Here is a 115,343-nt window from a genome sequence, read left to right as displayed (position 1 = left end):
GCTTGCGCCTCAAGCCGCGCCGAACGCCTGCGCGCTCGGATGCCATTGTGGGCGATAGCCCTGCTCCAGTGCCGCGAGCGTGGCGGGCGGGGTGAGCACGGTCACGGTTCCCGTCGGGCGCTCGCGCCGGCCGGTGTAGCCGCCGGGAGACCAGCGCAGGGCGCAGGTTCCGCGTAGCGCCAGGAACACCGTTGCGTCGTCGCAGCGCAGCATCGCCCCGTCGGGAAGGCGTTCCGCCGGCAGGCGATGCATGCGCTTCGTCCGGCCGGTCCGGCGTTCGGCGTCGAGGATGCGGTCGATTTCGGGGAAGGGCGGCGCCCTCTCGAGGCCGAGACCGCGCATCAGCGCCGCGCGATAGGCCAGCGCGTCCTGGCGGCGGCATTCCATGCAGGGGCGATGCCCGGCCGCGAGCGCCGTCACCTCGTCGCAGAAGAACAGCCCGGTATAGCCGCGGCCCCAAACCGCGTGGCGCCGCCCCTTGAACGACAGCACGCAGCACAACCACTGGCGCGATGCCTGGATGCGCGTGGGGACCGCATGCGTCGCGGGATCGTGGAAGCGGCCGCCGCGATTGCCGTAGAAGGTGCCGCGGGCGGGATCGGCGAACAGCGTGCCGTCGGGTCCGACGCGATTGGGCAGGGGCATGGCCGGCCTTCCTCCTCCGGATCCTGTGCGAGCCCAGCCGGCCGCCGCCGCCGTTGCTGGCAGGAGAATCGGCCTCGTTTTCATCGACCGCGGCAGGGTCCGCTTAACGCTACGACCAACTCGACCCCTGCTCCTAAGGCATTTGAAGGGGTTTGCACCGCATTCCGGTGGCGACGAAGCCAGCGGAGCCGGCAAGCGCCACGATGAACGTCTATCTTCCCCTGATCCTGTTCACGGTGCTGACCAACGCCGCCGCCCAACTGATGCTGAAGCGCGGCATGACCGGCGTCGGTTCGCTCGACATCGCCGGCGACGGGCTCGTCGCCACGGCTTTCCGCGTCGTCTTCAACCCCTTCGTCTTCGCGGGCCTGTGCATTTTCGTCATCAGCATGGCCTCGCATCTGATCGTGCTCTCCAAGGTGCAGATCAGCTACGCCTACCCGTTCCTGAGCCTCGCCTATGTCGTGGTCGCGGCCTATGCCTATTTCGTCTTCCACGAGGATCTGAGCGCGATGCGCATCGCCGGCATCGGCTTCATCGTGCTCGGCACCGTCTTCATTGCCCAAAGCTGAGGGAAGATCATGGACCTGATCGTTCGCCTGTTCCTGCGCCTCGGCGCACTGCTCGAGCCCCCGGCCGCCCCGCGGCCGGTCCCCGTGCCGGTGCGCCGGCAGCAGGAACCAGGGCGATGAAGCACGTCATCATCGGCGGCGACGGCTTCGTCGGCTCGCATCTGGCGGCCGAGCTCTCCGCCATGGGCGAGGATGTGCTGGTCGCGGACATCCACCAGAGCGGCCACGCCCATTACGACAGTGTGCCGTTCCTGAAGGTCGACGTGACCCGTGCCGAGAGCGTCGAGGCGATCCCGCTTTCAGCCGAAGACCTCGTCTACAACCTCTCGGCAAAGATGCTCTCGCCGATCGTGACGCGGGCTGAGCGGCACGATTTCTTCTGGCCGGTGAACTATCACGGCACGCAGAACATCCTTGCCTGGATGGAGCGGAACGGCGCGAACCGCCTCGTCCATTTCACCACCGACATGATCTACGGCCATTCGCTGAGCGTGCCGCAGGACGAGACGCACCCGGCCCATCCGCTCGGCGAGTACGGCGAGAGCAAGCTCGCGACCGAGCGGCTCGCCGACGAGTACCGGGCCAAGGGCTTCAGGATCCCGATCTTCCGGCCGCGCCTGATCATCGGGCCGGGGCGCCTGGGCATCCTGGTCAAGCTGTTCCGGCTGATCGACATGAACCTGCCGGTGCCGATGATCGGCTCGGGGAAGAACCCCTACCAGTTCATCTCGGTCTTCGACTGTGCCAGCGCCTGCATCTGCGCCTGGAAGGCGGGCTTCCCGAACGAGGCCTACAACCTCGGCTCCGACGACCCGCCGCCGGTCAGGAAGCTGCTCGGCGACCTGATCAGGCATGCCGGTTCGAAATCGATCCTGCTGCCGACGCCGGCCTCGCTGGTGAAGCTGACCCTCGATGCGCTCGATGCGGTGAACATGCCGATCATGGACCCGGAGCAGTACAGGATCGCCGACGAGATCTGCATCCTCGACACCGCCAAGGCCAAGCGCGAGCTCAACTGGGCACCGCGCCACCGCGACGAGGACATGCTGCTCGCCGCCTATAGCGAATACCGCAAGGGCAAGGATGCCCTGAAACAGGCTGAGAGGAGCCTCGCAGCATGAGCATGCCCGCCTTCAGCAACGAGGACGCAGCCGTGACCAACGCCCGGCCGCAGCTCATCGGCGTCGAGGCCGCAAAGCAGCTCGACGCCGGCGAGGTGAAGGAGCTCTTCGCCGCCCATATCAACCCCGGCCAGCTGCATTTCCTGAAGCTGCTCGGCTTCGACCGCATCCTCGTCGATCGCGCCGAGGGCATGCACTACATCACCAAGGACGGCCGCAGGATCCTCGATTTCTTCGGCGGCTTCTGCTCGGTCGCCTTCGGCCACAACCATCCCCGCATCCTCGCCGCCCGGCAGAGATTCCAGGACGAGAACCGCCATGAGATCTGCATGGCCTTCATGTCGCAATATGCCGCCGCGCTGGCGAAGAACCTCGCCACCATCGCGCCCGGCGATCTCGACATGGTCTTCCTCGGCTCGACCGGCTCGGAGGCGATGGAGGCGGCGCTGAAGGTCGCCGAGCAGGCGCAGGGGCCGGAGAAATCGAAGATCCTGCACGCGGCGAATTCCTTCCACGGCAAGACCAAGGGCGTGCTCTCGGTCACCGATTCGACGCTCTACCAGTCCGGGTTCAAGCTGGTCGAGAACCGGGTCAAGGTGCCCTTCGGCGACATCGAAGCGGTCCGACGGGCGCTGGAGAGCGATCCTTCGATCGGCATCGTGGTGATGGAGACGATCCAGGGCGGCGGCGGCATCGTCGAGGCGCCGGAGGGCTTCTGGCGGAGCTTGCGCGCGCTTTGCGACAGGCACGGCGTGCTCTGGGTCGCCGACGAGGTGCAATGCGGGCTCGGCCGCACCGGCCAGTTCTTCGCCTTCGAGCGCGACGGCGTCGTGCCGGACGTGACCGCGCTCGCCAAGGCGCTCGGCGGCTCGAAGGCGGCGATGGGGGCGATGATCGCCCGCCGCGAGATCTACATGAAGGCCTATGGCAAGCCGAAGACGGCGCTGATCCATGCGCAGGCGACCTTCGGCGGCATGGGCGAGGCCTGCGTCTCGGCGATCGAGGCCCTGAACGTCCTCTATGATGAGGACCTGATGGGCAATGCCAGGCGCCAGGGCGATTATCTGATCGAGCGGCTGAACGCGCTTCGCGCCAAATATCCGACCCTGCTCAAGGAGATCCGCGGGCGCGGGCTGATGATCGGCGTCGAGTTCCAGGACATCAGCGAGACGATGCCCTTCGGGCTGAAGCACATGGTCGCGCTGCTCGACGACAAGCTGAAGGGCTCGCTCTGCGGCTTCGTCGGCGCCCTGCTCCTGAAGGAGCACGACGTGCTCGTCGCCTTCACCGAGTACAACCGCAACGTCATCCGGCTGGAGCCGCCGCTGATCGTGACGCGCGAGCAGTGCGATCAGTTCATCGCGGCGCTGGACGATGTCCTGTCGCGCGGCGTCACCGGCATCGTCACCGGCTATCTGCGCAAGGTCGCCGCATCCAAGGGCTGACCTGCGGCATCAGGCAAAACGAAAAGAGGGCCGGCAATGCCGGCCCTTTCCAGTTCAGATCTCGAAAGGCGGAAGCGGAGGAAGGCTCAGTAGTAGCCGCAGACCCGGCGGTAGCCGACGACGTTGCCCCAGCGGTCGAAGCGCTCGACCAGGTCGCAGGAGCGGACGGGACGGGCATAGTAGCCGTAGCCATAGGCCGGGCGGGTGGCACCGGCGATGATGGCGCCGGCGGCGAGCGCGCCGACCACGCCGGCTCCGACGCCCCAGCCGCCGTAGCCGTAGCCCCAGCGCGGGCGCGCCTCGGCGCCGGACGCGATGAGGGTGGCCGCCAGCGTCAGGGCTCCGAGGGTTGCGGTCGCGGTCTTGCGGAACGTCGTCATGCTCGTCTCCCGATCGTTGCGAGAGCGAGGTTTTCGCCCTCCATGCCCCATTGGTCGCAAGGGCGGGCAGGGAGGTTCACAGCGAGGCGGGATTTATTTTTCCACCGTGACGCGCCGCCAGAAATCCGAGGAGAAGCCGGGATCGACATGGCACGCGAACTCGCGCCAGCGCGGGAAGGAGGCGGTAAAGCTCTCCGGCGACATCCGCGCGTCCTTGTAAGGATTGATCCGCCCCCCGGCGGCGAGCGTGATCGCGTCGAGATGCGCCAGCAGCCGCTGCGTCCGCTCGCCACGGTTGGGGAAATCCAGCGTCAGCGTCGCTCCCGGCATGGGGAAGGACATCAGCCCGGGCGAGGGCTTGTCGCCGAACAGCTTCAGCACCGTCAGGAAGGAGGCTTCGCCGGCGTAAAGCGTCTGCCGCAGCATCTGCGCGACGACATCGGCGGCGCCCTCGCGCGGCAGCGCGCATTGGAACTGCCTGAGCCCGCACGGGCCATAGGCGCGGTTCCAGTCGCGGATGCGGTCGAGCGGATGGAAGAAGGGGCGGTAGGGAACGCGGCGCGCGGCGCCGTCGCGCGGCTGGCTTGCGCGATAGAGCCAGTTGAAGGCGCGCAGCGTCGCGCGGTTGATCAGCGGAAAGGGCGGCTTCAGCGGAAAGGGCAGGCTGCGCCCGGTGCGCGGCGGCGGCTCGTCGGAAGCCGGGGCGTGGTTCGCCCGGAAGAAGACGCCGCGGCCGAGATCGCGCCCCTCGGCGAGCGAATCGACCCAGGCGACGGTATAATCATGCGTGGCGTCGGATTCGGCCGCGAGCGCGAAGAAGCCGGCGAGATCGTCGAAGGGCAGGACCTGCTGCGCCATCTCGGCCGAAGCGATCGGCATGAGCTGAAGCGTCACCTGCGTCACGAGCCCGGTCAGGCCGAAGCCGCCGATCGTGGCGGCGAAGAGATCGGCGTCGAGGTCCGGCGCGCAGATCAGGCGCCGCCCGTCCGAGCGCACGAGCTCGAAGGCGCGCACATGCCGGCCGAAGGTGCCGGCGCCGTGATGGTTCTTGCCGTGGACGTCGTTGGCGAGCGCCCCCCCGATCGTGACGAAGGCGGTGCCCGGCATGACCGGGGGAAACCATCCCGCCGGCACGGTGACCTCGAGCAGGCGGTCGATCAGGAGCCCGGCGCCGCAGGTGATCAGGCCTGTCTCGCGGTCGAAGGCGAGGACCTCGTCGAGCCCGCGCATGTCGATCAGCGTGCCGCCGTCGTTCAGGCAGGAATCGCCATAGGAGCGCCCGTTGCCATAGGCCAGGACGGGCAGCGGGCTGCGGTCCGGCGCGTCGAGCCAGTCGCGGGCATCGACGATGGTGCTGCCGCGGGCCTGAAGCCCGCCCCAGGAGCGGTAACCGGTGAGCGGCGCGCTCACGGCAGGACCGTCGCCGCGACCATGATCAGGGCCACGACGAGCCCCATGAGCTGGCTGCGCCAGTCGCGGATCATGAACACCAGCGGATCGTCCGGCATCTGGCCGCGGCGGGCCAGGAACCAGATCCGCGCCATCTGGTAGAGGATGATCGGGCAGATCAGCCAGATCAGCTTGGGCTGGCTGTAGAGCTGCTTGACATTGGCGCTGTCGACATAGAGCGCCATGATCAGCGCGCAGGTGCAGCCCGAGGCCATGCCGAGCTGGGACAAGGCCTCGATATCCTCGGCATGATAGCCGCGCCCCGCCTTCTTCAGGCCCGACTGGTCCTGGGTCAGGCGGAGTTCCGCGTAGCGCTTCACCAGCGCGAGGCTGAGGAACAGGAACATCGCGAAGGCCAGCAGCCAGGAGGAGACCGGAATCGCGGCCGCCGCGTTGCCGGCGAGGATGCGCAGCGTATGCATGGCGGCAAGCCCGAGCACATCGACCAGGAGCTTGCGCTTCAGCACCAGCAGATAGGCCAGCGCCAGGAAGAGATAGGCGAGCAGCGAGAGCAGGAAGATGCGCGGCTGCGGCACCAGCACGGCCGTCGAGAAGGCGGCGGCGAGCAGCACCGGCACGACGGCATAGGCCTGCGCCGGCGTGATCTCGCCGGCCGCGAGCGGGCGTTTGCATTTGGTCGGGTGGCGCCGGTCGGCCTCGACGTCCTTGACGTCGTTGAGGAGATAGACGGCCGACGCGATCAGGCTGAAGGCGACGAAGGCGACGAGCCCGTGCCAGAGCGCCTGCGGGTCGAAGACGTCGTGATTGAGCAGGATCGGAACGAAGACGAGGCCGTTCTTGAGCCAGTGCTGCGGCCGCATCGCCCTGATCATCGCGGTCACGGACATGGCTTGGGCCGTCTCCCCGTCACGGATCTGCGCCCGCGGCGGCACGCAATGCCGCAGCCGGTGGCGCAGGTCGCGGGGTTATCGGCGGAAAACTCCTAAGCGGGGGTGCATGCGAGGCGCAAGGGCGCCGCGTTTCCTTGGCCATGCTTAACAGCAGGCTTCCGCGGGCCTTCGGCAGGTTTTGACCATACCCCTGTCATTCCGGGGCTTCGCGTCAGCGAGGAACCCGGAATGACACGGGATCAGAAGCGATCCCGCGCCTTCAGACCTTGGCGGCGCCGGCGGCGGCGTCGATATTGGCGACGAGCTCGGCATCGAGGCCGAGCGAGCCGGCAAGCCCCGCCAGGAAATCCTTCTCGGCGGGCCTGTCCGGGTTGATGGCGATGCGCGCGGCCGTATAGATCTGCGCGGCGAGCTCGGGGCTTTCGGCGGCGTCCGCCAGCGCCTCGATCGAGGCCGGCTTCGCCATTTCCCGCGCCAGCCAGTCATGGGCCTCCCGCTCGAGGCCGGCTTCCTTCAGGCCCCCGAGGATGGTGCTGCGCTCCTCGGCGTCGATCTCGCCATCGGCGGCGGCGGCGGCGATCATGGCGCGGATGAAGACGAGCGCCGTGTCCTCGCTCGCGGCCTGCGGCTCGAAGCCGGTTCCGGCCGGCGCCGGCAGCACCTCCTGCTGGCGGGCGTCGAGAAGCGGCTTGCCGGCCTGGTAGTTCTGGTAGGCCTTGTAGGCGAGGCCGCCGATCAGGGCGAGGCCGCCGAGCCTGGCGGCGGAGCCCGCGACGGCACGGCCGGTGCCGGTGCCGAAGACGAGCGCGCCGAGGCCGCCGAGCACCGCCGTCGCCAGCGCCGGGTTGCTGGCGAAGGCGCCCTTGGCCTGCTCGAGGAGATCGCCCGGCGTCTTGCCGCCGGTGATCCGACCGAGCGCCTCGCCGGCGCCCTGCTCCACGCCGGTCTGGCGCGCCGCGTCGCCGAGCCCCTGCGTCGCCTGGGTCAGGATCTGCCCCGCCAGCCCGCCAAGCCCACTAAGCCCGCCGGAACGCTGGACCTGATCGGCGAGCCCGCCCAGCATGCCGCCGAGACCGCCCTGCTGCGCGCCTTGCGCGCCCGCCTGGCTGCCGGCGTTGATCAGGGCGTCGAGCAGCGATTTGGCGTTGAACATCTGTTTCTCCCGTTGGCGGCGGCGATGCCGCGCGATCGCTCCGGATCAGCCTGACGAAGACGGCGCGGTCAAGGCGAAAGCGCCGCGGGTCAGGCTTTGTTCCACGGCGTCTCCGACACCGGCGTCAGCGGCCCCCTGCCCTCGAACCACGAAACCAGGTTGTCGACCACGAGCTGGCCCATCGCCTGGCGGGTATGGACCGAGGCCGAGCCGATATGGGGCAACAGCACGGCCTGCTCGATGGCGATGAGCTCCGCCGGGACGCGCGGCTCGTCCTCGAAGACGTCGAGGCCGGCGGAGAGGATGGTTTTGTCCCTGAGCGCCGCGATCAGCGCCGCTTGGTCGACGACGCTGCCGCGGCCGACATTGATCAGGACGCCGTCGGGCCCGAGCGCCTTCAGCACCGCGGCATCGATGAGATGACGGGTCGCGGCGCCGCCCGGCGCGACCGAGATCAGCGTGTCGACATCGGCGGCCATGTCGAGGAGGGAAGGATAGTAGCGATGGGGCACGTCGCCCTGGCGCGAGCGGCCGTGATAGGCGATAGGCAGGCCGAAGGCTTCGAGCCGCCGCGCCACGGCCTTGCCGATGCGGCCGAGGCCGACGATGCCGACCGAGCGCCGGCGCAGCGAGCTCGTCAGCGGATAGGGCCCGTTCAGCCATCGGCCCGCGCGCAGATGGCGGTCTGCCTGCGGGAGCTGGCGCACGGTGGCGAGGAGCAGGCCGATGGTGAGATCGGCGACCTCCTCGGTCAGCACGTCGGGCGTGTTGGTGACGACGAGCCCGCGCCGGCCGGCCTCGGCGGCATCGACATTGTCGTAGCCGACGCCGAAGCCGGAGAGGATCTCGAGCCGGGGCAGCGCGTCGAACAGCGCCCCGTCGATCCGGATGTGGCCGGCGACCGCGACGCCGCGCACCCGCTCCGCGACCGCGGCGAGCAGGGCGGCGCGGTCCGTCGCCTTCCACAGTTCGTGCACGGTGAAGCGCGCCCTGAGCTGGTCGGCCGCATAGGCGATCAGCGGGCCGGTCTGGACGATCTCGGGCTTGTCGGTGGCTGTCATTCTCGGGGCTGTCCGTCCGTGGTGGGGAAGATCGCCGTCTCGGCGCGGCCCGCCTGAGCGGCATGATGCCGCCGGATGAGCGATAGCCGATGACGCGCGGCGAAGGAAAGCGCGGCGCTCATTTAGTATGCTTTATCTTGGCTGTTTTTCCGGCCTCCGCGGCGGCCGTTCCGAGCGAGGCGAGCGTGGTGTTCAGGCTGTCGATGACGAGGGCGGCCATGCGGGCCGAGGCGAGATCGCCGTCGCGGTCGATGATGGCGATGAGGACATGCTCATGGTCGGGCAGGGCCTCGACATAGGCCGCCTCGTCGCCCGTCTTGAGCAGCAGCGACCATTGCAGGGTGGCGATGACCGCGCTGGCGAGGCAATGCAGCGCCGCGTTCTGGGCGGGGCGGCGAAGATCGCCTCGTGGAAGGCGAGGTCGGCCCGGATCGTCGCCTCCGCATAGGGCCGGCCGGCGACCATGCCGCGATAGGCCGCCTCGATCCGGGCGATGTCGGCCGCGGTCCGGCGCTGGGCGGCCAGGCGCGCGGCGCTGGGCTCGACGAAGCGGCGCAACTCGAACAGATCGCGGATGAATTTCTCGTTGGGATCGGCCTCGAAATGCCAGGACAGGACATCGGGGTCGAGCAGGTTCCAGCGCTCGCGCGGGGCAGCGCGGGTACCGCTCTTCGGGCGCGCCTCGACCAGCCCCTTGGCGGTGAGGATCTTGACCGCCTCGTGATAGGCCGTGCGCGACACCGAGATCTCCGAGCGCAGGGCCTCCTCGTTCGGCAGGACCTCGCCGGCCCTGACGCGGCCGGTGATGATCGCGACGGCGAGCTTCTGGGCGACCTGGCCGAAAAGCCGGTCCGGATTGAGCGTCGTCGGCCGCGAGAAGTCGCGCACGCGCATTGCCGGTCACTCTCCCTCGGACACCCCCGGCGGGCGCGGATTGACGGTGCCGGCAGGGCTGCGGCAGGCGCTTGACAGGCCTGCTCCTATCGTATGACTTTATCCTGGGCAGAGAAGCGGACACAATCGCTGAAGCGGGGAATCGAACCCGCTTTCAACGATCGGTCGCGAGAAACCGATAGGGCCGCCAACCACCTGCAGGGACGGGCGGAGCGGCCGGGGAACGGAAAAGCAGGGAAGATGGCATGGCCTCAGTCCAGATAGCCGACGTCCGCAAGGCCTACGGGTCGACGCAGGTCATCCACGGGGTCGACATCGCGATCGACGACGGGGAGTTCGTGATCCTGGTCGGTCCTTCGGGCTGCGGGAAGTCGACGCTGCTCAGGATGATCGCGGGTCTGGAGAACATCTCGGGCGGGGAGATCCGCATCGGCCCGAAGGTGGTCAACGACGTTCCGCCCAAGGAGCGCGACATCGCCATGGTGTTCCAGAACTATGCGCTCTATCCGCATATGACGGTGGCCGACAACATGGCCTTCTCGATGAAGCTGAGGAAGGCGCCCAAGGCCGAGATCGACGAGCGCGTCAACAAGGCGGCCCAGATCCTCGGGCTCTCCAACCTGCTCGAGCGCTATCCGCGCCAGCTCTCCGGCGGCCAGCGCCAGCGCGTCGCGATGGGCCGGGCGATCGTGCGCGATCCGCAGGTCTTCCTGTTCGACGAGCCGCTCTCCAATCTCGACGCCAAGCTGCGCGTCCAGATGCGCACCGAGATCAAGGAGCTGCACCAGCGCCTGAAGACCACCACGGTCTATGTCACGCACGACCAGATCGAGGCGATGACCATGGCCGACAAGATCGTGGTGATGCATGACGGCATCGTCGAGCAGATGGGCGCCCCGCTCGATCTCTACGACAACCCGGCGAACCTGTTCGTGGCGGCCTTCATCGGCTCGCCCTCGATGAACCTGCTCAAGGGCAGGATCACCGGCAAGGGCTTCGAGACGGAAGGCGGCGTGGTCTGGCCGATCGGCCGGCACCCGATCGGCTCCGACGGGCAGGCCGCGGTGCTGGGCATCCGGCCCGAGCATATCCATCTCGATCCCGACGGGCTGAAGGCCGAGGTCGCGGTGGTCGAGCCGATGGGCTCGGAGACGCAGGTGGTTGTCCGCTGCGGCGGACAGGACCTGACCTGCATCTTCCGCGAGCGCATCTCGGCCAGGCCCGGCGAGACCATCGCCATCACGCCCGACACCAGCGTGACGCACCTGTTCGACGCCGCAACCGGCAAGCGACTCTAGGGGGCATCGGATACGAAAGGCGGGAATCCGCTTTTCGGACAGATCCGATGCCGGAACAAAATCTTGGATCGCCACTTTGGGTCCGTCAGGACGCGCGGCGATTGAGGGCAGGCGCCGGCCGGTTGCAGCGCGATCCGGCCGACGGCAGGTTTTTTAAAATCCAGAGCTTGGAAGCGGTTTCCCGGCCGGGCCGGTGCGGCCCTGGCCGGATTCGGCTCCAGGACATTCGCCACCTTCGCAAACGGGGGGCGGATGACGGCTGTCGACGCCCACTCACCCTGCAGGACGGATGGCCCATGCAGGCCGCCGCCGCGCCAACGGAGGAGACGGTTTCCATGAGCATTTCAAGACGTGACGTGCTGATCGGCGGCGCGGGACTGGCAGCGGGCGCGACGCTGCCGCTCGCCCCCGCCATCGCCCAGGCCAAGATCGAGCAGGGCGCCACCTTGCGCGTGCTGCGCCCGACCAAGTTCGTCGAGCCCGACCAGCGCATCTTCGACGAGAACACCGCCGCCTTCACCAAGGCGACGGGCGTGCCGGTGCGCGTCGACTATGCCGGCTGGGAGGATCTGCGCCCGCAGACGGCGGTGACGGCCAATACCGGCGCAGGCCCCGACGTCGTCGTCGGCTGGGCCGACGATCCGCACATCTTCTCCGACAAGCTGATCGACCTGACCGACATCGCCGAGGAGCTCGGCAAGAAATATGGCGGCTGGTACCCGATCGCCCAGAAATACGGCAAGAAGGACAAGACCGAGCAATGGGTCTCGATCCCGATGGGCGCCTCCGGCGCGCCGGCGGTCTATCGCGAATCCCATGTCAAGGAAGCCGGCTTCGATACCTTCCCGAAGGACCTCGACGGCTTCCTCAGGCTCTGCCGCAAGCTCAAGGAGCAGGGCCATCCGGCGGGCTTCGCGCTCGGCAACGCCGTCGGCGACGGCAACGCCTTCTGCAACTGGCTGGTCTGGACCCATGGCGGCCACATGGTCGACGAGAACAACAAGGTCACGATCAACTCGAAGGAGACGATCGAGGCGCTGAAATACGCCAAGGCGCTCTACGAAACCTTCATCCCCGGCACGCTCTCCTGGCTCGACATCAGCAACAACAAGGCGCTGACCGCCGGCGAAATCTCGGTCACGCAGAACGGTGTCTCGCTCTACTTCTCGATCAGCAACTCGACCGACGAGAAGATCGCCGCGATCGGCAAGGATTTGAACCACGCCACCATGCCGGTCGGCCCGCTCGGGCGCCCGTCGGAACCGGCGCTGGTGATCAACGCCATGGCGTTCAAGCACACCAAGTTCCCGAATGCGGCGAAGGAATATCTGCGCTTCATGATGGAGAAGGAGCAGTACGACAAATGGCTGGTCGGCTGCTACGGCTACTGGACCCAGCCGCTGATGGCCTTCAAGGAGAGCTCGGTCTGGCAGGGCAATCCCAAGATCCAGATCTATCGCGACACCTGGGAGCGCGCGCTCTGGAGCGGCTACAAGGGCTCGATCAACGAGGCCGCCGGCACGGTCAACGCCGAATATGTCGTCGTCCAGATGGTAGCCTCCGTCTGCTCCGGCCAGGCGACGCCGGAGGAGGCCGCCGCCGAGGCCGAACGCCGCGCCAAGCGCTATTACCGGACCTGACCGGCGCTGGCCCGGCCGCCGTCGCAAAGCGCGCGGCGGCCGGGACGCCGGGCCGAACGCGAGGGCGCCATGGCCTCAGCCGCCACGGAATCGCGAACCGTCACCGGCCGGCGGCAGAGCCGGCTCGTGGAACTGTTCGACTACAAGCCGTTCCTGATCTTCCTGTGCCTTCTGCCGGCCGCCGCCTTCCTCCTGGTCTTCCTCAGCTATCCGCTGGGCCTAGGGATCTGGCTCGCCTTCACCGATACGCGCATCGGCCGCACCGGCCAGTTCATCGGCTTCGAGAATTTCGTTTCGCTCTGGCATGACCGGGTCTTCATCACCACGGTCGGCAACACGCTGCTCTATACCGGCGCTGCGACGGTCGGCAAATTCGCGCTCGGCCTGTGGCTGGCTCTGCTGCTCAACAACCATCTGCCGTTCAAGTCGCTGCTGAGGGCGATCATCCTGATCCCCTGGATCGTGCCGACGGTGCTCTCGGCCATCGCCTTCTGGTGGATCTATGATCCGCAGTTCTCGATCATCTCCTATGTGCTGGTCGACGTGCTCGGCTGGCGCGACAGCTATATCGACTTCCTCGGCCAGCCCTGGCCGGCGCGCTGGTCGCTGATCGCCGCCAATATCTGGCGCGGCATCCCCTTCGTCGCGATCAGCCTGCTCGCCGGCCTGCAGACGATCTCGCCCTCGCTCTACGAGGCGGCGATGCTCGACGGGGCGAACGCCTGGCAGCGCTTCCGCCATGTCACGCTGCCGATGCTGATGCCGATCCTGGCGGTGGTGCTGACCTTCTCGGTCCTGTTCACCTTCACCGATTTCCAGCTCGTCTACGCCATCACCCGCGGCGGGCCGGTCAACGCCACCCATCTGATGGCGACGCTCGCCTTCCAGCGCGGCATTCCCGGCGGCCAGCTCGGCGAGGGCGCGGCGATCGCGGTCGCGATGATCCCCTTCCTCGTGCTGGCGACGCTGTTCAGCTATTTCGGCCTCGCCCGGCGCAAATGGCAGCAGGGGGAAGACAATGACTGATCAATCCCTCGGCTCACGCCCGCAACTCACCGACCAGGAGCGCGACGGCGTCATCGACTGGTCCTCCGGCCCGCGACGCTTCATCACGCTCTATCTGCCGCTGTCGCTCTTCCTCATCGTGCTGCTGTTTCCGTTCTACTGGATGGCGATCACGGCGATCAAACCGAACGGGGAACTGCTCGACTACAAGAACAACAACCCGTTCTGGGTGAAGTCGCCGACGCTGGAGAACATCCACAAGCTCCTGTTCCAGACCGACTACCCGCAGTGGCTGTGGACCACGATGATGGTGGCGGCGGTGGCGACGGCGCTGTCGCTGTTTTCCAGCGTGCTCGCGGCCTATGCGATCCAGCGGCTGAGGTTCAAGGGCTCGCAATATGTGGGGCTGGCGATCTACCTCGCCTATCTGGTGCCGCCCTCGATCCTGTTCATCCCGCTGGCGACGCTGATCTTCCAGTTCGGGCTGTTCGATTCTCCGCTCGCCCTGATCCTGACCTATCCGACCTTCCTGATCCCGTTCTGCACCTGGCTCCTGATCGGCTATTTCAAGTCGATCCCCTACGAGCTCGAGGAATGCGCAATGATCGACGGCGCGACGCGGCTGCAGACGCTGTGGCGGATCACCCTGCCGCTCGCCATGCCGGGGCTGATCTCCGCCGGCATCTTCGCCTTCACCCTGTCCTGGAACGAGTTCATCTATGCGCTCGCCTTCATCCAGTCCTCGGAGAAGAAGACGGTGCCGGTCGCGGTCCTGACCCAGCTCGTCGAGGGCGACGTCTATCACTGGGGCTCGCTGATGGCCGGCGCGCTGCTCGGCTCGATCCCCGTGGCGATCCTCTATTCCTTCTTCGTCGACTATTATGTTGCTTCGCTGACGGGCGCGGTGAAGGAGTGATCCGCACCCGCTTTCGTTCCTGAAGAGTGTCTGCCCGCATGACCGCTCGATCAATCTCCACCATCGCCTTCGTCGGGCTCGGCGCCATGGGCGCGCCGATGGCCGAAAACCTCGTCCGCAAGCAGTTCCGCGTCATCGGCTTCGACAGGCGGGAGGCCGCGCGCGAGGCGCTCGCCGCTGCCGGCGGCCATGCCGCCGCGAGCGCGAAGGAAGCCGCCGCCGGCGCCGATATGCTGCTGCTGATGGTCGTCAACGCGGCGCAGGCGCGCTCCGTGCTGTTCGAGGCCGGGGCGCTGGAAGCGCTCGAGCCGGACGCCACCGTCATCCTGATGGCGACCTGCCCGCCGGGCGAGGCCGAGGCGATCGGCGCCGAGGTGACGAAGACCGGCCGGCATTTCATCGACGCGCCGGTCTCCGGCGGCGTCAACGGCGCCCGCAACGCGACACTCACCATCATGGTCGGCGCGCCGGCCGCAAGCTTCGCGCGGGCGAAGCCGGTGCTCGACGCGCTCGGCGACAAGGTCTTCCATGTCGGCGAGAAGCCCGGACAGGGCGCGACGGTGAAGACCGTCAACCAGCTGCTCTGCGGCGTCCATATCGCGGTCGCGGCCGAGGCGCTGTCGCTCGCCGAAAAGGCCGGCATCGACGGCCGGCTGCTGTTCGAGATCATGGGCGGCTCGGCCGCCTCGTCCTGGATGCTGAGGGATCGCGGCCCGCGCATGCACGAACCGGATTCCGAGGTGGCGAGCGCCGTCGACATCTTCGTCAAGGACCTCGGCATCGTGCTCGATGCCGGGCGGGCGGCGAAGACGGCGCTGCCGCTGGCGGCGGCGGCGCATCAGATGTTCCTCGCCGCCTCCGGCCTCGGCCATGGCGGGCGCGACGATTCGCAGGTGGTCCGGGCCTACCGGGCGCTCAACGCCAAGCCTGCGAACGACGCCTGAGGCTCCCGCTCACCCGATCTGGGGCAGGAGCTTGTCGAGCGAAGCCTTGGCGTCGCCGTAGAACATCCGCGTGTTCTCCTTGTAGAAGAGCGGGTTCTCGATGCCGGAATAGCCGGTGCCCTGGCCGCGCTTGGAGACGAAGACCTGCTTGGCCTTCCAGACCTCGAGCACCGGCATGCCGGCGATCGGGGAGTTGGGATCCTCCTGCGCCGCCGGATTGACGATGTCGTTCGAGCCGATGACGATCGCGACATCCGTGTTCGGGAAGTCCTCGTTGATCTCGTCCATCTCGAGCACGATGTCGTAGGGCACCTTCGCCTCGGCGAGCAGTACGTTCATGTGCCCCGGCAGGCGCCCGGCGACCGGATGGATCGCGAAGCGCACCTCCTTGCCCGCCGCGCGCAGCTTGCGGGTCAGCTCGGACACCGACTGCTGCGCCTGCGCCACCGCCATGCCATAGCCCGGCACGATGATGACGCTGTCGGCCTCGTTCAGCGCCGCCGCGACGCCCTCGACGTCGATCGCGATCTGCTCGCCCTCGATCGCCTGGGCGGGGCCGGTGGTGTTGCCGAAGCCGCCGAGGATGACCGAGACGAAGGAGCGGTTCATCGCCTTGCACATGATATAGCTGAGGATCGCGCCGGACGACCCGACCAGCGCGCCGACGACGATCAGGAGGTCGTTGCCGAGCGTGAAGCCGATCGCGGCGGCCGCCCAGCCCGAATAACTGTTCAGCATCGAGACCACGACCGGCATGTCGGCACCGCCGATGCCCATGATCAAATGGTAGCCGATGAACAGGGCGAAGAGCGTCATCAGGATCAGCGCCCAGATGCCCGCCCCTTGCGCATAGAGGACGAGCAGCAAGAGCGAGAGCGCGGCGGCGCCCGCGTTCAGCATGTGGCCGCCGGGCAGCTTCTTCGCCTTGCCGTCGACCTTGCCGGCGAGCTTGCCGAAGGCGATGACCGAGCCGGTGAAGGTGACCGCGCCGATGAAGACGCCGAGGAAGACCTCGACCTTGAGGATCGAGATCTCGACCCCGCTCTTGTGCGCCAGCACGCCGGCGAAGCCCGTCAGCGCCTCGCGCGCGGCCGGATCGAGCGCCTGCACGGCGCCAAGCTCCAGATGCGCGTTGAAGCCGATCAGCACGGCGGCGAGGCCGACGAAGGAATGCAGCGCCGCGACGAGCTGCGGCATCTCCGTCATCTGCACCTTCATCGCCACCTGCCAGCCGATAGCGGCCGCGATGGCGAACATGACGAGGACGAGCCAGAGCTTGCCCGAGCCCGGCCCGAAGACCGTGGCGAAGACGGCGAGCGCCATGCCGACGATGCCGTACCAGACCGCGCGCTTGGCGCTTTCCTGGTTCGAGAGGCCGCCGAGCGAGAGGATGAACAGGATGGCGGCGGAGATATAGGCCGCTGAAACGATGCCGATGCTCACGTCGGGGCCCTCACGACTTCTGGAACATGGCGAGCATCCGGCGCGTGACCAGGAAGCCGCCGACGATGTTGATCGACGCGATCAGGACCGAGATCATCGCCAGGAAGGTGACGAGCCAGCCGGACGATCCGATCTGCAGCAGCGCCCCCAGCACGATGATGCCGGAGATCGCGTTGGTGACGGCCATCAGCGGCGTGTGCAGCGAGTGCGACACGTTCCAGATCACCTGGAAGCCGACGAAGCAGGCCAGCGCGAAGACGATGAAATGGCTCATGAAGCTTGCCGGCGCATAGGCGCCGACGATCAGCATCAGGACCGTGCCGATGCCGAGCAGCAGGAGCTGCGAGCGCGTCTGCGCCCTGAAGGCGGCCGCCTCCTGCGCCCGCTTCTCCGCCGGGGTCGGTTCCTTCGCCTTTTCCTTCGGCTTCTGCGCCGCGATCGCGGCGACCTTCGGCGGCGGCGGCGGGAAGGTGATCGCGCCCTCATAGGTCACCGTCGCGCCGCGGATGACGTCGTCCTCCATGTTGTGGACGGGCTTGCCGTCCTTGCCCGGCGTCAGATCCGTCATCATGTGGCGGATGTTGGTGGCGTAGAGCGTCGAGGACTGGGCCGCCATCCGGCTCGGGAAGTCGGTATAACCGACGATGATCACCCCGTTCGCCGTGACGACCTTCTGGTCGGCCTTGGTCAGCTCGCAATTGCCGCCGCGCTCGGCGGCGAGGTCGACGATGACCGAGCCCGGCTTCATCGCCTCGACCATGTCCTTGGTCCACAGCACGGGCGCGTCGCGGCCGGGGATCAGCGCGGTGGTGATGACGATGTCCATTTCGGGAGCGAGCTCCCGGAACTTCTTGAGCTGCGCCTCCCTGAACTCGGGGCTCGACGGGGCGGCATAGCCGCCGGTCGCGGCGCCGTCCTGCTGCTGGCCCTTGAAATCGAGGAAGACGAACTGCGCCCCCATCGACTCGATCTGCTCGGAGACCTCGGGGCGCACGTCGAAGGCATAGGTCACGGCGCCGAGCGAGGTCGCGGTGCCGATCGCGGCAAGCCCCGCGACGCCGGCGCCCACCACCAGAACCTTGGCCGGCGGCACCTTGCCGGCGGCCGTGATCTGGCCGGTGAAGAAGCGGCCGAAATTGTTGCCGGCCTCGATCACGGCGCGATAGCCGGCGATATTGGCCATCGAGGACAGCGCGTCCATCTTCTGGGCGCGCGAGATGCGCGGCACCATGTCCATGGCGATGACGGCGGCGCCCTTGTCCTTGCAGAGTTCGAGCAACTCCTTGTTCTGACCCGGGTAGAAGAACGAGATCAGCGTCTTGCCGGCCTTCAGGCGCTCGGCTTCCGCCGTCTCGGGCGGGCGCACCTTGGCGATCACATCGGCCTCGTCCCAGAGCGCGGCCGCCGTCGCGACCACGGTGACGCCCGCCGCGCGATAGGCCTCGTCCGTGAAGCCGGCCGCCACGCCCGCACCCGTCTCGACGAGGCAGTCATAGCCGAGTTTCTGGAGCTGCAACGCGCTCTCCGGCGTCATCGCCACGCGCGCCTCGCCGGCAAAGACTTCCCTGGGTGATCCGATCTTCACGCGCGTTCTCCCTCGACCCCGACGAATGCGCCGGCCGCCTGGAGCGATCCGCCAGCCCGCGCGCTTCGCACATGCCTCATGACCCGCGATTGAGCAAGCCGTCCCGGCCGCCAACCTCAGGCTGCGAGCGAGAATTGCGTGTCCAGCTTGCGCAGCGCGGTGCTCAGTTCCGGTTCGTCGACGATGTCGGCGGCATCCGCCAGCTTGAACCAATGCAGCTCGCGCTGGTGCTGCTCGGCCCAGCTGTCGAGCTGCTGCTCCACCTCGAGCAGATAGAGCTTCACCTCGCACAGGGTGAAATGGTCGTCCATCCGCTTCCAATAGGTGTAGCGCCCGGCCGGCTTCTCGCTGACGCGACCGATGACGCCGGCCTCCTCATAGGCTTCGCGCGCAGCGGCGGCGCTGTCCTTGAGGCCCTTCATCGGCCAGCCCTTGGGCACGATCCAGCGGCGCGTCGTGCGCGAGGTCACGAGCAGGATCTCGGTCGATCCGTCGGCGGCGCGGCGGATCGGCATGGCGGCGATCTGCGACCGCTTCTCCCCCGGTTTCCGCTTGGCCTTCTTCATCGACGCTGGAAGCCTCCCGCATGGCAGCCCGTTCGCCCGGCCGCGAATCATGCATCGGCGCCGGAAAGAACGAATATTGCACTGCTTCGGGAAAATGGAAGGGGCGTTCCGCGAGACGCGGGCGTCAGAGCTTGTTGCCGTCCTTGTCGAACTGCTTGAGATAGGCGGTCAGGTCCTTGATCTCCTTCTCGCTCTTGATGCCGGCGAAGATCATCTTGGTGCCCGGTATCTTGGCCTTGGGGTCCTTGATGTAGTCGGCGAAGGTCGCCTCGTCCCAGGTCAGGCCGGAATTCTTGTTGGCGTTCGAATAGCTGTAGCCGGCGACCGCGCCGGAATGGCGGCCCATCAGCCCGTTGAGCTCGGGCCCGACGAGGTTGCGCGCATTCGCGCCGACCTGGTGGCAGGGCCGGCATTTGGCGAAGGCGCGCTCGCCCGCGGCGGCATCCTGCGCCGCGGCGGGCTGGGAGAGGAAGGGAAGCAGGAGGATGAGGCTCAAGGATACGGCTCGCATGGTCATGCCTTTCGACTTGGAGGCATTCCAGTCTAGCGCCGAAGCACGGCGAAGGCATGAGCCATTTCGCCGCGCGGGCCGGAGCATCGGACCGAAAAATGGAATCCACCTTTCGGAGAAACCCGATGCCGAAACGACACCTCAGAGTTCGCCGATCCACTCCGCCACGGTGGCGGTGAAGGCGTCCGGCCGGGAGACCGGGAAGAGATGCCCCCCGCTTTCCATGATCGCCTTGCGGCAGCCCGGCAGCGCCGCGGCGAGCGCTTCCTGATGGTAGACCGGCACGACCATGTCGTCGCGCGCGCCCAGGACCAGGACCGGCATCACCAGCGCGTCGATATCGTCCGAGCCGTCGAAGGCGAGCAGCGCGTCGAGGCGCTCGCGCGCCACCGCGCTCGCCTGTTCGGTCATCGGAGCCGCCTCGAGCGCGGCGTCGTAGATGTGCCAGTTCGCCTCGATCCAGCGCGGCTGGTAGCCGTTGAGCACGGAGATCGCGGCATAAGCCTGAGGGTCGGCCGCGAGGATCGCGCGCCGCGCGCCGAAGAGCGCGCCCAGATAGCGGCCGGGCTTCAGCCAGCTCGCGCTCAGGATCAGGCCGTCGAGCCGGCCGGGCGCGCATTTGGCGATCGCCTGCGCGATGCAGCCGCCGGTCGAGTGGCCGAGCACCACGGCCCGCGCGACGCCCGCGGCGTCGAGGACGGCAAGGCAGTCCTGCGCCAGGAGGTCGATCGAGCACGGCGTCTCGCCGCGCGTGCTGGCGCCGATGCCGCGCTGGTCGAAGCGGATGACCTGGAAGGAGCGCGAGAGCGTCGCGGCGATCTCGCTCCAGAAGGCGGCGCTGCCGCTCAGGCCGCTGACGAGCAGGAGCGGCTGGCCGTGGCCCTGCCTGAAGGCATGGAGCGTCACGCCGTCCGGCGTTTCGATCGTGAAGTCGGTGATCCCCGTGGTTGCCGTCATACGTCACCTCGCGGATGGAGATGTCGGATGTCGCGCCGCCGGCGCCTGGTCTCGCACATGCCCCATACTCCCTGTCTCGTTGGGTCGCCCGCCCCGATCACCCGGCCTTGATCCGGCCGGTGGGATCGTTTGATGACAGGATGGCGCATCGCAGCCGCCCCCGCCATGGTCTGCGCGGAGGGGGAGCAATGTTCCACACGCAAACTGAATAGACCAAAGACTAATTGGTCCGCGTCTGGCGCATGTCTCTGGGTGACGCTACGGCCTGTGCAGCCTCACATATGCGCGGTTGCGCGGTCAAGATCGGGTCGCTTCCTCAATCCTCCCGCGCCGGCCGGATCCGCGGCAGGGCGCTGCGCAGCAGGGGCGGCAGCTCCTCGGGGCGGCCGGCGAAGGCTGACAGGAACGTCGCGCGCATCCGCCCGGTCCAGAACTGGTTGATATGGTCGGCGACCGCGGCTGCGGCCTCCGCCTCCGGATAGGGCTTGAAGAAATCGGCGATCTGGCCCGCCATGCGCCCGAGCTTGGCGACCATCTCCGCGTGCCCCTCCTGATCGGCGCCGTTCGCCGGTGCTGTCGTCTGCGTCATCGGCTGATGCTCTCGGGCTCGGGCGCCAGCGCCCCGGTGAAGACGATGCAGCCGTCGTGGCGCGCCACCGCCGCCAGCGTCAGGCGAAGATGCCGCGCCCGCTCGATCGCGAGCGAGGTCGGCGCCGAGATCGCGACCAGCGTGCCGGCGCCGAAGATCGCGGCCTTCTCGACCATCTCGAAGGAGGCGCGGCTGGTGACGAGCAGGAAGCCGTCGCCCGCCTCCGCCCCGGCCCGCATGCGGGCCCCGATCAGCTTGTCGAGCGCGTTATGGCGCCCGACATCCTCGCGCACCGTGAGGATCGTGCCCCTCATGTCGCACCAGGCGGCGGCGTGGACGGCGCGGGTGAGCCGGTTCAGCGGCTGGTGCCGGCCAAGCCCGGCGAGCGCGGCTTCGATGGCCGAAGGCGTGACCGCCCGCACCGCGCGCGTCGCCGCCTCGGCCATCGGGATTTCCGCGACGGTCTCGACGCCGCAGAGCCCGCAGGAGGTGCGCCCCGACAGGTTGCGCCGCCGCGCCAGATGCGCGCGGAAGCGGCCGGGCGCCAGATCGACCGTGACGACGACGCCTTCCGCCTGCGGCGCGACGGCGATGGCGCGGATCTCGTCGGCGCCCCGCACGATGCCCTCGGTCAGGCTGAAGCCGGTGACGAAATCCTCCAGGTCCGAGGGGCTCGCCATCATCACCGCATAGGGCATGTTGCCGTAGACGATGTTGACCGGCGTCTCGACCGCGATCTCGACAGCCTGCGCCGGCTCGGGCCCGGCGCCGAAGCGAACCGTCGCGGCCGTGACGGAAGCCGAGGCCGGTGGATCACTCCGCGGCATCGGGCAGGCGCTCCGCGATCCGGCGCAGGGTGGCGTCCTCCTCGGAATTCTTCTCCTGCCAGGCGGAATAATGGTTGGTGCGCCTGACCTCGACCGCGGTCACCTTGTATTCCGGGCAGTTCGTCGCCCAGTCGGAATAATCGGTGGTGATCACGTTGGCGCCGGTCCTGGCGTGGTGGAAGGTGGTGTAGACCACGCCCGGCTGCATCCGCTCCGAGACCTCGGCCCTGAGCGCGATCTCGCCCGAGCGGCTCGTCAGCGCGACGAGATCGCCGTCGCGGATGCCGCGGTTCTCGGCATCGAAGGGGTGGATCTCCAGCACGTCCTCGTCGTGCCAGGCGACGTTCTCGGTGCGCCGCGTCTGCGCCCCGACATTGTACTGCGAGAGGATGCGGCCGGTGGTGAGCAGCAGCGGGAAGCGCGGGCCTGTGCGCTCGTCGGTGGGCACGTATTCGGTGAGCATGAACTGGCCCTTGCCGCGCACGAAGCGCTCGACATGCATCAGCGGCGTGCCTTCCGGCGCCTTGTCGTTGCACGGCCATTGCACCGAGCCGAGCCTGTCGAGCTTGTCGTAGCTGACGCCGGCGAAGCTCGGCGTCAGCCGCGCGATCTCGTCCATGATCTCGCCGGGATGGCCATAGGCCATCGGATAGCCCAGCGCCCGCGAGAGGTCGATCGTGACCTGCCATTCCTCCTTGCCGGAGAGCGGCGCCATCACCTTGCGCACGCGGTTGATGCGCCGCTCGGAATTGGTGAAGGTGCCGTCCTTCTCCAGGAAGGAGGCGCCCGGCAGGAAGACATGGGCGTATTTCGCCGTCTCGTTCAGGAAGATGTCCTGAATGACGACGCATTCCATCGCGGCCAGCCCGGCCGTGACGTGCTGGGTGTTGGGGTCGGACTGGGCGATGTCCTCGCCCTGGACATAGAGCCCCTTGAACGTGCCATCGACCGCCTCGTCGAGCATGTTGTTGATGCGCAGGCCCTGCTCGGGATCGAGCGCCACGCCCCACAGCGTCTCGAAGACCTGCCGCGTCGCGTCGTCGGAGACGTGGCGATAGCCTGAGAGCTCATGCGGGAAGGAGCCCATGTCGCAGGAGCCCTGCACGTTGTTCTGCCCGCGCAGCGGATTGATGCCGGTGCCGTCGCGCCCGATATTGCCGGTCGCCATGGCGAGGTTCGCCATCGCCATCACCGCGGTCGAGCCCTGGCTGTGCTCGGTGACGCCGAGCCCGTAATAGATCGCGGCCTTCCCGCCGGTGGCGTAGAGCCGCGCCGCGGCGCGCACATCCGCCGCCGGCACGCCGGTATGGCGCTCGCTTTCCTCCGGCGCGTTCTCCTCGCGGGCGACGAAGCGCGCCCATTGCTCGAAGCCGTCGAGGTCGCAGCGTTCCCGGACATAGGCCTCGTCGACGAGCCCCTCGGTGACGACGACATGGCCGAGCGCGTTGATGAGCGCGACATTGGTGCCGGGCTTGAGCTGCAGATGGTAATCGGCCGCGACATGGGGCGACTTCACCATGTCGATCCGGCGCGGATCGGCGACGATCAGCCTCGCGCCCTCGCGGATGCGCTTCTTCATCCGCGAGCCGAAGACCGGGTGGCCGTCGGTCGGGTTGGCGCCGATGATCAGGATGATTTCGGCCTTGGCGACCGACCTGAAGTCCTGCGTGCCGGCGGAAGTGCCGAGCGTGGTCTTGAGGCCATAGCCGGTCGGCGAATGGCAGACGCGGGCGCAGGTATCGACATTGTTGTTGCGGAAGGCGGCGCGCACCAGCTTCTGCACGAGGAAGACCTCCTCGTTGGTGCAGCGCGAGGAGGTGACGGCGCCGACCGATTCGCGGCCGTATTTGGCCTGGATGCGCTTGAACTCGGAAGCCGCCTTGCCGATCGCCTCCTCCCAGGAGACCTCGCGCCAGGGATCGGTGATCTTGTCGCGGACCATCGGCCTGGTGATGCGATCCTTGTGGGTGGCGTAGCCCCAGGCGAAGCGGCCCTTGACGCAGCTATGGCCCTCGTTCGCCTGGCCCGCCTTGTAGGGCACCATGCGGATGACGCGCTCGCCCTGCATCTCGGCCTTGAACGAGCAGCCGACGCCGCAATAGGCGCAGGTCGTGATCACCGAATGCTCGGGCTGGCCCTGCGCGATCACCGTGTTCTCGATCAGCGTCGCGGTCGGGCAGGCCTGGACGCAGGCGCCGCAGGAGACGCATTCCGAGCCGAGGAAATCGCTCGCCCCCGCCGCGACGCGGGATTCGAAGCCTCTGCCCACGATCGTCAGCGCGAAGGTCCCCTGCACCTCCTCGCAGGCACGCACGCAGCGATTGCAGACGATGCATTTCGACGGGTCGTAGGTGAAATAGGGGTTCGAGGTGTCCTTCGGCAGCCAGTTCTGGTTGGCGAGCCCGTCTGCGCCCTTGGCGAAGACATGGTTCTCGCCCTCATGTCCGTAGCGGACCTCGCGCAGGCCCACCACGCCGGCCATGTCCTGCAACTCGCAATCGCCGTTGGCGGCGCAGGTCAGGCAGTCGAGCGGGTGGTCGGAGATGTAGAGCTCCATCACCCCCTTGCGCAGCGAGGCGAGATTGTCCGACTGGGTGTGCACGATCATGCCGTCCTCGGCCGGTGTCGTGCAGGAAGCGGGCGTGCCGCGCCTGCCCTCGATCTCGACGAGGCAGAGCCGGCAGGAACCGAAGGCTTCGAGCGAATCGGTGGCGCAGAGTTTCGGGATCTGCGTGCCCATGCTCACCGCCGCCGCCATCACCGAGGTTCCGGCGGGAACGGTGACGCTCCGGCCGTCGATGGTCAGCGTCACAGTCTTCTCGCAAACGCGGATCGGCGTGCCGTAGTCGATTTCCTTGATCAGGCTCATCCTGGCCTCCTCACTCGGCCGCCAGCGCAATTTTTTGCAGTGGACTGGGAGGACGGTCGAAATCCTCGGGAAAATGGTTGAGCGCGCTCATCACCGGCAGCGGCGTCAGCCCGCCGAGCGCGCACAGCGAGGCGTCGCTCATCAGCTTCGAGAGATCGCGCAGCACGGCAAGGTTCTGCGGGCGGTCCCGGCCCGCGATGATCTTGTCCATCACCTCGACGCCGCGCACCGCGCCGATGCGGCAGGGCGTGCATTTGCCGCAGCTTTCCTTGGCGCAGAAGGCAAGCGCGAAGCGCGCCTGCCTCGCCATGTCGACCGTGTCGTCGAAGACGACGATGCCGCCATGGCCGAGCATGGCCTGTATCGCGATGAGCGCCTCGTAATCCATCGGCACGTCGAGCTGGCCTGCGCCGAGATAGGCCCCGAGCGGCCCGCCGACCTGCACGGCCCGGATCGGCCGCCCGGACAGCGTGCCGCCGCCCAGATCCTCGACGATCTCGCGGAGCGTGACGCCGAAGGCGAGCTCGATCAGCCCGCCGCGCCTGACGTTGCCGGCGAGCTGCACCGGCAGCGTGCCGCGCGAGCGGCCCGAGCCGTAATCGGCGTAAGCCTGCGCTCCATGGTCGAGGATCCACGGCACGGCGGCGAAGGAGAGCACGTTGTTGACGATGGTCGGCTTGCCGAACAGCCCCTGCAGCGCCGGCAGCGGCGGCTTGGCGCGGACGACGCCGCGCCTGCCTTCCAGGCTTTCCAGGAGCGAGGTCTCCTCGCCGCAGATATAGGCGCCGGCCCCGAGCCTGACCTCGAGATGGAAGGGGCGACCGGACCCCGTCACCGAGGCGCCGATCAGCCCGGCCGCCTCGGCCCTTTCGATGGCGCGCAGAAGCGTGCGATGGGCATGCGGATATTCGGAGCGCAGATAGATGTAGCCGCGCGTCGCGCCGACGGCGAGCGCCGCGATCGCCATGCCTTCGATCACGAGATAGGGATCGCCCTCCAGCAGCATGCGGTCGGCGAAGGTGCCGCTGTCGCCCTCGTCGGCGTTGCAGACGATGTATTTCTGCTCCGCTTGCGCGTCGTGCACCGTCTGCCATTTGATCCCGGTCGGAAAGCCCGCCCCGCCGCGCCCGCGCAGGCCGGAGGCCTTCACCGCCGCGACGATCGCGCCGCCGCTCAGCCCGAGCGCCTTCTCCAGCCCCCTGAAGCCGCCATGGGCGCGGTAATCGGCGATCGAGAGCGGATCGGTGACGCCGACACGCTCGAAAGTCAGCCGCTGCTGGCGCTTCATCCAGTCGAGATCTTCGGTCAGGCCGAGGCGAAGCGCGTGGGCGCCGCCGGCCATGAAGCCGGCCTCGAACAGCGAGGCGACGTCCCGCGCCGCAACCGGCCCGTAGGCGATGCGCCCTTGCGCCGTCTCGACCTCGACCAGCGGCTCCAGCCAGAGCATGCCGCGCGAGCCGTTGCGGACGAGCGTGACGGCGGCCCCGCGCGCCGCCGCCTCACGGGCGATGGCCTCGGCCACCGCTTCGGCGCCGACCGAGAGCGCGGCGGCGTCGATGGGAACGAAGATGCGAACCGGGGCGGCGTTCATGGATCACGCCCTTCCCTGCTGCCGGCAAAGCCCGGCGATGCGGGCCGCGTCGACGCGCCCGATCAACGCGTCTCCGACCAGCGCCGAGGGCCCGAGCGCGCAGTTGCCGAGACAATACACCGTTTCGACGACGGCGTCGCCGTGGCCATCGACCGCGATGCCGTGGTCCCGCGCCAGCGCCTCGACCACGCTTTCGCAGCCCAGCGCCTGGCAGGCTTCCGCCCGGCACAGCTTGACGACCCGGCCCGCCGGCGGGGCGCTCCTGAAATCGTGATAGAAGGAGATCGTGCCGTGGACCTCGGCGCGGGAGAGGTTCAGCGCCTCGGCGATCAGCGGCACGGCCTGCGGGTCGACATAGCCGAAAGCGTCCTGAAGCGCGTGCAGCATCGGCAGCGTCGCGCCTTCCAGATGCGTGAGCCCCGCGACGATCGAACGCGCGTGCTCCTCGTTCCAGGCGGAATATCCAGCCATCGCTCCTCCCCGACCCGGTTCGCCGGGTGCATGCTGCGAGCAGAAGACGGCAAGATTGGAACGAATTCAAATCGTTTGTGCCGACGGCCTCGGGCGCGCAGGATTGCAATCGCGCCAGGACGTCTTTGCGCCGGCGGCAACGCCGTGGCGATTGTAGCCTCGCGAGCGGGCTCCTAACTGCGTGAAGCCGGGATGGCCGGCAGGCAACAGGCCGCGAGCGCGGCTTTCGGGACGATCATGGCGCAGGAACTGGAATTCGGGCTCGACACCTTCGGCGACGTCACCAACGGGGCTGACGGCAAGTCGCTGCCGCATGCGCAGGTGATCCGCAACCTCGTCGCGGAAGCGGAGCTGGCCGACAGCCTCGGCATCGATTTCATCGGCGTCGGCGAGCATCACCGGGCCGATTTCGCCGTCTCCGCGCCGGAGGTGGTGCTGGCGGCGATGGCCGCGCGCACGCAGCGGATCAGGCTCGGCTCCTCCGTCACCGTGCTGAGCTCGGACGATCCGATCCGCGTCTTCCAGCGCTTTGCGACGGTGGACGCGCTCTCGAACGGGCGCGCCGAGGTGATTCTGGGGCGCGGCTCCTTCACCGAATCCTTCCCGCTCTTCGGCTTCGACCTGCGCGATTACGAAAAGCTGTTCGAGGAGAAGCTCGATCTCTTCGCCGCGCTGCTGCCGCAGGACAAGGTGAGCTGGCAGGGCTCGATCCGCCCGGCGCTCAAGGACCAGCGCGTCTATCCGCCGCTGGAGCGCGCCCCGCTCAAGACCTGGATCGGCGTCGGCGGCAGCCCGGAATCGGTCGTCCGCGCGGTGCGCCACGACCTGCCGCTGATGCTCGCCGTCATCGGCGGCGATCCGCTGCGCTTCAAGCCCTTCGTCGATCTCTACCGCCGCGCCTATGCGCAGACGGCCAAGGCGCCGAAGCCGGTCGGCGTGCATTCGCCGGGCTATGTCGCGGCGAGCGACGATCGGGCGAAGGAGGAGTTCTTCGCGCCCTACAAGCAGATGCGCGACCGCATCGGCGCCGAGCGCGGCTGGCCGCCGATGGGCCGCGACGAGTTCGAGCACGAGGTCGCGCATGGCTCGCTCTATCTCGGCTCGCCCGAGACGGTGGCGCGCAAGATCGCCGCGACGGTGAAGGGGCTCGGCGTCTCGCGCTTCCAGCTCAAATACAGCGCCGGCCCGCTGGCGCATGAGCGGATGCTGGAATGCATCAGGCTCTATGGCGAGACGGTGATCCCGCTGGTGCGGGAGATGCTGGGCGCTGTCGATCCTTGATTGCGGCGACTTCGATCGCCACGACTGTCATTCCGGGGCGCGCCTAAAGGCGCGAACCCGGAATGACAAGGGGAGTGCCGGCTGGGAACGACCCGACAATTGGCCACATCGCTCAGGCCTCAACGCAGCGACGCCCCGCCATCCCGGCGAAGCGCAGCTTGTGCTTGCGGGATGCGCGCGAAGGCGGAATGCTGGGGCGTCAGGGAGGAAGGCGCTCATGAGCAGCGACAAGGCCGGCGGCGCGCCGGCAGCGGCCCGGCCCTTGCGGTTCCACGTCCCCGAGCCGGCTTCCCGCCCGGGCGAGAAGCCGGATTTCTCCGATGTCGTGATCCCGAAGGCGGGCTCCGTCGCCCGCCCCCCGGTCGATGTCGAGCCGAGGGACATCCGCGACCTCGCCTATTCGATCATCCGCGTGCTGAACCGCGAGGGCGAGGCGGTCGGCCCCTGGGTGCCGGATCTCTCGCATGAGGCGCTGATCCGGGGCCTGCGCCACATGATGACGCTGCGCGCCTTCGACCAGCGCATGCAGATGGCGCAGCGCCAGGGCAAGACCTCCTTCTACATGCAGCACACCGGCGAGGAGGCGGTGGCTTGCGCCTTCCGCATCGCGCTGGAACCCGGCGACATGAATTTCCCGACCTACCGCCAGGCGGGGCTGCTGATCGCGCACGACTACCCGCTCGTCGACATGATGTGCCAGATCTATTCGAACGCGCGCGACCCGCTGCGTGGCCGGCAATTGCCGATCATGTATTCCTCGAAGGAGCACGGCTTCTTCTCGATCTCGGGGAATCTCGCGACGCAGTTCGTCCAGGCGGTCGGCTGGGCGATGGCCTCGGCGATCCGGGGCGACACCCGCATCGCCGCCGCCTGGATCGGCGACGGCTCGACGGCGGAATCGGATTTCCACGCCGCGCTGGTCTTCGCCTCGACCTACAAGGCGCCGGTCGTCCTCAACGTCGTCAACAACCAGTGGGCGATCTCGACCTTCCAGGGCATCGCGCGCGGCGGCTCGGGCACCTTCGCGGCCAGGGGGCTGGGCTTCGGCATCCCGGCCCTGCGGGTCGACGGCAACGATTACCTCGCCGTCTATGCGGTCGGGCAATGGGCGGTGGAGCGGGCGCGCCGCAATCTCGGTCCCACGCTCGTCGAATACGTCACCTACCGCGCCGGCGCCCATTCCACCTCCGACGACCCTTCCGCCTACCGCCCCAGCCACGAATCCGACGACTGGCCGCTGGGCGATCCGATCGTGCGGCTGAAGCAGCATCTGATCGCGGTCGGCGCCTGGTCGCAGCAGCGCCACAAGCAGGCCGAGGCCGAGATCCTCGCGACCGTCATCGCAGCGCAGAAGGAGGCGGAGCGCTTCGGCACGCTGCATTCCGGCGGCAAGCCCTCGGCGCGCGACATCTTCGAGGACGTCTATGCGGAATTGCCGCCGCATCTGCGCCGCCAGCGCCAGCAGATCGGAGTGTGACGCGATGGCCCGCATGACGATGATCGAGGCGATCCGCTCCGCCATGGACGTCGCCATGGGCCGCGACGAGACCGTCGTCGTCTATGGCGAGGATGTCGGCTTCTTCGGCGGCGTCTTCCGCTGCACCCACGGGCTCCAGCAGAAATACGGCGTCTCGCGCTGCTTCGACGCGCCGATCAGCGAATCCGGCATCGTCGGCACCGCCATCGGCATGGCCGCCTATGGGCTGAAACCCTGCATCGAGATCCAGTTCGCCGACTATGTCTATCCGGCCTACGACCAGATCGTCTCCGAAGCCGCGCGGCTGCGCTACCGCTCGGCCGGCGATTTCACCTGCCCGCTGGTGATCCGCATGCCGACCGGCGGCGGCATCTTCGGCGGCCAGACCCACAGCCAGAGCCCGGAGGCGCTGTTCACCCATGTCGCGGGGCTGAAGACCGTCGTGCCCTCCAACCCCTACGACGCCAAGGGCCTGCTGATCGCGGCGATCGAGGACCCGGACCCGGTGATCTTCCTCGAGCCGAAGCGGCTCTACAACGGCCCCTTCGACGGCCATCACGAGCGGCCGGTCACGGCCTGGCCGAAGCATCCGCTCTCCGAGGTGCCCGACGGCCATTACACCGTGCCGCTGGGCAAGGCCGCGACGCGGCGCGAGGGTCAAGCCGTCACCATCCTCGCCTACGGCACCATGGTCCATGTCGCGCTGGCGGCGGCGGAGGACACCGGCATCGACGCCGAGGTGATCGACCTGCGCACGCTCGTCCCGCTCGACCTCGACGCCATCGTCGCCTCGGTCGAGAAGACCGGCCGCTGCATCGTCCTGCACGAGGCGACGCTGACCTCGGGTTTCGGCGGGGAATTGGCCGCGCTGGTGCAGGAGCATTGCTTCTACCATCTGGAGGCGCCGGTGATGCGCGTCACCGGCTGGGACACGCCCTATCCGCATGCGCAGGAATGGGACTATTTCCCCGGCCCCGCCCGCCTCGGGCAGGCGCTGCGCGAGATCGTGGAGGCGCGCTGATGGCCGAGCGCATCATCAAGCTGCCCGATGTCGGCGAGGGCATCGCCGAGGCGGAGCTGGTCGAATGGCACGTCAAGCCCGGCGACATCGTCCGCGAGGACGACCCGCTCGCCGCCGTGATGACCGACAAGGCGACGGTCGAGATCCCCTCCCCGGCCGAGGGCGAGGTGACCTGGCTCGGTGCCGAAATCGGCGACAAGGTCGCGATCGGCTCGGCCCTGGTGAAGCTTGAGGTCGCGGGCGCCGCCGCGGCCGAAGAGCCCGCCCCGGACACGCCGGTCGCGAAGCCGGCGCCCGCCGCGCCGGCCGTCGCCGCCCGGCCGGAGGTGCCACGCGCGCCGGCGCAGAAGCCGCTCGCCTCGCCGGCCGTGCGCCTGAAGGCGCGCGAGGCAGGCATCGACCTCAGGCAGGTCCGGGGCTCAGGCCCCGCCGGCCGGATCGGCCATGCCGACCTCGACGCCTTCCTGCTGCGCGGGCCGCAAGCCACTGAGGGACCCGGCCTCGTCGAGAAGACCGGCGTCACCGAGGTCAAGGTCGTCGGCCTGCGCCGGCGCATCGCCGAGAAGATGGCGCTGTCGAAGGCGCGCATCCCCCACATCACCATCGTCGAGGAGATCGACGTCTCGGCGCTGGAGGATCTGCGCGCCGCCCTCAACAAGAAGCCGGCGCCGGAGCGGCCGAAGCTGACGCTCCTGCCCTTCCTGATGCGCGCCATGGTCAAGGCGCTCGCTGAGCAGCCGGGCCTGAACGCGCTCTATGACGACGAGGCCGGCATCATCCGCCAGCACGCCGCGATCAACATCGGCATCGCGACGCAGACCCCCTCCGGCCTCGTCGTGCCGGTGGTGAAGCATGCCGAGGCGCGCGATCTCAGGGCCTGCGCCATCGAGCTTTCCCGCCTCGCCGGGCGCGCCCGCGACGGCAGCGCGACGCGCGACGAACTGACCGGCTCGACCATCACCATCACCTCGCTCGGCGCGCTCGGCGGCATCGCCACGACGCCGGTGATCAACCATCCGGAGGTCGCCATCGTCGGCGTCAACCGGATCGTTGTGCGCCCGGTCTGGGACGGCGCCGGCTTCGTGCCGCGCAAGATGATGAACCTCTCCTCCAGCTTCGACCACCGCGTCGTCGACGGCTGGGACGCGGCCGTCTTCGTGCAGCGGCTGAAGGAGCTGCTGGAGACCCCGGCCACGCTCTTCGTCGACATCTGAGGCGCGCCATGACGGACATCACCTGCAAGCTCCTCGTCATCGGCGCCGGCCCCGGCGGCTATGTCTGCGCCATCCGCGCCGGAAGGCTCGGCCTCGACACCGTCATCGTCGAGAGCGCGCGGCTCGGCGGAAGCTGCCTCAATCTCGGCTGCATCCCCTCCAAGGCGCTGATCCATGTCGCCGAGGAGTTCGAGAAGGCGACCGCGGCCGCCGCCGGCAGGACGCCCTTCGGCCTGACGCTCGCCCAGCCGAAGCTCGACCTGAAGCAGGCGGTGGCCTGGAAGGACGGCATCGTCCAGCGCCTCGGCAACGGCGTCGCCGGGCTCCTGCGCAAGGCCGGGGTCAAGATCCTGCATGGCCATGCCCGCTTCCGCGACGGCAAGACGGTCGTCGTCGAGACCGAGACCGGGCCGAAGACGGTTCATGCCGAGGCGATCGTCATCGCCACCGGCTCCGCCCCGGTCGAATTGCCCGCCCTGCCCTTCGGCGGCAACGTCATCTCGTCGACCGGCGCGCTCGCGCTCGGCGAGGTGCCGAAGCGCCTCGTCGTGGTCGGCGGCGGCTATATCGGGCTCGAGCTCGGCACCGCCTTCGCCAAGCTCGGGGCCAGGGTCACCGTGGTGGAGGCGCAGGAACGCATCCTGCCGCTCTACGACGGCGAGCTCACCGCCCCGGTCGCCAAGCGCCTGACCGCGCTCGGCGTCGAGGTCCTGACCGTGGCGAAGGCGCTCGGCCCGACCGCCAAGGGCGAGGGCCTGCGCATCGAGACGGCCGACGGCAGGGAGCTCGGCCTGCCGGCCGACCGCATCCTCGTCACCGTCGGCCGCCGGCCCGTCACCGGGGATCTCGGCCTGGAAAACCTCGTGCTCGACAGGGACGGCCACTTCATCCGCATCAACGAGCGCTGCGAGACCGCGATGCGCGGCATCTACGCCATCGGCGACGTCACCGGCGAGCCGATGCTGGCGCACCGCGCCATGGCACAGGGCGAGATGGTGGCCGAGATCGTCTCCGGCCTGCCGCGCGCCTGGGACAAGCGTGCGATCCCGGCCATCTGCTTCACCGATCCGGAGATCGTCTCGGCCGGCCTCTCGCCTGCGGAAGCCCGCCGCGCCGGCCACGAGGTCAGGATCGGCCAGTTTCCCTTCGCCGCCAACGGCCGCGCCATGACCCGCGACGGTGAGCCCGGCTTCGTGCGCGTCGTGGCGCAGGCCGGCAGCGATCTCGTGCTCGGCGTCCAGGCGGTGGGGCAAGGCGTCTCAGAGCTTTCGGCCGCCTTCGGGCTCGCCATCGAGATGGGCGCGACCTTGCAGGACATCGCCGGCACGATCCATGCCCATCCGACGCTGGGCGAGGCCTTCCCGGAAGCCGCGATGAAGGCATTGGGGCACGCGCTGCATATCTGAAGGCGCTTGCCAGCGACCGATCCGCGCAGGCCGCCGGTCGGAAGGGGTCATGATCTTGACGTTACCGGTATCGACCGTGATCTGAGGGGCGGCGCCGATCGCAAGCGCGCCAGCCTCAAGGAGAACCGTTCATGCCCGGCGAGCACTGGCCGCCACTCTCTCCGCTCCAGACCGGCCTCAGGGGCCGTTGCCCGCGCTGCGGGCAGGGCAGGATGTTTGCAAGCTTCCTGACGCTGAAGCCGAAATGCGAGAATTGCGGCCTCGACTACGGCTTCGCCGATCCCGCCGACGGCCCCGCCTTCTTCGTGATGATGTTCATCTGCATCCCCGCCGTGGCCTTCCCGCTCTGGCTGGAGCTGACCTATGACCCGCCGGTCTGGGTGCATCTCGTCACGACGCTGCCGCTGATCCTGCTGTTCTGCATCCCGCCCCTGCAACCGCTCAAGGGCTGGCTCGTCGCCTCGCAATATTTCCACAAGGCCGAGGAAGGCCGGATCGCCCGCGGCCCTATGCTGCCGGCAGGAGATGCAGCCGATCGGGCGACAGCGCCAACGTCACTTCACCCTCGAGGTCCCGCGCCTTGAAGGCGTCGTCGTCGACGATCAGGACGCCGTGCACCGTCTCGACGTTATACCTGGCCAGGCTTCCGAGAAACGTACGCTGCAGCAACCGTCCCCGAAGCACCGGGCCATCTCCGGGAGCAGCGTGATCCACGATGGAAATGGCTTCCGGACGGACCATGAGCGTGGCCCTGCCGGAAATCTCCTGCGTGGGAACCGGAATGGAGATGTCGCCCACCTCGATGCGACCGGGCGCGACCACCCTGGCGTCGATGAAGTTCGCCAGACCCACGAACTCGGCGACGTAGCGCGAATTCGGCCGCGCATAGATCTCTTCGGGCGACCCCACCTGCGAGATCCGGCCCCCGTTCATCACGGCGATCTGGTGCGAGATGGACATGGCCTCCTCCTGGTCATGCGTCACGAAGACCATCGTCTTGCCGAGAACCTTCTGCAGGCGCACGATTTCTTCCCGCAACCGGATCCTCAATTTGGCATCGAGGTTCGAAAGGGGCTCGTCGAGCAGCAGAACCTCCGGATCCACCGCAAGCGCCCGGGCGAGCGCCACCCGCTGCTGCTGGCCGCCGGAAAGCTGGTGCGGATGTTTTCCGGCCGCCACGGACAGGCCGACGAGGTCGAGCATCTCGCCGATGCGGGCCTTCGCTTGCGCGGCGGGCATGCCGCGCCTGCGCAGGCCATACCCGACATTGTCGGCGACCGTAAGATGCGGGAATAGCGCATATTCCTGGAACACCATCGTCATCCGGCGCTTGTTGGGCGGCAGGTGAGCGATGCTTTCGCCATCCAGGATGACGTCACCGGAATCGAGCTGATACAAGCCTGCGAGTATCCTCAGCGTCGTCGACTTGCCGCAGCCGGACGGCCCGAGCAGGGTCGTCACCTGGCCGCGCGGAATATCCAGGGAGACGCGATCAACGGCCAGCAACGTCCCGAGCTTCTTGCTGAGCTCGACGAGCCTGACATGCGGCGGTGCTTCGGGCTGGTTCGGTACCGACCTCGTGCCAGCGCCCTGTCCTGCCGGGTCCATCGCCGCATTCATAACTGGCTCCCCCGGGCCGGCGCGCCGAGCCAACGGATCGCGGCTTCGGCCACACCGACGCACATGAAAGTGATCGCCAACAATACCGTCGCCAGCGCGGCTCCCGCGCTCCAGTTCGAGCTGCCGATCATCCGCAGGATGACGGCCGACACCAGAATCTGGCCCGGCGCGATCATGAAGACGACGACGCTGACGTTCGACACCGACCTGATGAAGGACTGGATGAAGGACGCCAGCAGGCTGCGCGAGAGCAGCGGCATGTAGACATCCGTGATCAACCGCACCTCGCTGGCCCCCAGGTCGCGCGCGGATTCCTCGATGCTCCGGTGGATCTGGCCCAGCGCCGCCTTCGTTGCCTGATAAGCCTGCGGCAAATGCCAGAATCCCAAAGCGAAAACCACGATCCAGATCGTGCCGGCCAGCTCGATCGGTGGCGCGTTGAATGCCAGAACGAAGCCGACGCCGATGAAAACGCCGGGTAGCGCCCCCGGCAGCACGGCGAGAAAATCCAGCGCTCCCCGGAACCACAGCGAGCGGGAATGCAGGAAGGCGATGATCTGACCGATCAACGCCGTCACGAGGCCCGATATGATGCCGATCTTGATGCTGACGCTCAATTCGTCGGCATAGGACGCTACCTCGAGCCAGTGGCGGAACGTCAACGACCAGTCGCTGCCCCATTTGTTGACCATGCCGGCCAGCAGAATGCCGACATAGACGATGAGGACGAGCGCGCAGGTCAGCGAGCAGATCACGACGACGGACCATTTGATGATCGCCGGGGTGGCGATCTGATCCACGTCGGCGCCGCGCCCCGTCACCGTCGTGAAGACCCGGCCGCCCAACAAGGCGCGGCTCGCCCCGAACAAGGCCACCGCCGGGATCATGAGAACCGACACGATCACCGCCGCGCCCTGGAGATCGCCGAGCCCGTCCATCCTGAGCCAGGCTTCGGTCGCCAGAACGGGGTAGTTGCCCGCGATCACCGCCGCGTTGCCGAAATCGGCGAGGACCGTGATGGCGACGACGAGCATGGCGCCGATGATGCCCGGCAGGGCGAGCGGAACCAGGACGGTTCGAAGCGCCGCGGTCTCGCTCGCTCCGAGGGTCAGCGCGGCCTGTTCGGTGCTCGGATGGATGCCTTCCAGCACGCCCCGGATGATGACGCTCGCAAGCGGAAACATGCCGATCGTCTGGGCGAGCCAGAGACCATGCCATCCGAAGATGTTCACGTCCAGGCCCAGGATATGATAGGTAATCAACCCTTGGCGGCCAAACACGAGGATGTATGCGAAAGCAACCATGAACGGCGGCGCGAAGAGCGGAAGCACGCCAATGACGCGGAAGATGTTCCTGAATGGAATATCGCGGCGCGTGGACGCAAAGGCGAAAAACAGTCCCAGCAACGTCGCGGATGTCGTCGAGAGCAGCGTGATGACGGCGCTGTTCCGGGCCGCCTGCAGGGTGCGTCCGCTGGTCAGGACCTCGACGACGTTGTCCCAGCTCGGCGTGCTCAGGACCTTGAGCGTGGGATAGACGACGAAGACGAGCAGCGCGCATAAGGTAGCTACATAAAGGAGCAGCACTGCCGGATCGACAGCAGGCCGGCTCCTTCGCGTCGAGGGAGTTTTCACAGCTCACCTATCGCTTAGGTATTCAATCTGACCAAGATCGGAACGATTATGGCCGGCCGCCGTATGACACGGCCATGATCGCCCGCCTCGCGCCATCCGAACCGTAAGCGGCGGCGCGCTTCCCCTCAATTATTGGTCTCTTTGGCCCACTGCTTGCGAACGCGGTCGACGTTCTGTGCCGCCCAATCGAGGTCGTACTTGACCGCCTTGATGGAGGATAGCGTCGGCACCCCTTCGAGCGGCGTCACCGTCGGGCTGACGGGCAGCCGGTACCCCAGTTTGGCGGAGGCCTGCTGCACGAAATCGCTCTGCAGAAAGTCGACGAACTTGCGCGCGCCCTCGGGGTTAGGCCCGCCCTTGACGATGCCGGCCGTCCAGACCGAAACCGCGTTGTCCTGCGGAACGGAGAGGCCCAGCTTCTGCCCACGGCCGATCGTCGCGCCCAGGACGTCGCTCGACCAGGCGACGCCGATCGTCCCCTCGCCACGCTCGACCAGAGCCACCGGCAGCGATGCCGACGTCGTATACTGGGCGACGTTGCTGTTGAGCTTGCGCGCATAGTCCCAGGTCTTTTCCTCACCGAGGCGGAAGATCTGCGTCATGTACATCACCGCGCCCATGGCGGTGGTCTGCGGGTTGGGCACGATGATCTTGCCCTTGAAGGCCGGATTGAGCAGATCGTCCCAGGAGGCCGGATATGGCACGCCCTTCAGCGAAGGATCGGTGTCGAAGCGATCCTTGTTCCAGAAAATCATCGGCGTGATCGCGAACCAGCCGTGCATGTACCCGTCCGGATCGGCATAGCCCCGCTGCACGAAGTCGGCGTTTTCGGCCTTCGCCTTGTAGGGCTGGATCAATCCCTCGCCCTTCAGCTTCATGATGAAATCGACCGTGGTGTCGACGATCACATCGGCGCGCGGCTTGTCTTTCTCGGTCTGAACCCTCGCTATCAACGTGCCGTTCGCAGGGATCACCAACATCTCGACGTCGATCCCGGTCTGGCGCGTGAATTCTTTCTTGATGGCGTTGGTAAAGTCCTCCTCATGGATGCCGGTGTATACCACCAACGTCTCTTTGGCCATCGCCGGAACCGCCGCGCCGGCCAAGAGAGCCAAGCCAACTACTACATTTTTTACGAGCTTGAACTTGCTCATTTGCGCATCTCCTCCATTGTTGTTTGTAGCTGTCCTATTCGATGTCAACTATTTTGTCAACAATCCGGTCGCCATTCTGCCCGGGCGTGAAGCACGGGCTATCCGTCGGGCATCCGCCGCCCCGGCTCGCCGCTATGTCCCCGAGAATACGGGCGCGCGCTTCTCGAGCATCGCGGCCACGGCCTCGACGTGGTCGTTCGAGAAATGCGACATCAGCTCCAGGCCGATATGGGCCTCGATAAGGGCGCTGAACTGCCGGCGCAGCGGCATGTTGATCGCCTGCTTGGTGGCGTTGATCGCAACCGTCGCGCCTTCCGCGAGCCGCTTCGCGGTCGCATTCACGGTATCATCCAGCGCGTCAGCCTTGACGGCGCGCGTGACGAGACCCATCGCGGCGGCCTCGGCCCCGCGCATGGAGTCCCCGGTCAGCAGGAACTCCCGCGCGCGGGCGTATCCGATCAGCTGCGGCCATATCAAAGCACCGCCATCACCCGCGGCATAACCGACCAGCACGTGTGGATCGCCGATCTTTGCCGTGTCGACCGCGTAGGTCAGGTCGCAGAACAGCGCGAGCGTCGCGCCGAAGCCGATGGCATGGCCGTTGATCCGCGCGATGGTCGGCTTGTCGACGGCGAGCAGCGCATGGACCAGCTTGATGCCCTCCTGCATCGAGACGACCGCGGCCTGCGGGTTTTCGATGCTCTCCTGCATGGCCGAAAATTCGCCTCCCGCGCAGAAGATGCGGTCGCCGGCGCCGGTCAGGACCACGACCTTCGTCTCGGGATCGCGATTGATGTCCACGAAGATGTCGGCAAGCTCGCGATGCATCACCTTCGTGATGGCGTTCGACGGCGGATTGTCGAGCGTGATCGTCAGGACAGGGCCGCTGCGGGAGACCCGCAATTCCTGGTAGGATTCATACATTGTGGCTGTCCCTCGTCTGGCCGGTCGGCGCGATCGGATGCTTGTATTGCTCTCTCAGCTTCACCTTGCTCACCTTTCCGGTTTGCAGGCGGGGCAGCTCATCGACGAAGATCACGCTCTTCGGGGCCTTGTAGTGGGCGATCTGCTCGCGGGCGAACCGGATCAGCTCCGCCTCGCTCAGCGCCGTCTGCGGCCGCAGGGCCACGATCGCCCTGACGCTTTCGCCCCATTTCTCATCGGGCACGCCGATCACCGCCACTTCGTGGACGGCGGGGTGTCTCTCGATGGCGTTCTCGACTTCGCGGCAATAGACGTTCTCGCCGCCGGTGATGATCATGTCCTTCTTGCGGTCGACGAGAAACACGTATCCCTGCTCGTCGAGATAGGCCATGTCGCCCGTGTGATACCACCCGTCCCGCAGCGCCTCGACCGTCGCGGGACCATTGTTCCAATAGCCGCCCATCATGCTGTCCGAGCGAACGGTGACCTCGCCCGGCACGCCGACGGGGCACTCGTTGCCGTTATCGTCGAAAACGCGCAGATCCACATCCGGGAACGCCTGGCCGACCGAGGCGAGCCGGGCGATCTGCTCGGCGCTGCCATCCGGATGGTGCTGGTGCGGCGCCAGGAAGGTGAAGTTCGATTCCGTCGAGCCGTATCCGTTGCCCATCACGTTCCCGAATGTCGCGATGCCGCGTTTCAGGAGCGAAACCGGCATGGGCGCGGCGGCGTAGAGCAGGAGCTCGACGCTCGAGAGGTCGTAGGACTCGATTCCCGGAACATCCAGAATGCCGGCCACCATCGTCGGCACCAGATGGAGGTGGGTGATGCGGTCCGTCTCGATCGTTCGCAGGATCTGCTTTGGATCGTAGCTGCGCTGAACATGGACCGCCCCCCCCAGCCAGAAGGACGAATAGTACAGGCACCGCGCGCCGACGTGGAAAAGCGGCATCACGATGAGCTGGCGGGAATCGCCTCGCTTCGCGAAAACGTTCGACATCGTCTCCGCCTGGCGCGCCTCTCCGCGCTGCATCCGCATCACGCCTTTCGGCCGCCCGGTCGTCCCGCTGGTGTACATGATGACGGCCACGTCGTCCGCGCCCGCGCGGATCGGCGGGCCCTCGAGAGACCCGCTCGCCGCGAGCGCCTCGTAGGGTTCGGCCCAGTCCGGGACGTTTCCCAGGCAGATGTAGCGCTGGATGCTAAGACCGGCCCTGAGTCCGTCGATGATCGAGGCGTACTGGTCCTCGAAGATCAGCGTATGCGGCGCGCTGTCACTGAGCACATACGCGATTTCGCTGGCCGACAACCTGAAATTGACCGTCGTCATGATGAAGCCGGCCCGCTCGCAGGCTCCATAGACTTCCGGATATTCGAGCCGGTTCATGCTCAATAGAGCAATCCGATCCTGGTGCCTCGCACCGAGCTTGTAAAGTCCATCCGCGATCCGGTTGATGCGGCTCCAGTATTCGGCATAGGTCTGCGTGCGTCCTTCGAAGACGACGGCCGGGGCGTTCGCCGCCACGATCGCGTTGCGCTCGTGAATGTCGGCAAGCAACTTCATTATGCGTTTCCTCCAATGTCGGGCCGTCGTCCGTGGTTCTTCGCGCTCATGTCCCCGACGCGTGCGCGATCACGTAGCCCGCCCAGTATTTCGCTGCCGCCCGCCAGATCGGCCTGGGGTAAGCGGGCTCTTCGCCCAAAGCCTGAGCGGCATGGAGGCCCCAGCGCGGATCATCCAGCGTCGCGCGGGCAACGCCGACCATGTCCGCCGTGCCGCTGGCGACGATCTCGTCTGCCTGTTCGGCCGTCAGGATCATGCCGACCGTCATCGTCGTGATTCCCGCGCCGCTGCGGACGGCCCGGGCGAGATGCGTCTGATAGCCCGGCGCCATCGTGGGAAGCTTCTGATCGCGCGAATTCCCGCCGGCGGAAACGGTCACGTAGTCGGCCCCCGCGCTCTTCAAGGCGGCAGCGAACGCGATCGCCTCTTCGACGCCGATGCCGGCCTCGGTCCAGTCGGTTCCGTTGATGCGGAAGCCGAGGGCCTTCTGCCGCGGCCAGGCTTGCCGGACGGCCTGCGCCACCTCGATTCCAAACCGCATCCGGTTCGCCAGCGCACCGCCGTAGCGGTCCGTCCGCTGGTTGGCGTGCGGGGAGAGAAAGGAGCTGATCAGATAACCATGCGCGGCATGGACCTCGACCAGGTCGAACCCGGCCCGATCCGCCCTCCCGGCCGCGGACACGAAGGCGGCGACGACACGCGCGATATCCGCCTCCGTCATTTCCGTCGGTACAGGCCAGAGGTCGTTCGGCGGGACGGGAGAGGGCGCGATCGGGACCCAGCCACCCTCGTTCACGGCGACGGGCTGGCGAGCGTCGAACGGAGCATTGGAAGCCTTGCGCCCGGCATGGGCGATCTGGATGCCGATCCGCGTCGCCGAAAACGTCCGGATCCGCGCGATCAGGTCGCGCAGAGCCGCTTCCTGAGCGTCCGTATAGAGACCGAGATCATTGGGGCTGATGCGGCCTGGAGCCTCGACGGCGGTGCCCTCGACGATCACGAGACCGGCCCCCGAGATCGCCATCGTTCCGATGTGCATATGGTGCCACGGCGCCGGCAGCCCGTCCGTCCCGGCCGAATACTGGCACATCGGCGGCACCACGATCCGGTTGGGCAGGGTCAATCCGCCAATATCGATCGGGCTGAACAGGTCGCTCATGAGGCAATCTCCGCGCCGGCGCTTTTTCAGAACATTTCGCGGAAATGGTCGGCGAAGATCGTGTAGGGCGGGCGCGCCTCGGGATCGGTGATGACCTCGATGAAGCTCGCCGTGTCGGAGGCGAATGCCTCGTCGAGCGCCTTTTGCACCTCGGAACCGGTGCTCACCCGCCTGGCGTTCAGGCCGCAGCAGCGCGCGATGCCGGCGTGGTCGACATCGGTGAAATCGCAGGCGTTGGTGTGCTCGCCGAACTTCAGGTCCTCGGCATGCGTCTGGTATCCGAGAATGCCGTTGTTCAGCATCAGGATGATGATCGGCGTACCCAGCCGCCGCACCGTCTCGAGCTCCGCCCAGTTATGCGCGAAGCCGCCATCGCCCGCCACGCAGATGACGCGGCTCTCCGGCGCGGCGATCTTCGCGCCGATCGCCATGGGCACGCCCCAGCCGAGCCCCGCCAGCCCGCGCGGCGTCAGGAACCGCTGGCCCGGCCGATGAGACGTCAGGAAATTGGTGATCCATGTCGAGGAATAGCTGGCATCGGCGACCGCGATGTCCGTCGGCTTCATGCGCTTCTCGACCTCGGCCATGAGCTGTTCGGGGCGAACGGGCCCGTCGAGCCTGGTCGAGATCGCGGCGATCTTGCTGCGCCAGTCGTCGACGGCAGCCTTGATCTGGGTTTCCACCTGCGCGCGACGGGTCTTGCGGAACGACAAATCGAGCCCGGAAAGGGCCCGGGACAGCGCGGCGATGGTCAGCTTGGCGTCGCCCTGCAGCCGCAAGGCCTCGTAGTTGCGGCCGATCTCCATGGGATCGACGTCGATGTGGATGTATCGGGCAGCCGGCGGATACAGTTTCCAGTTGTCGGTGCCGTTCTGGTTGGTGCGGTTGCCGATGAGCACCATGACGTCGGCATCGTCCACCAGCGACCGCATCCCGTGCGTCCGGCTTCCGGGGGCCATGAAGTTGCCGACGCAGCCCAGGCTGAGCAGGTGGTTTTCGTCCACGCTGCCCTTGCCCATGACGGTCGTCGCGACCGGGATATGGGCGCTCTCCTGAAGCGCGGCGAGCTCGGCCGAAGCGTCGGACAGATGAATGCCGCCGCCGGCCACGATCAGAGGCGCCCGGGCCTCGGCGATCAAGGCGGCGGCCCTCGCGACGGCTTCGGGGTCGGCGACCGTTCGATTGAGCGGGAAGGTCCCGAGGTTCGACTTGCGCGGCGACAGCGCGGGACCTTTTTCCATGAGCAGGTCCGGCGCCACCATCAGCACCGCAGGCCCCGGGCGGCCCGAGGTCGCGGCCGTGAACGCCATGTCGACATAGTCCTCGAGCCGATCCGCGCGTTCGATGCGGCGCACGAACTTCGCGACGCCGTCGAAGAGCTTGATGTGGTCCAGCTCCTGGAACGCGTTCTTGTCCGTGGTGCTGCGATCGACCTCCTGCACCAGCGCGATGACCGGGACGGAAGCCTTCAGCGCCTCCGCCAGGGGCGCCACCAGGAGCGTCGCGGCCGGCCCGTTCTGCGCCGTCACGACGCCGACCTTGCGGGAGATGCGCGCATAGCCGTCAGCCATCGCGCCGCCGGAATTCTCCTGCCGGTAGGGCATCTGCCTGATTCCCGCATGGGGCGACGCCAGGTGAAACGCGGACGGAAGGCTCTGGCCGAACGTCAGCTCGACGCCGTGGCGCGCGAAAGCCTGGGCGAGCCGCAGCGCGACGGTCGAGTTCCAGTTGATGTTGGTGGACATGACAGAAAATCCTGTTGGCAGCCCGGTCGACGAAGCCGGAGCGGCGTCAGCCGGCCGGCGTATGGGTGACGGGCTCGCGCCCGAGATCGGCTTCGCTGCCCCCTGCGGAGCCGCGGCCACTGTCTTCGACCCCACCGAACGGCATCTCCGCCGGCGCCAGTCCCAGATGGTTCACCGACAACATTCCGACCTCAATTCCTTCCGCCAATATGTCGATGTTCCTGCCGGATCGAGAAAACGCGCAGGCCGCCAAGCCGAAAGGCAGGCGCTCGACTGTTCGAACGACCTGAAGGTGCCCCCGTTGACATCCCTCTTCAAATATGGCGGCAATAATGTCAACAAAAATGTTGAAAACAACAGACGCCCCGGAAAGCGGCCTGTAAGCTCGAATCCGGCGGCGTATGGGAGAGCGACTGCTTGACGGAGATCGAGGAATTTCTGGCGTCGCTCTTGCTGACGCAAACGGGTTCGGACGTCTATGAAGGACGCAGCCCACAATTCGGCTGGAGGCGGGTTTTCGGCGGGCAATTGCTCGCGCAGTCTCTGGCCGCGGCGCAACGCACGATCGAGCCCGACCGCTTCGTGCATTCGCTGCATGCCTGTTTCCATAACCCCGGCAACGCGGCGTTCCCGATCCGCTACGATGTCGCGCGCACGCGGGACACGCGGAATTTCTCGTCCCGGCGCGTCGTGGCGAGCCAGCAGGACAAGCTGATCGCGACGATGGAAGCGAGCTTCCACCGCGACGAGGGGGGCCCTTCCCATCAGGAAGCGATGCCGCTCGATGTGCCTCGCCCGGAATCCCTGCCGGATCCGAGGGACTTCCTACGGAGCCAGGTGTCCAGGTCGGCGAAGGCCACACGCGATCTATGGGAGCAGCCGACGGCCTTCGACGTGCGTCCGGTCATGCTCGATCACTACGTCGAACGCGCTCCGCGCCGCCCCGTTCAGCGGGTCTGGATGCGACCGAAATCGCCTCTTCCGCCGGATCGCGTCCGAAACGCGGCGATCCTGGCCTTCATGAGCGACATCAGCTTGCTGGGGGTTACGACGTTCGCCCACGGCGTGGCGCTGACCGATCCCGGTGTGCAGTTCGGCAGCATCAGCCATGTCATGTGGTTTCATCGGCCGGCCCTTCTCGATGACTGGCTGCTCTATGCCCAGGACAGCCCCAGCTCACAAAACGCCCTCGGCCTGGCGCGTGGCAGCCTCTATGCGGCAGACGGCGTTCTGGTGGCCACGGTCGTCCAGGAGGGGCTGGTGAGGTTCGTCGATGCCTCGGCGCGGCCCTCCGCATGAGCTCTACCGGCTGTCGGAGGCCTCCTGAAGAAGCATGTCGGCCAGCTTCTCGCCCATCATGATCGCCGGCGCGTTCGTATTTCCGCTCGTGATCTTCGGCATCACGGAACAATCGACGATCCGCAGGCCGCCGATGCCGTGCACGCGCAGCCGGGGATCGACGACCGAGGTTCTTTCGTCCGGACCCATGGCGCATGTCCCGACCGGGTGAAGGTCCGTGCTGCCGCGCTCCCGCAGCTCCGCCATGATATCCTCATCCGACGCGGCGGGCGGCTCCTGCCCCAGATCCCGGACGATGTAATCGCGCAGGGCGGCTTGCCGCGAAATCGAACGGCCGAGCTTCACGGCGAAGAGCATCGTCTCGATATCCCGCCTCGTGCTCAGGAAATTGTATTTGATCGCCGGGGGCGATCCCGGATCCGCGGACCGGATCATCACCGATCCGCGCGACTGCGGGTGCAGGTTCATCGCGTCCAGGCAGAACCCCGAGAAGGGATGGGGCTCGACCCCGCGGCGCCCGCGCCTCGCAACGCTCCACAGGAGAAGATTGATTTGGACGTTCGGGCGGTCGAGGTCGCGCTCGCTGCGCGCGAACACGGCCGCCGGCACGCCTGTGTAACGCAGCATGCCGTCCATGCCGAGGACGTACTTCACCCCCTCGGTCACCCGCCTCAGCGCGCTGTTCGCGACGTCGTTGAACGTCACGGGGACGCAGCATTGGAATTGCAGGCGGCTGCCGAAATGGTCCTGCAGATTCGCGCCGACGGCAGCGAGATCCTTCTCGACCCGTATCCCATGTCTCTTCAAATGATCGGCCGGGCCGATGCCGGAGAGCTGGAGGAGCTGAGGGCTGTTGATCGCGCCGGCCGATAGGATCACATCGCGGCGGATGGAAGCGACGTGCGCCCGGCCATGGACCGTATAGCGGACGCCGGCAGCCCTGCGCCCGGCGATCTCGATCCTCTCCACCAGCGCGTTGGTTTGGACGCGAAGGCCGGGATGGCGCCGGCGCGGCCGCAGATAGGCTTGCGCCGTGCTCCACCGCCGCCATCCGTTCGTGTTCGCCTGCACGAAGCCCGCGCCGTCCTGGGAGGCGCCGTTGAAATCCGGATTCCGCCTGAGCCCGGTCGCGACGGCGGCATCGATGAAAGCGCGCGACAAACCGTTGTCGTGATGCGATTGCGTGAGCTTGAGCGGCCCCCCGGTGGCATGAAACCCATCATCGCCACCCTGGAAATCCTCGATCTTCTTGAAGAAGGGCAGGACGCTCTCCCAGTCCCACCCGATGCATCCCAGCCGCCGCCAATCCTCATAGTCCAGCGGGTTCCCGCGGACATAGACCATCGCGTTGATCGAACTGGTTCCGCCGAGGGTCTTTCCACGCGGCTGGTCCAGGACCCTTCCGTTCAGTTCGGGCTCCGGTTCGCTCGGGAATGTCCATGTGAACCCGTCATGGGACCGGATTCGGGCGTAGCCGGCCGGCATGTGAATCCATGGCAGCGTGTCGGCCGGACCAGCCTCGAGCAGCAGGACACTGTAGCGCCCGGACTGGCTCAAGCGCCCGGCGACGACGGCGCCCGACGAGCCGGCGCCGACGACGATGTAGTCGTATGTTCCGGCATCGACCGTCATGTGACGCGCTCCAGCCCGGCGGTACCTCAGGGGCTTCAGGCGGTGGCGCCGCCGTCGACGACCAGGCTGGATCCGGTCATGAACCCGGCCTGATCCGATGCGAGGAACACGACTGCCGCCGCGACATCCTCAGGCGTCGCAAGGCGCTGAATGGGAAGCGACGCCGCGATCGCCTGCCTGTAGCTCTCGAGAGCCGCGGGATCGTCCTTCCCGACCTTGTCGCGTTGATATCGGGCCGTCATGTCCGTCTGGACGGCATCGGGGTGCACGGAATTGACACGGATGCGGTAGCCCTTGCGCCCGAATTCGATGGCCGTGGCTTTCGTGAACATCGTCACGCCGCCCTTGGTCATGGAGTACAGCGGATCGACCGACGACCCCTTGATGCCGGCGATCGACGACATGTTGACGATCGAGCTGCCCTGCGGGCTCGTCCGTGCCCGTTCGCGCAGCGCTGGAAGCGCGATCTTGGTGCCCAGCACCACGCCCGTGAGATTGACGGCGCAGATCTTGTACCACTCGGAAAGCACCGCGTCCTCGAGGCTCTTGCCGAGATACAAGCCGGCATTGTTGACGAGCGTATCGAGACCGCCATGGCGGCTGAGCGTCGTCTCGATCGCAGCGGTCCAGTCGTCTTCGCGGGTGATGTCCAGATGAACGAAGAAGGCGTCGGCCCCGCCTTGCCGGAGATCCCGCGCGACGACCTCGCCGGCCTGATCGGAGATGTCGGCGATCACGACGCGGGCGCCCTCCTGCGCCATGGACCGCGCGGTCGCGGCGCCGATGCCGCCGGCAGCCCCCGTCACCAGTGCGATCTTGTTCTCCAGCCGCTTCACGGACATCCTCCTGCATTGCGTCATCGGCGACGGCGATCGTTCATCCACACCACGCATGTCCGAGCCGAAACGCGTTCGGGAAGGGTTCATGGCGGTCATGTCGTTACGAGTGGCGTGCTTTACGGCGCTCCGAGCCTATACCGACTCGCGAGGCCAATTTTTGTCAACATTTTTGTTGCCAATCATGTATGATGAAAACACGCCGGCGTTGCGGAGGCGCGTGCTGAATGAAGGAACGCAACGCGGGCATTGCCGGGGAGAGCGAACGCATTGTCGGGACGCTCGCGACTGGTGTAACGCAATGATCTTGAACTTGAGCTTTGTTGTGCCAAGTCTGAGACAGATCGTCTGATCCGAGGGTCGGCGGGCGGCCGCAGGAACGTTGATGGGTGAGACTAAAGTGAGACGCAAGGGCCAATCGACGCCGAATCCCCTCGCGAGCGACGCTCCGGAAGCGGATCCGCGATTGGACGACCGGGTGTTCTCGATCGTCAGGACGTTGCAGCAAGAGATCGTCTTCGGCCGGCTGAAGCCTCGGGAAAGGCTGCTCGAAGAAGAGATGAGCGTCCGGTTCTCGGTGGGACGACACGTCATCAGGGCCGCGCTCGACGAACTCGACCGCTCAGGCCTGGTCGTGCGACGGCCGAACCGCGGTGCCACCGTGCGCGACTACAGTGCCTCCGAGATTCGTCAAATGTACGAGGTACGCTGCATCTTGCATCGCGAGGCGGCGATGCGAATCAAGTTGCCCGGCTCGCCAGAACTGGTTTCGACGCTCCGCAGCATCAACGAAGCCTACCGCGGCGCTGTCGAGAAGGATGATCTGTTCGAGGCGTCTCAGCTCAACGACCGTTTTCACAAGGTGCTGAACGGTGCTTGCAGCAATACGTTTCTCGTCGAGTTGATCGAGCAATATTGGCTTAAAACGGCCTCGACCCACTCCCGAGCCTATGCAACGCGCAATATGGGCCGCATTGCCGAAACAATCGATGAGCATGACGCGATGATAACGGCGGTAGAATCGGGATCAAACGAAGAGCTGGCTGAAATTACCATCGAGCATATGGGTCCAGCGTTAGATATTCTTAACAGTAATATCTACGGTATTTAAATAATACAATTCCATTATTCTGAAGAAGAATTTTGTCATAAATTCAAAATCTTAAATTAATTGCCTAAGTGATAGCATATTCCTTCTCGTAGACGCTGAAACAGCAGCCGGGACGGGGCGGGCCCGGCGGCCCGCCCCGGAACGATGGCGCAAGCCCGTCTCAGGCGGCGGCGTAGCCGACCGTGCCCTTGATCTCGAGGAACTCCTCGAGGCCGAAATCGGCATATTCGCGGCCGTTGCCGGACTGCTTGTAGCCGCCGAAGGGGGCACCTGCGTCCCAGGCCGGGTAGTTGATGTAGACATTGCCGGCACGCATCTGCGCCGCGACCTTGCGGGCCCGCTCCTGCGAGCCGGACTGGACATAGGCAGCCAGGCCGTAGGGCGTGTCGTTGGCGCGCGCGACCACCTCCGCCTCGCTCGCATAGGGCAGGATCGAGAGCACGGGGCCGAAGATCTCCTCGCGCGCGATCGCCATCTCGTCGGTGACGCCGCCGAACACGGTCGGGCGGACATAATAGCCGCGGTTCAGCCCCTCGGGGCGCCCCGGCCCGCCGGTGACCAGCGTCGCGCCTTCCTCGATGCCGGCCTCGATCAGGCGCTGGATCTTGTCGTACTGCGCCTCGCTGACGACCGGGCCGAGGAACACGCCGTCGACCGAGGGCGCGCCGACCTTGAGCGGCTCGGCCACCTGCCTGGCGATGGCGAGCGCTTCCTCGTGCAGCTTCTGAGGCACGAACATCCGCGTCGGCGCGTTGCAGGACTGGCCGGAGTTGCGCATCACGCTCTCGACGCCGAGCTTCACCGACCGCTTCAGATCGGCGTCGTCGAGGATGATGTTGGCCGACTTGCCGCCGAGTTCCTGATGCACGCGCTTGACCGTGTCCGCCGCCGCCTTGGCGACGAGGATGCCGGCGCGCGTCGAGCCGGTGAAGGAGACCATGTCGACGCCGGGATGGCGCGAGATCGCTTCGCCGACCGTCGGGCCGTCGCCCTGGACGAGGTTGAACACGCCCTTGGGCACGCCCGCCTCGTCCATCGCCTCGGTGAAGATGATGGCGTTGAGCGGGGCGATCTCGGAGGGCTTCAGCACCATGGTGCAGCCGGCGGCGAGCGCGGGCGCGACCTTGCACATGATCTGGTTGAGCGGCCAGTTCCACGGCGTGATCATGCCGACGACGCCGATCGGCTCCTTGGCGATCAGGGTGGTGCCGCGCAGTTCCTCGAACTCGAAATTCTCGAGCGTCTCGATCATCTTGGCGAGATGGGCGGTGCCCATCGCGGCCTGCGCCCGGTGCGCCAGCTCCTTCGGCGCGCCCATCTCGCGCGAGAGGATCTCGGCGATGGCGTCGTAGCGCTTCTTGTAGGCCTCGGCGAGGCGGCGCATCAGCGCCAGGCGCTCGGCCTTCGAGGTTTTGGCGAAGGCGGGGAAGGCGGCGCGGGCGGCGGCGACCGCCTTGTCGACATCGGCCTCCTCGCCGAGCGCGATGGTGGCGAAGACCTCCTCGGTCGAGGGATCGACCACGCCGAGCGTGCGATTGCCCGACGGCTTCACCCACTGGCCGTCGATGTAGAATTCAAGCTCGTGCGCCATGCTCTGGTCTCCTGTCTCGTCTTGGCGCGGGGCGCGCGCGCGGCGCCGGCCGGGCGGCCTGCGGTCCTTTGAGCCCCACGCGGGAATTGCCGGTGTCGAACGCGGACGGGCGATCATGCATCGCCGGCGGCCATCGCCGCCGTGTCCGACGGCACGAGGTTAGGGGGCGGGCGCGCGGCTGTCACGGGGCAGGGTGTCGCGTTTGCGGATGGCGGCCATGCGGCGGCGCTTCGGGAGGGACGGCTTAAAGCCTTGCCTTGACGCTGCGGGGCGTCGCCAGCAGCAGGCTGGTCTCGCTGTTGGTGACGCCGGGGATCATGCGGATGCGGCGCAGCACCTGGTCGAAGGCGATCAGGTCCGAGGTGCCGAGCTCGATCACCAGGTCCCAGTTGCCGTTGGTGGTGTGGATGCTGGAGACCTCGCTGAAGCCGGAGAGCGCGGCGATAACCGAATCCGCCGCCTGCCCGGCGATCTCGATCATGGTGATGCCGCGCACCGGCAGATCGATCGCGTCCGAGCGCAGGATCACGGTGAAGCCGATGATCTCGCCCGACTGCTCGAGCTTCATCAGCCTCGCGCGCACCGTCGCCCGCGTCAGGCCGAGATCGGCGGCGAGATCGGAGATGCTGCGGCGCCCGTCATGGCGCAGCAGGGTGATCAGCTTGCGGTCGAGAGCATCCATCGTCCGGAATGGATAAATTTCTTTGCCGTTTCGATCAATCGGGGCATCGCTCCGGTCGATCTGGCTTCTTCCGCCTGCCGGCGAAAACGCGGAGAATGGCCTTTTCGCAGGAACCGCGCAGGGAGCCATGATTCAGCCGCTCAACATCGTGCCTTTCGTCAGCGTCGACCACATGATGAAGCTCATCCACAGGATCGGCATCGAGCGGATGCTCACCGATATCGCGGGCTATATCGAGGAGGATTTCCGGCGCTGGGAGATCTTCGACAAGACCCCGCGCATCGCCTCGCACAGCCTCGAGGGCGTGATCGAGCTGATGCCGACCAGCGACGGCAAGCTCTACGGCTTCAAATACGTCAACGGCCACCCGAGGAACATGAAGGCCGGCCTCCAGACCGTCACCGCCTTCGGCCTGCTCTCGGAGGTCGCGACCGGCTATCCCGTCCTGCTCTCGGAGATGACCTTCCTCACGGCGCTGCGCACCGCGGCGATGTCGGCGCTGGCGGCGAAGCACCTCGCGCCGAGGCAAGCCGCGACCATGGCGATCATCGGCAACGGCGCCCAGTCGGAATTCCAGGCGCTGGCCTTCCGGGCGCTCATGGGCATCGAGACCTTGCGCCTCTACGACGTCGATCCGGCCGCGACCGGGAAATGCGCCGCAAACCTCGCGCGGCAGGGCTTTGCGATCACCCGCTGCGCCACGGCGATGGAGGCGGTGGAGGGTGCGGGAATCGTCACCACCGTCACCGCCGACAAGCAGTACGCCACCATCCTGACCGACAACATGGTCGGCCCCGGCATCCACATCAACGCCGTCGGCGGCGACTGCCCGGGCAAGACCGAGATCCACCGCGACGTGCTGCTGCGCGCCGACATCTTCGTCGAATATCCGCCGCAGACCCGCATCGAGGGCGACATCCAGCAGCTTCCCCCCGATCACCCGGTCACGGAACTGTGGAAGGTCATCACTGGGGCGGCGCCGGGCCGCAGCGATGCGCGCCAGATCACCTTGTTCGATTCGGTCGGCTTCGCCATCGAGGATTTCTCGGCGCTGCGCTATGTCCATGAGCGCATCCGCGAAGCCGGCACCTATGCCGAGCTCGACCTGATCGCCGACCCGGACGATTCGCGCGATCTCTTCGGCATGCTGATGCGCGCAGCGCCGGCTCAAGCCCCTGCCGGCGTCTCCGCCAGGAATGACCGATAGGCCGGGTTGTCGCTCTCGTCCCAATAGGGATAGCCCAGCGCGTCGAGGCGCCTGGCGAGCTCACCGCGCCCGGCCGGCGGGATCTGGATGCCGGCGAAGACGCGCCCGTAATCGGCGCCGTGGTTGCGGTAGTGGAACAGCGAGATGTTCCAGTCGGCCGATAGGCTGTTGAGGAATTTGAGCAGCGCGCCCGGCCGCTCAGGGAACTGGAAGCGGAACAGCATTTCGTCGCCGATCCCCGGCGCCCGGCCGCCGACCATGTAGCGGATATGCAGTTTGGCGAGCTCGTTGTCGCTCATGTCGAGGACGGCATAGCCGTGCTCGGCCAGCATGGCGATGATCTGGCGCTTCTCGGCCTCGCCTTCCGAAAGCTGAACGCCGACGAAGATGCGCGCCGCGCTCGCATCGGCATAGCGGTAGTTGAACTCGGTGATGGCGCGCCGGCCGAGCAGCTGGATGAAGGCGCGGTAGCTGCCGGGCTTCTCCGGGATCGTCACCGCCAGCAGCGCTTCGCGCCGCTCGCCGATCTCGGCCCGCTCGGCGATATGGCGCAGCCGGTCGAAATTCATGTTGGCGCCGCTGTTGATCGCGATCAGCGCGCCGCTGCGCTCGGGGCCGCGGGCGGCATAGGCCTTCAGCCCCGCGAGGCTGACCGCGCCGGAGGGCTCGGCGATGGCGCGGGTGTCCTCGAAGATGTCCTTCACCGCCGCGCAGATCTCGTCGGTCGAGACGGTGACGACCTCGTCGAGGAGTTCGCGGCAGAGCCGGAACGTCTCTTCCCCCGCCTGCCTGACCGCGACGCCGTCAGCGAAGAGCCCGACCTGGTCGAGCACGACGCGTTCGCCCGCAGCGATGGCGGCGGCCATCGAGGCGGCGTCCTCCGGCTCGACGCCGATCACCTTGATCTCCGGCCGCAGGAACCTGGCATAGACCGCGACCCCGGCCGCCAGCCCCCCGCCGCCGATCGGCACGAAGATCGCCTCGATCGGATCGGGATGCTGGCGCAGGATCTCCATGCCGACCGTTCCCTGGCCGGCGATCACGTCCGGGTCGTCGTAAGGATGGACGAAGGTCAGTCCCCTCTCGGCCTCGAGCTTGCGGGCATGGCCATGCGCCTCGTCGAAGCTCTCGCCGTGGAGAACGACGCGCCCGCCCAGGCTGCGCACCGCCTGGACCTTGATGTCGGGCGTGGTGCGCGGCATCACGATGGTCGCCTTGATGTTGAGCTTGCGCGCCGCCAGCGCCACGCCCTGCGCATGGTTGCCGGCCGAGGCGCAGATCACCCCGCGCTCAGCCTCCTGCGGGGTAAGCCCGGCGATCTTGTTGTAGGCGCCGCGCAGCTTGAACGAGAAGACGGGCTGGAGGTCCTCGCGCTTGATCAGCGCGCTGCCGCCGAGGCGGCCGGACAGCCGTGGCAACGGGTCGAGCGGGCTTTCGATGGCGACGTCGTAGACGCGCGCCCCGATGATCTTGCGGATATAGTCTTGCATGGCAGGCCCGTCCTTGCCCGCGATCTAGCCCGCCGGGCCGGGATGTCAATCGCCACCGCGGCGGCCGGGGCCGGCCATGCGCCCGGCGGGGATTGCCAACCCCCGGGACGGCGGGCCAAAGCGTAGCGTGAACAGGGCGGGGAGAGAACGGATGGGCTGGGGCGAGCGCGATTTCATGGTGCCGGGCCGGCCGGTGGCGGTGGGCGAGCGCGGCATGGCGGCGACCTCGCACCCGGCCTCGACGCTGGCGGCGGTCGATATCCTGCGCGCCGGCGGCAACGCCATCGACGCGGCGATCGCGGCGGTCGCCGTCCAGGCCGTGGTCGATCCGCACATGACCGGCATCGGCGGCGACTGCTTCGCGATCTATGCCCCGGCCGGCGGCAGGATGGTGGCGCTCAACGGCTCGGGCCGCGCCGCCGCCAGGGCGGAGCTCGGCTGGTTCCTCGGCCAGGGCCTGAGCGCGATCGCCCCCGATTCGCCCCATGCCGTCACCGTGCCCGGCGCCATCGACGCCTGGTGCCGGCTCAATGCGGACCATGGCAGCAAGGGCCTGGACGAGATCTTCGCAGCCGCGATCCGCGCCGCCGAGGAGGGCTTCGTGGTGACGCCGCGCGTCGCGCGCGACTGGGCCAGGAACCGCGGCCGCATCGAGGCGCATGGGCTAGGCAACGCGGTCTATCTGCCGGGCGGCAAGGCGCCGGCCGTCGGCGACAGGATGGTCCATCCCGCACTCGGCCGGACGCTTCGCCGCATCGCCCGCGAGGGCCGCTCCGCCTTCTACGAAGGCGAGATCGCGCAGGACATGGTCGGCGTGCTCCAGGCCGCCGGCAGCCTGATCGGGCTTAACGACTTCGCCGCCGCGAAGTCGGACTATGTCGATCCGATCGGCGCCGATTATCGCGGCCACCGCCTCTGGGAATGCCCGCCGAACGGCCAGGGCATCGCCGCGCTCATGATCGCGCGCATCCTCGAAGGCTTCGACCTGAGCGACGACAGGCTCAGCGAAGCCGACCGCATCCATCTTCTCGCCGAGGCGACCAAGGCCGCCTATCGCCAGCGCGACGCGCTGGTGGCCGACCCCGGCACCAGCCCCTTCGACACGGACGCTTTCCTCTCCGACCCGTTCGTCGGCCGCATCCGCGCGCGGATCAGCCTGGAGAAGGCGGCGGCGCCGGAAACCTTCGACATGCCGCTGCACAAGGACACGATCTATCTGTGCGTCGTCGACCGCGACGGCAACATGGTCTCCTTCATCAATTCGCTGTTCTCCGCCTTCGGCAGCGGCATCTATGCGGCCAAGGCCGGCGTCATGCTGCAGAATCGCGGCTCGGGCTTCCGCCTGGTGGAAGGCCACCCCAACGCCATCGCCCCGCGCAAGCGCCCGTTCCACACCATCATCCCGGGCATGCTGGCCAGGGACGGCAGGGCGATCATGCCGCTGGGCGTCATGGGCGGCCAGTACCAGGCGACCGGCCATGTCCATTTCATCTCCGGCATCCTCGACCGCGGGCTCGACCCGCAGCAGGCGTCGGACGCGCCGCGCAGCTTCGCCCATGACGGCAAGCTCACGCTGGAGCCGACGCTTCCCCCCGCGGTCGCCGCCGATCTCACGGCGCGCGGCCATGACGTCGCCTGGGCGGCGGATCCGCTCGGCGGCTGCCAGGCGATCTGGGTCGACCACGCGCGCGGCGTGATGTTCGGCGCCTCCGACCACCGCAAGGACGGCTTCGCGCTGGCGGTCTAGATCATCGCGCGTCCTGCCGGACGCGGTAACGATGATCTATCCCATTGCTGGAACCCGCCCTTAACGCCCCCGCGCTATCGCTCGTCGATGGCGACGGAGGGGCGCTTGGCGCGGGAGAAACCATTCGGCTGGGGGATCATCGGCACCGGCACCATTGCCGGGCACTTCGCCGCCGATCTCGGCCTGTTGCCGCAGGCGCGCCTCGTCGCCGTGCAGTCCCGCTCGCGGGAGAAGGCTGAAGGCTTCGCCGCCCGCCTCGGCGCGGCCCGCGCCTATCACGACGAGGCGGCCTTCCTGGCCGATCCGGCGATCGAGGCGGTCTATATCGCGACGCCGAACCACCTCCATGCCGCGCAGGCGCTCGGCGCGATCGCGGCCGGCAAGCCGGTGCTGATCGAAAAGCCGATCGCGCTCGCAAGCGCCGCCGTCGCGGCGATCGCGCAGGCGGCGCAAGAGCGCGGCGTCTTCGCGATGGAGGCGCTGTGGAGCCGCTTCCTGCCGGCGGTGCGGCGGGCACGCGAGCAGATCGCGAAGGGCCGCATCGGCCCTGTCCGGCGGGTGCGCGCCGATCTCTCCTATCGCCATCCCGAGCAGGGCCGCTTCTTCGATCCGGCGCTGGGCGGCGGAGCCGCCTTCGACCTCGGCGTCTATCCGCTGTCGCTCGCCCTGCATCTCCTCGGCGAGCCACGGGGGCTCGGCGGGAGCTGGCTTGCGGCCGGCACCGGTGTCGACCGGCGCACGACCTTCCGGCTGGATTATCCGGCGGCGGTGGCGGAGCTCTCCTGCGGCTTCGACCGGAACGGGGCGAACCGCCTTTTGGTCGAGGGCGAGCGCGGCGGGCTCGTCTTCGAAGCGCCGTTCCTGAAGGTGCAGCGGCTCACATGGTATGCCGATGCCGGCCGCGCCGCGGCGGCCTATGATCGCGGCGCAGGCCGGCTGACGCGCCTGCTCGACCGCCTGCCCCGGCCGGGTCGGGTCAGCGAAACCCTCGCCTTTCCCGGCAACGGCCTTCAGTTCCAGGCTGAAGCCGCGATGGCGGCGATCCGGGCGGGGGAGACGTCTTGCGCGCAGATGCCGCTTCACGAAAGCGCGGCGGTCCTGCGGATCATCGAGGCGGTGCGGGCCGGGCCGCCGGCAGCGTCCTGAAGCCGGTCAGTGCCGCGTGCCGCAGGTGAAGGCGCCGTGGCGGATCTTCTCGGCCAGCGTCCCGGCGAAGCTGGCGGTGGCCTCCTCGCCATAGGTCTCGACCAGCGTGCGCAGCGCCGCGAACAGGGCGGCATGGGCCATGGCGTCGGAATCGAGCCCGTCCTGCTGCGCCTCGGCGAAGGCGTCCTCGACATAGCCATAGGCGACACGGCGGATGTCGCCATGGTCCTCGGCGAGATTCGGGTCGAGCATCGTGTCGTCTGGCTGGATCGGCATCGAAACGGGACTTCTGAACCTTCATCTGATGCGAATCGCGCCGGTTCTGCTCCGGATCGCGACGCCCGCACTCGCCTACGTCATAAGCCGTGCCAGAGCGGCACGCTACCGTGGTGTTGAGGAAAGGTTAATGCGGCCGGGAGAATTCCACCGAAGATCGCATTTGCCCGGCCGTTGTTGCCTATCCGCCATAGCGGCCGGCGAGCGCCCGCGACAGCGCCTCGCCCTCGGCCGCAAGCCGCGCCGAAGCCTCCTGGCTGGCGTCGGTGCAGCTGCGATGCGTCAGCGAATAGGCCTTGAAGCCGCGGTTGAAGGCGCTGGTCAGCCGCTCGCGGCGCTGGGGCGTGCGGCCCTCGGCCTCGATCAGCGCGGCCATCCGCGCCCGCCAGTCCTGCGCCTCCCGGCCGCCGCAGAGCGTCCTGAGATAGGAAAGCGAGCCCATGATCTCGGACAATTGCAGGAGTTGCGGCTCGTAGGGCGGCGGCGGCGGCTCCGGGGCGGGCTCAGCCGTAGCGGGCGGCGGCCGCTGCTGTGCCACGGCCATGGCCGGCGAAAGCATCAGCAGGCAAGCCAGCAGGGCGGCCCTCACGGCGCGGCCGTGCCGGCAGTGAAGAGCTGGTGGGCGCGGCGCAGAACCTCGCCGAGCTCGCGCGTCGTCGCGAGCCCGCCGAGCCTGAGCGGATCGGCCCACATCACCGCGCCGGCTTCAGGCCCCGTGCGCGGCTCGCCGGAGAGCCATTCCCCGACGAAGGAGGCGACGACGAAATGATGCGTCACGGCACCCGCCGCATCGCGGCCGAAGATCTCGACATGGCGGTTGAAGCCGAGGATGCGGGCAGCGACACCGACTTCCTCCTCGAGCTCGCGCAAGGCCGCCTCCTCCAGCGTCTCGCCGGCCTCGACCTTGCCGCCCGGCAGCGACCAGAGCCGGTCGGCCGGCGGCTTGGTGCGCGTCGCCAGCAAGACCTTGCCGTCGCGGAAGACCGCGACGGAAGCCGCCAGCACCGGCCGCGCCGGTGCCTTGCCCGCGCTCGGGAAGCGGATGACCCGCCCGTCGCCGGCGCTCGTCAAACGTGCTGCCCGCCATTGATGTGCAGCTCCGAGCCGGTGACGTAGCTCGAGGCGTCGGTGCAGAGGAAATAGATCGCCTTGGCGACCTCGTCGGGCTTGCCGAGGCGCTGCATCGGCAGGGCCGCGACGATCTTCTCGGTGCCGGGCGAGAGGATCGCGGTGTCGATCTCGCCGGGCGAGATCGCGTTGACGCGCACGCCGAGCGGGCCGAAATCGGCGGCCATCTCGCGCGTCAGGCTGGCGAGCGCCGCCTTCGAGGTCGCATAGGCCGCCCCGGCGAAGGGGTGGACGCGCGAACCCGCGATCGAGGAGACGTTGACGATCGCGCCCCTGGCGGCGGTCAATTCGTCGAGCAGGCCGCGCGCCAGCATGATCGGCGCGAAGAAATTGACCTGGAAGACCTTGTGCCAGTCGTTGAAGGAGGTGGTGGCGGCGCCGAGCCGCTCGCCGTTGCGCCCCTTCGGCGAGATGCCGGCGTTGTTGACGAGCGCGTTGAGCTTGCCGCCCTCGACGGCGAGCCGCTTCTTGATCTCGGCGATGCCGCGCATCGTGTCCTCGGGATCGCCGAGATCGATCTGGACATGGTCGTCCGCCCCCGACGGCCAGGGGCATTTGTCGGAGAAGGCCTGGCGCGAGCAGGACAGGATGCGCCAGCCCGCCATGGCGAACTGCATCACCGTGGCATGGCCGATGCCCCGGCTCGCCCCGGTCAGCAGCATGACCGGGCGCTTGCCGGCCTCGGTCTTCGGAAAATCGAATATGGGCATCGCCATGGGACCGGGTCCTCAGGGGTAGAAGCGTGTCTTCGACCACGGCGCCTCGGCCGAGGCGCGGCGGAAGACGATGCGGTCGTGCAGGCGGAAGGCGCCGTCGCGCCAGAACTCGATATAGCTTGGCGTGATCCGGAAGCCGCGCCAATAGGGCGGGCGCGGAATCTCGCCGACCCCGAATTTCAGCGTATAGCTCGCCACCGCCTTCTCCAGCGCGAAGCGGCTTTCCAGCGGCCGCGATTGCTGGGAAGCCCAGGCGCCGATGCGGCTGTCGCGCGGGCGGGACTGGAAATAGGCGTCCGATTCGGCATCGCTCACCAACGCGACCGTGCCGCGGATGCGGACCTGCCGGCGCAGGCTCTTCCAGTGGAACAGGGCGGCGGCCTTGGGCTGGCCGAGGAGCTCCTGCCCCTTCTGGCTCTCGGTGTTGGTGTAGAACACGAACCCTTGCGGCCCGTGCTCCTTCATCAGCACCATGCGGCTGTTGGGCAGGCCCTCGGTGTCGACGGTGGAGAGCGCCATGCCGGTCGGGTCGTTCGGCTCGGACTTCGCGGCCTCGCCCAGCCAGGTCGCGAACAGGGCGAAAGGCTCGTTTTCCTCGGTGAAGTCACCGCTCGTTAACGGTTGCACGGTCTAATCCTCGGTCAGTGGAAATGGGCGTTGGGCGAGCGCAGACGTGATCCGGGTTCCGGTGGCTGGTTTATATAGGGCAGGGGCCGGGGCGTTCCAAAGCCTTAAGCGTCGCGCAGCCCCCATGCGTCCGCTGGCTGCCGCCGTGCTCTTGTCCCTGTTCAGCGCCGGCTGCTCGGTGTCCTTCCCGATTCTCGGCCTGTCGAGCAAGAGCGAGGACGAGGTCGCGACCACATCCGCGATCCTGCCGGTGAGCGGCGGCGACCGGCAAGGCGCGCTCTCCGGCCTGTCGTCCGAGCTCGGGCCGGAGGACATGCGCCGCGCCGACGGCGCGATGGGCGTGGCGCTCGATCCGCAGGGTAACGGGGCGCCCGTCGCCTGGGACAATCCGCAGAGCGGCATCAAGGGCTCCTTCATCCCGGTCGGCGGCCCGTTCCTGCGTTCGGACGAGATCTGCCGGGCCTTCATCGCCAGCGTCCAGACGCAATCCCGCCCGGTCAAGCTGCAGGGCACGGCCTGCCGGCCCTCGGGCGGCGAATGGGCGGTCAAGGACATGGGCCCCTGGAAGGGCCTGAGCTAGAGGCTTCCCACGCCGGCTGCGGAACCGTCCCGGGCGGTGTTGCGCACGCGCCACAGCGCCCCCACATAGGCGGGCGGATGGCGGCCCCGGCACCGGCCGTCCGCTTTGGCATGGAACGAGGTTTTGGATGCGCGATCCCTATCAGGTCCTGGGCGTCGCCCGTGGCGCGGGCGATGCGGAGATCAAGAAGGCTTTCCGCCGCCGCGCCAAGGAGCTGCACCCGGACCGCAACCGCGAGGACCCGAAGGCGCAGGACAGGTTCGCCGAGCTCAACACCGCCTATGAGATCCTCGGCGACGAGGGCAAGCGCAAGCAGTTCGACCGCGGCGAAATCGACGCCGAGGGCAAGCCGCGCTTCCAGGGCTTCGAGGGCATGGGCGCCGGCCGGGGCGGGCGCAGCGGCGGCTTCGAGTTCAATTTCGGCCAGGGCGGCCACCCCTTCGGCGGGCGCGGCGGCGGCGATGCCGGCTTCGACGCCTCCGATATCTTCTCCTCGCTCTTCGGCGAGGCCGGCCGGCGCGGGCGCGGCAAGCCGCAGCCGCAGAAGCCGCCGGAGCAGAGCTTCACCCTCGAGGTCACGCTGGCGCAGGCCGCGACCGGCGGCACGCGCCGGGTCAAGCTGCCGGGCGGGCGCGAGGTCGAGATCACCATTCCCGAAGGCGTGAACGACGGCAAGGTGATGCGCCTGCGCGGGCTCGGCCAGGCCGACCCGTTCTCCGGCGAGGCCGGCGACGTGATGATGACCATCAAGGTGAAGCCCGATTCCCGCTTCACCGTCGAGGGCAACGATCTGCGCACCCGCGTCGCGGTTCCGCTCGCCAGGGCGGTGCTCGGCGGGCCGCTGCATGTGCCGACGCTGACCGGCGCGGTCGAGATGACGATCCCGCCCATGACCGGCACGACCCGGCAGTTCCGCCTGCGTGGCAAGGGCCTCAAGGGCGAGAAGGGCGTGGCCGGCGATCTCTTCGTCGCCATCGATATCGAGATGCCGGCAAGCGACGCCGAGCTGAGCGCCCTGATGAAGGCGCGCAGCGAAAGCTGACGCGCAAGCCCCTCTCATGCGCGATTCGGGCGCGGGGGCGGGCATCAAAGCGGTTCCCGTTTCCCTGCGACTGTTCTAAGAGACCTGCTCATCGTTCACCCTGCGGGTTTCCCATGCCTGATTCCACCGCTGTTTTGCCGACCGCCAATCTCCTCAAGGGCAAGCGCGGGCTCGTGATGGGCGTCGCGAACAACCGTTCGATCGCCTGGGGCATCGCCAAGGCCGCGGCCGATGCGGGGGCGGAACTCGCCTTCACCTATCAGGGCGACGCGCTGAAGAAGCGGGTGGAGCCGCTGGCCAGGGAGCTGGGCGGCCATGTCGTCGGCCATTGCGACGTCACCGACGGGGCGACGATCGACGCGGTCTTCGCCGAGGTCAAGAAGCTCTGGGGCAAGCTCGATTTCGTCGTCCACTGCATCGCCTTCTCCGACAAGGACGAGCTGACCGGCCGCTATGTCGAGACCAGCGAGGCGAACTTCACCAAGTCGCTGCTGATCTCCTGCTATTCCTTCACCGCGATCACCCAGCGCGCCGAGAAGCTGATGCCGGATGGCGGCGCGATGCTGACGCTGACCTATTACGGCGCCGAGAAATGGATGCCGCATTACAACGTCATGGGCGTTGCCAAGGCGGCGCTGGAATCGAGCGTGCAATATCTCGCCGCCGATCTCGGCCCCTCGAAGATCCGCGTCAACGCGATCTCGGCCGGGCCGATCAAGACGCTGGCCGCCTCCGGCATCGGCGATTTCCGCTACATCCTGCGCTGGAACGAGTACAATTCGCCGCTGCGCCGCACGGTGACGATCGAGGAGGTCGGCGAGGCGGCGGTGTTCCTCGTCTCCGACATGTCGCGCGGCATCACCGGCGAGATCATGCATGTCGACGCCGGCTACCACGTCGTCGGCATGAAGGTGCCGACCGCGCCCGACATCACCCTCGACAAGGGCGAATAAAAGCCCGCTCCAGGCGCCTGGGCGACGGCCTAACCCGCCAGCAGCTCCCCCAGCCGCGCCGTCGCGGCCTCGTCGCGGCGGATGGTTTCCTCCGCAGCCGCCGCGAGCAGATCGGCCACGCTCGTCCCGCCGATCCGGTGCCGCGGCAGGATCTGCGCCAGCGGCGCCAGCACGAAGGCGCGCGCGGCGAGGCGCGGATGCGGGATCTGGAGGCCGGGCCGGTCGATCGCGGCTTCGCCATAGGTCAGGATGTCGATGTCGAGCGTGCGCGGCCCCCAGCGCTCGCGGCGCTCGCGCCCGCCCGCCCGCTCCAGCGCGAGGCATAAGGCGAGCAGCTCGTCGGCGGTGAGCGTCGTCTCGACCAGCGCCGCCATGTTGAGGAATTCCGGCTGGTCGGTCTTGCCCCAGGGCGGCGTGCGATAGATCGAGGATAGGGGCCCGAGCCTGACGGCCGGGTCATCGCGCAGGCTCTTGAGCGCCGCCGCGAAGGCCGCCACGGGATCGCCGATATTGCCGCCGAAGGCGAGCGCGGCCTCAATCGCCACGCCGGAACCCCAACCGGATGCCGACCGAGCCGAGCGTCGCCGGGATCGGCGGAGCGGGCTTGCGCAACGTGACCTCGACGCCCGCGACCAGCGGGAAGGCATCGAGGACCGCCATCGCCACGGCGCGCGCGGCGCCCTCCAGCAGGTGGTAGCGGCGGGCGGTGAAGGCCTCCGTCACGATGGCGACGGCCCGGCCGTAATCGAGCGTGTCGGAGAGGCGGTCGCTCGCGGCGGCGGCGCGCAGGTCGACGTAGAGCACGAGGTCGAGGAGGAAGCGCTGGCCGAGCTTCTCCTCCTCCGAGAAGAAGCCGTGATAGGCGTAGATATCGAGCTTCTCGATCAGGATGCGGCCGGTTTCGCTCACAGGTCTGCTTTCATGCTGTCCTCGATGGCCGTCCAGGTCTTGAGCGCGTCGATATGCGCGGCGACGTCATGGGCGCGGATGATGGCGGCGCCGCGGCTCGCGCCATAAAGATGCGCGGCGATGCTGGCGGCGAGCCGCTCCGCCGGGACCGCCCGGCCGGTGATGCGCCCGAGCGTCGATTTCCGCGAGGCGCCGATGAGGATCGGGCAACCGAGCACCGAAAGCCGGTCGAGATGGCGGATCAGATCGAGGTTCTGGCGCGCCGTCTTGCCGAAGCCGATCCCGGGATCGAGGACGATCTGGCCGCGCGGCACGCCGGCTGCGGTCGCGATCCTGATCGAGCGCTCCAGGAAGCGCAGCACTTCGTCGAAGATGTCGAGCGAGGCATCGGCCGCATCGCGGTTGTGCATCAGGACGATCGGCGCGCCTGCGCGTGCCGCGACCTCGGCGATGCGCGGGTCGCGCTGGGCGCCCCAGACATCGTTGACGATCGCAGCGCCGGCGGCGAGCGCGGCTTCAGCCACCTCGGCCTTGTAGCTGTCGATCGAGACCGGCGTATCCGTGCGCGCCTTCAGCCCGGCGATCACCGGCAGCACGCGCGCCATCTCGGTTTGCCCATCGACGGCGACATGGCCGGGCCGCGTCGATTCGCCGCCGACATCGACGATGGCGGCCCCCTCGCCCACGAGTTGCTCGCCATGGGCGATCGCCGCCTCGGCGCTGTCCAGGAGCCCGCCGTCCGAGAACGAATCGGGCGTGACGTTGACGATGCCCATGACGAGCGGCGTCGCGGTGAGCACAAGGCTCGTTCCGTCGGGCAGGGTGAGGACAGGGGGCATCGGGTTCGGCCGGTGACTGAATCAAGTCGCTATACATCAGCCCGTGTGGAATCGGCCACAGAAAGCAGCCGATCGCCGCAGCGGGTCCGCTGACGCCGGAAGCGCTTTGACCCCGCCGGCGCCGGCGTGCACAAGCACGGCATGGTTCCGCTCCAGCTCCCTCACCGGCTCATCCTCGTCCGCCATGGCGAAACCGACTGGAATCGCGAAGGCCGGCTGCAGGGCGGGCAGGACATCCCGCTGAACGATCTCGGCCGCCGCCAGGCCGCAGAGGCCGCCGGCCGCCTGAAGGCGCTGGAGCCGGCCTATGCCGATCTCGACTACATCGCCTCGCCGATGCAGCGGGCGCGCGAGACCATCGACATCCTGCGGCGCGAGCTCGCCATGCCGGCAGGTGCCTATGCGCTCGACGAGCGCCTGCGCGAACTGACCTTCGGCAGCTGGGAAGGCTTCACCTGGCGCGACATCCGCAAGGCCGAGCGCGCTGAGGCGCATCTGCGCGAGCGCGACAAATGGGGCTATGTGCCGCCCGGCGGCGAGAGCTACCGCATGCTGGCCGAGCGGGTGCGGCCGGTCCTCGAAGGGTTGCGGCGCGAGACGGTGATCGTCAGCCATGGCGGCGTGGCGCGCGCCGTGCTGGCGCTGGTCGGGGCGGTTAAGCCGCGCGAGGCGTCGATGGTCGAGATCTGGCAGGGCAAGCTGCTCGTCGTCAGCGGCAACAGGGCGGACTGGGTCTGATGCATCGGACCGGAAAGTGGATTCCGCTTTTCGGACAAATCCGATGCTGGGATAAAGCCTGGATCGCATTCATCGCCGGTTCACGCGTGATTCCGCAGGGAGACTGTGCTAGCGAGGCGTCGCGATGCGGGAGCGGCGATTCCGGTTTTCTTGACGAGGTGCGTGAAAAGGCGCCGCACGGCCGCGGGCGGGGTTCGCCGCGGTGCCGGCGACCGGCCTTTTGAGCGCAGCGGGACGCGATGAACGATATGACGAAGCCGTCGGCGGCGTCCGACGCGGCCGCGGCCGATCCGCTTGCAATGCTGGCCGGCGAGAAGCGGCCCGATCTCGTCCGCGACGAGGTGCTGGCCGAGATCTTCACCGCGACCGTCGCGGCCCGCCCCGACCATCCGGCCCTGACCGACCGCGAGCGCCGCCTGACCTATGCCGAGGCCTGGACGCAGGCCGGGCGCCAGGCGCTGGGCCTCGCGCGCGCCGGCATCGGACCTGGCGACATGGTCGGCCTGTGGATGCCGCGCGGCATCGACCTGCTCGTCGCCCAGATCGCGATCACCCGTGCCGGCGCCGCCTGGGTGCCCTTCGACGCCGAGACCCCGGTCGAGCGCATCGCGACCTGCCTTGACGACGCCGAGGCCAAGGGGCTCGTCACCTCGGCCGCCCTGGCCGCCCGGGCGGAGGCGACCGAGCGCACGGTCTTCACGCCCGAGGGCCTCGCCGCCGGCGCCGATGACGCGCAACCGCCGGCGCGCCCGGCCGGCCTCACCCCCGACCACCCGGCCTATCTGATCTACACCTCCGGCTCGACGGGCACGCCGAAGGCGATCGTCATCAGCCACCGCAACATCTGCCATTTCCTGCGCGCCGGGAACGCGCTTTACGGCGTTGGGCCGGACGACGTCGTCTTCCAGGGCGCCTCCGTCGCCTTCGACCTGTCGATGGAGGAGATCTGGACGCCCTATCTCGTCGGCGCGACGCTGTTCGTCGCATCGCCCGAGATGATCGGCGACGCGGAGGCGCTGCCGCAGACCCTGAACGAGGCCGGCGTCACCGTCATCGACACCGTGCCGACGCTGCTCGGCATCCTGCCGGCCGACGTGCCCTCGCTCAGGCTGATCCTGCTCGGCGGCGAGGCGCTCCCGCCCGCGATCGTGCAGAAATGGGCGAGGCCCGGCCGGCGCATCCTCAACACCTATGGGCCGACCGAGGCGACGGTGGTGGCGACCGCGGCCGAGGTCATGCCCGGCGAGAGCGTCACCATCGGCCGGCCGATCCCGAACTACACGGCCTATGTCGTGGCTGAAGACCTGCGCCTGGTCCAGCCGGGCGAGCAGGGCGAGCTGCTGATCGGCGGGCCCGGCGTCGCCAAGGGCTATCACGGCCGGCCGGAGCTGACGGCGGAGAAATTCATCGCCAACCCCTTCGCCGGGGTCGCGGGCGGCGACGATCCGGTCCTCTACCGCTCGGGCGACGCGGTGAGCCTCGACCAGGACGGCAACATCGTCTTCCACGGCCGCATCGACGACCAGGTCAAGATCCGCGGCTTCCGCGTCGAGCTCGGCGAGATCGAATCGAAGCTCGCCGACGAGCCCGGCGTCGCGCAGGCGGCGGTGGTGCTGCGCAGCGACGACGGCATCGAGCGCCTCGTCGCCTTCGTCGTGTCCGAGCCCGGCGTCGCGATCGACGGGCCGGCCCTGCGCGCGGCGCTGCGCGAGAAATTGCCGCCCTATATGGTGCCGGCGCATTTCGAGGCGGCTGGCTCGCTGCCGCGCATGATCTCCGGCAAGGTCGACCGCAAGATGCTGAAGGCGGCGCCGCTGACGGCGCCCAGCGCCGAGGGCGAGCAGGAGCCGCCGCGCAACGCCACCGAAGCCACCCTGCTGGAGGCGGCCAAACGCGTGCTCGGTGCGGCGAGCTTGCCGCTGGAGGCCGATTTCTTCATCGATCTCGGCGGCCATTCGCTGCTGGCGGCGCGCTTCATCTCGATCGTGCGCGAGACGCCGGCCTATGCCGGCATCACCTTGCAGGACGTCTATGCCGCCCGCACCCTCAGGGCGATGGCGGCGCTCCTCGACGAGCGCGGCGTCGCCGCGGCGGAGGACCTTTCCTTCACGCCGCCGCCCTTCCTGCGCCGCTTCCTCTGTGGCCTCGCGCAGGCGGCCGTGCTGCCGGTGATCATCGGGTTGTCGACGGCGCAATGGCTCGGCGTCTTCGTCACCTACATGATCATCTCGGGCGAGGATCTGCCGCTGATCGGCCAGATCGCCGCGCTGCTCGGCGTCTATGTCGCAATCATCGTCGTCAGCGGGCTCATCGCCATCGCGCTGAAATGGCTGGTGCTCGGCCGGACGAAGCCCGGCATCTATCCGCTCTGGGGTGTCTATTATTTCCGCTGGTGGTTCGCCCAGCGCATCGCCGGGCTCGTCCACATCAAATGGCTGCAGGGCACGCCGGTGATGCGCTTCTACTGGCGCCTGCTCGGCGCGAAGGTCGGGCGCGACGTCATCATCTCCGATTACGAGGCCGGCGCGATCGACCTGATCGAGATCGGCGACGGCACGAGCTTCGGCTCCAAGACCACCTTCGCCAATGGCGAGGCGATCGGCGACAAGCTGGTGATCGGGACGATCCGCGTCGGCCAGGACGTCTCGGCCGGCGCCTCGGTCGTCCTCGGCCATGCGTGCGTGATCGGCGACCATGCCGAGATCGGCGATCTCACCGCGATCGCGCCCGGCGTCCATGTCGGCGCGGGCGAGATCTGGGACGGCACGCCCGGCCGCAAGGTTGGCACGGTCGATATTTCCGCCCTGCCCCCGCAGGCCGAAGCCTCGCGCACGCGGCGCACGCTGATGACGCTATTCCACGTGCTGATGCTGGTGGTGCTGCCGCCGGTCAGCCTGCTGCCGATCTTCCCGGCCTTCTGGCTGTTCGACAAGATCGACGACTTCATCGCCGGCTGGACCGAGATCAGCTATCTCTGGTTCCTGCCGGTCCTGACCTGGCCGACCGCGATCGGGCTGATCGCCTTCACCGTGCTGCTGATGGCGGGGCTGCGCTGGCTGATCCTGCCGCGCGTCACCTCCGGCTCCTACTCGATCCATTCCGGCTTCTATGCCCGCAAATGGACGGTGGCGCTGGCGACCGAGGTGACGCTGGAGACGCTCTCCTCGCTCTTCGCCACCATCTACATGCGCACCTGGTACCGGCTGATGGGGGCCAGCATCGGCAAGGGCGCCGAGATCTCGACCAACCTCTCCGGCCGCTACGACCTGACCGGCATCGGCGCCGGCAACTTCATCGCCGACGAGGTCGTCTTCGGCGACGAGGACATGCGCCGCGGCTATATGCGCCTCGACGCGACGCTGACCGGCGAGCAGGTCTTCGTCGGCAACGACGCCGTGGTGCCGCCGGGCGCCGTCATTCCCGACCGCGTTCTGATCGGCATCAAGTCGAAGCCGCCGGCCAACGCGCTGATGCAGGCCGGCGACACCTGGTTCGGCTCCCCGCCGATCCGGCTGCCGACGCGGCAGAAGGTCGATCTCGGCGCCGACTGGACCTACAAGCCCTCCTTCGCCAAGCAGTTCGGCCGCGGCGTCTTCGAGGCGCTGCACACCTCCTTCCCGGCGATGCTGTTCATCACCTTCGGCACCATCGCGGTCGACATGGTGCTGCAGCAGAAGATCAACGAGGGCGACTGGAGCGGGCTCGTCCTCTCCTTCATGGCGGTGGCGGTGGCGATCGCCGTGGGGCAGGCGCTGATCTGCGCCGCGGTGAAATGGCTGATGATGGGCGTCTACAAGCCGGTGATGAAGCCGATGTGGTCGTGGTGGGCGATGCGCACCGAGGCGGTCGCGGTGATGTATTGGGGCCTCGGCGGCAAGGTGCTGTTCGAGCATCTGCGCGGCACGCCGTTCCTGCCCTGGTTCCTGGCGCTGTTCGGCGCAAAATACGGCCGGGGCGTCTGGCTCGATTCCACCGACATCACCGAGTTCGACTGCATCAGGGTCGGCGACTTCTGCACGGTCAACGCCCATTCGGCCCTGCAGACCCATCTCTACGAGGACCGGGTGATGAAGGTCGGCCGCGTGCGGCTCGGCAAGGGGGTCTGCGTCGGCGCGGGCGCGACCGTGCTCTACGACACCCATGTCGGCGACTACGCCCAGGTCGGCCTGCTCACCGTCATCATGAAGGGCGAGAACCTGCCGGCGCATACGCGCTGGGAAGGCGCACCGGCGGCGCCGGCCAAGGCCCCGGCTCATTGACGCTCAGCCTTCATGGCCGACGAGCGGCAGCGCGGTCTCCTCGGGATCCAGCTCGCGGACGTCGCCCTTGGCGAGCTCGCCCAGCTCGAGCCCGCCGATCCGGACCCTGACGAGGCGCAGCACCTCGGCGCCCGCCGCCTCGACGATCCGCCGGACCTGCCGGTTGCGGCCCTCGTCGATCACCATCTCGACCCAGGCGTTGCGCTCCCCGGCGCGCAGCAGGCTGGCCGAGCGGATCGACAGCACCTCGCCCTCATCGATGGCGCCTTGCCGCAGCCTCGCCATGAAGGTCTCGTCCGGCACCCGGTCGATCTGGACGTGATAGGTCTTGTCGACGCCTGAGGCCGGATCGAGGATGCGCTGCGCCCAGCGGGTGTCGTTGGTCATCAGCAGCAGGCCCTCGCTCGCCATGTCGAGGCGCCCGACCGGGGCGAGATGCGGCAGCTTGAGCCCCTCCAGGCAGGCATAGACGGTCTTGCGCCCCTCCGGGTCGCTCGCCGTCGTCACCATGCCGCGCGGCTTGTTGAGCATCAGATAGATGCGACGTGCCGCCGAAACCGGCTGGCCGTCGACCGAGATCCTCGCCCGCTTCGGATCGATGCGCAGCTCGGGATGGAGCACGGCGCGGCCATCGACCGCGACGCGCCCCTCGCGCACCAGCTTCTCCGCCTGCGTGCGCGAGCAGTAGCCGAGCTTGGAAAGCACCCGTGCGAGGCTGACGGTCGTCGTCGGCGCAGGGGCGGGACGCCCGCCGGAAAATCTCATGATGGGTCTGGCCGTGGTCGCGGCGCCGCGAAGGGCGCCCCCTGTTCGGGCGGCGGGGGCTTTACTGTCGAAGCCCGGTCGCTATCGGAAAACGCGTGGCTCGCCGCCGCAGGGGCGCAGGCTGGCCGGAAGCCGGATCGACCCCGAAGCCGCCCTGCCGGGCGACCCGGGGCTAAAGTCCCGCGATGATGGGGCTCCCGGGGCGCCAGGAGCGCGAGGGGCTTGGCGTCCGGCGGCTCATGACGCGTTTGAAACCGGCGGAACCTCGCCTTGTCAATCGCTGTCGCGCGGCGCGCGGGGTTTCGCCGCACGCTGATCTGGCTTAGAGGCTGTCGGCAAACCTATCGGGCTCCCATGTCGCACAACAGCTTCGGCCATTTCTTCCGCGTCACCACCTTCGGCGAGAGCCACGGGCCCGCCATCGGCTGCGTCGTCGACGGCTGCCCGCCGCTGATCCCGCTGACCGAGGCCGACATCCAGGGCGATCTCGACCGGCGCCGGCCGGGCCAGTCGCGCTTCACCACGCAGCGCCAGGAGCCGGATGAGGTCCGCATCGTCTCCGGCGTCTTCGCCCGCGCGGGCGACGGCGTGCAAGTGACGACGGGCACTTCGATCGGCCTGATGATCGACAATGTCGACCAGCGCTCGAAGGATTATTCGGAGATCAAGGACAAATACCGGCCGGGCCACGCCGACTACACCTACGACGTGAAATACGGCATCCGCGACTATCGCGGCGGCGGCCGCTCCTCGGCCCGCGAGACGGCGATGCGCGTCGCCGCCGGCGCCATCGCCCGCAAGGTCGTGCCCGGCCTCATCGTGCGCGGCGCGCTGGTCCAGATCGGCCCGCACAGGATCGACCGTGCCAACTGGGACTGGGAGGAGGTCGCGCGCAACCCCTTCTTCTGCCCGGATGCGAAGGCGGCCGCCTTCTTCGCCGATTATCTCGACGGCATCCGCAAATCCGGCTCCTCGATCGGGGCGGTGCTCGAGATCGTCGCGGAGAATGTGCCGCCGGGGCTGGGCGCGCCGATCTACGGCAAGCTCGATGCCGAGATCGCCGCGGCGCTGATGAGCATCAACGCGGTGAAGGGCGTCGAGATCGGCGAAGGCTTCGGCGCGGCCGAACTCTCCGGCGAGGAGAACGCCGACGAGATGCGCGCCGGCAATGACGGGCGCCCGCTCTTCCTCTCCAACCATGCCGGCGGCATCCTCGGCGGCATCTCGACCGGCCAGCCGATCGTCGCCCGCTTCGCGGTGAAGCCGACCTCCTCGATCCTGAAGCCGCGCGCGACGGTGACGCGCAGCGGCGGCGAGGCGGAGATGTTCACCAAGGGGCGGCACGACCCCTGCGTCGGCATCCGCGCCGTGCCGGTCGGCGAGGCGATGGTCGCCTGCGTCCTGGCGGACCAGTATCTGCGCCATCGCGCGCAGGTCGGCGTGGTCGAGCCGCGCTGGCCGTTCCAGGAGTGATGGCGGTCATTGCATTTCAGCAATACTGAAAATGCAGATCTCGTTCATTGCGGATGAAGTTGCGCCGGGTTAGCTTCTGCGCATGAAGCTCGACGCCTGGCTCCGGCAGAACAAGATCGCGCGCAGCGCCTTCGCGAAACAGGTCGGCCTGTCGCCGGCCAGCGTGACCGCGCTGTGCAACGATCCCGCCGCCTGGATCTCCCGCGAAAGCGCCGAGCGCATCGCCGCCTCGACCGGCGGCGCCGTCACCCCCAATGATTTCCTCGGCCTCATCGGGCCGCGCGAGGCTGCCATGTCCAATATCGTCACCGACGCCATCGAAGCCTTCGCCCGCGGCGAGATCGTCATCGTCACCGACGACGACGACCGCGAGAACGAAGGCGATCTCATCGTCGCCGCCTCGCTGTGCACGCCGGAGAAGATGGCCTTCATCATCCGCAACACCTGCGGCATCGTCTGCGCGCCGCTGACGGCGGGCGAGGCCCGGCGCCTCAGGCTCGACCCGATGGTCTCGTCGAACGACGCGCCGCTCGGCACCGCCTTCACCATCACGGTCGACGTCAAGCACGGGCTGACCACCGGCATCTCGGCCGAGCAGCGCACCAACACCGTGCGCGCGCTCGCCAACGGCAATATGGGCGCCGGCGATTTCGTCCGCCCCGGCCATGTCTTCCCGCTGATCGCCAAGGATGGCGGCGTCCTGATGCGCTCCGGCCATACCGAGGCGGCGGTCGATCTGTGCCGGCTCGCCGATCTGCCGCCGGTCGGCGTCATCTGCGAGCTCGCCAATGACGACGGCACGGTGATGAAGGGCGCGCAGATCACCGCCTTCGCCGGCAAGCACGGGCTGAAGCAGATCACCGTCGCCGAGCTCATCGCCTATCGCCAGTCGCGCGAGAAGCTGGTCGAGCGCGTGCATTCCTTCCCGGTCAGGACCGCATTCGGCGAGATGACCGGCCATGTCTACGTCACCCCCTTCGAGGACACGCAGCACTTCGCCTTCGTGATGGGCAGGATCGGCGACGGCGAGAAGGTGCCGGCGCGGCTGCACCGGGCTGATGTGGTCGCCGACGTGCTGGGCGGCGCCGGCACGATCCAATGCGCGCTCAGGCGCTTCCAGCAGGAGGGGCGCGGCGTGCTGGTCTATCTGCGCGACGGCAGCGCCGGCGTGCCGATCAAGGCGGTCGAGGAGGACGAGGATTCCGACGCGCTGCGCAGCCGGCAATGGCGCGAGGTGGGCTTGGGCGCGCAGATCCTGCGCGATCTCGGCGTCGCCTCGATCGTCAATCTGGCGTCCTCGCCGCGCTCCTATGTCGGCTTGAGCGGCTTCGGCATCGAGATCGCCGAAACGGCGCCGCTGGAGTGACGGGCGGGCGACGGCGCCGTTGGCGTCCCGGAAGGGATTCGAACCCCTGACCTACGGTTTAGGAAACCGTTGCTCTATCCTGCTGAGCTACCGGGACGAACGTCGAAACCCAACGCGCCTCGAACCGCCACATAACGGATCCAGGCCGAAAACGATAGGCCCTCTTTTCCGGAATGGATCAGCAAGGCCAGCGCAGGCCACCGTCATGGGCCGGGCGGCGGCGGCAACGCGGCGATGGAAGCCGCCGCCCGCTGTGCTATGATCGCGCGCATGAGCGAAACGAGCGCCATAGCCGTGATCGCCAGTCGCGACGGTCAGGATCTGCAAGCCCTGCTTTCCGCCGCCGCGGGCCGATGGCGACAGGCCGGGATACGGCTCGCCGGGCTCCTCGCCGAAGGCCATGACGGCGAGGGGGTGTGCAGCGCCGCCTATCTGCGCGACCTGACGACGGGCGAGCGCTTCTCGATCCAGCGCGAGGCCCCGCCGCCGGGAACCACCTGCCATCTCGATGCCGGCGGCATGGAAAGGGCCTGCGACGCGCTGCTGCCCCGGACGGCATCCGCCGACATCGTCGTTCTCAGCAAGTTCGGGAAGCTGGAGGCGATGCAGCAGGGCCTGTGGCGATGCTTTTCCGCCTCGGCCAGCGCCGGAACGCCGGTGCTGACCACGGTTTCCTCCCGGCATGCCGAGGCCTTGCGGGCCTGGGCGCCGGCCGCCCGCTGGCTCGAGCCCGACGAGGCCGCGATCCAGTCCTGGTGGGACGCGACCAGGGTGCCCGCTGCCTAGCGGCACCGGCTTTTTCCAGTGACGGCAAGTGTTTCGGCCGGAGACGAAGACCATGGTAACCGGCAGCAGCCCCTCCCGCCCGGCACGGTCCGGCACGCCGCTCGCCGATCTGTCGCCCGCCTATTTCGGGCTGGTCATGGCCACCGGCATCGTCTCGCTGGCCGCCTTCATGATGGGGCATGCGAGCCTGGCCTTCGTCCTGTTCTATCTGAACATCGCCCAATATCTGGTTCTGTGCTGCTTGTACGCGCTGCGGGCCTTTCGCTATCCGGGGCGGTTCTTCGGCGACATGGTCGCCCATCGCACCGGGCCGGGTTATTTCACGGCGGTGGCCGGGACCGGCGTCCTGGCGAGCCAGTTCATGGTGCTGCGGGAGAACGTCGCGGCCGGCGCGGTCCTGTGGCTCCTCGCCCTGCTTCTGTGGTTCTGCCTGACTTATACGATCTTCACCGCTTTCACCGTCAAGCGGGAGAAGCCGCCGCTCGACGAGGGCATCAGCGGAAGCTGGCTGCTCGCGGTGGTGGCGACGCAGGCCTTGTCGGTGTCGAGCGCGCTGCTGGCGGCGCGCCTTGGCCAGCCCTACCGCCTGGAGCTCAATCTGCTGTCCCTGTCGATGTGGCTGTGGGGCGGCATGCTCTACATCTGGATGATGTCGCTGATCTTCTACCGCTACGCCTTCTTCCGCTTCTTGCCGAGCGATCTCGCGCCGCCCTACTGGATCAACATGGGCGCCATGGCGATCTCGACGCTGGCCGGCTCGCTCCTGATCCTCAACGCGCCGCAGGCGCCCTACCTGATGTCGCTCCTGCCGTTCCTGAAGGGCTTCACGGTTTTCTACTGGGCGACCGGGACATGGTGGATCCCGATGCTGCTCCTGCTCGGGATCTGGCGCCATGGTTTCGAGCGCTTCCCCTTCGAATACGACCCGCTGTACTGGGGGGCGGTGTTCCCGCTCGGCATGTATGCCGCCAGCACCTGGCAGCTCGATCACGCCATGGAGTTCGGCTTCCTGTCGCCGCTGCCGCGCGCCTTCCTCTGGATCGCCCTCACCGCCTGGGCGATCACCTTCATCGGCATGGTCCGCACGCTGGTCAGAAGCCGGCTGAGCTAGACGACCCGCATCGGCAGGACCGAAAAGCCGCTCGCCGGATAGATCGCGCGCACGGGCGCCCATCCGGGGACGAGCGCGATCTCGCGCGTTTCCTTCAGGAGCTCCTCCATCACCACGCGCAGCTCCAGCCGGGCGAGCCCAGCGCCGGGGCAGACATGGATGCCGCGCCCATAGAGGAGGTTCTGCTCAGGATCGCGGTCGAGGCGGAATGCGTCCGGGTCGCCGAACACGGCCTCGTCGCGGTTTGCCGAAGCCCAGATCAGCGAGATCCGCTCGCCCGCCTCGATCCGGCGGCCGCCGATCTCGACGGCCATGGTGGCGATCCGCCGGTTGGCGATCAGCGGGGCGTGCAGCCGCAGGATTTCGTCGATCGCGGCCGGCAGGAGATCGGGATCCTCGCGCAAGCGCTGCTGAAGCGCGGGATGCTCGCCGAGATAATGAGCCAATATGCCGACGCAGGCCGTGATCGTGCCCAATTCGCCGACGGTCCAGTTGCGCAGGATCGAGACGATCTCCTCCTGGCCGAGCGGCCTGCCGTCGACCGTCTCGCGCAGGAGATCGGTGGTGGCGTCGTCCGGCGCCGCCGCGCCCGCATCGCGCCTCGCCTGGAGCAGCTCGCCGATATAGCCGTCGAAGGCGAGCGCGATCTCGGCCATCGCCCCGGTGTCCCGGGCGAGCGTCGCCTCGTGATTGCGCCGCACCCAGTGCAGCAACGGCTCGTGCAGGCTTTCCGGCCAGCCGAGGAAGGCGCATTGCACGCGCACGGCGAAGAGCTGCGCCAGCTCCGCGACGAGATCGATCGCGACGCCGCGCCTGAGCCGCGATACGAGCTCGACCGAGATCGCGCGGCAGGGCGCCTCGAAGGCGTCGACGCGCCGGGGCGCGAACTGGCGCTCGATCAGCCGGCGATAGGCCGTGTGCAGCGGCGGATCCATGCCGCTGGGCACCGACAGATGGCGGGAAACGACGCTGCTGAAGCGACGATGGTCCTCCAGCACGCGCACCACGTCGTCATGGCGCAGGAGCGACCATCCGAGGTAATCGCTGTAGGCCACCGGGCAGCGCCGGCGCATCCCGTCATAGGCGGCGATCTGATCGGCGAGAACCTCGTCGGATCGCGGGTCCCAGTCGGGAACGACCTCTTTCGAAGCGGACATCGGAAGGCATTCCTCGCACCCGGCGGCGACTCGAGCGCTTCCTTAGCCGCCCGCACCGCCGCAGACATTGCGCGGGCGCAAGCATCACCGCTGAATCACGGCCGGGGCGCGGCCGCTCTTGCATCCCCGGGCGCGGGATGGCACGGCTTCGCCCGCCCAGACGGGCGCAACGCACCGAGGCGGGAAGCGATGGACGACGCGATCGAATTCGACAGGAGCGCGACGACGGCACCCGGCGCGGTGGCTGAGCTGTCGCCGCTCGTGCGCCGCATCATCGCCGGCAATGGCGGGCCGATGACCTTCACCGGCACCTGCTCCTATATCGTCGGCCACGGCACGGTCGCGATCATCGATCCGGGCCCGGACGATTCCGGCCATGTCGAGCGGCTGCTGGCGGCCGTCCGCGGCGAGACGGTCAGCCATATCGTCGTGACCCACACCCATCGCGACCATTCCCCCGCCGTGCCGGCCGTGAAAGCGGCGACCGGCGCGACGGTGGTGGGCTGCGGGCCGCACCGCCCCTCCCGGGAGCTCGGGCCTGGCGAAGGCCGCGTGCTCGACGCCGCCGCCGATACCGGCTTCGCGCCCGATTGGGCGATGGGCGACGGCGACACGGTCTCCGGCCCCGGCTGGAGCCTCGCCGCCGTCGAGACGCCCGGCCACACCGCCAACCACCTCGCCTTCACGCTCGCCGCGGAAGAGACGCTGTTCTCCGGCGACCACGTCATGGCCTGGTCGACCACGATCGTCGCCCCGCCCGACGGTTCGATGGCCGCCTATATGGCCTCGATCGAGAAGCTGCGCGGGCTTACCCATGCCCGCTACTGGCCGGGCCATGGCGGGCCCGTCGCCGAGCCGCAGCGTTTCCTGCGCGGCCTCGTCCAGCATCGCCGCCAGCGCGAGGCGGCGATCCTGAACCGGCTCGATGCCGGCGACGAGACGATCGCCGCCATGGTGCCGGTGATCTATCAGGGGCTGGCGCCGGCCCTGCACCGGGCCGCGGCGCTGTCGATGCTGGCCCAGCTCGAGGACCTCGTCCTGCGCGGCGTCGTCGCCTGCAGCGACGCGATACCGGCGCTCGCCAGCCGCTACAGGCGCGTCTGAGACGCTCCTCAGCGGCTGTCCATCAAAAGCTCGATCTCGTCGGCGAAGGCGGCGATCCGCGCCGCATTGGCGCCGAGATCGTGGCTGCCGAGGCGCGAGGCCGAGCGGATGTCGATGCGGCTGCCGTCGACGCGGGGCCTGACGCGGATGGTGATGTCCTCGGAGAAGCGCAGGATGCGGCCGCGCGCGATCGCCTCGACACGGCCCGTGCCGCTGCGTCCGCCGGGCCGCACCGTCTCCAGCACCTGCCAGCCGAGCCCGCGCGCCGCCCGCCGGGCGAGGTCGAAGGCGGCCTCCGCCGGCACTTCGAGCAGGATCGGCACGGCCTTGGGATAGGCCCGCCGCTGCAGGCGCCGGCTCTCGGGCGGGGGATCGGGCGGGACCCGGCCGGCGCGGGCCGTCAGCGCGGCTTGGGAGCGGCTGAAGGCCGGCGGATCGTCGATATCGGTCGAGACATCGGTGAGCGCCGGCCTCGTCGCGAGCCTGAATGCGACGAAGCCCGCCGGAACGAGCAGGACGAGCGAGAGCGTGAGCGCGCCGGCCGCCATGCCGACACCGCGATGACCCGAATGCCAGATGCGGACGAAGGCGAGGATGGCGAGGCCGAGCGCCGCGAGCACCAGGACATAGGCGCCGGCGACCGGGGCGAGCCCCTCGATGCTCGGCTCGCCGAGCCGCACCAGCAGAAGCGAGAGCATCAAGACCGCGCAGGAGAACCAGGCCAGCCGCCGGCTCCAGACGGCGGCGCGCGAAACCGGTTCCGTGAAGACCAGGCGGCGGTGCATCGCATCTCACTGCCCGCCGGGCTCGCGCAAGGCAAGCCCGCCGATCGGATGCTCGCCTGCCCGTGCGAGATGGTTTAGGTCTCATCTTTCGAGAGCGGGGGGAGCGCCATGCCCACAGCGAAAGCCATGCCGCAGGCCGCCGCGGAACCGGACCGGGTCTGGTTCCGCTTCATGCGGCTGCACCAGCGCATGCTGATTCAGATGACGGCGCGCATCCGCAGGCTCGGCCTCTCGATCCCGCAATTCGACCTGCTCTCGACCCTGACCGAGCAGGAGGGCATCAGCCAGAGCGAGCTCGCCGAACGGCTCTACGTCACCAAGGGCAACGTCTCGGGGCTGGTCGACCGGCTGGTCCAGGCGGGGCTGGTCGAGCGGCGCGCCATCGCCGGCGACCGGCGCTCCTACGCCATGCACCTGACGCCGGAAGGCCGCCGGCTCGCCGAGGCCGGCATCGCCACGCAGCGCGACTTCGTCGCGAGCACGCTGGGCAGGCTCGAGCCCGGCGACCTCGCCGAGCTCGACCGGCTCGTGCTACTCTGGCGCGACCTCGCCCGCGCCGTCGACGCCGCCTGAGCGGCGCCGGCACGGGCCGGCGGCAGGATCGACCGTCCCTTGCCTCGAAATCGCTCAATCCTTGCGCCCGGATCGGCGTATCCTGGCGCGGATATTGAACAGGCACGGAGCCGCTCATCATGCTGACCAATCTGGCCGTCCGGGATATCGAGACCCTCGTCCACCCCTACACCAACCTCGCGACCCATCGCGAAACCGGGCCGCTGGTGCTGGAGAGCGGCAAGGGCATCCATGTCTACGACACCACCGGCAAGGAATATATCGAGGGCATGGCGGGGCTGTGGTGCACCAGCCTCGGCTACTCCAACGAGGAGCTGATCGAGACCGCCGCCGCGCAGCTGCGGAAGCTGCCCTTCACCCATATCTTCACCGGGCGCAGCCATGATCCGGCGATCGAGCTCGCCGAGAAGCTCAAGGAGATCGCTCCCGTCCCGATCTCCAAGGTGTTCTACGGCACCTCCGGCTCCGACGCCAACGACACCCAGGTCAAGATCGTCTGGTATCTCAACAACGCGCTGGGCCGGCCGCGGAAGAAGAAGATCATTTCGCGGCTGAAGGGCTATCACGGCGTCACCGTCGCCACCGCCTCGCTGACCGGCCTGCCCAACAATCATATCGATTTCGACCTGCCGCTGCCCGGCATCCTGCACACCTCCTGCCCGCATCACTACCGTTTCGCCGAAGCCGGCGAGAGCGAGCAGGATTTTTCCGCCCGTCTCGCCGCCGAGCTCGAGGAGATGATCCTGCGCGAGGGGCCGGACACCGTCGCCGCCTTCATCGCCGAGCCGGTGATGGGCGCCGGCGGCGCGATCACCCCGCCGGAGGGCTATTTCGAGAAGATCAACGCGGTCCTGGCGAAATACGACATCCTGTTCATCTCGGACGAGGTCATCACCGGCTTCGGCCGCACCGGCAAGATGTTCGGCACGCAGACCTACGGCATGGCGGCCGATTCGATCTCGCTCGCCAAGCAGATCACCTCGGCCTATTTCCCGCTCAGCGCGGTGATGATGAACGAGAGGATCTACGATGTCCTCGTCGACCAGAGCCGCAAGATCGGCGTCTTCGGCCACGGCAACACCTATGCCGGCCACCCGGTCGGCTGCGCCATCGCGGTCAAGACGCTGGAGATCTATGAGCGCGAGAAGATCGTCGATCACGTCGCCCGGGTCGCCCCGACCTTCCTGCGCCGGCTGAACCGGCTCGCCGAGCATCCGCTCGTCGGCGAGGCGCGCGGCGTCGGCCTGATCGGCGGCATCGAGCTCGTCAGTGACAAGCGTACCAAGGCCGCCTTCGAGGCGAAGAAGGGCGTCGGCCCCAGGGCCGTCTCCTTCGCGCTGGACGAGGGCCTGATCACCCGCGCCATGGGCGACCGCCTCGCCTTCTGCCCACCGCTGGTGATCACCGAGGCCGAGATCGAGGAGATGTTCGACCGCTGCGAGCGCGCCCTCGACAAGACCCTGAACTGGGCCAGGGCCGAGGGCCTTATGGCCTGACTGGAACCGGCGGGCCTGATCTGCGTTGAGGAAGCACGGCGACGCGCGCAAGGCCGGATGGCCCGGCGCTCCCAGCCCTGGTTTCAACGACTGGAACCACCCCTCGAGACCCACTCGACTGACCGGCGCGGAACCCTTCCCGCCGGTCTTTTTTCGTCTGCGCCGCGCCCGAAAGGCGAGGCTCAGACGACGACGACCCTGGCGCCCGCCGGGACGCGGTTGTAGAGGTCGATCACGTCGATATTGCGCATCCGGATGCAGCCCGAGGAGGCCGAACGGCCGATCGTCTCCGGCTCGTTGGTGCCGTGGATGCGGTAGAGCGTGTCGTGGCCGTTCTGGTAGAGGTAGAGCGCGCGCGCGCCGAGCGGGTTCTCCGGCCCGCCGTTCATGCCGCCGGCGACGGGCTTCAGATGCGGCCAGCGCTTCACCATCTCGGCCGGCGGCGTCCAGCGCGGCCATTCGGCCTTGCGCTGGACCACGGCCTCGCCGGTCCAGCCATAGGCTTCGTCGCCGGTGGCGACGCCGTAGCGGATCGCCTTCTTGTTCGGCAGCACGAGATAGAGGAACTTCTCCCTGGTATCGATATAGATCGTACCGGGCGGCTGGCCGGTCGGATCGGCGATCTCGTAAGGCAGATAAGGCAGATAGGTGTCGAACTTGGGCACGAGCGCGATATATTCGGCGTCGCGGGCCGAGAGCGCCGGCGCGTTGACGCTCTTGTACTGGCACGCCCCCAGCAGGGCCGACAGCGCCAGTGCGACGAAAACGGTCTTGTTCATAGCTTCCACCAGAGCGGCCCGGAGACAGCCTTTATGATGAATCAGATCTTAACGCTTCGTATCGCCGGGGAGAGCCTGCAAACAGATGACCCGAGCGGTCAGGGCAGGGACGATCCCGCGCAGGACTAGGCTCCAAACCGGCGCGGCGCAATCTTGTTCCCCGCGCCGCACCCGCAACAGCCGCGAACGTGGCAAACCGGCCACGGTCCCACCACCGGACAAACCCCGTGACGACCCTGCTGATCACCCACCCCGCCGGCCTGCTGCACGCCGCGCTCCCCGGGCATCCGGAGCGTCCGGACCGGCTCAGGGCCGTGGAGCAGGCGCTCGAAGCCGAGCGCTTCGCCCCGCTCGTCCGGCTGGAGGCGCCGCGCGGCACGCTGGAGCAGATCGGCCTCTGCCACCCCCTGCCGCATGCGCAGGCGATCCTCGACGCCGCCCCGCAGCAGGGCTTCGTGGCGCTCGATGCCGACACGGCGATGTCGCCCGGTACCGTCGAGGCGGCGCTGCGCGCCGTCGGCGGCACTGTTGCCGCCGTGGACGAGGTCATGGCCGGCAGGGCCCGCAACGCCTTCGTGGCGATGCGCCCGCCCGGCCACCACGCCGAGCGCGAGCGCGCCATGGGCTTCTGCTTCTTCAACCAGGCGGCCATCGCGGCACGCCACGCGCAACGGGCGCACGGGGCGAAGCGCGTCGCCATCGTCGACTGGGACGTGCACCACGGCAACGGCACGCAGGACATCTTCTGGGACGACGCCTCGGTGCTCTACGCCTCCGTCCACGAGATGCCGCTCTACCCCGGCACCGGCGCGGCCTCGGAGCGCGGCAGCGCGGGCACGATCGTCAACGCCCCCTTGCACGCAGGGGACGGCTCCGACGAATTCCGCGACGCCTTCGAGAACACGATCCTGCCGCGGCTCGATGCGTTCGCTCCGGATCTGGTGGTGATCTCGGCGGGGTTCGACGCGCATTGGCGCGACCCGCTCGCCAGCCTCAACCTGCGCGAGGCCGATTTCGCCTGGGCGACGCAGAAGCTGATGGAGGCGGCCGATCGCCATGCCGGCGGCCGCATCGTCTCGGTGCTGGAGGGCGGCTACGATCTCGAGGCGCTGGCGAAATCGACGGCGGCCCATGTCGCGGCCCTGATGGAGCCCTGACGGCCGGGCTCGCGAAGCGCCCGCGAGGGTTCAGGGCGGGCCCTCGTCGCAGCGCGCGATCGTCTCGACGATCGCCACGGCCAGGGCGCGCTCCCGCTGCGAGCGGATTCGCCCGAAGGCGGCATCGAGCCGGTCGGGCCGGGGCGGCAGCTCGGCCGCCGGCGCATAGTTCGCCTGATCCTCGGCGAAGCCCGCATCCGTTCGGGACAGGCCCTCGAAGAAGGCCGCCGGGCTCGTTTCCAGGAAGCGCGCCAGCAGGAAGAGCGCCGCCGCGCTCAGACGATCCCTGCCTTTCTCGTAATTCCCCATCTGCTGGAACGAGACGCCGAGGATCGTCCCGAGATCCGCCTGGCTCAGGCCGCGCTTCTTGCGGAGCAGGCGCAGGCGCGCCCCGATATGACGGTTGATCCCCTCAGCTTCGATGCGCATGACGCCCCCCGGCCAAATCGGGCGGCATTCTGACGACACAGCGCAACCCCGTCCAGAGATGATCCGGGCGCGACGGCCGGCCTTTGGGGTCCTCGGTGCGGATTACGCCGCCCTGGCGAGGAAATCCTCGGCATAGTGGCAGGCGACATGCCGGTCGTCGACCTCGCGTTTCTCGGGACGCTCGGCCCGGCAGCGCTCGGTGACATGGGGACAGCGGGTCGAGAAGACGCAGCCCTTCGGCGGATCGAGCGGAGAGGGCAATTCGCCGCGCAGCACGATGCGCTCGCGCTTGCCCGCATCGACGCGCGGCGTCGAGGCGAGCAGCGCCTGCGTATAGGGGTGCAAGGGACGGGCGTAGATGCGCTCCTTCGGGCCGTGCTCGATGGCGTTTCCGAGATACATCACCATGACGTCATGGGCGATGTGGCGCACCACGCTGAGGTCGTGCGAGATGAACAGATAGGCGAGCTTCAATTCATCCTGGAGATCGGCGAGCAGGTTCAGGACCTGCGCCTGGATCGAGATGTCGAGCGCCGAGACCGGCTCGTCCGCGACCACGACCTTGGGCGAGAGGATCAGCGCACGCGCGATCGCGATGCGCTGGCGCTGGCCGCCAGAGAACATATGCGGATAGCGGGCATAATGCTCGGGGCGCAGGCCGACCTTGGCCATCATCGCGCGCGCCTTCTCGGTGCGTTCGGCCGCGGAGAGGTCGGTGTTGATCTTGAGCGGCTCCTCCAGGATCGTGCCGATCTTCTTGCGCGGATTGAGCGAGCCGTACGGGTTCTGGAACACGAACTGCACCGTGCGGCGCAGCCGCCTGCGCTCGGACGCGGGCGGGTTGACGGCGTCGAGCCCATCGAGCGTCAGCGCGCCCGAGGTCGGCGTCTCGATCAGCGTCGCCATGCGCGCCAGCGTCGACTTCCCGCAGCCGGATTCGCCGACGATGGCGAGCGTGCGTCCGGCCGCGACCGAAAAGGAGACCTTGTTCACCGCCTGCAGCTGCGCCGGCGGTCGGAAGAGGCCCTGCCTGACCGGATAGACCTGCGTCAGCTCGCGCGCTTCGATCACGGGGGCGGTCATCGCGCGGCCTCCTGCGTCCGGCCGGCTTCGTCGCGGGCGCGCTCGGCGTCGCGCTGCGGATCGCCGAGCGGGTAGTGGCAGCGCACGCGCCCGTCCTTCCAGTCGCGCAGCTCCGGCTGGACGGTGCGCGAATGTTCGGTCGCATAGGCGCAGCGCGGGCTGAACAGGCAGCCCTTCGGCCGGTCGTTCAGGCCCGGCACCATGCCGGGGATGGTGGCGAGCCGGCTCGCATGCTCGCTGCGCTCCGGCAAGGCCGCGAGCAGGGCGGCGGAATAGGGATGCTGCGGATCGGAGAACAGCGCGCCGACCTTGCGCTCCTCCATGATCTGCCCGGCATACATCACCATGATGCGCTGCGCCGTCTCCGCCACGACGCCCATGTTGTGGGTGATCAGCACGAGCGCCATGTTGCGCTCGCGCTGCAAGCTCATCAGCAGCTCGAGGATCTGCGCCTGGATGGTGACGTCGAGCGCGGTCGTCGGCTCGTCGGCGATCAGCAGGCGCGGATTGCAGGCGATCGCCATGGCGATCATCACGCGCTGGTTCATGCCGCCCGAAAGCTGGTGCGGATAGGCTTTGAGGCGGCTTTCCGGCGCCGGGATGCCGACCTGCTCCAAAAGCTCTGTCGCGCGGCGCCTCGCCGCCCTGCCGTCCATGCCCTCGTGCTTCTTCAGCGTCTCGGCGAGCTGGAAGCCGATGGTGAAGCAGGGGTTCAAGCTTGTGCTCGGCTCCTGGAAGATCATCGCCACGTCCTTGCCGGTGAGGCGGCGCCGCTCGCGCGCGGACATGGTCAGGAGATCGCGGCCGTCGAAGCTGAGCTTGTCGGCGCGGACGCGGCCGGGATAGCCGACGAGCCCCATCAGCGCGAGCATGGTGACGCTCTTGCCGGAGCCGGATTCGCCGACCACGCCGAGCACCTCGCCCTCGTCGAGGGTGAGGTCGATGCGGTCGACGGCGCGCAAGGTTCCCTGCGAGGTCGGGAATTCGACGCTGAGGTTTTCGATTTCGAGCAGGGGCATGGGATCAGCGCTTCAGCTTGGGGTCGAGCGCATCGCGCAGGCCGTCACCGAGCAGGTTGAAGGCGAGCACGGTGATGAGGATGGCGAGGCCCGGAAAGGTGACGACCCACCAGGCGCGCAGCACGAATTCGCGCGCGTCCGCCAGCATCGTGCCCCATTCGGGCGTCGGTGGCTGGGCGCCGAGCCCGAGAAAGCCGAGCGCCGCCGCGTCGAGGATCGCGGTGGAGACGCCGAGCGTCGCCTGCACGATCAGGGGCGCGGCGCAGTTCGGCAGGATCTCGGAGAACATCAGCCTGACCGTCTGCGCGCCCGAGACCTTGGCGGCGACGACATAGTCCTTGGAGGCTTCCGCGATCACGGCGGCGCGCGTGATGCGGACATAGTGCGGCAGCACGACGATGGCGACGGCGAGCATCGCGTTCATCAGGCCGGGGCCGAGGATGGCGACGATGACGATGGCGAGCAGGAGGCTCGGCATCGTCATCAGGATGTCCATCAGCCGCATGATCGCGATGTCGGCGAGGCCCTTGAAATAGCCGGCGATCAGCCCGAGCACGACGCCGACGACGATGGCGAGCGCGACGACGGCGATGCCGATCACCAGCGAGAGCCTGGCGCCATGCAGCAGCCGCGAGAGGATGTCGCGGCCGATCGCGTCGGTGCCGAGCGGATAGGAGAGCGAGCCGCCCTCCTGCCAGAAGGGCGGCTTGAGGAAGACCGCGTTGTTGGTGAGGTTCGGGTCGTGCGGCGCGATCCAGGGCGCGAACAGTGCGCAGAGCAGCACCAGCACGATCACGACGAGGCCGGCGACGGCGCCGCGATTGGCGCTGAAATAGCTCCAGAACTCGCGCAAGGGGTGCGGCGGCGCGATGGCCGGGGAGGCAAGGGTCTCGGTGCTCATGGGGCTGGTCATCGGGCGTGCCTGATGCGCGGGTTGATCAGGCCGTAGAGCAGGTCGACGACGAGGTTGACGCTCATCACCACTACGCCGAGCAGCAGGGTTCCGCCCTGCAGGACGGGATAGTCGCGCCGGCTGATCGCCTCGATCAGCCATTTGCCGACGCCGGGCCAGGAGAAGATCGTCTCGGTCAGGATCGCGCCGGTGAACAGCGCGCCGACCTGGAGGCCGATGACGGTGACGATCGGGATCAGCGCGTTGCGCAGCGCGTGCAGCGCCACGACCCGGACCGGCGCCATGCCCTTGGCGCGGGCGGTGCGGATATAATCCTCGCCCAGCACCTCCAGCATCGCCGAGCGGGTCATGCGGGCGATGACCGCGAGCGGCACCGTGCCGAGCACGATCGCCGGCAGGATAAGATGCGACAGCGCCGACCGGAAGGCGTCGATGTCGCCCGCCAGCAGGCTGTCGATGGTCAGGAAGCCGGTGACCGGCTCGATGAAATACTGCACCGCGATGCGCCCCGAGACCGGGGTGATGCCGAGCTGCACCGAGAACAGCAGGATCAGCAGGAGCCCCCACCAGAAGATCGGCATCGAATAGCCGGTGAGCGAGACGCCCATCACGCCATGGTCGAAGATCGAGTTGCGCTTCACCGCGGCGATGACGCCGGCCGGCAGCCCGATGATCAGCGCGATCAGGATGGCGGAAAGCGCGAGCTCGATCGTCGCCGGGAAGAGCTGGCCGAACTCGGTCAGCACGTTCTCGCGGGTGACGATCGACTTGCCGAGATCGCCCTGCACGACGCGCTCGATATATTTGCCGTACTGGACGAGCAGCGGCCGGTCGAGGCCGTATTCGGTCAAAAGCTGCGCGTGGCGGGCGGCATCGATGCCGCGCTCGCCGGCCATGGTCTCGATCGGATCGCCGGGGACGAGGCGCACGAGGAAGAAGGCGAGCAGCGTGATGCCGATGAAGGTCGGGACGATCAGGCTCAGCCGGGTGAAGATGAAGCGCAGCATGGTTCAGTGTTTCCGGCCGGGCGTCACGGACCGACGCGTCGCTTGGATTCATGGCCCTGTCGCGCGGCCGGTTCGGGAACGCGGCGGCGCCGTCGGGCAGGCATCGGCCGCGCCCGTCCGGGCGCGGCCGGCGCGGCGGCTCAGTTGCCGATGTCGACGCCGTAGAAGGTATGGCGGCTGAACGGCGAGAGCTTGAAGTCCTTCACCTCCTTGCGGACCGGCTTGAGCTGGACCGCATGGGCGATGGTGAACCAGGGCGACTGCTCCTTGAACACCACCTGCGCCTGCCGGTAGAGCCTCTCGCGCTCGGCCTGGTCGGTCACGGTCTTGGCCTTGGTCACCAGCTCCTCGAAAGGCCCATAGCAGAACTTGGCGACGTTCGAGCCGTTGGTCTTGGCCGAATCGCAGCCGAGCAGCGTGTGCAGGAAGTTGTCCGGATCGCCGTTGTCGCCGGTCCAGCCGAGCATGCCGGTCTGGTGCTCGCCCGCCTGCATGCGCTTGCGGTACTCGCCCCATTCGAAGCTCTTGATCTCGGCCTTGACGCCGACCTTGGCGAGGTCCGCCTGCATCAGCTCGGCGATGCGCCTGGCGTTCGGGTTGTACGGGCGCTGCACCGGCATTGCCCAGAGGTCGATCTCGAGCCCGTTCGGATAGCCGGCCTCGGCCAGTTCCTTCTTGGCCGCCGCCGGATCGTAGGGATCGTCCTTGATCGTCTCGTTATAGGACCACATCGAGGGCGGGATCGGGTTCACCGCGGCGATGCCGCTGGAGAGATAGACCGCGTCGATGATCGCCTGCTTGTTGATCGCCTTGTTGATGGCGCGGCGCACCTTGACGTCGTCGAACGGCTTCTTGGTGGTGTTGTAGGCGAGATAGCCGATGTTCAGGCCCGGCTGCTCCAGGATCTGGACATTGGCGTCCTTCTTCATCGCGTCGAGATCGGCCGGGTTCGGATAGGGCATGACATGGCATTCGCCCTTCTGCAGCTTGGCCCAGCGCACCGAGGCGTCGGGCGTGATCGCGAAGACGAGGTCGTCGATCTTGGCCTTGCCGGCCCAGTAGTCGGGGAAGGCCTTGTAGCGGATGATCGCGTCCTTCTGGTACTGCACCAGCTGGAATGCACCGGTGCCGATCGGGTCCTGGTCGAGCTTCTCGGGCGTGCCGGCCTTCAGCATGGCGTCGGCATATTCCTTCGACTGCACGCTGGCATATTGCATGGCGAGGTCGGAGAGGAAGGGCGCCTCGGGCTGGTTCAGCGTGAACCTGACGGTGTAGTCATCGACCTTCTCGACCGATTTCAACAGCTTGGGCATGCCCATGTCGTTGAAATAGGAGTGGTTGGAGCTGGTCACCTTGAAGAACGGATGGTCTTCCTTCCATTGCCGCTCGATCATGAACATGATGTCGTCGGCGTTGAAGTCGCGCGTCGGCTTGAAGTTCTTGTTGGAGTGCCACTTCACGCCCTTGCGCAAGTGGAAGGTGTAGGTCAGCCCATCCGGCGAGATGTCCCATTTCTCGGCGAGTGCCGGCTGGACCTTGGTGCCGCCGCGCTCGAACTGGACGATGGTATCGTAGATCTGGGTGTTCGCGTCGAAGGACGTGCCGGTGGTGTTGACGCTCGGCGCGAAATTCTCGGGGCTGCCCTCCGAGCAATAGACCAGCGTCTTGGCCATCAGCGGCTGCGCCGCCGTCAGCGCGGCGGCCGACAGCGTCGCCAACAGAATTCTCTTCATGGAAGTCTCCCTGAACGCCGCTGCGCCCTGCTTGAGGGCGGCGAGCGGCTCCGTCGCATCGGTAGCTCCGCGGGCGGAAACCCCAGGCTGCCTTGTTTTCAGTTTATTGAAAGAAAAGCGGCTGGGATAGACGGTCGGCCGGGCGCGGAGCCGGCTCGGAAGGGCCGCGACGATGATACTTTAGTCCGGTCGGGCCGGAGCCCGGCCCGGTTTGAGGCAGGTCAATTGCAGGCCGCCGGCGAAAGCCTCGCCCGGCCGAGCACCATCATCCGCTCGACCTGGAAACCCTGGCGCCGCAGCGCGTCGTGGTCCTGCGGCCAGGCGGCCGAACGCTCGAGCGAGATCGCGATCCGCGGCAGGTTGAGCTCGATCGCGAGCTCGTTGGCGAAGCGCAGCAGGGCATGGACGAGGCAGGTGCCCGGCAGGCGCAGCATCGCGAGCTCGGAGATTTCCAGCGCGGTGCCGCCTTCCAGCGTGGGCGCGACGCGGAAGGCGAAGACGGCATGCGGCACGGCGCGCGCGTCGCTGAGCGCGAAGACGCCGCGCGGCTGCGTGCCGTCCTGCGAATTGCCGCGCACGAAGGCTGCCCACCCCTCCGGCGTGACCTCGGGGTGCAGCATGGCGACGAGGCCATACACCGTGTCGGCGCCGGCCGGCGCGATGCGCGCGACCTGGAAGATGTCGTCGCCCGTCACGAATGCTCTCCGGTCTTCGGAACGCACACCGTGATTGCCGGGCCCACCGGGGCGCATTGACCTGGATCAAACCATTCGGCCGCATTCGCGAGCCCACTTTGTCGGTTCGGGCGTATTAGGGTATGGTCGGCCGATGATCAGGAAGATACGATCGTGAACGGTCAGCTCGCGGCGTGCGATGGCCCCGACTGCGGCGGAGGCGGCTGCCGCAGCTGCATGGTCCGCCGGGTCAGCGTCTGCGCCTCCCTGACGGAGGACGAGCTGGCGCTGCTGGAGTCCCTGGCCCATCCGACGCATTTCGCCGCCGGCGAGACGCTGTTCGCCCAGGGGCGCGAGGCGCATTCGGTCTACAACGTCACGGCCGGGGCGGTTCGCCTCTACAATCTGCTCGCCGATGGCCGCCGCCAGGTGGTCGGCTTCGCGCTGCCGGGCGATTTCCTCGGGCTCGCCATGCGCGACGCCTATGGCTTCTCGGCCGACGCCATCGGCGCGGTGAGCGTCTGCGCCTTCTCGCGCGCCGCCTATACCGCGCTGGTCGACGCCAAGCCGCATCTGCTGAAGCGGCTGCACGAATTCGCCACGCATGAGCTCACCCTCGCCCATGAGCAGATGATGCTGCTGGGCCGGCGTACGGCCGAGGAGAAGCTGATCTGCTTCCTGCACGGCATGCAGCAGCGCTGGGCGCGAATCGGCAAGCCCTCGGTCACCGTGCCGCTGCCGATGACGCGGCAGGACATCGCCGATTTCCTCGGCCTGACCATCGAGACCGTCAGCCGCACCTTCACCCGCCTCGCCCGGGAAAAGACCATCCTGATCGTGCCCGGCGGCGTGCGCGTGATGAACGCCGAGCGGATGAGCGCGGTGGCGGCCTGACGGGCTTGCGCTCAGGCGGCATCCGGCGCCATCCTCGCGCCCGGCAACGACACCGGAGCGATGACAGATGACGACGCGGCGTGAACTCCTGGCCGGGGCGGGACTGGCGGCGCTGGCGGCCGGGCTTCCCCGCGCCGCGCTGGCGCAGCCGAAGGACGCCGTCACCATCGCCCAGACGCTGGAGCCGCCGACGCTGGACCCGACCTCGGGCGCAGCCCAGGCGATCCGCGAGGTCACGCTCCAGAACATCTTCGAGGGCCTGGTCAAAATCGACCGGACCGGCAAGCTTCAGCCTTGCCTCGCCGAGAGCTGGCAGCTCGGCGACGACGCCGTCACCTATCGCTTCAAGCTCCGGCAGGGCGTGCGCTTTCATGACGGCACGCCCTTCACCGCCGATCAGGTGAAGTTCTCCTTCGAGCGGGCGCTCGCCCCCGATTCCACCAATGCCCAGCGCCAGCTCTTCACGCCGATCGCGACGATCGAGACGCCCGATCCGGCGAGCGTGGTGATCAGGCTGAAGCAGCCCACCGCCAATTTCCTCTACGGCCTCGCCTGGGGCGACGCGGTGATCGTCTCGCCGGCGACGGCAGCCGGCAACAAGACCGACCCGGTCGGCACCGGCCCGTTCAAATTCGCCCGCTGGAACCGCGGCGACCGGCTCGAGCTTACCCGCTTCGACGGCTATTGGGGGCAGGCACCGGCGCTGGCGCGGGCCACCTTCCGCTTCATGTCCGATCCGCAGGCGCAGGTCGCGGCGCTCCGGGCCGGCGACGTCGACGCCCACACCAACCTCTCGGCGCCCGAGGCGGTGCCGCAGCTCAGGGCCGATCCGAGGCTCAAGGTCACGATCGGCGCGACCGAGGGCGAGACCGTGCTCGCCACCAACAACGGCAAGCCGCCCTTCGACAATCTCAAGGTCCGGCAGGCGATTGCGCACGCGCTCGACCGCAAGGCGATCGCGCTCGGCGTCTACGGCTTCGACGTGCCGCTGATCGGCAGCCATTTCTCGCCGCTGCACCCGGCCTATGTCGATCTGACCGGCACCTACCCTTACGACCCCGCCAAGGCCAGGGCGTTGCTGGCCGAGGCCGGTTTCCCGAACGGCTTCTCCTGCACGCTGAAGCTGCCGCCGCCGTCCTATGCCCGCCGCTCCGGCGAGATCGTCGCGGCGATGCTGGCCGATGTCGGCGTCAAGGCGGCGATCGAGTCGCTCGAATTCCCGCAATGGCTGGAGCGCGTCTTCCGCAACAAGGACTACGACCTCAGCATCATCGCCCATACCGAGCCGCTCGACATCGATATCTATGCGCGCGACGGCTACTACTTCCAGTACAAGGACCCGGACTTCAAGGCGCTGATCGCCAGGATCGCAACGACCCTGCCGGAGGCGGAACGCAATGCCCTCTACCGGCAGGCGCAGGAGAAGCTCGCGCGCGACGCGGTCAACGGCTTCCTGTTCGTCCTGCCCAAGATCACCGTCGCCAATGCCGCGCTGGAGGGGATGTGGACCGACTGGCCCCTGCCGGTGACGCCGCTGGCGGAGCTCAGCTGGCGGTGAGCCGCGGTCTTCCGAGGTGACCGGCTACGTCCTGCGCCGGCTCACCGCGCTCATCCTGACCCTGCTGGCGGCGGCGCTGGTGATCTTCGTCATGCTCGAAATCCTGCCCGGCGATCCGGCGGCGGTGGCGCTCGGGCTCAACCCGGCGCCGGAGGCGCTCGCCGCGCTGCGCGCCGAGATGGGCCTCGACAAGCCCGCCGCGCTGCGCTTCGTGCTCTGGCTCGGCGGGCTCGCCACCGGCGATCTCGGGCTGAGCTATACCTATCGCGTGCCGGTCTCCAAGCTCATCCTCGAACGGATGGCGGTGACGCTGCCGCTGGCGCTGATGGCGATCGGGCTTTCGACCGCGATCGGCATCCCGCTCGGCGTCTTCGCCGCCGCGCGCCATGGCGGTCCGGCCGATGCGGGCGTGATGGCCTTCGCCCAGGCCGGGCTCGCCATCCCGAATTTCTGGTTCGGCCTCCTGCTCGTGCTCGTCTTCGCCGTCGGGCTCGGCTGGCTGCCGGCCGGCGGCTTTCCGGGCTGGCAGGAGCCGGGCGCCGCGCTGAAGGCGCTCCTCCTGCCGGCGCTCGCGCTGGCGCTGCCGCAGGCGGCGATCATCGCGCGGATGACGCGCTCGTCGATGCTCGACACGCTGCAGGAGGATTTCGTCCGCACCGCCCGCGCCAAGGGCCTGAGCGAGGGCACGACGCTGCGCCGGCATGCGCTGCGCAACGCGCTGATCCCGGTCGTGACCATCCTCGGCCTGCAATTCTCGGTGCTGATCGCCGGCGCGATCATCATCGAGAACGTCTTCGCCCTGCCGGGGCTGGGGCGGCTCGTCTTCCAGGCCATCGCCCAGCACGACCTGATCGTGGTCAAGGACCTCGTCCTGTTGTTCGCGGGGGCGGCGATCCTGATCAATTTCGTGGTCGAGCTCACCTACGGGCTGATCGACCCGCGGCTGAGGCAGGCATGAGCGGCGCGGGCGGCCGGCGGCGCTGGTGGCTGACGCCCTCCTGCGTGATCGGGGCGGCGCTCACCGGGCTCGTCGTCGCGATGGCGCTGATCTCCTACCTCTGGACGCCCTGGCCGCCGACGCGGATGGCGATCCTGAACCGGCTGCAAGGCCCCTCCGCCGCGCATTGGTTCGGCACCGATCCGTTCGGGCGGGACGTCTTCTCGATGATCATGGTGGGCGCGCGCAATTCGCTGGCGGTGGGGCTCGGCGCCGTCGGCGTCGGCATGGTCGCGGGGACGGCGCTGGGACTGGCGGCTTCCGTCCGGCGCGACGGCCTGCTCGACCATGCCATCATGCGTACGGCCGATTTCACCCATGCCTTTCCGGCCGTGCTGACCGCGATCATGATGACCGCGATCGCGGGACCGGGCATGCTCAACGCCGTCGTCGCCATCGCCGTCCTGAACCTGCCCTATTTCGCGCGGCTCGCGCGCGGGGCGGCCCTGCAGGTCAGGGCGCAGGACTTCATCCAGGCGGCGCGGGCGGCCGGGCTCGACGACCGCCAGATCACGCTGCGTCACGTGCTGCCCAACATCGCCGGCATCCTGGCGGTGCAGGCGACGATCCAGTTCGCGCTCGCGGTGCTGGCCGAGGCGGGGCTGTCCTATCTCGGATTGGGCACGCAGCCGCCCAACCCCTCCTGGGGGCGGATGCTCAACGAGGCACAGACCTTCATGGCGGCGCAGCCCTGGCTCGCGATCTTTCCCGGCGCCGCGATCGCGCTGACGGTGCTGGGCTTCAACCTGCTCGGCGACGGCCTGCGCGACGCCGTCGATCCGCGCCTGCGCCGCAGCCGGTGAGAGATGTAAGGAAGCTTCGATGACCGACCTTGCCGATCTGAGCGCCAGCGAGCTTCTTGCCGCCTACAGGGCGCGCCGGCTCTCGCCGGTCGAGGTGACGCGGGCGGTGATCGCCCGCATCGCTGCCTGGGAGCCGCATCTTAACGCGCTCTGGGCCTATGACCCCGAGGGCGCGCTGGCGCAGGCGAAAGCCTCCGAGGCGCGCTGGCTGAGGGCCGAGGCGCTGCCGCTCGACGGCGTGCCCGGCACGATCAAGGAGAACATTCGCACCAGGGGCGTGGCCGTGCCGCTCGGCACCGCCGCGACCGATCTCGCCCCCGCCGCCGACGACGCGCCCCCGGCGGCGCGGCTGCGCGAGGCCGGCACGATCATCCTCGCCAAGACGACGATGCCCGATTACGGCATGCTCTCGTCGGGGCTGTCGAGCTTCCACAAGCTCGCGCGCAACCCCTGGGACACCAGCAGGAATCCCGGCGGCTCCTCGGCCGGCGCTGGTGCTGCTGGAGCGGCCGGCTACGGCCCCTTGCATGTCGGCACCGATATCGGCGGCTCGGTCCGGCTGCCGGCGGGTTGGTGCGGGCTCGTGGGCTTGAAGCCCTCATTCGGGCGCGTGCCGATCGATCCGACCTATTACGGGCGCGTCGCCGGGCCGATGACGCGCACGGTCGAAGACGCCGCGCTGATGATGCGCGAACTGTCGAAACCCGATCCGCGCGATCCGATGAGCCTGCCGCCGCAGGAGATCGACTGGCTGGCGCTCGAGCACGATCCGAAGGGCCTGCGCCTCGGCCTCCAGCTCGATGCCGGGATCGGCCTTGCCGTCGAGCCCGAGACCAGGGCGGTCGTCGAGGCGGCGGCGCGGGCCTTCGCGGAGGCCGGCGCCATCGTCGCGCCGGTCGCGCCGCACATCACCCGCGCGATGCTCGACGGGCTCGACGATTTCTGGCGCCAGCGCGCCTGGGTCGATATCGGCGCCCTGCCGGCCGAGAAGCAGGCCAAGGTGCTGCCCTATATCTTCCGCTGGGCGGAGGGCGGGAGGGAGCTGTCGGGCGAGCGCGTCTATCGCGGCATGAGCCAGATGATGGCGATGCGCGAGGCCGCGCTGCAAGCGATCCGGCCTTACGACTTCATCCTCTCCCCGGTCTCGCCGGTGCCGAGCTTTCCGGCTGAATGGGCCTCGCCGGTCGACGACCCGGCGCGGCCCTTCGAGCATATCGGCTTCACGGTGGCGGCGAACATGTCGGACCAGCCGGCGATCTCGGTCCATGCCGGGCTGACGAAAACGGGCCTGCCGATCGGCCTCCAGATCACCGGCCGGCGCTTCGACGATCTCGGCGTGCTCAGGCTGGCGCGGGCCTGGGAGAGGATGCGCGGCCCCATACCCCGGCCCGGGGCGCCGGGCTAGATTCCACCGGCGTTACCGTCCTGTAAGGGAATGTTCCGTAAGCGATATTCATAAGGTCGAACCCGTGATCCCGGCCGCGCGCCGCAAGCTGGTTGGATAGCCGTGAGCGAGATTGCCGCAGAATACCTGTCCGCTCAGGCCCGTCGCCGGAACGCCGTCACGCTGCTCTTCTTCCTGCTCGCGGCGCTCGCCTTCCTGCTCCGCACCGTCATCTCCCCTCAATTGATGAACATGGTGGTGTCCTATTCCACCCCGGGAGGGAGCTTTCCCGAGAAGCTGCATATCGGAACCTATGCGATCTTCCTGGTGCTCGCCGCCATCCTGGCGACGCGCCCCATCCGCCTCGAAGGCGACGAGATCAGGCTGTTCAGCGCGACGCTGCTCTATGCGGCGCTGTTCCTGCTGCTCCTGCCCTATCTCGCCGTCATGGGCCTCGCCGGCTCGGCCGGCTTCCTCATCGATGCCTATCTGGCCGCCTGCGCGGCGGCGATGATCATGCTGTTCCTCGGGGAGGATGTGCGCCGGGCGCTCGGAAACGTCATGCTCGGGATGCTCGTCCTCAGCGCCGTGATCGGAACGGTGGAAGCCGCCACCCGGCATCGGCTCTTCCCCTATCCCATCGCGGAACTGCAGTTCCGTCCGATCGGGCTGACCTACCACCCGCTGGCGCTCGGCGCATTCAGCGCCACCGCCATCGGCTTCGTCGTGCTGACGCGCTGGAGCGTCTGGGTGCGCGCGCTGTGCATCGCCATCCTGTTCGTCGGCACGGCGGCATCGGGCGCCCGGGCCGCCCTGCTGCTCGCCGCCGGCGAGATCCTGCTCCTGATCGTCCTCCTGCCCTGGCCCGGCCTGTCCGCCCGCCATCAGCGGCAGGCGAAGCTCGTCACGCTGCTGATCACGCTCGGCGCGGGCGCAGCCCTGATCGCGGTGCTGTTCTCGGCCGGCCTGCTGAACCGGTTCAGCAACACGCTCTTCGATCAGAACTACGATGCCCGCGTCAAGATCTACGACATATTCCAATATGTAAGCTGGAAAGACATCCTCCTCGGCATGGACGCCAACGAGACGATGAGGATCCTCAACGAAAAGCTGCACTTGCCCTTTATCGAGAGCACGCCGGTCTCTCTGACGCTTCTATTCGGCTTTCCGATCGCATTGCTTCTCGCGGTGACCTTCTTCTGGTTCATCTTCCAGTTGCTGCGCCAGGCGCCGCTGGCCGCCTGGATCGCCACGGCGATTTCGCTCGCGGCGGCGCTGTCGAACAACGCACTCTCTTCGAAATCCCCCGATGTCCTGCTGCTGGTTATCCTGCTCCTGGCCTATCGGAACCCGGCTCCTCCGGCCGGGCAGGCAGGGATGGCCGCGACACGTCGCGGATCGGATCGCCCAAGAGCCGCAGGCCGTTGAGGACGACGAGCACCGTCCCACCCTCATGCCCGATGACCGCGAGCGGCAGCGGCAGCGCGAAGAAGGCGGCGCCGGTCACGAGGATGAGCATGGCGCCGATCGCGAAGGCGAGGTTCTGACGGATGACCGCCGCGGTCCGCCGCGACAGCCGATGCGCCGCCGCCAGCCGCCCCATATCCTCCGACAGCAGCGCCACATCGGCCGCCTGGAGCGCGACCTCGGAGCCCGCCACCCCCATGGCGACGCCGACATCGGCGCGCGCCAGCGCCGCCGCGTCGTTGACCCCGTCGCCGACGAAGGCGAGCTTTCGTCCCCGCCCCGCTTCGGCGACCAGCCGGACCTTGTCCTGCGGCAGCATCTCCGCATGGATCTCCCCGTCCTTGAGACCGAGCTCATCCCCGATGCGCAGCGCGACCGGCCGCCTGTCGCCGGTCATCATCAGGATCGTCGTCACCCCGCCGGCCCTGAGCGCCGCGAGCGCGCCGGCGGAGGTCTCGCGCGGCCGGTCGGCGACGCTGACGGCACCGAGGAGATCGGCCCCGCGCCCGAGATAGACCACGGTCTCGGCTCCGTCCCGAAGCACCTGCAAAGCCGCCTGGTCGGCCGAGGCGCCCATGGCCTCGACCATCCGGCGGTTTCCCGCCCAGAGCGGCCCGACATCGTCCTCGCCCGTGATGCCGGCGCTGGGCAGCGCCCGGACGTTTCGCGCCACGCGGACGGCGAGGCCGCGCCGGGCGGCCTCGCGCCGCAGGGCATCGGCGATCGGATGCTCGGAATGGGCCTCGAGGCCGGCCAGCGTCGCGATCAGGCGATCCTCGTCGCCATTGAGCGCGACGAGGCCCATCACGCTGGCGCGCCCCGTCGTCAGGGTCCCCGTCTTGTCGAAGGCGAAGACGTCGACGCTCGCGAGCGTTTCGAGCGCGGCCCCGCCCTTGAACAGCACGCCGCCGCGCGCCGCCGCCGACAGCGCCGACAGGATCGCGGCGGGCACGGAGATCACGATGGCGCAGGGGCTGGCCGCCACCAGCATGGTCGCAGCCCGGTAGAGCGCCGTCTCCCACGGGTTTCCGAGCCAGAGGAAGACGCTGAGCGCGACGAGCGAGCCGAGCAGCACCGCGACCGTGTAACGCTGCCCGAACCAGGCGCTGAACCGTTCGGAAGGCGCCTTCGCGGCTTGCGCCTGCGTGACGAGCGCGATCATCCGGGCAACGGTGGAGTGCTCGAGGTTTTTCGCGATCCTGACCTCGAGAACCCCGTCGAGATTGACCGTCGCCTCGAAGACCTGGGCGCCGGGCTCCCGGCGAACCGGCATCGATTCGCCGGTGATCGTGGATTCGTCCAGCGAGCCGCGCCCGGTGACGATCACGCCATCGGCCGGAACGCGCGCGCCGGGGCGAAGCACCACCAGATCGCCGACGCCGAGATCGGCCGCCGGGATCTCCTCGATCGTGCCGTCCTGCGTCTTGCGCAGCGCCGTTTCGGGGCGCAGCAGCATCAGCGCCTCGATGGCGCGCCGGGCCCGCCCCATCGCCCGCTCCTCGAGCGTCGTCGACAGGCTGAACAGCGTCAGCAGCACCGCCCCCTCGACCGCGGCGCCGACGATCGCCGCCGCGATGGCGGCGATGATCATCAGGAGGTCGATGTCGAAGACATGGTCGCGCCAGAGCGCTCGCGCCGCCCGCCACCCGGTCGGCACGCCCCCGGCCAGATAGGCGAGCGCCGTGCCGGCCAGGGTGATCTGGGGCGCAAACCCGCGCTCCGGAAGCCAGCCGCCCGCAAGGGCGAGCAGGAGACCGATCACGGTCGCGGCCGTGAGCGCGACGGACAGGCCCGACGCAAAACGCTGCAACACAGCCTCCCATGCGGGATCGGCGGCCGATGGATTTCCACCAGCTTCGGATCGCACTAAATTAGAATCATTCTAATCTTAGGGGAGGCGCAGCCATCATGCAAGGTGAGCCTGGCACCCGCGGCCTCGGGCGCTTTTTTGAAGAGCCGGCGGCGGGCTCATCGCTGGCGGAAACTGCGATCGAACTGGTCCGTCAGCGGCTTCAGGAAATAGGAGAGAGCCGAACGATCGCCGGTCTGAAGAAAGGCCTCGGCCGGCATTCCGGGAACGAGGCGACTGAATTCCTCGGACTTCCGGGCGGATTCATCCAGAGCGACCTGCACCGTGTAATAGCTCATGCCGGACTTCTGGTCGGTCGACAGATCAGGCGCGATCGATGTGACATGCCCGAGGAATTCCGGCGTGACGCGCTGGTTGAAGGCCGGGAACCGCAAATGGGCCACCTGCCCTATGCGGATCTGGTCGATATCTCCCGGCAGGACCCGCGCCTCGACGATGAGCGGATCGTCCGAAGGCACGATGAACATGATCGCCTCGCCCGCCCCGATCACGGCGCCGGGGGCGAAAACCGCGAGCTGGTGAACGAAGCCCTTCTGCGGCGAAGCGATATTGGTCCGGCTGAGCTGGTCCTCGGCGGCGACCTTGCGCTCCGACAGCTCCGACAGCTTCGCCTGCACCTCGCGCAGCGAGCTCGCGACATCGCTGCGCAACTCCTGATCCACCTGATGGATTTGCAGCCCGATCTCGGCGACGCGCCCCTTGGCCTGAGCGATCTGCGCCTGAAGCTGCCCGCGCTCGCCCTCATTGCGAGCGGCGTCGCGCTCCAGCACGACGAAACGCTGAATGCCGATCAGCTTGTTGTCCCAGAGCTTTCGAACCCCGTCGAGCTCCTTGAAGATGAGCTCCGATTCCTTTTCCTTCGCCCAGAGCTGGCGCGTCAGGCCCTCGATTTCCTGCTGAATCTGCGCCGAGCGCTCGGCGAGCAGCGATTTCTGGCCCATCCGCGTGTTGCGCCGCAGCTCGAACAACCGCTTTTCGCTCTGCATCACGGCATCGGCCTCGGCATCGCCGGCGCGCAGGGACAGCTCCGCCGGAAAGGTGATGTCCCCTGCGGAATCGCGCTCGGCTTCCAGCCGCCCCTGCCGGGCGTAATGCTCGAGCATCCCCTTGCTGATCACCTTGAGATTGGCATTGAGAACCGTCGGATCGAGCTTGATCAAAGGCTCGCCGGCCTCGACCTGCCGGCCGTTCTTGACGAAGACCTCGAGGACCACCCCGCCAAACGGATGCTGGATCTTCTTGACGTTCGAATTGACCACGACGACGCCGCTGGCGATGACGGCGCCGGAGAGATCCGTCGCGACGGCCCAGCCTCCGATCCCGAGGACGAGGCTGCAGAACAGGCCCAGGCCGACCAGAGCGTGACGCGCAACGGTGCGTTGCGCGCGATCGAGCTTGAGACCGAGGGTCATCCGCCCGTTCCGGTTTCGCTCACCACCTTCAGGGGCGGCCCGCTGGGGGCGCGTGCGGTCAGGCGCGCCATCACCTCGTCCCGCGGACCGATCGTCTGCAGACGGCCCTCGGCGATCACCGCGACAAGATCGACCGAGGCGAGCAATTGCGAGCGGTGGGCAACCACGACGACGATGGCGCCGCGCGACCGTGCTTCCGTGATCGCCTTGGCCAGCGCCTGCTCGCCTTCCGCATCGAGGTTCGAGTTCGGCTCGTCGAGGACGATCAGGAACGGCTCGCCGTAGAGCGCGCGCGCCAGCGCGATCCTCTGCCTCTGGCCGGCCGACAGGTTCGCCCCTCCTTCGCCGAGCTTCGTCTCATAGCCTTGCGGCAGGTTCAGGATGAGATCGTGCACATCGGCCCGCCGCGCCGCCGCGATGATGGCTTCGCTCGATGGCGCGGCGGCGAAGCGCGAGATGTTCTGCGCGACGGTCCCGGCGAAGAGGTCGACGTTCTGGGGAAGATAGCCGAGGTGCTCGGCCCTCGCCTCGTCGGACCACTGGTCGAGCGCGGCGCCATCCAGCTTGATGCGCCCCTTGGCCGGCTTCCAGACACCGACGATCGCGCGGATCAACGACGATTTCCCGGAGCCGCTCGGGCCTATCACGGCAAGCCCGCTTCCGGCGCTGAGCGAGAACCCGACATCGCTGAGAACGAGCCGCTCGCTGCCGGGTGGCGCGAGCGAAATCCCGTCGATGGCGAGCGACTTTTCCGGCTTCGGCAGCGCGAAGGCCTGGAGGCGCTCCGGAAACAGCGCCAGCAGGCGCGACAGCCTGCGCCAGCTCTCGCGCGCGGCCACGACGCCGCGCCAGTTGGCGATCGCGAGATCGATCGGCGCCAGCGCGCGCCCGGCGATGATCGAGCCGGCGACGATCGCGCCCGATGATATCTCCTGCTTGATCGCAAGATAGCCGCCGAGCGCGAGAACCAGCGATTGCAGCAGCATCCTGAAGCTTCGCGACAGAATGCTGATGGCGGTCGCCCGATCGACCAGGCTCACGCTGCGATTGACGTAATCCCGGCTGACATCGTTCCACATCTCGGAAAAGCGGCCGGCGAAACCCATCCCATGCAGCACTTCGGCGTTGCGCCGCGCGCTTTCGACCATGGCGCCACGCTGCGCGCCGAGGACGGAGACCGATTTCGTCAGATCGCGCGTCAGAACCTCGGCCAGGATCGACAAGCCGATCAGGACACAGGCGCCGGCAACCGCGGCATAGGCGATCCACGGATGCAGCAGCATGCAGAACCCGACATAGATCGGAATCCAGGGGAGGTCGAAAAAGGCGATCAGCCCCGGGCTGCCGACGAAGGTCCTGATCTGGTCGAGATCGCGGATCGCCTGCCCGCCTTCGTCGAATCGCATGGTACGCAGCGACATCTCGAGGACGGCGGCATGGGCGGGGCGCCCGAACGCCTCGTCGAAGGCCGCCCCGATCCTGACCAGGATCCGCGTCCGGACATATTCCATGGCGCCCTGAAACAGGACGAGAACGACCAGGATGACGATGAGACCGACGAGCGTCGGAACGCTGTGGCTCGGGACGACCCGGTCATAGACCTCCAGCATGAACCAGGAGCCGGTCAGCGTCAGCACGTTGACGGCGCAGCTCAGGAGGATGACGACCGCGAGCGTCGACCGGAAGGCCCTGGTCAGCTGGGTCAGCGGGTTCGCCAGCTCGTTCTGCTCGCGGCCTGGGAAGGACCCCGCGGACCTCAAGGCCATTCCGCCCCTCGCAGATTGAAAGCGCTGCCCTCACCTCCCGCGGTGCGACCCCCGCGGCATGGCACATGCCGCGGGGCCGGCGCGGAAGCCGGACACCCTGCAGCCGGCCCCGCCGCGAGGAACGCCGTATCAGCCATGCGATAACGACGTCACATTGAACGCCTTCCAGTCACTCCAGAGATAGCCGTCGAAGGCGCGCACATAGAGCTGATCGGTGGTTTCGGCGGATGCGCCCGTGAAGCTCGCGGAAGCGAGATCGGCCGCCAGGACCTCGATCGCCTCCTGGGCATGCTGGGGCGTTCCGTTCACCGACCAGTACCCGCTGTTCGCTGCCGGATTGCTGTCCCAGAACTCATATTTGGTGATCGTATCGTTTTCGGCATCCGTCACGTCGAAGAAGGCGGAAGCCTCGACGATCTCATTGGTCGCCACGACGTAGCCGGCGTCCGCATGCACCACCGGCGCGACGTCCAGCGGCGCCGTGACCGTGAATGCCTTCCAATCGCCCCAGATCAGGCCGTCGAAGGCCCGCGCATAGAGCAGGTCCGAGCCGGAACCGCTCTGGAACGTGGTGTTCGCCAGGTCCGACGCGCCGATCTCGATCGACCGTCCGGCGTCCTGCGTCGCACCGTTCACGGTCCAGTGGCCGCTCGACGCATTCGCGTTGCCGTCCCAGATCTGATACTTCGTGATCGTGTCGCCATCCGTATCGGCGGCGCTGAACAGCGCCGAGGCGGCAAAGACCTGTCCGTGGGTCGCGGCCTTGTCGGTCGCGCTCACCGTCGGCGCCGCGTTCGGCGGCGCGGCGATCGTGAAGTCCTTCCAGGCGCTCCAGGCCACGCCGTCGAAGACCTGCACCGACACGGTGTCACTCACGCTACCCGCCGACCAGACCGTTTGGGCGAACTCCGCCGCCGTGATCTCGATGGTCAGGTTCGCTCCCTTCTCGACGCCGTTCACCGTCCAGTGGCCGCTCGACGCACTCGCATTGCCGTCCCACAGCCGGTACTTCGTGATCGTGTCGCCATCCGCGTCATTGGCGGTGAACAGCAGCGCGGCCTGCGTCGTCAGGGCGCCATGCGCCGGCGTGTAGGTCGCGGCCGTCACGGTCGGCGCCACGTTCGGCGGCGCCGCGATCGTGAAGTCCTTCCAGGCGCTCCAGGCCACGCCGTCGAAGACCTGCACCGACACCGCATCGCTCACCGAACCCGCCGACCAGACCGTGTTGGCGAACTCCGCCGCCGTGATCTCGATGGTCAGGTTCGCTCCCTTCTCGACGCCGTTCACCGTCCAGTGGCCGCTCGACGCACTCGCATTGCCGTCCCACAGCCGGTACTTCGTGATCGCGTCGCCATCCGCGTCGGTGGTGGTGAACACCAGCGAGGCCTGCGTCGTCAGGGCGCCATGCGCCGGCGTGTAGGTCGCGGCCGTCACGGTCGGCGCCGCGTTCGGCGGCGCCGCGATCGTGAAGTCCTTCCAGGCGCTCCAGGCGACGCCGTCGAAGACCTGCACCGACACCGCATCGCTCACGGAACCCGCCGTCCAGACCGTGTTGGCGAACTCCGCCGCCGTGATCTCGATGGTCAGGCTCGCTCCCTTCTCGACGCCGTTCACCGTCCAGTGGCCGCTCGACGTATTGGCGTTGCCGTCCCACAGCCGGTACTTCGTGATCGCGTCGCCGTCCGCGTCGTTGGTGGTGAACAGCAGCGAGGCCTGCGTCGTCAGGGCGCCATGCGCCGGCGTGTAGGTCGCAGCCGTCACGGTCGGCGCCGCGTTCGGCGGCGCGGCGATCGTGAAGTCCTTCCAGGCGCTCCAGGCGATACCGTCGAAGACCTGCACTGAGACGGTGTCGCCCACGCTACCCACCGACCAGACCGTGTTGGCGAACTCCGCCGCCGTGATCTCGATGGTCAGGTTCGCTCCCTTCGCGACGCCGTTCACCGTCCAGTGGCCACTCGACGTATTGGCGTTGCCGTCCCACAGCCGGTACTTCGTGATCGCGTCGCCATCCGCGTCGTTGGTGGTGAAGAGCGCGGACGCCTGTATCGTCAGATCTTCATGCGCCGGCGTGTAGGTCGCAGCCGTCACGGTCGGCGCCGCGTTCGGCGGCGCCGCGATCGTGAAGCTCCCCCACGCGCTCCAGGCGATACCATCGAAGACCTGCACCGAGACGGCGTCACTCATGGAACCAGCCGCCCAGACCGTGTTGGCGAACTCCGCCGCCGTGATCTCGATGATCAGGTTCGCTCCCTTCGCGATGCCGTTCACCGTCCAGTGGCCGCTCAACGCACTCGCATTGCCGTCCCACAGCCGGTACTTCGTGATCGCGTCGCCATCTGCGTCGTTGGCGGTGAACAGCAGCGAGGCCTGCGTCGTCAGGGCGCCATGCGCCGGCGTGTAGGTCGCAGCCGTCACGGTCGGCGCCACGTTCGGCGGCGGCGCGATCGTGAAGTTCGCCCACGCACTCCAGGCCACGCCGTCGAAGACCTGCACCGAGACGGTGTCGCCCACGCTACCCGCCGACCAGACCGTGTTGGCGAACTCCGCCGCCGTGATCTCGATGATCAGGTCCGCTCCCTTCTCGACGCCGTTCACCGTCCAGTGGCCGCTCGACGCACTCGCATTGCCGTCCCACAGCCGATACTTCGTGATCGCGTCGCCATCCGCGTCGTTGGTGGTGAACACCAGCGAGGCCTGCGTCGTCAGGGCGCCATGCGCCGGCGTGTAGGTCGCGGCCGTCACGGTCGGCGCCGCGTTCGCCGGCGCGGCGATCGTGAAGTTCGCCCACGCACTCCAGGCGACGCCGTCGAAGACCTGCACCGAGACGGCGTCACTCACGGAACCAGCCGACCAGACCGTGTTGGCGAACTCCGCCGCCGTGATCTCGATGGTCAGGTTCGCTCCCTTCTCGACGCCGTTCACCGTCCAGTGGCCGCTCGACGCACTCGCATTGCCGTCCCACAGCCGATACTTCGTGATCGCGTCGCCATCCGCGTCGTTGGTGGTGAACACCAGCGAGGCCTGCGTCGTCAGGGCGCCATGCGCCGGCGTGTAGGTCGCGGCCGTCACGGTCGGTGCCGCGTTCGGCGGCGCCGCGATCGTGAAGTCCTTCCAGGCGCTCCAGGCGACGCCGTCGAAGACCTGCACCGACACCGCATCGCTCACGGAACCCGCCGTCCAGACCGTGTTGGCGAACTCCGCCGCCGTGATCTCGATGGTCAGGCTCGCTCCCTTCTCGACGCCGTTCACCGTCCAGTGGCCGCTCGACGCACTCGCATTGCCGTCCCACAGCCGGTACTTCGTGATCGCGTCGCCATCCGCGTCGGTGACGCTGAAGAGCGAGGACGCTATCAGGCTCGTGGCACCATGGGCCGGCGTCACCGTCGCGCTCGCCGTGACGACGGGAATGCTCTCCGGCGCGGTGGCGATGGTGAAGCTCTTCCACGCGCTCCACTCGAAACCGTCGAAGGCGCGGATGAAAACCGTATCGGCCGTCGAGCCCACCGTCCATTGCATGTTGGCGAGGTCGGCCGCATTCACGACGATGCCGCGCGCGCTCCCCTGAGCGGCGCCCGACAAGGTCCAATGCCCGCTCGTCGACGCCGTCGTGTCGTCCCAGAACTCGTACTTCGTGATGGCATCGCCGTCGTCGTCGGCCACGCTGAAGAGCGCGCTCGCCGCCACGCTCGTACTGCGATGCGCCGGCGTATAGGCCGAGGCGCTCACGACCGCAGCCCGGTTCAGGGTGATGTCCAGCGTGACGGTGCCGGAGGAGGCGGAAGCCGATCCGAAGAAGGCGCCAACCGTGAAATCGGTCATGGTATAGGTGAAAACGTCGTGGAGATGCGACCCGGTGGCTCCGGACGCACCGGACGCCACATAGCTGTAGCTGCCGTTCGGATTCAGGGTCAGCGTCCCGTACAAACCGGCGGTCGCGATCCCGACATTGGCGCTCAGGCCATTGACGGAGCTGACGAACAGCGAATCGCCCGCGGGACGGATATCGTTCGTCAGGACGTTGCCCGCCGCGACGCCCGCGACCGTGGCGCCGGTGTCGGCATTGGCGGCCAGGCCGAGCGTGATCGCCCGATCGGCGAACTCGAGAACCTGAACCCTCCGCAGGAAATCCTGACCGTCGGGCGATCCCGCGCGCAGATCGGTGACGGTCCAGCTCCCATCGCCGTTATCGACGATGTCGTAGTCGGCCATGTCGCCGGTGAACTTGGCCTTGTTGACGCCTCCGCCGCCCTCGATGAAGTCGTCGCCGCCATAGCCCTTGAAGATGTCCGCGTTGGAGCCTCCGAGCAGGATGTCGTCGAAATGGCTGCCGAGAATCCATTGCGCGGAACCCGAGCCGGAGGAGTTGACGACACGCCCGTCATCGTTCCCGTCGAAGATCGCGGCCTTGACGACGTTCTCGGCGCCCGAAACCGGCTCCCGCCAGATCAGCTCGACCTGGTTCTGGCCGAGGCCGCGCAGGCGATCGAAGGTCGTGAGATCGGGGACGATCATGTCGCTGACCAGATTGCCGTACTTGTCGAACAGCGACAGATGAACCTCGCCGTTGTCGGCATAGCCGACGACGTTCATCCCGTTCGCGAGCAGCTGATGCTGCAGCCGGCCGAGCGACTGGCCCGACGCCAGCACGGTCGTCGTCGGCGTGCCGACCAGCGTGTTCGCCGCGCTGACGGCGAAGGTCTGGAGGACGTGCGCCCCGGTGCCCTGCTGGATGCCTTCGGCGACGAACAGGCGCGAGCCGTCGGACTGCACGAGCTCGAGGAACTGGTAGATATCCTGGAGGTGGCCGGGATCGACCACCCCCACGACCGGCCCGAGCGCACCCGTATTCGCATTGAAGTTCTGGAACTTCAGCTTCGCTTCGCCGCTGCTGCGATCCTCGCTGATGAAAGTGAACTGGTTGCCCGACACCGACATGACGACGTAGTCGTTCCCCGTCGCGATCTTCTGCGGGGCGTAAGCCGCCGTCCCGGTCGCGGGATTAACCTTGGCGTACCAGTAATCCATGGTCGACGCGCCCACGGCCCGCGTCCCGTAGCCGGCCACGATCGTCCCGTCGGAAGCCACGTTCCAGTCGAGGTTGCTATAGTTGGCCACCCCGGCGAACAGGTTGGTCGGGGCCCCCACCAGCGTGATGCTGGGGCTGCCGACATAAGCCAGGTTGCTCGCGGCGAAATTCAAAGCCTGCAGCTTGACGTCGAACGTCCCGGGCGCGCCGCCATCCGTCGGCGCCACCCAGACGGCGAAGCCCTGGGCGGGCCCCCCCGAAGTCTGCTTGTACATGATGACGCTCTTGTCCAGGACCTCGGCGCCATTGACCGTCTTGCCGCTCGTATAGTTGGCGATGACGACGGCCCCGTCGAGGTCGCCGAACTTGTCCTGCCCCGCCACGACCAGCGTCTGTGCATTCGGCCCGCCCGGCGTGTAGCCGGCCGTCGGGCTGTAGCCATCGATGAAGACCACGTCCCCATTCCAGGCGCCGCGATGCGGGCGCCCCCAGACCACGCCGGTGATCGGTTCGTCGGCGCCATTCCGGAAAACCGGGCCGAGCTCGGTGAGCTGCGTCGCCTGGGTGGAGATCAGCTGTTGCTGGCCATCGGCGAAGTCGGCGATCTCGATGCTCCGGAGCGTATCGACGCCGTCGGGCGAGCCCACCCGCGTATCGGTCACCGTCCACGAGCCGTCACCGTTGCGCACGAGCGTGTAGTCGGCCTTGTTGCCGGTGTACTTGGCGATATCCTGGCCGGAGCCGCCGATGATCAGGTCGTTGCCGCCATAGCCCTTGAAGATGTCGCCGGCCGAGCCGCCGGTCAGGACATCGTCGACATGGCTGCCGAGCACCCATTGCGCCGAGCCCGAGCCCGAGAAGTCGACGAAGCGCCCGCCGTCGTTGGCGTCGTAGATCGCGGCCTTGACCACGTTCTCGTTGCCCGAAACCGTCTCCCGCCAGATCAGCTCGACCTGGTTCTGGCCGAGGTTGCGCAGGCGGTCGAAGGTGGTCAGGCCCGGCACCACCGTGTCGCTGACCAGATTGCCGTACACATCAAACAGCGACAGATGAACCACGTTGTTGTCGGCATAGGCGACCGCATTGAGCCCGTTCGCGAGCACCTGGTGCTGCAGCCGGCCGAGCGACTGGCCCGGCGCCAACACGACCGGCGTCGACGTGCTGGTCAGGATGTTCGCGGCATTGACGGTCAGCGTCTGGAGGATATGCGCCCCGGTTCCAAGCTGGATGCCCTCGATGACGAGCATGCGGGAGCCGTCGGACTGCCCGAGCTCGAGGACCTGGTACATGTCCGAGAAGCTGCCGGGATCGGCCACGCCCGTGACCGGCCCGTAAGTGCCGGTATCCGCATCGAAGTGCTGGAACGTCAGCTTCGCCGAGGGGCCGCTGCGATCCTCGCTGATCAGCGTGAAATCGCCGCCCAGGACGGAGATCGCAACATTTTCATACGTCGTCGCGAACTTCTGCGGCGCGTAAGCCGCCGTCCCGGTCAGGGGGTCGACCTTGGCGAACCAATAATCCGGCGCCACCGAGCCCACGGCCCGCGTCGTGTAGCCGACCACGATCGTCCCGTCGGCGGCCACGTTCCAGTCGAGGCCGTTATACTCGCTCACCCCGGCGAACAGGGTCGTCGGCACCCCCACCAGCGTGACGCTGGGGCTGCCGGTCTCATAGGCGAGCTGGTTGGCCGCGAAGGTCAGCGCCTGCAGCTTGACGTCGAACGTCCCGGCCGGGCCGCCATCCGTCGGCTCAACCCAGATGGCGAAGCCTTCGGCGGGCGCGCCCCCGGAAGCCTGCTTGGATATGATGACGCTCTTGTCCTGCACCTCGTTGCCGCGGACCGTCTTGCCGCTGGTATAGTTGGCGATGACGATGGTCTCATCGAGTTCGCCGAACTTGTCCTGCCCGGCCAGGACCAGCGTCTGCGGGTTCGGGCCTCCCGGCACATAACCGGCCGTCGGGCTGTAGCTGCCGATGAAGACCCCGTCTCCGCTCGAGGCGCCGCGATGCGGGCGCCCCCAGACCACGCCCGTGATCGGCGCGTGCGCATTGTCCAGGAAAACCGGGCCGGTCTGGGTGAGCTGCGTCGCCTGGACGGAGATCAGTTGTTTCTGGCCGTCGGCGAAGTCGAGGATCTCGACGCTCCGGAGCGTATCGGTGCCATCGGGCGAGCCGCCACGCGTATCGGTCACCGTCCACGAGCCGTCGACGTTGCGCACGAGCGTGTAATCGGCCTTGTTGCCGGTGTACTTGGCGATATCCTGGCCGGAGCCGCCGATGATCAGGTCGTTCCCGGCATAGCCCTTGAAGATGTCGCCGGCCGAGCCGCCGGTCAGGACATCGTTGAAATGGCTGCCCAGCAGCCAGACGGAACTCGACGAGCCGGACTGGTCGACATTCCGGGCGCTCGTATTGACGTCGTAGACGGCAGCCTTCACCGCGTTCTCGGCGCCTGAAACCGTCTCTCGCCAGACCAGCTCGAACTGGTTCTGGCCCAAGCTGCGAATCCGATCGAAATTCGTGAGGCCGGGCACGATGAAATCATCGATCTGCACACCCGCGGCATCGTAGACGGCCAAATGCACCTTGTTCTGATCGGTATAGGCCAGCACCAGCGAATCATTCGCCATGCGCTGGGCGTTCATCCGGATGCTGTTGGCCGATGCCAGCGTAATCGTCACGGGCGGAGCCGAGACATGGAAGGACGCATCGGCCTGATAGATGTTGAGGAAATGCTGATTGGTCGCCGTCTTGCCCTCGGCGACGATATCGAAACTCCCATCCGACTGGCGCAGGACCGACATGTTGAACAGGGTCGCGAAATTGGTCGCGATCGTCGTCGACGCGCCCACCGCTCCCGTCTCGGGCGAGAAGCTGCGCAGCTCGATCGAGGCCACCCCAGCGGTGATCTTTTCCGACACGAACAGGAAATCCGTGCCGTTGTCCGAGATCAGGAACGGGGCCCCGGCGCGCGTATTGAAGCTGACCTGCGGCCCGATGGCCTGCCCCTGCCCGTCGAAAGCCTGGTAGACGACGTCCTGCGTCGGCGCACCGGCCGCCCGCGTCGTGTAGCCGATGACCACGGCCGGTCCGCCGGGCAGCATCAAATTATTGAAATCGAGCGAGCTGTAGTTCGAAATACCCGAGGCAAGGGTGATTTCGGGGCCGAGATTGTAGGTATCGAAATATCCGGTATCGCGGGCGATCGCGGCCGGCTGGAACGAGAAACTCTTGAACTTGATATCGAACGTCCCCGGAGTTCCGGTCGGAACAGCCCAGACAGCCGCGCCGTTGACGAGCCCTTGCGTGGGCGAGGACAGGAGCATGACCCCCTTGTCGCCCACCTCGGAGCCGGTGACGGTCAAGCCGGTCGTGTAGGAGGCGATGGGAACGGCGTATTGAGAGACCTCGCCGAACCGATTCTCCCCTTGCAGCACAAGCTCCACCACGTTGGGGCCGGACGAATTGTAACCGCTCGAGGCAGTATACTGATTAATGTAGATGGGATCTCCGTTCCAAGCCGCACGCTGAGGTCGATACCATGTCGATCCCGAACCGGTGAAAATCTGACCGATGTCAACCAGCTTGGTTACAACAGACATTGCCCTCTCCCTGGAATATTATATTTTTTAGCCAAGATGCTTATGAAAACCTTCGCTTACATAAGCATCCAAACCTGGATACGCATGCCTCCCCTTGAACGCGCAGGCGGCATTAAACTCGGAAACACACGCGAAATTCTACCCATTGCTGCATAGGGATGCATATCAGAAATAGAAGCAATATCAACGCCCGATCGTCCCTCAATTTCCACTAGGGCATCGGGCCTCGCCACCGCCTATGGCCGAAATCTGTACGTATTACCTTAGGTAATTTCGAGAGAGCGCCGAGGCCGCGCAGCCGCGCGAAACCCGCTCGATTCGGATGAATGAGCCGGGCTCGCCGCTCAATCGGGAATCCGCTCCCAGTCCGTCAGCCAGGGGGCGGCCGAGGCGTCGCTCGGGGCGCGCCAGTCCCCGCGCGGCGAGAGCGAGCCGCCCGACGATACCTTCGGCCCGTTCGGCACGGCCGAGCGCTTGAACTGGCTCGTCTCGAAGAAGCGGCGGATGAAGACGTTGAGCCAGCGCTTGATCGTGGGCAGGTCATAGGCGACGCGCCTGGCCGCCTCCAGGTTCGGCGGCCAGGCGCCGCCCGTGGCATCGGCCCAGGCGTGCTGGGCGAGGAAGGCGATCTTCGTCGGCCGGAAGCCGTAGCGCGTCGTGTAGAACAGGTTGAAGTCCTGCAACGCGTAGGGGCCGACGAAATCCTCGGTCTTCTGCGCGGGCGCATCGCCCTCGCCCGGCACCAGCTCGGGCGAGATCTCGGTCGCGAGGATGTCGAGCATCACCGCCGAGGCTTCCGCGCCGAAGCGGCCGGACTGCGCCACCCAGCGGATCAGGTGCTGGATCAGCGTCTTCGGCACCGAGCCGTTGACGTTGTAATGCGACATGTGATCGCCGACGCCGTAGGTGCACCAGCCGAGCGCCAGCTCCGAGAGGTCGCCGGTGCCCATCACCAGGCCGTTGTGCCGGTTGGCGAGGCGAAACAGCACCGAGGTGCGCGCGCCGGCCTGCACGTTCTCGAAGGCGACGTCGTAGACCGGCTGTCCCTGGGCGAAGGGATGGCCGATATCGATCAGCATCTGCCGGCAGGCCGGCGTCATGTCGATCTCCTGCGCGCTGACGCCGAGCGCCCGCATCAGCCGCCAGGCATTGTCCTTCGTGCCCTTGCTGGTGGCGAAGGCCGGCAGCGTATAGGCGAGGATGTTCTCGCGCGGCAGACCGAGCGCATCGAAGGTCTGGGCGGCGACGATCAGCGCCTGCGTCGAATCGAGCCCGCCGGAGACACCGATCACGACCTTGTCGAGGCGTGTGCTCTCCAGCCGCTTGCGCAGGCCATGCGACTGGATGTTGTAGGCCTCGAAGCACAGCTCGCTCAGCCTTGCATCGTCGCTCGGCACGAAGGGGAAGCGCTCGACGGCACGCGCGAGCCCCAGATCGCTCTCGCGATCGGGATCGAGCGCGAAGGCGATGCGGCGGAAACCGAGCTTTTCGCGATGCAGATCAGCGCTGTCGCCGAAGGTGTTCTGGCGGATGCGGTCCATCGCCAGCCGCTCGAGGTCGATATCGGCGAGGATCAACTGCGGCTCCGCGGCGAAGCGCTCGGCCTCGGCCAGGAGCGCGCCGTTCTCGTAGATCATCGCCTGCCCGTCCCAGGCGAGGTCGGTGGTCGATTCGCCGGCGCCCGCCGCCGAATAGGCATAGGCGGCGATGCAGCGCCCCGAATGCGCCTTGCAAAGAGCGTGGCGCCACTGCGACTTGCCGATGGTGACGTTGGACGCCGAGAGGTTGAGCAGCACGGTGGCGCCGGCCAGCGCCGCGAAGGAGGAAGGCGGGATCGGCGTCCAGACATCCTCGCAGATCTCCATATGGACGACGAGATCCGGGATATCGCTCACTGCCAGCAGGATGTCCGTGCCGAACGGCACCTCCTGCCCGCACAGATCGATATAGAGGGCATCCGCCCGCTCGCCCGGGGCGAACTGGCGGCGCTCGTAGAATTCGCGATAGTTCGGCAGGTAGGTTTTCGGCACGGCGGCGAGGATGCGCCCGCGATGGATCGCGACGGCGCAGTTGAACAGCCGCCCCCCGACGCGCAGCGGCGCGCCGACCACGGCGGCGCAGCTGAGGCTGCGGCTTTCCGCAACAAGCGCGGCCAGCGCCGCATCGACCGCATCGAGCAGGGCGCCCTGCTGCAAGAGATCGTCGATCGCATAGGCGGAAAGGCCGAGCTCCGGAAACAGGCACAGCGAGGCGCCGCTCTCGTCGGCGCGGCGCAGCATGGCGACGGTCTCGGCCCCGTTGAAGGCGGGGTCGGCCACCTTCAGCCGTGGCGCGGCGCAGGCGAGGCGGACGAGGCCGTGAGCGTGGATATTGCGGAAACTCATGAAAACCCCGTCGGAGCGAGCCGGGAATGCCAGCCGAGCTTATCGCGCATGAAACCCCGACGCAGCAAGCCGCCTCGCCCGCCCGAAAAGGCCCGAAATCGAAACGCCGGATGTTGACATCGTTCTAACCGGCCGGCAAAGCCTCCCTCGATCTCGCCTGCGCACCCCATGCGCCCACCCAGCGGAAAGCCGCTCATGTCAGCCTCGACATCCTCCCGCCCTGCCCTCGACCTGTCCGAACAGCTCGCGCGCATCGCCAGCAAGGATTACCGGATCGGCATCATCGGGCTCGGCTATGTCGGCATTCCGCTGGCGCTGACGGCCTGCAAGGCCGGTTTCCCGGTCGTGGGCTTCGACATCGACGCCAAGCGCGTCGACCAGATCAACCGCGGCGAGAGCTTCATCAAGCATATCCCGACCGCGGCGATCGCCGCCGCGATCGCGGAAGAGCGCTTCCGCGCCACCACCGATTTCGACGAGCTCGGTAACGTCGACGCCATCATCATCGCCGTGCCGACGCCGCTGACCCGGCACCGCGAGCCCGATCTGAGCTATGTCGAGAGCACGGCGCGCGCCATCGCGCCGCGCCTGCGCAAGGGCCATCTCGTCGTGCTGGAATCGACGACCTGGCCAGGCACGACCGACGAGATCATGCGCCCGGTCTTCGAGGCGACGGGCCTGAAGAGCGGAACCGATTTCTATCTCGCCTTCTCGCCCGAGCGCGAGGACCCCGGCAATCCCGATTTCGGCACATCGACCATCCCGAAGGTCGTCGGCGGCGACGGCGCGGACGCGCTTGCGCTCGCCGACGCCGTCTACGGCGCCCTCGTGGTCAAGACCGTGCCGGTCTCCTCCTCGGCCACGGCCGAGGCCGTCAAGCTGACCGAGAACATCTTCCGCGCCGTCAACATCGCCCTCGTCAACGAGCTCAAGGTGATCTACGGCAAGATGGGCATCGACGTCTGGGAGGTGATCGACGCCGCCAAGACCAAGCCCTTCGGCTTCATGCCGTTCTATCCGGGCCCCGGGCTGGGCGGCCACTGCATCCCGATCGATCCGTTCTACCTGACCTGGAAGGCGCGCGAGTTCGACATCACGACGCAGTTCATCGAGCTCGCCGGTCAGATCAACACGGCGATGCCGCACTGGGTGATCGACCGCGTCGGCGAGGCGCTCGACCGCCGGCAGGGCCGGGGCCTGAGCCAGGCGAAGGTCCTGGTCATCGGCATCGCCTACAAGAAGAACATCGACGACATGCGCGAGAGCCCCTCGCTGCGCCTGATCGAGCTCCTCGAGGAGCGCGGCGCCAGGGCCGACTATCACGACCCGCATGTGCCGGTGATCCCGCCGACGCGCGAGCATGCGAGCCTGACCGGCCGGGCCTCGGTCGCGCTTTCGCCCGAGACGGTCGAGAGTTATGACGCGGTGCTGATCGCGACCGACCACGACGCGGTCGACTACAAGGCGCTCGTCACTGCAGCCCGCCTCGTGGTCGATACGCGCAACGCCTGCGCCAAGGCCGGCCTGACCGGCGGCAACATCGTCAAAGCCTGAGCCGGAACCTCCGGAAAACACCAGAGTACGAAAGCATGACCTCATTCGCCCTGATCGGCGCCGCCGGCTACATCGCGCCGCGCCACATGAAGGCCATCAAGGCCGTCGGCGGCGATCTCAAGGTCGCCTTCGACCCCAATGATTCCGTCGGCGTCATCGACAGCCATTTCCCGCAGGCGCATTTCTTCACCGAGTTCGAGCGCTTCGACCGGCATGTCGACAAGCTGCGCCGCCGCGGCGAGCGCATCGACTATGTCAGCGTCTGCTCGCCCAACTACCTGCACGACGCCCATATCCGCTTCGGCCTGCGCGCCGGCAGCGACGTGATCTGCGAGAAGCCGCTCGTCCTCAACCCGTGGAACATCGACGGGCTGATCGAGATCGAGCGCGATACCGGCCGCAAGGTCAACACCATCCTGCAACTGCGGCTGCACCCGGCGATCCAGGCGCTGAAAGAGCGCGTGGCGGCCTCGAACCAGCGCCATGCGGTCGATCTCACCTACATCACCTCGCGCGGGCGCTGGTATCACGCCTCCTGGAAGGGAGACGAGGCCAAGTCCGGCGGTGTCGCCACCAATATCGGCGTGCATTTCTTCGACATGCTCGCCTTCGTCTTCGGCCCGCTCAAATCGCAGACCGCGAGCCTGCGCGAGGCCGAGCGCGCCGGCGGCGTGCTCTCCTATGAGAAGGCGGATGTGCGCTGGTTCCTCTCGGTCGATGCCGGCGACCTGCCCGACGCCGTCAAGGGCCAGAAGACGACCTACCGCTCGATCTCGATGGACGGCGAGGAGGTCGAGTTCTCCGACGGCTTCACCGACCTGCACACCCGCAGCTACGAGGAGATCCTCGCCGGCAAGGGCTATGGGCTGGAAGACGTGCGCTTCTCGATCGAGGTCGTCTCGCAGTTCCGCCATGCGCCGGTGGTGAGCGCGGGCGAAACGCACCCCTTCGTCGCCAGGCACCTCAAGGGCTGACAGCATGGCCGGCGCGTCGCAGATGCGGGAAGACCCGCGCTTTCCCGGCGCGCTCGTCCATGAGAGCGCCTATGTCGACGAGGGCGCGACGCTGGGTCCCGGCACCAGGATCTGGCATTTCGTCCATGTGCTGGGGCAAACCACGATCGGCCGGGACTGCGTGCTCGGCCAGAACGTGATGGCCGGGCCGCGGGTGACGATCGGCGACGGCTGCAAGATCCAGAACAACGTCGCGCTCTATGACGGCGTCGAGCTGGAGGCGGATGTGTTCTGCGGGCCTTCCTGCGTCTTCACCAACGTCAACAATCCCCGCGCCTTCATGAACCGCAAGGCCGAGTTCCGCCGCACGCTGGTCAGGCGCGGCGCCAGCATCGGCGCCAACGCCACAATCGTCTGCGGCCACACGCTCGGCGCCTATTGCTTCATCGCCGCCGGCGCGGTGGTGACGAGGGACGTGCCGGACTATGCTCTGATGGCCGGCGTGCCGGCGCGCCGGATCGGCTGGATGAGCAAGGCGGGCGAGCGTCTCGGCCCCGACCTGACCTGCCCGCTGACCGGGACGCGCTATCGCGAAGCCGGCCCGGAGCATCTGGAGGAGATTGCCTGATGAGCGAGCGCGCGACGATCGAGTTCATCGACCTCAAGGCCCAGCGCCGGCATATCGGCCAGGCGATGGAAGACGCCATCCTCAAGGTCGTCCGTGACGGCAACTACATCCTCGGCGCGCAGGTCGCCGAGTTCGAGAAGGGGCTTGCCGCCTTCTGCGGCGCGAAGCACGCGATCGGCGTCGCCAACGGCACCGATGCGCTGATCCTCGTGCTCGAGGCGCTCGGCATCGGCCCGGGCGACGCGGTGATCTGCCCGAGCTTCACCTTCGCCGCCACCGCCGAGGTCGTCGCCTGGATGGGCGCCACCCCCGTCTTCGCCGAGATCGACGAGGCGACCTACAACCTCGATCCGAAGGGCCTCGCCGCGGCGCTCGACACGGCCAGGCAGCACAAGCTCACCCCCCGCGCCCTGATCAGCGTCGATCTCTTCGGCCAGGCTTGCGACTACGATCCGATCGAGGCGTTCTGCAAGCAGAACGGCCTCGTCCTGATCGCGGATTCGGCGCAAGGCTACGGCGCGCGCTACAAGGGCCGGGTAGCCGGTGCGATCGGCGATTTCGCCACGACGAGCTTCTTTCCGGCGAAGCCGCTCGGCTGCTATGGCGATGGCGGCGCGATCCTGACCGACAGCGACGAGCACGCGGCGCTCTTGATGTCGCTGCGCTTCCACGGCAAGGGCTCCTACAAATACGACAATGTCCGCGTCGGCGTGAATTCGCGGCTCGACACCATCCAAGCCGCCGTGCTGATCGAGAAGCTCAAGGTCTATGCCGAGGAGATCGAGAAGCGGCAGGCGGTGGCCGGGCGCTACACCGCCGCGCTGAAGGATATCGCCGTCACGCCCCATGTCATGCCGGACTGCGTCTCGACCTGGGCCCAGTACACGATCCGCGTCCCGGCCGCCCGCCGCGACGCCTTCCAGGCGGCGCTGAAGGAGAAGGGCGTGCCGACGACGGTCTACTACCCGAAGCCGCTGCACCAGCAGACCGCCTACAGGCATTTCCCCGTCGCCGGCAACGGCCTGCCGGTCTCCGAGCGCGTCGCGCAGGAGGTGGTGTCGCTGCCGATGCACCCCTATCTCGACGAGGAGACGCAAGGCTACATCATCGCGGCCGTGCGCGAGGCGCTGGCCGCGCCGGCGGCCGCGGTGGCATGAACCGGCGGCTCAGGCTGGCTTATCTCTCGCTGGAGACGCCACGGCCCGGGCAGGCCTCGCAGACGCATATCGACGAGATCATCGCCAGCCTGAGGGAGCATGGCTGGCAGGTCGAGCTCTTCGCGACCACGAGCGGCGGCGCCAGCACGCGCACCTCCTTCCTGCGGCGGCTCGTCGACTATGGCCGGGTGCAGCTTGCGCTGGCGCGCCGCCTGCGCGAATTCGACGCCGTCTTCGTCCGCTCGCATGTCATGGCGCTGCCGCTCGCGCTCGCCGCGCGCCGGCGCGCGGTGCCCGTGGTGCAGGAGATCAACGGCAAGCCCGCCGACATCGGCGTGACCTATCCGCGTCTGAAACCTTTCGCGCCTCTCTTCGCCCGGCTCTACCGGACGCAGTATCGCATCGCGGCTCATCTGATCGGCGTCACCGAGGGCCTGTCGCAGTGGGCCCGCGCCTTCGCCGGCCACGACCGGGTCAGCACCGTCTCCAACGGCGCCAATACCGATCTCTTCACACCCGACGGGCCGCAGGCCGACATCGCCGGCCGCTATGTGATCTTCGTCGGCGGCCTCGTCGCCTGGCACGGCATCGCCACCATGCTGGCGGCGCTGCGGGAGCCGGCCTGGCCGGCGGATGTCAGGCTCGTCGTCGTCGGCGACGGCATCGAGCGCGGCAAGGTCGAGGCCGC

The 115,343-nt window shown here is 67.9% G+C and carries 96 protein-coding genes, 1 tRNA gene and 1 pseudogene (1 of these 98 running past the window's edge); 43 read left to right on the top strand and 55 right to left on the bottom strand.

The window, feature by feature from the left end; translation table 11 throughout:
- Positions 1–9: 9 nt before the first annotated feature.
- Complete coding sequence (locus M9917_RS07155; protein ID WP_297252216.1) at positions 10–645, bottom strand: hypothetical protein; 636 nt, start codon at positions 643–645, stop codon at positions 10–12.
- A gap of 203 nt (positions 646–848) precedes the next feature.
- Here M9917_RS07155 and M9917_RS07150 point away from each other — a divergent pair.
- The 3 genes and pseudogenes from M9917_RS07150 to M9917_RS07140 all read left to right on the top strand — a co-directional run.
- Positions 849–1,214, top strand: a pseudogene (locus M9917_RS07150) (DMT family transporter); the annotation flags it as partial.
- Positions 1,215–1,333: 119 nt separating this feature from the next.
- On the top strand, positions 1,334–2,338 hold the full coding sequence (locus tag M9917_RS07145; RefSeq protein ID WP_297252215.1) for an NAD-dependent epimerase/dehydratase family protein: 1,005 nt from the start codon (positions 1,334–1,336) through the stop codon (positions 2,336–2,338).
- Complete coding sequence (locus M9917_RS07140) at positions 2,335–3,783, top strand: aspartate aminotransferase family protein (protein ID WP_297252214.1); 1,449 nt, start codon at positions 2,335–2,337, stop codon at positions 3,781–3,783. Before M9917_RS07145 ends, M9917_RS07140 begins: the two co-directional genes overlap by 4 nt.
- 86 nt (positions 3,784–3,869) lie before the next feature.
- Here the strand turns inward: M9917_RS07140 and M9917_RS07135 are convergent, their stop codons facing one another.
- The 6 genes from M9917_RS07135 to M9917_RS07110 form a co-directional block, all read right to left on the bottom strand.
- Positions 3,870–4,163 (bottom strand): hypothetical protein, encoded by a 294-nt coding sequence (locus M9917_RS07135; protein ID WP_297252212.1) that lies wholly within the window; start codon positions 4,161–4,163, stop codon positions 3,870–3,872.
- A gap of 93 nt (positions 4,164–4,256) precedes the next feature.
- Positions 4,257–5,573: an FAD-binding oxidoreductase gene (locus M9917_RS07130; protein WP_297252210.1), complete on the bottom strand. Its 1,317-nt coding sequence runs from the start codon at positions 5,571–5,573 to the stop codon at positions 4,257–4,259.
- Positions 5,570–6,460, bottom strand: coding sequence for a UbiA family prenyltransferase (locus M9917_RS07125; RefSeq protein WP_297252208.1), 891 nt, complete (start codon positions 6,458–6,460; stop codon positions 5,570–5,572). The genes M9917_RS07130 and M9917_RS07125 overlap by 4 nt, the downstream gene beginning before the upstream one ends.
- A gap of 262 nt (positions 6,461–6,722) precedes the next feature.
- The gene (locus M9917_RS07120) at positions 6,723–7,616 is read right to left on the bottom strand and encodes a tellurite resistance TerB family protein (protein WP_297252206.1); all 894 of its coding nucleotides are present in this window, start codon (positions 7,614–7,616) and stop codon (positions 6,723–6,725) included.
- Positions 7,617–7,705: 89 nt separating this feature from the next.
- Positions 7,706–8,677, bottom strand: a complete 972-nt coding sequence (locus tag M9917_RS07115) for a 2-hydroxyacid dehydrogenase (protein ID WP_297252204.1) — start codon at positions 8,675–8,677, stop codon at positions 7,706–7,708.
- Positions 8,678–8,869: 192 nt separating this feature from the next.
- Positions 8,870–9,571: a FadR/GntR family transcriptional regulator gene (locus M9917_RS07110; protein ID WP_297252202.1), complete on the bottom strand. Its 702-nt coding sequence runs from the start codon at positions 9,569–9,571 to the stop codon at positions 8,870–8,872.
- 245 nt (positions 9,572–9,816) lie between these two features.
- Here M9917_RS07110 and M9917_RS07105 point away from each other — a divergent pair, with 245 nt between their 5' ends.
- The 5 genes from M9917_RS07105 (at position 9,817) to M9917_RS07085 (ending at position 15,374) form a co-directional block, all read left to right on the top strand.
- The gene (locus tag M9917_RS07105) at positions 9,817–10,869 is read left to right on the top strand and encodes an ABC transporter ATP-binding protein (RefSeq protein ID WP_297252200.1); all 1,053 of its coding nucleotides are present in this window, start codon (positions 9,817–9,819) and stop codon (positions 10,867–10,869) included.
- 335 nt (positions 10,870–11,204) lie between these two features.
- A complete protein-coding gene (locus M9917_RS07100) occupies positions 11,205–12,509 on the top strand; it encodes an ABC transporter substrate-binding protein (RefSeq protein ID WP_297252198.1) in 1,305 nt (434 codons plus the stop codon).
- A gap of 69 nt (positions 12,510–12,578) precedes the next feature.
- On the top strand, positions 12,579–13,535 hold the full coding sequence (locus M9917_RS07095) for a carbohydrate ABC transporter permease (protein ID WP_297252196.1): 957 nt from the start codon (positions 12,579–12,581) through the stop codon (positions 13,533–13,535).
- Positions 13,528–14,430, top strand: a complete 903-nt coding sequence (locus M9917_RS07090; RefSeq protein WP_297252194.1) for a carbohydrate ABC transporter permease — start codon at positions 13,528–13,530, stop codon at positions 14,428–14,430. The genes M9917_RS07095 and M9917_RS07090 overlap by 8 nt, the downstream gene beginning before the upstream one ends.
- A 38-nt stretch (positions 14,431–14,468) precedes the next feature.
- Complete coding sequence (locus M9917_RS07085) at positions 14,469–15,374, top strand: NAD(P)-dependent oxidoreductase (protein ID WP_297252192.1); 906 nt, start codon at positions 14,469–14,471, stop codon at positions 15,372–15,374.
- 9 nt (positions 15,375–15,383) lie between these two features.
- On the opposite strand, the gene M9917_RS07080 is transcribed toward M9917_RS07085, so the two are convergent.
- From M9917_RS07080 to M9917_RS07035, 10 genes are all read right to left on the bottom strand, one after another.
- On the bottom strand, positions 15,384–16,817 hold the full coding sequence (locus M9917_RS07080) for an NAD(P)(+) transhydrogenase (Re/Si-specific) subunit beta (RefSeq protein WP_297252190.1): 1,434 nt from the start codon (positions 16,815–16,817) through the stop codon (positions 15,384–15,386).
- A 10-nt stretch (positions 16,818–16,827) separates the two neighbouring features.
- Positions 16,828–18,402: a Re/Si-specific NAD(P)(+) transhydrogenase subunit alpha gene (locus M9917_RS07075; protein WP_297252188.1), complete on the bottom strand. Its 1,575-nt coding sequence runs from the start codon at positions 18,400–18,402 to the stop codon at positions 16,828–16,830.
- A gap of 116 nt (positions 18,403–18,518) precedes the next feature.
- Positions 18,519–18,968 carry an NUDIX hydrolase gene (locus M9917_RS07070; RefSeq protein WP_297252186.1) on the bottom strand — a complete coding sequence of 150 codons (450 nt, stop codon included), beginning with the start codon at positions 18,966–18,968 and terminating at the stop codon, positions 18,519–18,521.
- Positions 18,969–19,092: 124 nt separating this feature from the next.
- Positions 19,093–19,485, bottom strand: coding sequence for a c-type cytochrome (locus M9917_RS07065; RefSeq protein ID WP_297252184.1), 393 nt, complete (start codon positions 19,483–19,485; stop codon positions 19,093–19,095).
- A 135-nt stretch (positions 19,486–19,620) separates the two neighbouring features.
- A complete protein-coding gene (locus tag M9917_RS07060) occupies positions 19,621–20,436 on the bottom strand; it encodes an alpha/beta fold hydrolase (RefSeq protein ID WP_297252182.1) in 816 nt (271 codons plus the stop codon).
- A gap of 316 nt (positions 20,437–20,752) precedes the next feature.
- On the bottom strand, positions 20,753–21,025 hold the full coding sequence (locus M9917_RS07055; protein WP_465246337.1) for a formate dehydrogenase subunit delta: 273 nt from the start codon (positions 21,023–21,025) through the stop codon (positions 20,753–20,755).
- On the bottom strand, positions 21,022–21,852 hold the full coding sequence (gene fdhD, locus M9917_RS07050; RefSeq protein WP_297252180.1) for a formate dehydrogenase accessory sulfurtransferase FdhD: 831 nt from the start codon (positions 21,850–21,852) through the stop codon (positions 21,022–21,024). Before fdhD ends, M9917_RS07055 begins: the two co-directional genes overlap by 4 nt.
- Entirely contained in the window at positions 21,839–24,721 is a 2,883-nt protein-coding gene (gene fdhF, locus M9917_RS07045; RefSeq protein WP_297252178.1) for a formate dehydrogenase subunit alpha, read from the bottom strand. The genes fdhD and fdhF overlap by 14 nt, the downstream gene beginning before the upstream one ends.
- A gap of 10 nt (positions 24,722–24,731) precedes the next feature.
- Positions 24,732–26,312: a formate dehydrogenase beta subunit gene (locus M9917_RS07040; RefSeq protein WP_297252176.1), complete on the bottom strand. Its 1,581-nt coding sequence runs from the start codon at positions 26,310–26,312 to the stop codon at positions 24,732–24,734.
- Between the two features lie 3 nt (positions 26,313–26,315).
- Positions 26,316–26,783, bottom strand: coding sequence for an NAD(P)H-dependent oxidoreductase subunit E (locus tag M9917_RS07035; protein ID WP_297252174.1), 468 nt, complete (start codon positions 26,781–26,783; stop codon positions 26,316–26,318).
- Positions 26,784–27,020: 237 nt separating this feature from the next.
- Here M9917_RS07035 and M9917_RS07030 point away from each other — a divergent pair, with 237 nt between their 5' ends.
- From M9917_RS07030 to M9917_RS07005, 6 genes are all read left to right on the top strand, one after another.
- A complete protein-coding gene (locus M9917_RS07030; protein WP_297254758.1) occupies positions 27,021–28,064 on the top strand; it encodes an LLM class flavin-dependent oxidoreductase in 1,044 nt (347 codons plus the stop codon).
- A gap of 217 nt (positions 28,065–28,281) precedes the next feature.
- Positions 28,282–29,541, top strand: a complete 1,260-nt coding sequence (locus M9917_RS07025) for a 3-methyl-2-oxobutanoate dehydrogenase (2-methylpropanoyl-transferring) subunit alpha (protein ID WP_297252172.1) — start codon at positions 28,282–28,284, stop codon at positions 29,539–29,541.
- A gap of 4 nt (positions 29,542–29,545) precedes the next feature.
- Complete coding sequence (locus tag M9917_RS07020) at positions 29,546–30,562, top strand: alpha-ketoacid dehydrogenase subunit beta (protein WP_297252170.1); 1,017 nt, start codon at positions 29,546–29,548, stop codon at positions 30,560–30,562.
- Positions 30,562–31,776: a dihydrolipoamide acetyltransferase family protein gene (locus M9917_RS07015; RefSeq protein WP_297252168.1), complete on the top strand. Its 1,215-nt coding sequence runs from the start codon at positions 30,562–30,564 to the stop codon at positions 31,774–31,776. Before M9917_RS07020 ends, M9917_RS07015 begins: the two co-directional genes overlap by 1 nt.
- 8 nt (positions 31,777–31,784) lie before the next feature.
- Positions 31,785–33,182, top strand: a complete 1,398-nt coding sequence (gene lpdA, locus M9917_RS07010; protein WP_297252166.1) for a dihydrolipoyl dehydrogenase — start codon at positions 31,785–31,787, stop codon at positions 33,180–33,182.
- A gap of 131 nt (positions 33,183–33,313) precedes the next feature.
- Complete coding sequence (locus M9917_RS07005; RefSeq protein ID WP_297252164.1) at positions 33,314–33,766, top strand: DUF983 domain-containing protein; 453 nt, start codon at positions 33,314–33,316, stop codon at positions 33,764–33,766.
- On the opposite strand, the gene M9917_RS07000 is transcribed toward M9917_RS07005, so the two are convergent.
- The 8 genes from M9917_RS07000 to M9917_RS06965 all read right to left on the bottom strand — a co-directional run bounded on the left by M9917_RS07000 (position 33,690) and on the right by M9917_RS06965 (position 43,478).
- Positions 33,690–34,802: an ABC transporter ATP-binding protein gene (locus M9917_RS07000; RefSeq protein WP_297252162.1), complete on the bottom strand. Its 1,113-nt coding sequence runs from the start codon at positions 34,800–34,802 to the stop codon at positions 33,690–33,692. The genes M9917_RS07005 and M9917_RS07000 overlap by 77 nt on opposite strands.
- Positions 34,799–36,388 (bottom strand): ABC transporter permease, encoded by a 1,590-nt coding sequence (locus tag M9917_RS06995; RefSeq protein WP_297252160.1) that lies wholly within the window; start codon positions 36,386–36,388, stop codon positions 34,799–34,801. Before M9917_RS06995 ends, M9917_RS07000 begins: the two co-directional genes overlap by 4 nt.
- 173 nt (positions 36,389–36,561) lie before the next feature.
- Positions 36,562–37,590 carry an extracellular solute-binding protein gene (locus tag M9917_RS06990; RefSeq protein ID WP_297252159.1) on the bottom strand — a complete coding sequence of 343 codons (1,029 nt, stop codon included), beginning with the start codon at positions 37,588–37,590 and terminating at the stop codon, positions 36,562–36,564.
- Between the two features lie 132 nt (positions 37,591–37,722).
- Positions 37,723–38,418: an enoyl-CoA hydratase/isomerase family protein gene (locus M9917_RS06985; RefSeq protein WP_297254756.1), complete on the bottom strand. Its 696-nt coding sequence runs from the start codon at positions 38,416–38,418 to the stop codon at positions 37,723–37,725.
- A gap of 88 nt (positions 38,419–38,506) precedes the next feature.
- On the bottom strand, positions 38,507–40,078 hold the full coding sequence (locus M9917_RS06980; RefSeq protein ID WP_297252157.1) for a class I adenylate-forming enzyme family protein: 1,572 nt from the start codon (positions 40,076–40,078) through the stop codon (positions 38,507–38,509).
- Positions 40,079–40,124: 46 nt separating this feature from the next.
- Entirely contained in the window at positions 40,125–41,237 is a 1,113-nt protein-coding gene (locus tag M9917_RS06975; RefSeq protein WP_297252154.1) for an NADH:flavin oxidoreductase/NADH oxidase, read from the bottom strand.
- Between the two features lie 26 nt (positions 41,238–41,263).
- On the bottom strand, positions 41,264–42,982 hold the full coding sequence (locus M9917_RS06970) for an acetolactate synthase catalytic subunit (protein ID WP_297252152.1): 1,719 nt from the start codon (positions 42,980–42,982) through the stop codon (positions 41,264–41,266).
- Positions 42,983–43,028: 46 nt separating this feature from the next.
- Complete coding sequence (locus M9917_RS06965) at positions 43,029–43,478, bottom strand: aldehyde dehydrogenase family protein (protein ID WP_297252150.1); 450 nt, start codon at positions 43,476–43,478, stop codon at positions 43,029–43,031.
- Here M9917_RS06965 and M9917_RS06960 point away from each other — a divergent pair.
- The gene (locus tag M9917_RS06960) at positions 43,400–44,281 is read left to right on the top strand and encodes an acyl-CoA thioesterase (RefSeq protein ID WP_297252148.1); all 882 of its coding nucleotides are present in this window, start codon (positions 43,400–43,402) and stop codon (positions 44,279–44,281) included. The genes M9917_RS06965 and M9917_RS06960 overlap by 79 nt on opposite strands.
- Positions 44,282–44,284: 3 nt before the next feature.
- Here M9917_RS06960 and M9917_RS06955 read toward each other — a convergent pair whose 3' ends face one another.
- Together M9917_RS06955 and M9917_RS06950 are read right to left on the bottom strand one after the other, a co-directional pair.
- Entirely contained in the window at positions 44,285–45,913 is a 1,629-nt protein-coding gene (locus M9917_RS06955; protein ID WP_297252146.1) for a GMC family oxidoreductase, read from the bottom strand.
- Positions 45,914–45,948: 35 nt separating this feature from the next.
- Entirely contained in the window at positions 45,949–46,749 is an 801-nt protein-coding gene (locus tag M9917_RS06950) for an SDR family NAD(P)-dependent oxidoreductase (protein WP_297252144.1), read from the bottom strand.
- 385 nt (positions 46,750–47,134) lie between these two features.
- Here M9917_RS06950 and M9917_RS06945 point away from each other — a divergent pair, with 385 nt between their 5' ends.
- Positions 47,135–47,860 (top strand): GntR family transcriptional regulator, encoded by a 726-nt coding sequence (locus M9917_RS06945; protein ID WP_297252142.1) that lies wholly within the window; start codon positions 47,135–47,137, stop codon positions 47,858–47,860.
- A 160-nt stretch (positions 47,861–48,020) separates the two neighbouring features.
- Here the strand turns inward: M9917_RS06945 and M9917_RS06940 are convergent, their stop codons facing one another.
- Together M9917_RS06940 and M9917_RS06935 are read right to left on the bottom strand one after the other, a co-directional pair.
- Positions 48,021–49,451, bottom strand: a complete 1,431-nt coding sequence (locus tag M9917_RS06940; RefSeq protein ID WP_297252139.1) for an aldehyde dehydrogenase family protein — start codon at positions 49,449–49,451, stop codon at positions 48,021–48,023.
- 244 nt (positions 49,452–49,695) lie between these two features.
- The gene (locus M9917_RS06935) at positions 49,696–50,133 is read right to left on the bottom strand and encodes an Lrp/AsnC family transcriptional regulator (RefSeq protein ID WP_297252137.1); all 438 of its coding nucleotides are present in this window, start codon (positions 50,131–50,133) and stop codon (positions 49,696–49,698) included.
- A 127-nt stretch (positions 50,134–50,260) separates the two neighbouring features.
- Here M9917_RS06935 and M9917_RS06930 point away from each other — a divergent pair, with 127 nt between their 5' ends.
- Positions 50,261–51,340 (top strand): ornithine cyclodeaminase, encoded by a 1,080-nt coding sequence (locus tag M9917_RS06930; protein ID WP_297252135.1) that lies wholly within the window; start codon positions 50,261–50,263, stop codon positions 51,338–51,340.
- Here the strand turns inward: M9917_RS06930 and ilvA are convergent.
- The gene (gene ilvA, locus M9917_RS06925; protein WP_297252133.1) at positions 51,301–52,830 is read right to left on the bottom strand and encodes a threonine ammonia-lyase, biosynthetic; all 1,530 of its coding nucleotides are present in this window, start codon (positions 52,828–52,830) and stop codon (positions 51,301–51,303) included. The two genes, M9917_RS06930 and ilvA, sit on opposite strands and share 40 nt — an antisense overlap.
- Positions 52,831–52,981: 151 nt before the next feature.
- Here ilvA and M9917_RS06920 point away from each other — a divergent pair, with 151 nt between their 5' ends.
- Positions 52,982–54,577, top strand: a complete 1,596-nt coding sequence (locus tag M9917_RS06920; RefSeq protein ID WP_297252131.1) for a gamma-glutamyltransferase family protein — start codon at positions 52,982–52,984, stop codon at positions 54,575–54,577.
- Positions 54,578–54,682: 105 nt separating this feature from the next.
- Positions 54,683–55,723, top strand: a complete 1,041-nt coding sequence (locus tag M9917_RS06915; RefSeq protein ID WP_465246336.1) for a Gfo/Idh/MocA family protein — start codon at positions 54,683–54,685, stop codon at positions 55,721–55,723.
- A gap of 6 nt (positions 55,724–55,729) precedes the next feature.
- On the opposite strand, the gene M9917_RS06910 is transcribed toward M9917_RS06915, so the two are convergent.
- The 5 genes from M9917_RS06910 to pdxH form a co-directional block, all read right to left on the bottom strand.
- Positions 55,730–55,999, bottom strand: coding sequence for a hypothetical protein (locus tag M9917_RS06910; protein ID WP_465246335.1), 270 nt, complete (start codon positions 55,997–55,999; stop codon positions 55,730–55,732).
- 181 nt (positions 56,000–56,180) lie between these two features.
- Positions 56,181–56,588: a TIGR02301 family protein gene (locus M9917_RS06905; protein ID WP_297252127.1), complete on the bottom strand. Its 408-nt coding sequence runs from the start codon at positions 56,586–56,588 to the stop codon at positions 56,181–56,183.
- The gene (locus tag M9917_RS06900) at positions 56,585–57,070 is read right to left on the bottom strand and encodes an NUDIX hydrolase (protein WP_297252125.1); all 486 of its coding nucleotides are present in this window, start codon (positions 57,068–57,070) and stop codon (positions 56,585–56,587) included. Before M9917_RS06900 ends, M9917_RS06905 begins: the two co-directional genes overlap by 4 nt.
- A complete protein-coding gene (locus tag M9917_RS06895; RefSeq protein WP_297252123.1) occupies positions 57,067–57,843 on the bottom strand; it encodes an SDR family NAD(P)-dependent oxidoreductase in 777 nt (258 codons plus the stop codon). The genes M9917_RS06900 and M9917_RS06895 overlap by 4 nt, the downstream gene beginning before the upstream one ends.
- 12 nt (positions 57,844–57,855) lie before the next feature.
- Complete coding sequence (gene pdxH, locus M9917_RS06890) at positions 57,856–58,470, bottom strand: pyridoxamine 5'-phosphate oxidase (RefSeq protein ID WP_297252121.1); 615 nt, start codon at positions 58,468–58,470, stop codon at positions 57,856–57,858.
- A gap of 124 nt (positions 58,471–58,594) precedes the next feature.
- On the opposite strand from pdxH, the gene M9917_RS06885 reads away from it, so the two are divergent.
- The 3 genes from M9917_RS06885 to fabI all read left to right on the top strand — a co-directional run bounded on the left by M9917_RS06885 (position 58,595) and on the right by fabI (position 61,045).
- The gene (locus tag M9917_RS06885) at positions 58,595–59,050 is read left to right on the top strand and encodes an RT0821/Lpp0805 family surface protein (RefSeq protein ID WP_297252119.1); all 456 of its coding nucleotides are present in this window, start codon (positions 58,595–58,597) and stop codon (positions 59,048–59,050) included.
- Between the two features lie 127 nt (positions 59,051–59,177).
- Positions 59,178–60,092, top strand: a complete 915-nt coding sequence (locus tag M9917_RS06880) for a DnaJ C-terminal domain-containing protein (protein ID WP_297252117.1) — start codon at positions 59,178–59,180, stop codon at positions 60,090–60,092.
- Between the two features lie 113 nt (positions 60,093–60,205).
- Positions 60,206–61,045 carry an enoyl-ACP reductase FabI gene (fabI, locus tag M9917_RS06875; protein ID WP_297252115.1) on the top strand — a complete coding sequence of 280 codons (840 nt, stop codon included), beginning with the start codon at positions 60,206–60,208 and terminating at the stop codon, positions 61,043–61,045.
- Between the two features lie 29 nt (positions 61,046–61,074).
- Here the strand turns inward: fabI and folK are convergent, their stop codons facing one another.
- Genes folK through folP form a run of 3 tightly spaced genes read right to left on the bottom strand, consistent with a single transcriptional unit; the run spans position 61,075 to position 62,793 of the window.
- Positions 61,075–61,590, bottom strand: coding sequence for a 2-amino-4-hydroxy-6-hydroxymethyldihydropteridine diphosphokinase (gene folK / locus M9917_RS06870; protein ID WP_297252113.1), 516 nt, complete (start codon positions 61,588–61,590; stop codon positions 61,075–61,077).
- Positions 61,580–61,954: a dihydroneopterin aldolase gene (gene folB / locus M9917_RS06865; RefSeq protein ID WP_297252111.1), complete on the bottom strand. Its 375-nt coding sequence runs from the start codon at positions 61,952–61,954 to the stop codon at positions 61,580–61,582. Before folB ends, folK begins: the two co-directional genes overlap by 11 nt.
- Positions 61,951–62,793, bottom strand: coding sequence for a dihydropteroate synthase (gene folP / locus M9917_RS06860; protein ID WP_297252109.1), 843 nt, complete (start codon positions 62,791–62,793; stop codon positions 61,951–61,953). Before folP ends, folB begins: the two co-directional genes overlap by 4 nt.
- A gap of 141 nt (positions 62,794–62,934) precedes the next feature.
- Between folP and M9917_RS06855 the strand changes: the two genes are divergently transcribed.
- A complete protein-coding gene (locus tag M9917_RS06855) occupies positions 62,935–63,531 on the top strand; it encodes a histidine phosphatase family protein (protein WP_297252107.1) in 597 nt (198 codons plus the stop codon).
- Between the two features lie 248 nt (positions 63,532–63,779).
- The gene (locus M9917_RS06850) at positions 63,780–67,790 is read left to right on the top strand and encodes a Pls/PosA family non-ribosomal peptide synthetase (protein WP_465246334.1); all 4,011 of its coding nucleotides are present in this window, start codon (positions 63,780–63,782) and stop codon (positions 67,788–67,790) included.
- Between the two features lie 3 nt (positions 67,791–67,793).
- On the opposite strand, the gene M9917_RS06845 is transcribed toward M9917_RS06850, so the two are convergent.
- Positions 67,794–68,555: a pseudouridine synthase gene (locus tag M9917_RS06845; RefSeq protein ID WP_297252103.1), complete on the bottom strand. Its 762-nt coding sequence runs from the start codon at positions 68,553–68,555 to the stop codon at positions 67,794–67,796.
- A gap of 354 nt (positions 68,556–68,909) precedes the next feature.
- On the opposite strand from M9917_RS06845, the gene aroC reads away from it, so the two are divergent.
- Together aroC and ribB are read left to right on the top strand one after the other, a co-directional pair.
- Positions 68,910–70,028: a chorismate synthase gene (gene aroC / locus M9917_RS06840; protein ID WP_297252100.1), complete on the top strand. Its 1,119-nt coding sequence runs from the start codon at positions 68,910–68,912 to the stop codon at positions 70,026–70,028.
- Positions 70,029–70,110: 82 nt separating this feature from the next.
- Entirely contained in the window at positions 70,111–71,394 is a 1,284-nt protein-coding gene (gene ribB, locus M9917_RS06835; protein WP_297252098.1) for a 3,4-dihydroxy-2-butanone-4-phosphate synthase, read from the top strand.
- Between the two features lie 20 nt (positions 71,395–71,414).
- Here the strand turns inward: ribB and M9917_RS06830 are convergent.
- Positions 71,415–71,491: transfer RNA gene (locus M9917_RS06830), tRNA-Arg, on the bottom strand.
- A 173-nt stretch (positions 71,492–71,664) separates the two neighbouring features.
- On the opposite strand from M9917_RS06830, the gene M9917_RS06825 reads away from it, so the two are divergent.
- Complete coding sequence (locus tag M9917_RS06825; protein WP_297252096.1) at positions 71,665–72,180, top strand: DUF2478 domain-containing protein; 516 nt, start codon at positions 71,665–71,667, stop codon at positions 72,178–72,180.
- Positions 72,181–72,232: 52 nt separating this feature from the next.
- A complete protein-coding gene (locus M9917_RS06820; protein WP_297252094.1) occupies positions 72,233–73,291 on the top strand; it encodes a tellurite resistance/C4-dicarboxylate transporter family protein in 1,059 nt (352 codons plus the stop codon).
- On the opposite strand, the gene M9917_RS06815 is transcribed toward M9917_RS06820, so the two are convergent.
- Entirely contained in the window at positions 73,288–74,448 is a 1,161-nt protein-coding gene (locus M9917_RS06815) for a cytochrome P450 (RefSeq protein WP_297252092.1), read from the bottom strand. The two genes, M9917_RS06820 and M9917_RS06815, sit on opposite strands and share 4 nt — an antisense overlap.
- Before the next feature lie 189 nt (positions 74,449–74,637).
- On the opposite strand from M9917_RS06815, the gene M9917_RS06810 reads away from it, so the two are divergent.
- Complete coding sequence (locus tag M9917_RS06810; RefSeq protein ID WP_297252090.1) at positions 74,638–75,552, top strand: MBL fold metallo-hydrolase; 915 nt, start codon at positions 74,638–74,640, stop codon at positions 75,550–75,552.
- An 8-nt stretch (positions 75,553–75,560) separates the two neighbouring features.
- Here M9917_RS06810 and M9917_RS06805 read toward each other — a convergent pair whose 3' ends face one another.
- Positions 75,561–76,337 carry a DUF1499 domain-containing protein gene (locus M9917_RS06805; RefSeq protein ID WP_297252088.1) on the bottom strand — a complete coding sequence of 259 codons (777 nt, stop codon included), beginning with the start codon at positions 76,335–76,337 and terminating at the stop codon, positions 75,561–75,563.
- 108 nt (positions 76,338–76,445) lie between these two features.
- Between M9917_RS06805 and M9917_RS06800 the strand changes: the two genes are divergently transcribed.
- Both M9917_RS06800 and M9917_RS06795 read left to right on the top strand, forming a co-directional pair.
- The gene (locus tag M9917_RS06800) at positions 76,446–76,910 is read left to right on the top strand and encodes a MarR family winged helix-turn-helix transcriptional regulator (RefSeq protein ID WP_297252086.1); all 465 of its coding nucleotides are present in this window, start codon (positions 76,446–76,448) and stop codon (positions 76,908–76,910) included.
- 119 nt (positions 76,911–77,029) lie between these two features.
- Entirely contained in the window at positions 77,030–78,406 is a 1,377-nt protein-coding gene (locus M9917_RS06795; RefSeq protein ID WP_297252084.1) for an aspartate aminotransferase family protein, read from the top strand.
- A gap of 182 nt (positions 78,407–78,588) precedes the next feature.
- Here the strand turns inward: M9917_RS06795 and M9917_RS06790 are convergent, their stop codons facing one another.
- Complete coding sequence (locus M9917_RS06790) at positions 78,589–79,185, bottom strand: L,D-transpeptidase (RefSeq protein ID WP_297252083.1); 597 nt, start codon at positions 79,183–79,185, stop codon at positions 78,589–78,591.
- A gap of 227 nt (positions 79,186–79,412) precedes the next feature.
- Here M9917_RS06790 and M9917_RS06785 point away from each other — a divergent pair, with 227 nt between their 5' ends.
- Positions 79,413–80,342, top strand: a complete 930-nt coding sequence (locus M9917_RS06785; RefSeq protein WP_297252081.1) for a histone deacetylase family protein — start codon at positions 79,413–79,415, stop codon at positions 80,340–80,342.
- Positions 80,343–80,372: 30 nt separating this feature from the next.
- Here the strand turns inward: M9917_RS06785 and M9917_RS06780 are convergent, their stop codons facing one another.
- The 7 genes from M9917_RS06780 to M9917_RS06750 all read right to left on the bottom strand — a co-directional run bounded on the left by M9917_RS06780 (position 80,373) and on the right by M9917_RS06750 (position 87,221).
- A complete protein-coding gene (locus M9917_RS06780; protein ID WP_297252079.1) occupies positions 80,373–80,771 on the bottom strand; it encodes a helix-turn-helix transcriptional regulator in 399 nt (132 codons plus the stop codon).
- A gap of 102 nt (positions 80,772–80,873) precedes the next feature.
- On the bottom strand, positions 80,874–81,854 hold the full coding sequence (locus tag M9917_RS06775) for a peptide ABC transporter ATP-binding protein (RefSeq protein WP_297252077.1): 981 nt from the start codon (positions 81,852–81,854) through the stop codon (positions 80,874–80,876).
- Positions 81,851–82,873: an ABC transporter ATP-binding protein gene (locus M9917_RS06770; protein WP_297252075.1), complete on the bottom strand. Its 1,023-nt coding sequence runs from the start codon at positions 82,871–82,873 to the stop codon at positions 81,851–81,853. Before M9917_RS06770 ends, M9917_RS06775 begins: the two co-directional genes overlap by 4 nt.
- Positions 82,874–82,877: 4 nt before the next feature.
- Positions 82,878–83,774, bottom strand: coding sequence for an ABC transporter permease subunit (locus tag M9917_RS06765; protein ID WP_297252074.1), 897 nt, complete (start codon positions 83,772–83,774; stop codon positions 82,878–82,880).
- Positions 83,775–83,782: 8 nt separating this feature from the next.
- Positions 83,783–84,793 carry an ABC transporter permease subunit gene (locus M9917_RS06760; RefSeq protein WP_297252072.1) on the bottom strand — a complete coding sequence of 337 codons (1,011 nt, stop codon included), beginning with the start codon at positions 84,791–84,793 and terminating at the stop codon, positions 83,783–83,785.
- A gap of 140 nt (positions 84,794–84,933) precedes the next feature.
- A complete protein-coding gene (locus M9917_RS06755; RefSeq protein WP_297252070.1) occupies positions 84,934–86,526 on the bottom strand; it encodes an ABC transporter substrate-binding protein in 1,593 nt (530 codons plus the stop codon).
- A gap of 221 nt (positions 86,527–86,747) precedes the next feature.
- Positions 86,748–87,221 carry a hypothetical protein gene (locus tag M9917_RS06750; protein WP_297252068.1) on the bottom strand — a complete coding sequence of 158 codons (474 nt, stop codon included), beginning with the start codon at positions 87,219–87,221 and terminating at the stop codon, positions 86,748–86,750.
- A gap of 153 nt (positions 87,222–87,374) precedes the next feature.
- Between M9917_RS06750 and M9917_RS06745 the strand changes: the two genes are divergently transcribed.
- The 6 genes from M9917_RS06745 (at position 87,375) to M9917_RS06720 (ending at position 94,264) form a co-directional block, all read left to right on the top strand.
- The gene (locus tag M9917_RS06745; RefSeq protein ID WP_297252066.1) at positions 87,375–88,094 is read left to right on the top strand and encodes a Crp/Fnr family transcriptional regulator; all 720 of its coding nucleotides are present in this window, start codon (positions 87,375–87,377) and stop codon (positions 88,092–88,094) included.
- Between the two features lie 67 nt (positions 88,095–88,161).
- Entirely contained in the window at positions 88,162–89,652 is a 1,491-nt protein-coding gene (locus M9917_RS06740; RefSeq protein WP_297252064.1) for an ABC transporter substrate-binding protein, read from the top strand.
- A 16-nt stretch (positions 89,653–89,668) separates the two neighbouring features.
- Entirely contained in the window at positions 89,669–90,610 is a 942-nt protein-coding gene (locus M9917_RS06735) for an ABC transporter permease (protein ID WP_297252062.1), read from the top strand.
- The gene (locus M9917_RS06730; protein WP_297252060.1) at positions 90,607–91,452 is read left to right on the top strand and encodes an ABC transporter permease; all 846 of its coding nucleotides are present in this window, start codon (positions 90,607–90,609) and stop codon (positions 91,450–91,452) included. The genes M9917_RS06735 and M9917_RS06730 overlap by 4 nt, the downstream gene beginning before the upstream one ends.
- A gap of 19 nt (positions 91,453–91,471) precedes the next feature.
- Entirely contained in the window at positions 91,472–92,857 is a 1,386-nt protein-coding gene (locus M9917_RS06725) for an amidase (protein ID WP_297252059.1), read from the top strand.
- A gap of 102 nt (positions 92,858–92,959) precedes the next feature.
- The gene (locus M9917_RS06720) at positions 92,960–94,264 is read left to right on the top strand and encodes a VpsF family polysaccharide biosynthesis protein (RefSeq protein WP_297252057.1); all 1,305 of its coding nucleotides are present in this window, start codon (positions 92,960–92,962) and stop codon (positions 94,262–94,264) included.
- Here the strand turns inward: M9917_RS06720 and M9917_RS06715 are convergent.
- The 5 genes from M9917_RS06715 to M9917_RS06695 all read right to left on the bottom strand — a co-directional run bounded on the left by M9917_RS06715 (position 94,161) and on the right by M9917_RS06695 (position 110,363).
- Positions 94,161–96,116, bottom strand: a complete 1,956-nt coding sequence (locus M9917_RS06715) for a heavy metal translocating P-type ATPase (RefSeq protein ID WP_297252055.1) — start codon at positions 96,114–96,116, stop codon at positions 94,161–94,163. The genes M9917_RS06720 and M9917_RS06715 overlap by 104 nt on opposite strands.
- A gap of 155 nt (positions 96,117–96,271) precedes the next feature.
- Positions 96,272–97,585 carry an HlyD family type I secretion periplasmic adaptor subunit gene (locus M9917_RS06710; RefSeq protein WP_297252053.1) on the bottom strand — a complete coding sequence of 438 codons (1,314 nt, stop codon included), beginning with the start codon at positions 97,583–97,585 and terminating at the stop codon, positions 96,272–96,274.
- The gene (locus M9917_RS06705; RefSeq protein WP_297252051.1) at positions 97,582–99,351 is read right to left on the bottom strand and encodes a type I secretion system permease/ATPase; all 1,770 of its coding nucleotides are present in this window, start codon (positions 99,349–99,351) and stop codon (positions 97,582–97,584) included. The genes M9917_RS06710 and M9917_RS06705 overlap by 4 nt, the downstream gene beginning before the upstream one ends.
- Positions 99,352–99,480: 129 nt before the next feature.
- Positions 99,481–107,823 carry a beta strand repeat-containing protein gene (locus M9917_RS06700; protein WP_297252049.1) on the bottom strand — a complete coding sequence of 2,781 codons (8,343 nt, stop codon included), beginning with the start codon at positions 107,821–107,823 and terminating at the stop codon, positions 99,481–99,483.
- Between the two features lie 500 nt (positions 107,824–108,323).
- Positions 108,324–110,363 carry an NAD(+) synthase gene (locus M9917_RS06695; protein WP_297252047.1) on the bottom strand — a complete coding sequence of 680 codons (2,040 nt, stop codon included), beginning with the start codon at positions 110,361–110,363 and terminating at the stop codon, positions 108,324–108,326.
- A 195-nt stretch (positions 110,364–110,558) separates the two neighbouring features.
- Here M9917_RS06695 and M9917_RS06690 point away from each other — a divergent pair, with 195 nt between their 5' ends.
- The 5 genes in view from M9917_RS06690 to M9917_RS06670 are tightly spaced (at most 35 nt apart) and all read left to right on the top strand, a layout consistent with a single transcriptional unit that may run on beyond the window.
- Positions 110,559–111,917 carry a nucleotide sugar dehydrogenase gene (locus tag M9917_RS06690; RefSeq protein ID WP_297252046.1) on the top strand — a complete coding sequence of 453 codons (1,359 nt, stop codon included), beginning with the start codon at positions 110,559–110,561 and terminating at the stop codon, positions 111,915–111,917.
- Positions 111,918–111,952: 35 nt separating this feature from the next.
- Positions 111,953–112,891 (top strand): Gfo/Idh/MocA family oxidoreductase, encoded by a 939-nt coding sequence (locus M9917_RS06685; RefSeq protein ID WP_297252044.1) that lies wholly within the window; start codon positions 111,953–111,955, stop codon positions 112,889–112,891.
- A gap of 4 nt (positions 112,892–112,895) precedes the next feature.
- Positions 112,896–113,498, top strand: a complete 603-nt coding sequence (locus M9917_RS06680; RefSeq protein WP_297252042.1) for an acyltransferase — start codon at positions 112,896–112,898, stop codon at positions 113,496–113,498.
- Positions 113,498–114,655 carry a DegT/DnrJ/EryC1/StrS family aminotransferase gene (locus tag M9917_RS06675; protein ID WP_297252040.1) on the top strand — a complete coding sequence of 386 codons (1,158 nt, stop codon included), beginning with the start codon at positions 113,498–113,500 and terminating at the stop codon, positions 114,653–114,655. The genes M9917_RS06680 and M9917_RS06675 overlap by 1 nt, the downstream gene beginning before the upstream one ends.
- On the top strand, positions 114,652–115,343 hold the 5' portion of the coding sequence (locus M9917_RS06670; protein ID WP_297252038.1) for a glycosyltransferase. Its footprint extends 406 nt past the window's final position; 692 of the gene's 1,098 nt are visible here — the first part of the coding sequence; its start codon is at positions 114,652–114,654; its stop codon lies beyond the right edge, outside the window. Before M9917_RS06675 ends, M9917_RS06670 begins: the two co-directional genes overlap by 4 nt.

The sequence above is a fragment of the Bosea sp. (in: a-proteobacteria) genome, assembly GCF_023953965.1.
Taxonomy (GTDB): domain Bacteria; phylum Pseudomonadota; class Alphaproteobacteria; order Rhizobiales; family Beijerinckiaceae; genus Allobosea.
This window is presented reverse-complemented; position numbering and strand designations above follow the sequence as displayed.

Coding starts and splice junctions, on each gene's coding strand:
- M9917_RS07005 (WP_297252164.1), top strand. CDS start 33,314: ATGCCCGGCGAGCACTGGCCGCCACTCTCTCCGCTCCAGACCGGCCTC.
- M9917_RS07090 (WP_297252194.1), top strand. CDS start 13,528: ATGACTGATCAATCCCTCGGCTCACGCCCGCAACTCACCGACCAGGAG.
- M9917_RS06780 (WP_297252079.1), bottom strand. CDS start 80,771: ATGCGCATCGAAGCTGAGGGGATCAACCGTCATATCGGGGCGCGCCTG.
- M9917_RS06940 (WP_297252139.1), bottom strand. CDS start 49,451: ATGGCGCACGAGCTTGAATTCTACATCGACGGCCAGTGGGTGAAGCCG.
- M9917_RS06855 (WP_297252107.1), top strand. CDS start 62,935: ATGGTTCCGCTCCAGCTCCCTCACCGGCTCATCCTCGTCCGCCATGGC.
- M9917_RS06755 (WP_297252070.1), bottom strand. CDS start 86,526: ATGAAGAGAATTCTGTTGGCGACGCTGTCGGCCGCCGCGCTGACGGCG.
- M9917_RS06725 (WP_297252059.1), top strand. CDS start 91,472: ATGACCGACCTTGCCGATCTGAGCGCCAGCGAGCTTCTTGCCGCCTAC.
- M9917_RS07020 (WP_297252170.1), top strand. CDS start 29,546: ATGGCCCGCATGACGATGATCGAGGCGATCCGCTCCGCCATGGACGTC.
- M9917_RS07000 (WP_297252162.1), bottom strand. CDS start 34,802: ATGAATGCGGCGATGGACCCGGCAGGACAGGGCGCTGGCACGAGGTCG.
- M9917_RS06880 (WP_297252117.1), top strand. CDS start 59,178: ATGCGCGATCCCTATCAGGTCCTGGGCGTCGCCCGTGGCGCGGGCGAT.
- M9917_RS06800 (WP_297252086.1), top strand. CDS start 76,446: ATGCCCACAGCGAAAGCCATGCCGCAGGCCGCCGCGGAACCGGACCGG.
- M9917_RS06850 (WP_465246334.1), top strand. CDS start 63,780: ATGACGAAGCCGTCGGCGGCGTCCGACGCGGCCGCGGCCGATCCGCTT.
- M9917_RS06695 (WP_297252047.1), bottom strand. CDS start 110,363: ATGAGTTTCCGCAATATCCACGCTCACGGCCTCGTCCGCCTCGCCTGC.
- fdhD (WP_297252180.1), bottom strand. CDS start 21,852: ATGCCGCGGAGTGATCCACCGGCCTCGGCTTCCGTCACGGCCGCGACG.
- ilvA (WP_297252133.1), bottom strand. CDS start 52,830: ATGCAAGACTATATCCGCAAGATCATCGGGGCGCGCGTCTACGACGTC.
- M9917_RS07155 (WP_297252216.1), bottom strand. CDS start 645: ATGCCCCTGCCCAATCGCGTCGGACCCGACGGCACGCTGTTCGCCGAT.
- M9917_RS06805 (WP_297252088.1), bottom strand. CDS start 76,337: ATGCACCGCCGCCTGGTCTTCACGGAACCGGTTTCGCGCGCCGCCGTC.
- M9917_RS06920 (WP_297252131.1), top strand. CDS start 52,982: ATGGGCTGGGGCGAGCGCGATTTCATGGTGCCGGGCCGGCCGGTGGCG.
- M9917_RS06970 (WP_297252152.1), bottom strand. CDS start 42,982: ATGTCCACCAACATCAACTGGAACTCGACCGTCGCGCTGCGGCTCGCC.
- M9917_RS06690 (WP_297252046.1), top strand. CDS start 110,559: ATGTCAGCCTCGACATCCTCCCGCCCTGCCCTCGACCTGTCCGAACAG.
- M9917_RS06675 (WP_297252040.1), top strand. CDS start 113,498: ATGAGCGAGCGCGCGACGATCGAGTTCATCGACCTCAAGGCCCAGCGC.
- folP (WP_297252109.1), bottom strand. CDS start 62,793: ATGCCCCCTGTCCTCACCCTGCCCGACGGAACGAGCCTTGTGCTCACC.
- M9917_RS07110 (WP_297252202.1), bottom strand. CDS start 9,571: ATGCGCGTGCGCGACTTCTCGCGGCCGACGACGCTCAATCCGGACCGG.
- fdhF (WP_297252178.1), bottom strand. CDS start 24,721: ATGAGCCTGATCAAGGAAATCGACTACGGCACGCCGATCCGCGTTTGC.
- M9917_RS07140 (WP_297252214.1), top strand. CDS start 2,335: ATGAGCATGCCCGCCTTCAGCAACGAGGACGCAGCCGTGACCAACGCC.
- M9917_RS06710 (WP_297252053.1), bottom strand. CDS start 97,585: ATGACCCTCGGTCTCAAGCTCGATCGCGCGCAACGCACCGTTGCGCGT.
- M9917_RS06945 (WP_297252142.1), top strand. CDS start 47,135: ATGGGTGAGACTAAAGTGAGACGCAAGGGCCAATCGACGCCGAATCCC.
- M9917_RS07040 (WP_297252176.1), bottom strand. CDS start 26,312: ATGAACGCCGCCCCGGTTCGCATCTTCGTTCCCATCGACGCCGCCGCG.
- M9917_RS06975 (WP_297252154.1), bottom strand. CDS start 41,237: ATGAGCGACCTGTTCAGCCCGATCGATATTGGCGGATTGACCCTGCCC.
- M9917_RS07015 (WP_297252168.1), top strand. CDS start 30,562: ATGGCCGAGCGCATCATCAAGCTGCCCGATGTCGGCGAGGGCATCGCC.
- M9917_RS06685 (WP_297252044.1), top strand. CDS start 111,953: ATGACCTCATTCGCCCTGATCGGCGCCGCCGGCTACATCGCGCCGCGC.
- M9917_RS07105 (WP_297252200.1), top strand. CDS start 9,817: ATGGCCTCAGTCCAGATAGCCGACGTCCGCAAGGCCTACGGGTCGACG.
- M9917_RS06815 (WP_297252092.1), bottom strand. CDS start 74,448: ATGTCCGCTTCGAAAGAGGTCGTTCCCGACTGGGACCCGCGATCCGAC.
- M9917_RS07060 (WP_297252182.1), bottom strand. CDS start 20,436: ATGACGGCAACCACGGGGATCACCGACTTCACGATCGAAACGCCGGAC.
- ribB (WP_297252098.1), top strand. CDS start 70,111: ATGAAGCTCGACGCCTGGCTCCGGCAGAACAAGATCGCGCGCAGCGCC.
- M9917_RS06980 (WP_297252157.1), bottom strand. CDS start 40,078: ATGAAGTTGCTTGCCGACATTCACGAGCGCAACGCGATCGTGGCGGCG.
- M9917_RS07055 (WP_465246337.1), bottom strand. CDS start 21,025: ATGACGCAGACGACAGCACCGGCGAACGGCGCCGATCAGGAGGGGCAC.
- M9917_RS06930 (WP_297252135.1), top strand. CDS start 50,261: ATGATTCAGCCGCTCAACATCGTGCCTTTCGTCAGCGTCGACCACATG.
- aroC (WP_297252100.1), top strand. CDS start 68,910: ATGTCGCACAACAGCTTCGGCCATTTCTTCCGCGTCACCACCTTCGGC.
- M9917_RS06775 (WP_297252077.1), bottom strand. CDS start 81,854: ATGACCGCCCCCGTGATCGAAGCGCGCGAGCTGACGCAGGTCTATCCG.
- M9917_RS06845 (WP_297252103.1), bottom strand. CDS start 68,555: ATGAGATTTTCCGGCGGGCGTCCCGCCCCTGCGCCGACGACGACCGTC.
- M9917_RS06795 (WP_297252084.1), top strand. CDS start 77,030: ATGCTGACCAATCTGGCCGTCCGGGATATCGAGACCCTCGTCCACCCC.
- M9917_RS06820 (WP_297252094.1), top strand. CDS start 72,233: ATGGTAACCGGCAGCAGCCCCTCCCGCCCGGCACGGTCCGGCACGCCG.
- fabI (WP_297252115.1), top strand. CDS start 60,206: ATGCCTGATTCCACCGCTGTTTTGCCGACCGCCAATCTCCTCAAGGGC.
- M9917_RS07030 (WP_297254758.1), top strand. CDS start 27,021: ATGGCGCAGGAACTGGAATTCGGGCTCGACACCTTCGGCGACGTCACC.
- M9917_RS06730 (WP_297252060.1), top strand. CDS start 90,607: ATGAGCGGCGCGGGCGGCCGGCGGCGCTGGTGGCTGACGCCCTCCTGC.
- M9917_RS07035 (WP_297252174.1), bottom strand. CDS start 26,783: ATGGCTGGATATTCCGCCTGGAACGAGGAGCACGCGCGTTCGATCGTC.
- M9917_RS06985 (WP_297254756.1), bottom strand. CDS start 38,418: ATGCATCGCGAGCTTGCCGACATCTTCGTGGACATCAATCGCGATCCC.
- M9917_RS06990 (WP_297252159.1), bottom strand. CDS start 37,590: ATGAGCAAGTTCAAGCTCGTAAAAAATGTAGTAGTTGGCTTGGCTCTC.
- M9917_RS07085 (WP_297252192.1), top strand. CDS start 14,469: ATGACCGCTCGATCAATCTCCACCATCGCCTTCGTCGGGCTCGGCGCC.
- M9917_RS06935 (WP_297252137.1), bottom strand. CDS start 50,133: ATGGATGCTCTCGACCGCAAGCTGATCACCCTGCTGCGCCATGACGGG.
- lpdA (WP_297252166.1), top strand. CDS start 31,785: ATGACGGACATCACCTGCAAGCTCCTCGTCATCGGCGCCGGCCCCGGC.
- M9917_RS06810 (WP_297252090.1), top strand. CDS start 74,638: ATGGACGACGCGATCGAATTCGACAGGAGCGCGACGACGGCACCCGGC.
- M9917_RS07100 (WP_297252198.1), top strand. CDS start 11,205: ATGAGCATTTCAAGACGTGACGTGCTGATCGGCGGCGCGGGACTGGCA.
- M9917_RS07065 (WP_297252184.1), bottom strand. CDS start 19,485: ATGACCATGCGAGCCGTATCCTTGAGCCTCATCCTCCTGCTTCCCTTC.
- M9917_RS07120 (WP_297252206.1), bottom strand. CDS start 7,616: ATGTTCAACGCCAAATCGCTGCTCGACGCCCTGATCAACGCCGGCAGC.
- M9917_RS07115 (WP_297252204.1), bottom strand. CDS start 8,677: ATGACAGCCACCGACAAGCCCGAGATCGTCCAGACCGGCCCGCTGATC.
- M9917_RS06770 (WP_297252075.1), bottom strand. CDS start 82,873: ATGCCCCTGCTCGAAATCGAAAACCTCAGCGTCGAATTCCCGACCTCG.
- M9917_RS06680 (WP_297252042.1), top strand. CDS start 112,896: ATGGCCGGCGCGTCGCAGATGCGGGAAGACCCGCGCTTTCCCGGCGCG.
- M9917_RS06705 (WP_297252051.1), bottom strand. CDS start 99,351: ATGGCCTTGAGGTCCGCGGGGTCCTTCCCAGGCCGCGAGCAGAACGAG.
- M9917_RS06910 (WP_465246335.1), bottom strand. CDS start 55,999: ATGCCGATCCAGCCAGACGACACGATGCTCGACCCGAATCTCGCCGAG.
- M9917_RS06955 (WP_297252146.1), bottom strand. CDS start 45,913: ATGACGGTCGATGCCGGAACATACGACTACATCGTCGTCGGCGCCGGC.
- M9917_RS07145 (WP_297252215.1), top strand. CDS start 1,334: ATGAAGCACGTCATCATCGGCGGCGACGGCTTCGTCGGCTCGCATCTG.
- M9917_RS06740 (WP_297252064.1), top strand. CDS start 88,162: ATGACGACGCGGCGTGAACTCCTGGCCGGGGCGGGACTGGCGGCGCTG.
- M9917_RS06790 (WP_297252083.1), bottom strand. CDS start 79,185: ATGAACAAGACCGTTTTCGTCGCACTGGCGCTGTCGGCCCTGCTGGGG.
- M9917_RS07095 (WP_297252196.1), top strand. CDS start 12,579: ATGGCCTCAGCCGCCACGGAATCGCGAACCGTCACCGGCCGGCGGCAG.
- M9917_RS07070 (WP_297252186.1), bottom strand. CDS start 18,968: ATGAAGAAGGCCAAGCGGAAACCGGGGGAGAAGCGGTCGCAGATCGCC.
- M9917_RS06760 (WP_297252072.1), bottom strand. CDS start 84,793: ATGCTGCGCTTCATCTTCACCCGGCTGAGCCTGATCGTCCCGACCTTC.
- M9917_RS07125 (WP_297252208.1), bottom strand. CDS start 6,460: ATGTCCGTGACCGCGATGATCAGGGCGATGCGGCCGCAGCACTGGCTC.
- M9917_RS07025 (WP_297252172.1), top strand. CDS start 28,282: ATGAGCAGCGACAAGGCCGGCGGCGCGCCGGCAGCGGCCCGGCCCTTG.
- M9917_RS07135 (WP_297252212.1), bottom strand. CDS start 4,163: ATGACGACGTTCCGCAAGACCGCGACCGCAACCCTCGGAGCCCTGACG.
- M9917_RS06895 (WP_297252123.1), bottom strand. CDS start 57,843: ATGGCGATGCCCATATTCGATTTTCCGAAGACCGAGGCCGGCAAGCGC.
- M9917_RS06885 (WP_297252119.1), top strand. CDS start 58,595: ATGCGTCCGCTGGCTGCCGCCGTGCTCTTGTCCCTGTTCAGCGCCGGC.
- M9917_RS06765 (WP_297252074.1), bottom strand. CDS start 83,774: ATGAGCACCGAGACCCTTGCCTCCCCGGCCATCGCGCCGCCGCACCCC.
- M9917_RS06825 (WP_297252096.1), top strand. CDS start 71,665: ATGAGCGAAACGAGCGCCATAGCCGTGATCGCCAGTCGCGACGGTCAG.